Origin of the sequence: Granulicatella seriolae (genome assembly GCF_024543085.1) — a bacterium.
Lineage (GTDB): Bacteria > Bacillota > Bacilli > Lactobacillales > Aerococcaceae > Granulicatella > Granulicatella seriolae.
Genome location: NZ_JANHNZ010000003.1, coordinates 115,343 through 230,685, shown reverse-complemented (window position 1 = coordinate 230,685; position 115,343 = coordinate 115,343). Strand labels below are relative to the sequence as shown.

Annotated in this window: 112 protein-coding genes and 1 pseudogene (2 of these 113 running past the window's edge); 7 read left to right on the top strand and 106 right to left on the bottom strand. The window is 37.2% G+C overall.

All coding sequences use genetic code 11. The annotated features are described in order from the left end of the window. The 4 genes in view from pepT to NPA36_RS05015 are tightly spaced (at most 15 nt apart) and all read right to left on the bottom strand, a layout consistent with a single transcriptional unit that may run on beyond the window. Nucleotides 1-722: the 5' portion of a peptidase T gene (pepT, locus tag NPA36_RS05030; RefSeq protein WP_256945016.1), read on the bottom strand. 508 nt of this gene lie to the left of the window's left edge; 722 of the gene's 1,230 nt are visible here — the first part of the coding sequence; its start codon is at nucleotides 720-722; its stop codon lies beyond the left edge, outside the window. A gap of 15 nt (nucleotides 723-737) precedes the next feature. Next, on the bottom strand, nucleotides 738-1,874 hold the full coding sequence (locus NPA36_RS05025) for a Nif3-like dinuclear metal center hexameric protein (RefSeq protein WP_256945015.1): 1,137 nt from the start codon (nucleotides 1,872-1,874) through the stop codon (nucleotides 738-740). Next, nucleotides 1,871-2,572, bottom strand: a complete 702-nt coding sequence (locus NPA36_RS05020) for a tRNA (adenine(22)-N(1))-methyltransferase (RefSeq protein WP_256945014.1) — start codon at nucleotides 2,570-2,572, stop codon at nucleotides 1,871-1,873. Before NPA36_RS05020 ends, NPA36_RS05025 begins: the two co-directional genes overlap by 4 nt. 13 nt (nucleotides 2,573-2,585) lie before the next feature. Beyond that, nucleotides 2,586-3,134 (bottom strand): hypothetical protein, encoded by a 549-nt coding sequence (locus tag NPA36_RS05015; RefSeq protein ID WP_256945013.1) that lies wholly within the window; start codon nucleotides 3,132-3,134, stop codon nucleotides 2,586-2,588. A gap of 173 nt (nucleotides 3,135-3,307) precedes the next feature. Here NPA36_RS05015 and efp point away from each other — a divergent pair, with 173 nt between their 5' ends. Continuing rightward, the gene (efp, locus tag NPA36_RS05010; protein ID WP_256945012.1) at nucleotides 3,308-3,871 is read left to right on the top strand and encodes an elongation factor P; all 564 of its coding nucleotides are present in this window, start codon (nucleotides 3,308-3,310) and stop codon (nucleotides 3,869-3,871) included. Nucleotides 3,872-4,383: 512 nt separating this feature from the next. On the opposite strand, the gene NPA36_RS05005 is transcribed toward efp, so the two are convergent. The 11 genes from NPA36_RS05005 to tig all read right to left on the bottom strand — a co-directional run bounded on the left by NPA36_RS05005 (nucleotide 4,384) and on the right by tig (nucleotide 15,280). After that, nucleotides 4,384-4,710: a hypothetical protein gene (locus NPA36_RS05005; protein WP_256945011.1), complete on the bottom strand. Its 327-nt coding sequence runs from the start codon at nucleotides 4,708-4,710 to the stop codon at nucleotides 4,384-4,386. Nucleotides 4,711-4,721: 11 nt separating this feature from the next. Further along, the gene (locus NPA36_RS05000; RefSeq protein WP_256945010.1) at nucleotides 4,722-5,129 is read right to left on the bottom strand and encodes a helix-turn-helix domain-containing protein; all 408 of its coding nucleotides are present in this window, start codon (nucleotides 5,127-5,129) and stop codon (nucleotides 4,722-4,724) included. Nucleotides 5,130-5,679: 550 nt separating this feature from the next. Continuing rightward, on the bottom strand, nucleotides 5,680-6,120 hold the full coding sequence (locus NPA36_RS04995; protein ID WP_256945009.1) for a GNAT family N-acetyltransferase: 441 nt from the start codon (nucleotides 6,118-6,120) through the stop codon (nucleotides 5,680-5,682). Nucleotides 6,121-6,208: 88 nt separating this feature from the next. Next, nucleotides 6,209-6,643 (bottom strand): VOC family protein, encoded by a 435-nt coding sequence (locus NPA36_RS04990; protein ID WP_256945008.1) that lies wholly within the window; start codon nucleotides 6,641-6,643, stop codon nucleotides 6,209-6,211. A gap of 333 nt (nucleotides 6,644-6,976) precedes the next feature. Further along, complete coding sequence (gene rpoD / locus NPA36_RS04985; protein ID WP_256945007.1) at nucleotides 6,977-8,101, bottom strand: RNA polymerase sigma factor RpoD; 1,125 nt, start codon at nucleotides 8,099-8,101, stop codon at nucleotides 6,977-6,979. Nucleotides 8,102-8,126: 25 nt separating this feature from the next. After that, entirely contained in the window at nucleotides 8,127-9,986 is a 1,860-nt protein-coding gene (gene dnaG / locus NPA36_RS04980; RefSeq protein ID WP_256945006.1) for a DNA primase, read from the bottom strand. Between the two features lie 151 nt (nucleotides 9,987-10,137). Further along, on the bottom strand, nucleotides 10,138-10,296 hold the full coding sequence (gene rsgA, locus NPA36_RS10260) for a GTPase RsgA (protein WP_407932779.1): 159 nt from the start codon (nucleotides 10,294-10,296) through the stop codon (nucleotides 10,138-10,140). A gap of 60 nt (nucleotides 10,297-10,356) precedes the next feature. Further along, the gene (gene yihA, locus NPA36_RS04975; RefSeq protein WP_256945005.1) at nucleotides 10,357-10,953 is read right to left on the bottom strand and encodes a ribosome biogenesis GTP-binding protein YihA/YsxC; all 597 of its coding nucleotides are present in this window, start codon (nucleotides 10,951-10,953) and stop codon (nucleotides 10,357-10,359) included. Between the two features lie 3 nt (nucleotides 10,954-10,956). Continuing rightward, a complete protein-coding gene (locus tag NPA36_RS04970; protein ID WP_256945004.1) occupies nucleotides 10,957-12,228 on the bottom strand; it encodes an MFS transporter in 1,272 nt (423 codons plus the stop codon). A gap of 304 nt (nucleotides 12,229-12,532) precedes the next feature. Continuing rightward, nucleotides 12,533-13,774, bottom strand: coding sequence for an ATP-dependent Clp protease ATP-binding subunit ClpX (clpX, locus tag NPA36_RS04965; protein ID WP_256945003.1), 1,242 nt, complete (start codon nucleotides 13,772-13,774; stop codon nucleotides 12,533-12,535). Nucleotides 13,775-13,999: 225 nt separating this feature from the next. Then, a complete protein-coding gene (gene tig, locus NPA36_RS04960) occupies nucleotides 14,000-15,280 on the bottom strand; it encodes a trigger factor (protein WP_256945002.1) in 1,281 nt (426 codons plus the stop codon). A 239-nt stretch (nucleotides 15,281-15,519) separates the two neighbouring features. Between tig and recU the strand changes: the two genes are divergently transcribed. Continuing rightward, complete coding sequence (recU, locus tag NPA36_RS04955; RefSeq protein ID WP_256945001.1) at nucleotides 15,520-16,134, top strand: Holliday junction resolvase RecU; 615 nt, start codon at nucleotides 15,520-15,522, stop codon at nucleotides 16,132-16,134. A gap of 4 nt (nucleotides 16,135-16,138) precedes the next feature. Continuing rightward, complete coding sequence (locus tag NPA36_RS04950) at nucleotides 16,139-18,664, top strand: transglycosylase domain-containing protein (protein WP_256945000.1); 2,526 nt, start codon at nucleotides 16,139-16,141, stop codon at nucleotides 18,662-18,664. Between the two features lie 374 nt (nucleotides 18,665-19,038). Here the strand turns inward: NPA36_RS04950 and NPA36_RS04945 are convergent, their stop codons facing one another. The 19 genes from NPA36_RS04945 to NPA36_RS04855 all read right to left on the bottom strand — a co-directional run bounded on the left by NPA36_RS04945 (nucleotide 19,039) and on the right by NPA36_RS04855 (nucleotide 40,191). Beyond that, a complete protein-coding gene (locus tag NPA36_RS04945) occupies nucleotides 19,039-19,443 on the bottom strand; it encodes a hypothetical protein (protein ID WP_256944999.1) in 405 nt (134 codons plus the stop codon). 146 nt (nucleotides 19,444-19,589) lie between these two features. Further along, nucleotides 19,590-20,246, bottom strand: coding sequence for an endonuclease III (gene nth, locus NPA36_RS04940; RefSeq protein WP_256945052.1), 657 nt, complete (start codon nucleotides 20,244-20,246; stop codon nucleotides 19,590-19,592). Nucleotides 20,247-20,279: 33 nt separating this feature from the next. Next, entirely contained in the window at nucleotides 20,280-20,957 is a 678-nt protein-coding gene (locus NPA36_RS04935) for a DnaD domain-containing protein (protein WP_256944998.1), read from the bottom strand. 334 nt (nucleotides 20,958-21,291) lie between these two features. Continuing rightward, the gene (asnS, locus tag NPA36_RS04930) at nucleotides 21,292-22,575 is read right to left on the bottom strand and encodes an asparagine--tRNA ligase (RefSeq protein ID WP_407932782.1); all 1,284 of its coding nucleotides are present in this window, start codon (nucleotides 22,573-22,575) and stop codon (nucleotides 21,292-21,294) included. Between the two features lie 41 nt (nucleotides 22,576-22,616). Beyond that, entirely contained in the window at nucleotides 22,617-23,810 is a 1,194-nt protein-coding gene (locus NPA36_RS04925; protein WP_256944996.1) for a pyridoxal phosphate-dependent aminotransferase, read from the bottom strand. A 14-nt stretch (nucleotides 23,811-23,824) separates the two neighbouring features. Next, complete coding sequence (locus NPA36_RS04920) at nucleotides 23,825-24,301, bottom strand: cell wall elongation regulator TseB-like domain-containing protein (protein WP_256944995.1); 477 nt, start codon at nucleotides 24,299-24,301, stop codon at nucleotides 23,825-23,827. A gap of 89 nt (nucleotides 24,302-24,390) precedes the next feature. Next, nucleotides 24,391-27,174: an exonuclease domain-containing protein gene (locus NPA36_RS04915; RefSeq protein WP_256944994.1), complete on the bottom strand. Its 2,784-nt coding sequence runs from the start codon at nucleotides 27,172-27,174 to the stop codon at nucleotides 24,391-24,393. 191 nt (nucleotides 27,175-27,365) lie between these two features. Continuing rightward, nucleotides 27,366-27,839 (bottom strand): hypothetical protein, encoded by a 474-nt coding sequence (locus NPA36_RS04910; RefSeq protein ID WP_256944993.1) that lies wholly within the window; start codon nucleotides 27,837-27,839, stop codon nucleotides 27,366-27,368. Between the two features lie 221 nt (nucleotides 27,840-28,060). Continuing rightward, the gene (locus NPA36_RS04905) at nucleotides 28,061-29,278 is read right to left on the bottom strand and encodes a CCA tRNA nucleotidyltransferase (RefSeq protein WP_256944992.1); all 1,218 of its coding nucleotides are present in this window, start codon (nucleotides 29,276-29,278) and stop codon (nucleotides 28,061-28,063) included. Beyond that, nucleotides 29,271-29,810 (bottom strand): YpiB family protein, encoded by a 540-nt coding sequence (locus NPA36_RS04900; protein WP_256944991.1) that lies wholly within the window; start codon nucleotides 29,808-29,810, stop codon nucleotides 29,271-29,273. The genes NPA36_RS04905 and NPA36_RS04900 overlap by 8 nt, the downstream gene beginning before the upstream one ends. 17 nt (nucleotides 29,811-29,827) lie before the next feature. After that, nucleotides 29,828-31,108 (bottom strand): tetratricopeptide repeat protein, encoded by a 1,281-nt coding sequence (locus tag NPA36_RS04895; protein ID WP_256944990.1) that lies wholly within the window; start codon nucleotides 31,106-31,108, stop codon nucleotides 29,828-29,830. 451 nt (nucleotides 31,109-31,559) lie between these two features. After that, nucleotides 31,560-31,838: an HU family DNA-binding protein gene (locus NPA36_RS04890; protein ID WP_256944989.1), complete on the bottom strand. Its 279-nt coding sequence runs from the start codon at nucleotides 31,836-31,838 to the stop codon at nucleotides 31,560-31,562. Between the two features lie 185 nt (nucleotides 31,839-32,023). Continuing rightward, nucleotides 32,024-33,337, bottom strand: coding sequence for a ribosome biogenesis GTPase Der (gene der, locus NPA36_RS04885; protein WP_256944988.1), 1,314 nt, complete (start codon nucleotides 33,335-33,337; stop codon nucleotides 32,024-32,026). An 83-nt stretch (nucleotides 33,338-33,420) separates the two neighbouring features. Then, a complete protein-coding gene (gene rpsA / locus NPA36_RS04880) occupies nucleotides 33,421-34,659 on the bottom strand; it encodes a 30S ribosomal protein S1 (RefSeq protein ID WP_256944987.1) in 1,239 nt (412 codons plus the stop codon). A 154-nt stretch (nucleotides 34,660-34,813) separates the two neighbouring features. Beyond that, complete coding sequence (locus NPA36_RS04875) at nucleotides 34,814-36,037, bottom strand: CapA family protein (RefSeq protein ID WP_256944986.1); 1,224 nt, start codon at nucleotides 36,035-36,037, stop codon at nucleotides 34,814-34,816. Continuing rightward, nucleotides 36,034-36,696: a (d)CMP kinase gene (cmk, locus tag NPA36_RS04870; RefSeq protein WP_256944985.1), complete on the bottom strand. Its 663-nt coding sequence runs from the start codon at nucleotides 36,694-36,696 to the stop codon at nucleotides 36,034-36,036. The genes NPA36_RS04875 and cmk overlap by 4 nt, the downstream gene beginning before the upstream one ends. 142 nt (nucleotides 36,697-36,838) lie before the next feature. Then, nucleotides 36,839-37,465, bottom strand: a complete 627-nt coding sequence (locus NPA36_RS04865) for a LysM peptidoglycan-binding domain-containing protein (protein WP_256944984.1) — start codon at nucleotides 37,463-37,465, stop codon at nucleotides 36,839-36,841. Between the two features lie 141 nt (nucleotides 37,466-37,606). Further along, nucleotides 37,607-39,070 carry a RecQ family ATP-dependent DNA helicase gene (locus tag NPA36_RS04860; protein ID WP_256944983.1) on the bottom strand — a complete coding sequence of 488 codons (1,464 nt, stop codon included), beginning with the start codon at nucleotides 39,068-39,070 and terminating at the stop codon, nucleotides 37,607-37,609. Continuing rightward, complete coding sequence (locus tag NPA36_RS04855) at nucleotides 39,064-40,191, bottom strand: hypothetical protein (RefSeq protein WP_256944982.1); 1,128 nt, start codon at nucleotides 40,189-40,191, stop codon at nucleotides 39,064-39,066. Before NPA36_RS04855 ends, NPA36_RS04860 begins: the two co-directional genes overlap by 7 nt. Between NPA36_RS04855 and NPA36_RS04850 the strand changes: the two genes are divergently transcribed. Further along, nucleotides 40,190-40,459, top strand: coding sequence for a ferredoxin (locus tag NPA36_RS04850; protein ID WP_256944981.1), 270 nt, complete (start codon nucleotides 40,190-40,192; stop codon nucleotides 40,457-40,459). The genes NPA36_RS04855 and NPA36_RS04850 overlap by 2 nt on opposite strands. A gap of 50 nt (nucleotides 40,460-40,509) precedes the next feature. Here NPA36_RS04850 and NPA36_RS04845 read toward each other — a convergent pair whose 3' ends face one another. The 15 genes and pseudogenes from NPA36_RS04845 to dnaE all read right to left on the bottom strand — a co-directional run bounded on the left by NPA36_RS04845 (nucleotide 40,510) and on the right by dnaE (nucleotide 57,067). Beyond that, nucleotides 40,510-41,964 carry a sensor histidine kinase gene (locus NPA36_RS04845; protein WP_256944980.1) on the bottom strand — a complete coding sequence of 485 codons (1,455 nt, stop codon included), beginning with the start codon at nucleotides 41,962-41,964 and terminating at the stop codon, nucleotides 40,510-40,512. Further along, nucleotides 41,961-42,680, bottom strand: a complete 720-nt coding sequence (locus NPA36_RS04840) for a response regulator transcription factor (RefSeq protein WP_256944979.1) — start codon at nucleotides 42,678-42,680, stop codon at nucleotides 41,961-41,963. Before NPA36_RS04840 ends, NPA36_RS04845 begins: the two co-directional genes overlap by 4 nt. Continuing rightward, nucleotides 42,681-43,415, bottom strand: a complete 735-nt coding sequence (locus NPA36_RS04835) for a pseudouridine synthase (protein WP_256944978.1) — start codon at nucleotides 43,413-43,415, stop codon at nucleotides 42,681-42,683. A 73-nt stretch (nucleotides 43,416-43,488) separates the two neighbouring features. Then, nucleotides 43,489-44,073 (bottom strand): SMC-Scp complex subunit ScpB, encoded by a 585-nt coding sequence (gene scpB / locus NPA36_RS04830; RefSeq protein WP_256944977.1) that lies wholly within the window; start codon nucleotides 44,071-44,073, stop codon nucleotides 43,489-43,491. Further along, entirely contained in the window at nucleotides 44,070-44,825 is a 756-nt protein-coding gene (locus tag NPA36_RS04825) for a segregation and condensation protein A (RefSeq protein ID WP_256944976.1), read from the bottom strand. Before NPA36_RS04825 ends, scpB begins: the two co-directional genes overlap by 4 nt. Further along, the gene (locus NPA36_RS04820) at nucleotides 44,826-45,203 is read right to left on the bottom strand and encodes a GNAT family N-acetyltransferase (protein ID WP_256944975.1); all 378 of its coding nucleotides are present in this window, start codon (nucleotides 45,201-45,203) and stop codon (nucleotides 44,826-44,828) included. It abuts the gene before it with no gap. A gap of 27 nt (nucleotides 45,204-45,230) precedes the next feature. Further along, nucleotides 45,231-46,532, bottom strand: a complete 1,302-nt coding sequence (lysA, locus tag NPA36_RS04815; protein ID WP_256944974.1) for a diaminopimelate decarboxylase — start codon at nucleotides 46,530-46,532, stop codon at nucleotides 45,231-45,233. 86 nt (nucleotides 46,533-46,618) lie between these two features. Further along, complete coding sequence (locus NPA36_RS04810) at nucleotides 46,619-47,440, bottom strand: purine-nucleoside phosphorylase (RefSeq protein ID WP_256944973.1); 822 nt, start codon at nucleotides 47,438-47,440, stop codon at nucleotides 46,619-46,621. 38 nt (nucleotides 47,441-47,478) lie between these two features. After that, nucleotides 47,479-48,648: a phosphopentomutase gene (gene deoB, locus NPA36_RS04805; RefSeq protein WP_256944972.1), complete on the bottom strand. Its 1,170-nt coding sequence runs from the start codon at nucleotides 48,646-48,648 to the stop codon at nucleotides 47,479-47,481. A gap of 41 nt (nucleotides 48,649-48,689) precedes the next feature. Next, nucleotides 48,690-49,583: a site-specific tyrosine recombinase XerD gene (gene xerD, locus NPA36_RS04800; RefSeq protein WP_256944971.1), complete on the bottom strand. Its 894-nt coding sequence runs from the start codon at nucleotides 49,581-49,583 to the stop codon at nucleotides 48,690-48,692. Between the two features lie 12 nt (nucleotides 49,584-49,595). Next, complete coding sequence (gene fur, locus NPA36_RS04795; RefSeq protein ID WP_256944970.1) at nucleotides 49,596-50,060, bottom strand: ferric iron uptake transcriptional regulator; 465 nt, start codon at nucleotides 50,058-50,060, stop codon at nucleotides 49,596-49,598. A gap of 11 nt (nucleotides 50,061-50,071) precedes the next feature. Continuing rightward, a complete protein-coding gene (locus NPA36_RS04790) occupies nucleotides 50,072-50,965 on the bottom strand; it encodes a CvfB family protein (protein ID WP_256945051.1) in 894 nt (297 codons plus the stop codon). A 189-nt stretch (nucleotides 50,966-51,154) separates the two neighbouring features. After that, a pseudogene (pyk, locus tag NPA36_RS04785) lies at nucleotides 51,155-52,570 on the bottom strand (pyruvate kinase); the annotation flags it as partial. Nucleotides 52,571-52,635: 65 nt separating this feature from the next. After that, entirely contained in the window at nucleotides 52,636-53,601 is a 966-nt protein-coding gene (gene pfkA, locus NPA36_RS04780; RefSeq protein WP_256944969.1) for a 6-phosphofructokinase, read from the bottom strand. A 121-nt stretch (nucleotides 53,602-53,722) separates the two neighbouring features. Then, on the bottom strand, nucleotides 53,723-57,067 hold the full coding sequence (gene dnaE / locus NPA36_RS04775; RefSeq protein WP_256944968.1) for a DNA polymerase III subunit alpha: 3,345 nt from the start codon (nucleotides 57,065-57,067) through the stop codon (nucleotides 53,723-53,725). Between the two features lie 148 nt (nucleotides 57,068-57,215). Between dnaE and NPA36_RS04770 the strand changes: the two genes are divergently transcribed. Next, nucleotides 57,216-57,410 (top strand): YjzD family protein, encoded by a 195-nt coding sequence (locus NPA36_RS04770; RefSeq protein ID WP_407932777.1) that lies wholly within the window; start codon nucleotides 57,216-57,218, stop codon nucleotides 57,408-57,410. A 483-nt stretch (nucleotides 57,411-57,893) separates the two neighbouring features. Here the strand turns inward: NPA36_RS04770 and queA are convergent, their stop codons facing one another. The 23 genes from queA to rpsB all read right to left on the bottom strand — a co-directional run bounded on the left by queA (nucleotide 57,894) and on the right by rpsB (nucleotide 84,119). Beyond that, nucleotides 57,894-58,925 (bottom strand): tRNA preQ1(34) S-adenosylmethionine ribosyltransferase-isomerase QueA, encoded by a 1,032-nt coding sequence (queA, locus tag NPA36_RS04765; RefSeq protein ID WP_256945050.1) that lies wholly within the window; start codon nucleotides 58,923-58,925, stop codon nucleotides 57,894-57,896. Nucleotides 58,926-58,946: 21 nt separating this feature from the next. Continuing rightward, a complete protein-coding gene (gene ruvB, locus NPA36_RS04760) occupies nucleotides 58,947-59,954 on the bottom strand; it encodes a Holliday junction branch migration DNA helicase RuvB (protein ID WP_256944966.1) in 1,008 nt (335 codons plus the stop codon). Nucleotides 59,955-59,963: 9 nt separating this feature from the next. After that, nucleotides 59,964-60,584 carry a Holliday junction branch migration protein RuvA gene (gene ruvA / locus NPA36_RS04755; protein ID WP_256944965.1) on the bottom strand — a complete coding sequence of 207 codons (621 nt, stop codon included), beginning with the start codon at nucleotides 60,582-60,584 and terminating at the stop codon, nucleotides 59,964-59,966. 37 nt (nucleotides 60,585-60,621) lie between these two features. Then, nucleotides 60,622-61,059, bottom strand: coding sequence for a peptide-methionine (R)-S-oxide reductase MsrB (msrB, locus tag NPA36_RS04750; protein WP_256944964.1), 438 nt, complete (start codon nucleotides 61,057-61,059; stop codon nucleotides 60,622-60,624). Between the two features lie 27 nt (nucleotides 61,060-61,086). Beyond that, nucleotides 61,087-63,066 carry a DNA mismatch repair endonuclease MutL gene (gene mutL / locus NPA36_RS04745; RefSeq protein ID WP_256944963.1) on the bottom strand — a complete coding sequence of 660 codons (1,980 nt, stop codon included), beginning with the start codon at nucleotides 63,064-63,066 and terminating at the stop codon, nucleotides 61,087-61,089. Next, nucleotides 63,066-65,651 carry a DNA mismatch repair protein MutS gene (gene mutS, locus NPA36_RS04740; RefSeq protein ID WP_256944962.1) on the bottom strand — a complete coding sequence of 862 codons (2,586 nt, stop codon included), beginning with the start codon at nucleotides 65,649-65,651 and terminating at the stop codon, nucleotides 63,066-63,068. The genes mutL and mutS overlap by 1 nt, the downstream gene beginning before the upstream one ends. A 29-nt stretch (nucleotides 65,652-65,680) precedes the next feature. Next, entirely contained in the window at nucleotides 65,681-66,058 is a 378-nt protein-coding gene (locus NPA36_RS04735; RefSeq protein WP_256944961.1) for a YlbF family regulator, read from the bottom strand. Nucleotide 66,059: 1 nt separating this feature from the next. Continuing rightward, nucleotides 66,060-66,866: a TIGR00282 family metallophosphoesterase gene (locus NPA36_RS04730; RefSeq protein ID WP_256944960.1), complete on the bottom strand. Its 807-nt coding sequence runs from the start codon at nucleotides 66,864-66,866 to the stop codon at nucleotides 66,060-66,062. Nucleotides 66,867-67,129: 263 nt separating this feature from the next. Further along, complete coding sequence (locus NPA36_RS04725) at nucleotides 67,130-67,429, bottom strand: DUF3784 domain-containing protein (RefSeq protein ID WP_256944959.1); 300 nt, start codon at nucleotides 67,427-67,429, stop codon at nucleotides 67,130-67,132. A 204-nt stretch (nucleotides 67,430-67,633) separates the two neighbouring features. Further along, a complete protein-coding gene (gene rbfA / locus NPA36_RS04720) occupies nucleotides 67,634-67,984 on the bottom strand; it encodes a 30S ribosome-binding factor RbfA (RefSeq protein WP_256944958.1) in 351 nt (116 codons plus the stop codon). A 26-nt stretch (nucleotides 67,985-68,010) separates the two neighbouring features. Next, the gene (gene infB, locus NPA36_RS04715; protein WP_256944957.1) at nucleotides 68,011-70,551 is read right to left on the bottom strand and encodes a translation initiation factor IF-2; all 2,541 of its coding nucleotides are present in this window, start codon (nucleotides 70,549-70,551) and stop codon (nucleotides 68,011-68,013) included. Nucleotides 70,552-70,563: 12 nt separating this feature from the next. Further along, nucleotides 70,564-70,890, bottom strand: coding sequence for a L7Ae/L30e/S12e/Gadd45 family ribosomal protein (locus tag NPA36_RS04710; protein ID WP_256944956.1), 327 nt, complete (start codon nucleotides 70,888-70,890; stop codon nucleotides 70,564-70,566). Further along, nucleotides 70,890-71,177 (bottom strand): RNase P modulator RnpM, encoded by a 288-nt coding sequence (gene rnpM / locus NPA36_RS04705; protein ID WP_256944955.1) that lies wholly within the window; start codon nucleotides 71,175-71,177, stop codon nucleotides 70,890-70,892. Before rnpM ends, NPA36_RS04710 begins: the two co-directional genes overlap by 1 nt. Before the next feature lie 24 nt (nucleotides 71,178-71,201). Then, nucleotides 71,202-72,383, bottom strand: coding sequence for a transcription termination factor NusA (gene nusA / locus NPA36_RS04700; protein WP_256944954.1), 1,182 nt, complete (start codon nucleotides 72,381-72,383; stop codon nucleotides 71,202-71,204). Between the two features lie 27 nt (nucleotides 72,384-72,410). Continuing rightward, entirely contained in the window at nucleotides 72,411-72,884 is a 474-nt protein-coding gene (gene rimP / locus NPA36_RS04695; protein ID WP_256944953.1) for a ribosome maturation factor RimP, read from the bottom strand. A 155-nt stretch (nucleotides 72,885-73,039) separates the two neighbouring features. Continuing rightward, nucleotides 73,040-77,374, bottom strand: coding sequence for a PolC-type DNA polymerase III (locus tag NPA36_RS04690; RefSeq protein ID WP_256944952.1), 4,335 nt, complete (start codon nucleotides 77,372-77,374; stop codon nucleotides 73,040-73,042). Nucleotides 77,375-77,685: 311 nt separating this feature from the next. After that, the gene (gene rseP / locus NPA36_RS04685) at nucleotides 77,686-78,948 is read right to left on the bottom strand and encodes an RIP metalloprotease RseP (RefSeq protein ID WP_256944951.1); all 1,263 of its coding nucleotides are present in this window, start codon (nucleotides 78,946-78,948) and stop codon (nucleotides 77,686-77,688) included. 11 nt (nucleotides 78,949-78,959) lie between these two features. Continuing rightward, a complete protein-coding gene (locus NPA36_RS04680; RefSeq protein ID WP_256944950.1) occupies nucleotides 78,960-79,763 on the bottom strand; it encodes a phosphatidate cytidylyltransferase in 804 nt (267 codons plus the stop codon). An 11-nt stretch (nucleotides 79,764-79,774) separates the two neighbouring features. Beyond that, nucleotides 79,775-80,551, bottom strand: coding sequence for an isoprenyl transferase (locus NPA36_RS04675; RefSeq protein WP_407932776.1), 777 nt, complete (start codon nucleotides 80,549-80,551; stop codon nucleotides 79,775-79,777). A gap of 435 nt (nucleotides 80,552-80,986) precedes the next feature. Further along, on the bottom strand, nucleotides 80,987-81,544 hold the full coding sequence (gene frr, locus NPA36_RS04670) for a ribosome recycling factor (RefSeq protein WP_256944948.1): 558 nt from the start codon (nucleotides 81,542-81,544) through the stop codon (nucleotides 80,987-80,989). A 1-nt stretch (nucleotide 81,545) separates the two neighbouring features. Beyond that, the gene (pyrH, locus tag NPA36_RS04665; protein WP_256944947.1) at nucleotides 81,546-82,268 is read right to left on the bottom strand and encodes a UMP kinase; all 723 of its coding nucleotides are present in this window, start codon (nucleotides 82,266-82,268) and stop codon (nucleotides 81,546-81,548) included. A gap of 93 nt (nucleotides 82,269-82,361) precedes the next feature. Further along, on the bottom strand, nucleotides 82,362-83,243 hold the full coding sequence (gene tsf, locus NPA36_RS04660; protein WP_256944946.1) for a translation elongation factor Ts: 882 nt from the start codon (nucleotides 83,241-83,243) through the stop codon (nucleotides 82,362-82,364). 108 nt (nucleotides 83,244-83,351) lie between these two features. Next, complete coding sequence (rpsB, locus tag NPA36_RS04655) at nucleotides 83,352-84,119, bottom strand: 30S ribosomal protein S2 (protein WP_256944945.1); 768 nt, start codon at nucleotides 84,117-84,119, stop codon at nucleotides 83,352-83,354. A gap of 290 nt (nucleotides 84,120-84,409) precedes the next feature. Here rpsB and NPA36_RS04650 point away from each other — a divergent pair, with 290 nt between their 5' ends. After that, nucleotides 84,410-85,048 carry a lysophospholipid acyltransferase family protein gene (locus tag NPA36_RS04650; protein ID WP_256944944.1) on the top strand — a complete coding sequence of 213 codons (639 nt, stop codon included), beginning with the start codon at nucleotides 84,410-84,412 and terminating at the stop codon, nucleotides 85,046-85,048. Nucleotides 85,049-85,201: 153 nt separating this feature from the next. Here NPA36_RS04650 and NPA36_RS04645 read toward each other — a convergent pair whose 3' ends face one another. Beyond that, entirely contained in the window at nucleotides 85,202-85,903 is a 702-nt protein-coding gene (locus NPA36_RS04645) for an MgtC/SapB family protein (protein ID WP_256944943.1), read from the bottom strand. Nucleotides 85,904-86,035: 132 nt separating this feature from the next. Next, a complete protein-coding gene (locus NPA36_RS04640) occupies nucleotides 86,036-86,848 on the bottom strand; it encodes an SDR family oxidoreductase (protein WP_256944942.1) in 813 nt (270 codons plus the stop codon). A 207-nt stretch (nucleotides 86,849-87,055) separates the two neighbouring features. On the opposite strand from NPA36_RS04640, the gene NPA36_RS04635 reads away from it, so the two are divergent. Beyond that, nucleotides 87,056-87,610 (top strand): GNAT family N-acetyltransferase, encoded by a 555-nt coding sequence (locus tag NPA36_RS04635; protein ID WP_256944941.1) that lies wholly within the window; start codon nucleotides 87,056-87,058, stop codon nucleotides 87,608-87,610. A 220-nt stretch (nucleotides 87,611-87,830) separates the two neighbouring features. Here the strand turns inward: NPA36_RS04635 and NPA36_RS04630 are convergent, their stop codons facing one another. The 32 genes from NPA36_RS04630 to comGD all read right to left on the bottom strand — a co-directional run. After that, nucleotides 87,831-88,352, bottom strand: coding sequence for a GNAT family N-acetyltransferase (locus NPA36_RS04630; RefSeq protein ID WP_256944940.1), 522 nt, complete (start codon nucleotides 88,350-88,352; stop codon nucleotides 87,831-87,833). 292 nt (nucleotides 88,353-88,644) lie between these two features. Then, a complete protein-coding gene (locus NPA36_RS04625) occupies nucleotides 88,645-89,034 on the bottom strand; it encodes a hypothetical protein (protein ID WP_256944939.1) in 390 nt (129 codons plus the stop codon). Nucleotides 89,035-89,389: 355 nt separating this feature from the next. Then, entirely contained in the window at nucleotides 89,390-89,737 is a 348-nt protein-coding gene (gene rplS / locus NPA36_RS04620; RefSeq protein WP_256944938.1) for a 50S ribosomal protein L19, read from the bottom strand. A 352-nt stretch (nucleotides 89,738-90,089) separates the two neighbouring features. Next, the gene (trmD, locus tag NPA36_RS04615; RefSeq protein ID WP_256944937.1) at nucleotides 90,090-90,827 is read right to left on the bottom strand and encodes a tRNA (guanosine(37)-N1)-methyltransferase TrmD; all 738 of its coding nucleotides are present in this window, start codon (nucleotides 90,825-90,827) and stop codon (nucleotides 90,090-90,092) included. Further along, nucleotides 90,827-91,342: a ribosome maturation factor RimM gene (gene rimM, locus NPA36_RS04610; RefSeq protein WP_256944936.1), complete on the bottom strand. Its 516-nt coding sequence runs from the start codon at nucleotides 91,340-91,342 to the stop codon at nucleotides 90,827-90,829. Before rimM ends, trmD begins: the two co-directional genes overlap by 1 nt. Before the next feature lie 25 nt (nucleotides 91,343-91,367). Continuing rightward, on the bottom strand, nucleotides 91,368-91,736 hold the full coding sequence (locus tag NPA36_RS04605) for a hypothetical protein (RefSeq protein ID WP_256944935.1): 369 nt from the start codon (nucleotides 91,734-91,736) through the stop codon (nucleotides 91,368-91,370). 33 nt (nucleotides 91,737-91,769) lie between these two features. After that, the gene (locus NPA36_RS04600; protein WP_256944934.1) at nucleotides 91,770-93,053 is read right to left on the bottom strand and encodes a DUF1576 domain-containing protein; all 1,284 of its coding nucleotides are present in this window, start codon (nucleotides 93,051-93,053) and stop codon (nucleotides 91,770-91,772) included. A 33-nt stretch (nucleotides 93,054-93,086) separates the two neighbouring features. Continuing rightward, nucleotides 93,087-93,437 carry an MmcQ/YjbR family DNA-binding protein gene (locus NPA36_RS04595; RefSeq protein WP_256944933.1) on the bottom strand — a complete coding sequence of 117 codons (351 nt, stop codon included), beginning with the start codon at nucleotides 93,435-93,437 and terminating at the stop codon, nucleotides 93,087-93,089. Nucleotides 93,438-93,540: 103 nt separating this feature from the next. Next, on the bottom strand, nucleotides 93,541-93,792 hold the full coding sequence (locus tag NPA36_RS04590; RefSeq protein ID WP_256944932.1) for a KH domain-containing protein: 252 nt from the start codon (nucleotides 93,790-93,792) through the stop codon (nucleotides 93,541-93,543). Nucleotides 93,793-93,831: 39 nt separating this feature from the next. Then, nucleotides 93,832-94,104 (bottom strand): 30S ribosomal protein S16, encoded by a 273-nt coding sequence (gene rpsP, locus NPA36_RS04585; protein ID WP_256944931.1) that lies wholly within the window; start codon nucleotides 94,102-94,104, stop codon nucleotides 93,832-93,834. Between the two features lie 97 nt (nucleotides 94,105-94,201). Then, on the bottom strand, nucleotides 94,202-95,635 hold the full coding sequence (gene ffh, locus NPA36_RS04580) for a signal recognition particle protein (RefSeq protein WP_256944930.1): 1,434 nt from the start codon (nucleotides 95,633-95,635) through the stop codon (nucleotides 94,202-94,204). 32 nt (nucleotides 95,636-95,667) lie between these two features. Continuing rightward, nucleotides 95,668-96,006 (bottom strand): putative DNA-binding protein, encoded by a 339-nt coding sequence (locus NPA36_RS04575; protein ID WP_256944929.1) that lies wholly within the window; start codon nucleotides 96,004-96,006, stop codon nucleotides 95,668-95,670. A gap of 141 nt (nucleotides 96,007-96,147) precedes the next feature. After that, a complete protein-coding gene (ftsY, locus tag NPA36_RS04570) occupies nucleotides 96,148-97,152 on the bottom strand; it encodes a signal recognition particle-docking protein FtsY (protein ID WP_256944928.1) in 1,005 nt (334 codons plus the stop codon). A gap of 17 nt (nucleotides 97,153-97,169) precedes the next feature. Further along, nucleotides 97,170-97,994 (bottom strand): Cof-type HAD-IIB family hydrolase, encoded by an 825-nt coding sequence (locus tag NPA36_RS04565; protein WP_256944927.1) that lies wholly within the window; start codon nucleotides 97,992-97,994, stop codon nucleotides 97,170-97,172. Between the two features lie 2 nt (nucleotides 97,995-97,996). Then, the gene (gene smc, locus NPA36_RS04560) at nucleotides 97,997-101,584 is read right to left on the bottom strand and encodes a chromosome segregation protein SMC (protein WP_256944926.1); all 3,588 of its coding nucleotides are present in this window, start codon (nucleotides 101,582-101,584) and stop codon (nucleotides 97,997-97,999) included. 23 nt (nucleotides 101,585-101,607) lie between these two features. Beyond that, nucleotides 101,608-102,297 carry a ribonuclease III gene (gene rnc, locus NPA36_RS04555; protein ID WP_256944925.1) on the bottom strand — a complete coding sequence of 230 codons (690 nt, stop codon included), beginning with the start codon at nucleotides 102,295-102,297 and terminating at the stop codon, nucleotides 101,608-101,610. Nucleotides 102,298-102,440: 143 nt separating this feature from the next. Further along, entirely contained in the window at nucleotides 102,441-103,676 is a 1,236-nt protein-coding gene (hflX, locus tag NPA36_RS04550; RefSeq protein ID WP_256944924.1) for a GTPase HflX, read from the bottom strand. A 2-nt stretch (nucleotides 103,677-103,678) separates the two neighbouring features. After that, on the bottom strand, nucleotides 103,679-104,620 hold the full coding sequence (gene miaA, locus NPA36_RS04545) for a tRNA (adenosine(37)-N6)-dimethylallyltransferase MiaA (RefSeq protein WP_256944923.1): 942 nt from the start codon (nucleotides 104,618-104,620) through the stop codon (nucleotides 103,679-103,681). Between the two features lie 22 nt (nucleotides 104,621-104,642). Then, nucleotides 104,643-105,380, bottom strand: a complete 738-nt coding sequence (locus tag NPA36_RS04540) for a glycerophosphodiester phosphodiesterase (protein WP_256944922.1) — start codon at nucleotides 105,378-105,380, stop codon at nucleotides 104,643-104,645. Nucleotides 105,381-105,401: 21 nt separating this feature from the next. Then, nucleotides 105,402-107,093, bottom strand: coding sequence for a DNA repair protein RecN (gene recN, locus NPA36_RS04535; protein WP_256944921.1), 1,692 nt, complete (start codon nucleotides 107,091-107,093; stop codon nucleotides 105,402-105,404). Nucleotides 107,094-107,131: 38 nt separating this feature from the next. Further along, nucleotides 107,132-107,968 (bottom strand): TlyA family RNA methyltransferase, encoded by an 837-nt coding sequence (locus NPA36_RS04530; RefSeq protein ID WP_256944920.1) that lies wholly within the window; start codon nucleotides 107,966-107,968, stop codon nucleotides 107,132-107,134. 32 nt (nucleotides 107,969-108,000) lie between these two features. Then, on the bottom strand, nucleotides 108,001-108,888 hold the full coding sequence (locus NPA36_RS04525; protein WP_256944919.1) for a polyprenyl synthetase family protein: 888 nt from the start codon (nucleotides 108,886-108,888) through the stop codon (nucleotides 108,001-108,003). Between the two features lie 26 nt (nucleotides 108,889-108,914). Beyond that, nucleotides 108,915-109,133 carry an exodeoxyribonuclease VII small subunit gene (locus NPA36_RS04520; RefSeq protein WP_256944918.1) on the bottom strand — a complete coding sequence of 73 codons (219 nt, stop codon included), beginning with the start codon at nucleotides 109,131-109,133 and terminating at the stop codon, nucleotides 108,915-108,917. An 18-nt stretch (nucleotides 109,134-109,151) separates the two neighbouring features. Then, nucleotides 109,152-110,492: an exodeoxyribonuclease VII large subunit gene (gene xseA, locus NPA36_RS04515; protein WP_256944917.1), complete on the bottom strand. Its 1,341-nt coding sequence runs from the start codon at nucleotides 110,490-110,492 to the stop codon at nucleotides 109,152-109,154. A 22-nt stretch (nucleotides 110,493-110,514) separates the two neighbouring features. Then, nucleotides 110,515-111,372: a bifunctional methylenetetrahydrofolate dehydrogenase/methenyltetrahydrofolate cyclohydrolase FolD gene (gene folD, locus NPA36_RS04510; RefSeq protein WP_256944916.1), complete on the bottom strand. Its 858-nt coding sequence runs from the start codon at nucleotides 111,370-111,372 to the stop codon at nucleotides 110,515-110,517. Nucleotides 111,373-111,467: 95 nt separating this feature from the next. After that, nucleotides 111,468-111,935 (bottom strand): transcription antitermination factor NusB, encoded by a 468-nt coding sequence (gene nusB / locus NPA36_RS04505; protein WP_256944915.1) that lies wholly within the window; start codon nucleotides 111,933-111,935, stop codon nucleotides 111,468-111,470. Further along, nucleotides 111,935-112,336 carry an Asp23/Gls24 family envelope stress response protein gene (locus NPA36_RS04500; protein WP_256944914.1) on the bottom strand — a complete coding sequence of 134 codons (402 nt, stop codon included), beginning with the start codon at nucleotides 112,334-112,336 and terminating at the stop codon, nucleotides 111,935-111,937. The genes nusB and NPA36_RS04500 overlap by 1 nt, the downstream gene beginning before the upstream one ends. Before the next feature lie 157 nt (nucleotides 112,337-112,493). After that, nucleotides 112,494-113,555: a M24 family metallopeptidase gene (locus NPA36_RS04495; RefSeq protein ID WP_256944913.1), complete on the bottom strand. Its 1,062-nt coding sequence runs from the start codon at nucleotides 113,553-113,555 to the stop codon at nucleotides 112,494-112,496. Between the two features lie 129 nt (nucleotides 113,556-113,684). Further along, on the bottom strand, nucleotides 113,685-114,044 hold the full coding sequence (locus NPA36_RS04490) for a hypothetical protein (protein WP_256944912.1): 360 nt from the start codon (nucleotides 114,042-114,044) through the stop codon (nucleotides 113,685-113,687). Nucleotides 114,045-114,072: 28 nt separating this feature from the next. Next, nucleotides 114,073-114,690: a hypothetical protein gene (locus NPA36_RS04485; RefSeq protein WP_256944911.1), complete on the bottom strand. Its 618-nt coding sequence runs from the start codon at nucleotides 114,688-114,690 to the stop codon at nucleotides 114,073-114,075. Then, nucleotides 114,641-115,042, bottom strand: a complete 402-nt coding sequence (locus NPA36_RS04480) for a hypothetical protein (protein ID WP_256944910.1) — start codon at nucleotides 115,040-115,042, stop codon at nucleotides 114,641-114,643. The genes NPA36_RS04485 and NPA36_RS04480 overlap by 50 nt, the downstream gene beginning before the upstream one ends. Beyond that, on the bottom strand, nucleotides 115,032-115,343 hold the 3' portion of the coding sequence (gene comGD, locus NPA36_RS04475) for a competence type IV pilus minor pilin ComGD (protein WP_256944909.1). The gene runs 144 nt beyond the window's last position; only the last 312 of its 456 coding nucleotides appear in the window; the start codon falls outside the window, past its right edge; the stop codon is at nucleotides 115,032-115,034. Before comGD ends, NPA36_RS04480 begins: the two co-directional genes overlap by 11 nt.

Here is a 115,343-nt window from a genome sequence, read left to right as displayed (position 1 = left end):
GCAAGACTCAAGGCATTGACCATAGTATTTTTGGCGCTACCAGGGTGGACATTCTTGCCTTGAATAGTAATTTCAGCCTGAGCAGCGTTGAAGCTCTCATATTGCAACTCGCCAACAGGTCCACCATCCATAGTATAAGCAAAATCACAGGCAAAATCAGCTACATCAAAAAGATCAGCTCCTCTACCAATTTCTTCGTCAGGACCAAAAGCAACTCGAATTGTTCCGTGCTGGATAGATGGGTTGGCCAACAAATAGGCACCAGCCGTTACAATTTCCGCTACTCCAGCTTTATCATCAGCCCCTAGAAGTGTTGTGCCGTCCGTTGTAATTAGTGTCTGTCCTTTATAATTGTTTAAATTCGGGAAATCAGTAACAGATAAAACAAAGTTCTTGCCTTCATGTAAAACAATATCGTTTCCATCATAGTTTTCATGAAACTGAGGATTAATTCCGACTGAGTTAAAATCAGCTGTATCCACATGGGCAATAAACCCAATCGTAGGAACTGTTTTATTGGTATTTGAAGGGATTGTTGCAGTAACAAAGCTATTGACAGGGTTTAATCTGACATCTGAAAAGCCTAACTCCTCTAATTCAATGACCAAATCTTGTAAAAAAGCTGTTTGGTTTGGCGATGATGGTACTGTTTTGCTTGCATAATTGGAGCGTGTATCTTTTTTGATATAGGAGATAAAACGTTCAAGTAGTTGGTTTGGCATAAATAGACCTCTTTCTTATTTTGTATAGAAGTGAAATGGTTCAGTATTGGTAGTTGATGGAATAATATCCACCTGCCACTGATATACTTCTTTCCATTGATTTAATAAAGTCGTCAGACGTGGAATACATATTTTTTCAGTGTGATGCCCAGGATCAATGACCGTTAACTGGCTTTCCTGCATATCGTGTGCATGGTGATACGTAATATCACCAGTAATATAAACATCTGCTTGAGTCTTCAAAGCATCCGTATAAAACTCACTGCCAGCCCCACCACAAAGTGCCACCCGTTGATAAACATCTTCTTTATTTTTAGTAGGCAAAATGTAGCGTAAAGCATCAACTTCCCATTTTTTAGCAACTAACTCTAGCAATTCCTTTAATGAATAAGGTTGGCTTAAATTCCCAACCCTACCTAATCCTATGCTTGTCCCTGAATTTTCCAGACTTAGAATATCATAGGCAGGTTCCTCATAGGGATGGCTTTCAAGTAAAGCAGCAATGACGTGACTTAGTTGGTTTGAATAGAAAATCATCTCAATACGGTCTTCCTCCACCACTTCTTCATATCCAACTTGTCCAATGGCTGGCTTGGCTCCCTCGAGTGGTTTAAAACGACCAAAGCCACTAGAAGTAAAGGAACAATCTGCATACGTATCAGAAAGTTGACCAGCACCTGCTTTAGTTAAGGCCAATCTAACCGTATCACTAGCAGTTTTAGAAACATAGACAACCAACTTACGCAGCATAAATTCTTGAGTTGGACTTAAAACCTCTATATCGTGCAAATCAAGAGCTTGAGCTAGCCAATCATTTATCCCACCAGGAGCAATATCCAAATTGGTATGTGCAGCATAAACAGCAATATTGTGCTTAATAATATCTGCATACATGGCCGTTTGAGGATTAGACAAATCAAAACGTTTAATAGGTCTAAAAATCGGTGGGTGGTGAACCAGAATAAAATTAACACCCTTTTCAATGGCTTCTTGAACAACTTGTGGACGAATATCCAAACTAACCATAATCTTATGAATTTGCTGATCTTTTGAACCGAAATGTAAGCCAACAGGATCTCCCTCCATTGCAAATGATGTCGGAGCGAAACTTTCAAACTGATTTATAATATCCTTCACTGTTAACTGAGTCACATTATCAACTCCTCTAATTGAGCTATTTCATTCTGAATTTGAGCAATTTTATCGTCTTGTTTTTGACTACTTTTTTGCAATTGTTTCAGTACAAACTTGTGTTTTTCGATTAGTTGTTGCCATTTCTCTTTAGCTAAAACTGGTTTGGTTTGAGTGAGGTAAATTCCGTGTTTTAATTGAACTTCAGAGTAATTTGGAGTTTCATGTGTTGGCTTAGCCACAATAATCTCATAAATCCGTTTGTTGTCTGCGAGAATCTCTTCATTAGTGATAGCATACCCATGAGTCAATAGCCATTTTCTAACTTGGTACTCGGCCACGTTTGGCTGTAGAATCAAGGTTTCAACACCAGCTAAATGCTCCTTAAGATAGCCTTCTTCTAGAATTTGTGAGATTAGCTCTCCCCCCATACCGCAGATTGTTATAACTGTGACTTGGTCCTCTTCTTTGAGAACGTTTAAACCATCACCCATACGAACATCAATGAGCTTTTCCAAGCCATATTCCTGACTGGAAGTTTTTGCTGACTGATATGGTCCTTGAACCACTTCCCCAGCAATAGCAGATTGAATAGTTTGATTTTGCAATAAATATATAGGTAAGTAGGCATGGTCAGATCCGATATCTGCTAAAATAGCATCTTGCGGGACATAGTTAGCCACTCTTAAAAGGCGTGTAGATAATTGTATCGGTATCATTTGTTTCTCCTTCTCATTTAACTTGCTCAATTATTTCTCTGATACCCTCAATATCCCCTAGTACCATGTAAAACCGTTCGTTCTCATAGCCATATTCATCATGTTTAAAGGCATCTTTTCCTTTAAGAAGCAAGTAGTCCTCTTTGATGACATTCAACAAATATGAATAGTCTTCAGGGATTTGGTCTATTGTAGTCATTTGGAAAGAAAATGAAAATCCTAATAGGACTTCTTTCGCGTCTTCTTTACTAGAACGAAAAAATTCGTCTAACTCCTTTTGACTTTGATAGACAGAAACCGCAGAGTTTGAAAGTCTAGTTAATTCAATCCACGCTAACACTTTTTCTGTCCCTTTCACTAGACTTTTCTTAATGTGCAAGGCTTCAATTAAGGTTTCAACAAGCTCTACTTTGTATTTCTTTGAAACCTTACTAGGCCACTCTTCAAATTCTGGAACAATAAAAACATCCTCTACTGTTGTATCCTTAGCCATATCAAGAATTTCTCGCTTCATAGAAGTCCAGATTCGTTTTTTACCACGTATTTTCTTCTTATTAAACACGATTACCGCCCACTTTCTCTAACTTGATTTTATCCGTAAATTTATCATAAGTTACCAAGATATGATTGTCAAACCATTCTAATCGTCATTTTTAGTGATAAGGGGTGCAAAATCATTCATTTTATGGTATAAATTGAGGTGGAAGAAATTTAAAGATGTTAAGGAGAATCAAGATGATAAACGTAAATGATTTAAAAGCTGGAATGACTTTTATTCTAGACGGCAAGCTATTAAAGGTACTTGAAATTAGCCACCACAAACCTGGTAAAGGAAATACCGTTATGCGTATGAAGATTCGTGACGTCCGTTCTGGGTCTACTGTAGATACCACCATGCGTCCGGATGAAAAAGTTGAAAAAGCTCATATCGATACAAAAGAAGTACAATACCTTTACAGCCAAGAAGATACAGCTGTTTTCATGGATTTAGAAACCTATGAGCAATATGAAATTCCTGAAGCAACGATTGAAGAGGAATTAAAATATATCCTAGAAAACATGGAGGTTAAAATCCAATTCTATGGATCAGAAGTTATTGGAGTCTCACTACCTTCTACGGTTATCCTACAAGTAACTGAAACACAACCATCGATTAAAGGAGCTACCGTGACTGGTTCTGGTAAACCAGCTACTATGGAAACTGGTTTAGTTGTTAACGTACCAGACTTTGTTGAAGCTGGTGAGTACCTAGAAGTAAATACTTCTGAAGGAACATACGTTAAACGTGCTAACAAATAATTAAATGTAAAAAAGATGTAGCAATATGACAAAAACTAGGTCATATTGCTACATCTTTTTTTTAATAATATTAGGAAAGTAAAGCTCCCCTGATAATATAAATGGTTTAGGGACAGCTCAAATGGTATAATTAAGCATAGACATTCGCCGTATTTATTAAAAGGGAGGGAAATAAAATGGACTGGATTTATTTAGTATTAGGTGTGGCCGTCATAGTAGCCTTCGCTTGGAGTTGGTCCAAAATGCCGGGGATTATGAAAGAATGATCTGACAAAGGAAAAGAAAAGTAGTTAGGTTAATATTCTAAAATTAAGACTCGATGCTAAGTAACAAATAAAAATAGTTAACAAATGAACTCATTAAAATAGTAAAAAAGCACCTAAAATAGCGTTACTAAAAACGCCATTTTGGTGCTTTTTTGATTTTAAAGATTCTAAGAGTTGAATTTATTGCATTGTAATAGGCTACGAAAAATCTTACTTATACAAGTTGCTGAACTTATTATTTCGCAATCACCCCAAACTACCAGAAAGTGATAAATACACCAAACCGATTATCCCTACAGCACTAAAACATAAGGATAAAATGGCTTTTCTTTTTCTTGAATTAAAGATTGGCTTTACTTCTTCTGCCATATTTAATGGGTATCTATTTCTCCCAATCATGTAAAGAATCAATCCACTACTGTTTTGTCCGCCAAGAGCAAAGAATCCCCAAAATTTTGGGTGCTTCAACCCTCTACTCTCTGCATCCATAACAACAATTTTGTAAATTTGATAAGCCATACTAAATGTTCCTAACAGAAACATGGAACCCATAATTACTGCTAAAACAATCATTTGTTTTCCTCCTAAAGTTTTTTGATGAGTTGATAAAATAATATGCAGGTACCTAGTATTCCTATAGTAATACTCCCCATAATTAAATAGACATTTTGTATGATTAGTCCATTGAAGAGTACAAATAGAATAAGCAGCGCAATATTAATGACTATAGCCAAAATTAATTGCTGGTTACTCTTAACGATATTTGTACTTTTTTCCAAATGTCCCATCATTTCTTCATCTCCCTTCAATAGTTGATCAAGGCTGATGTCATATAAGTTGCTCAGTTTAATAACACTAACAATATCCGGAAAAGACTTCTCGTTCTCCCAGTTTGAGATGGTTTGACGACTAACTTCAATTTCTTCTGCAACCTTCTCCTGAGTTAATCCAGCTTGTATTCTCGCTTCCTTTAACTTCACACCAATTTCCATAACATCTGTCCTTTCCTAATCACTATCGCATGTTTCTTATGGGGAATCTATCAAAAATCCTGTACATTTCCAAAAAATCAACGTCAAAATCCTTTTACATATAACCTATTCTATCATTTTTGACTATAAAATATGTAAAATAATGAAAATGAACTAAAAAAAGAACCTCCAGACTCTTTGGCGAAAACAAAAGTACTATCCCTTTAATTTCCGGCTAATAAGGCTGAGCAAAAAGTCCAGGATGCTATTCAAACAAAAGAGTTTTGCGAAAACCTTATCAGAAAAAACGGTGTAAAGCATAACTGGCGTACAGTGGATGTTTCGGCTTTAGCCGATTACAACCACGTAGACAGTTAAGCCAGTGAGACCTTGGCTCACGGCGGTGCCATCGTTTTCATTTCTGATAAGGTTTTCGCAAAACTCTTTTGTGCTTTAAAAATAAAAATTAGTCATTCTGGACTTTTTGCCCAGCCCTTTCCTACGTAAAAAGCATAATTTAAAGAGGCAAACGTTACGTTAGAAGAATTGCATTGAAAGAACGCACCAAAACTTATGTGTCAATTCTTATCATTTCTACAATCGTTTTGTTTCGATAGATTAAATCATCTCTTTGTGTAAATCCTAATTTTTCCCAAAATAAATTTCCATCCTGATTTTTATCAAAAACGACTAATGCAACTTTATTAATCCCGCACTGTTTCAATGCTTCCAAAGCCGACTCAACCAATTGATGAGCTATTCCCTGTTTTCTAAATTCAGGTCTAACAGCTGTATGATATATATAACCTCTTCTTCCATCATTACCTACGATAATCACACCAATAATTTGATTATTATCTTCTGCAACAAAACAAGTTTCAGGATTTCTTTCAAGAAACTTGTTGATCCCTTCTTCTGAATCATCCAGATTATTCAAGCCCATACCAACACATGACATCCATAATTCATAGACCGCAGCATAATCTTCTATAGTCATTTTTCTAATCTTCATAGCCACACCTCAATTTATATTTTTTGAGTATAAACCGTAAAAATAGATATACTGATGGCAATCAGCAGAAGTCTTTTATTCCTTAGAGTTATTCTACTGTTGGAACAAACCCTTCTACTTCAGCAGAAATCTGCCAGTTCATTCCAAATTGATCAGTTAAGCCTGCATAGGCTGGACTCCAAAAGGTTTCTTGCATCTCCATCAGAATACTTTTAGCATTTACTGATAGTTTTTTGTACAATTCATGAGCCGTTTCAGCGGCATCAGTAATTAGTGCCGCTGTCATATTAGACCCAGCCGTGTATTCAAAATCTGGATTTTCATCTGAAATCATTAATCGAATACCATTAACCGAAAGCTGTGCATTTAAGACTAAGTTTGCTCGTTCAGGAGGACAATCAGGAACATGCTCTCCCCACTTGGTCATGTATACTAATTCAGCCCCTAAAGCATCCCTGTAAAATTCTACAGCCTCTTCACCATTTCCATCTGTTACCAAATATACCTCAATTGATTTTAACATGATAACTCCTCTTTTCACTTTATAGTAATTATTACAATCTTATCATATCATCTTTAGAGAAAAATACTTTACTTTAAAGTGTTAGAATTAGTAAAAAAATTAAATTACCTAAAAAAGAAGCTCCAGATAAATCTGTCAGGCATGACGGTGTTAACCATAGCTGACGTACAGTTGCTGTTTCTATTTTAATCGATCCGCAGCCACGTAGGCAGCTAAGAGCATAATACCCGGTACCACCGTTTTCATGTCTGACAAATATATCTGGAGCATCCATTACCATAAAAACAAAAAAACTACAGAGACCACTAGCGATCTCTGTAGTAAATACAAGTCTTAATCTAGAAAATCTTTTAATTGTTTAGAGCGACTTGGGTGGCGTAATTTACGTAAGGCTTTAGCTTCAATCTGACGAATCCGTTCACGTGTTACTCCAAATACTTGTCCAACTTGTTCTAAAGTTCTAATCTCGCCATTTTTATCCAAGCCGAAACGCAAACGAAGAACATTTTCTTCACGGTCTGTTAATTGCTCCAACACTTCATCCAACTGCTCTTTTAACAATGCATAAGCTGTGTGGTCAGCAGGGCTAGTCGCATTGTCGTCTTCGATGAAATCTCCTAAGTGAGAATCATCCTCTTCACCAATTGGGGTTTCAAGAGAAACTGGTTCTTGAGCAATTTTTAAGATTTCACGAACTTTTTCAGTTGGAAGGTCCATTTCTGCTCCGATTTCTTCTGGCGTAGGTTCGCGTCCTAAGTCTTGAAGTAGTTGTCTTTGAACACGGACTAGTTTGTTAATGGTTTCTACCATATGAACTGGAATACGGATAGTACGCGCTTGGTCGGCAATAGCACGAGTGATAGCTTGACGAATCCACCAAGTAGCATAGGTTGAAAACTTAAACCCTTTAGTATGGTCAAATTTTTCCACAGCTTTCATTAAGCCCATATTACCTTCTTGAATCAGATCCAAGAATTGCATTCCACGGCCAACATATCGTTTGGCAATAGACACCACTAAACGTAAGTTAGCTTCTGCTAGTTCTTGTTTAGCCTCAAGGTCGCCTTCTTGAATACGCAAAGCGATAGCAATTTCTTCGTCGGCACTCAACAGTGGCACACGTCCGATTTCTTTTAGGTACATACGTACGGAATCATTGATTTTTACATTAGACGGAACAGAAGTATCATCAACTTTTTCTTCGGTTTCACCTTTATCGTTTGCTTCACCTTTTAATTGTTGTTTAGTTGGGCCGCCATCAGCATCTACAACACTCACACCGGCATCTTCGAACTTGCCGATTAATTTGTCCATCCCTTCTGCATCCAACTCAAACGGAACTGCAATCTGGTTTGTAAGGTCATCATATAAGATTTGTCCAAATAATTTACGTTCTGCAAGCAATGCATTGGTTGCGTCTTTTAAGGTTTGACCTTTTTCATTTTTAATGTTTGCCATTCAAATGCCCCCTATAATTTAAAGTCTATGAATTGCTTCCAATTCGTTGTTTTAACTGTCTTTGAACCCCAATTTTTTCTATCATTAACTGTTGCATTAATGGAAAATCTCCACGTTCTTGGGCTAATTTGATATTTTGGGTCAATAATCTATCTTTTTCTTTCAATTGAACCTTTACTGATAAAAAGAAGACTAAATCTTCAATTTCTCGTTTACTACATTCCTCACTGATATCCAACCATTCTAAAGACGTAACAATTTGTATACTCGTTTGATCTGTCAACTGGTTAAGAAAATCATGGTATTGAAAATCTACCCCCTGCTGATTACGGAAATGTTGCAATAGGAAATAAATTTGTTGGTAATCCTCTTCTGGGAAATAAAAATCCTCTTGTGCTGCAAACAGATAAGTCCAAGCTTGAGGAGAATGGATAAGCCGATACAATAGGTGCTTTTGAGATGGTTCTAAAAGGGACTGTCCCTTATTGATGAAGCTTTCTTTTGGCTCTATTCGATTGACCAAGTCCACCTGTTTTGGTTTTGACTTGTGTTTGGCTAGATACTGACCGATTTGCATCCGAATCGTTTCATTAGATACAGCAAACTCTTTGGTCAACTCCCCAATCACTATATCTTGTTCTACGATAGATTTGATTTGTGCGATTTCTTGAATCAATTGTTCAACATATTCAACACGCTCTTTTTCAATTTCAAGACGATACTGTCCTCTTAAGAACCGTTTCTTAAACTGAAAAACTGTCTCCACCTGGTGCTCAATTCTCTCCTTAAAGGCAGTGGCGCCAAATTTTTTAATAAATTCATCTGGGTCCATACCATCTTCTAAAGGTAAAATAGCGATAGACATGGTTGAGTATTCTTGAATAATCTCAATCGCTCGTTTCGTTGCCTCTTGTCCAGCACGGTCTCCGTCATAGGCAATCACAATTTGGTCACTGGCACGATTCAAAATCCGAATTTGTTCCTGAGTCAAACTTGTTCCCATTGAAGCCACGCCATTAGTTACACCCGCTTGATAAGCTGCAATAACATCCATGTAACCTTCGAATAAAATGACTTTCGATTGGCGTCTAATTTCAGGTCTAGCCAAATCAAAGTTAAACAAAAAGTTTCGTTTGTTAAATAGTGGTGATTCTGGACTATTTAAATACTTGGCTTGATGTTGGTCTACTAGAGAATCTTCGATGGCAGGTAATATTCTACCAGAAAAACCGACTACCTTACCATTGGCGTCTCTAAGAGGAATCATAATTCTTTGATAGAAGCGGTCAATAAATTCGAAAGTCTCTTCATTTTGAACAAATAACCCCGTACTATTTAGTTCCTCCTCAGTTAAGTTTAGAGGTTTTAAAACAGAAACTAAGGTTGTTCGATTTTGAGGTGAGAATCCTAGAGCAAAGGTCTCGATGGTTTCTTGGCTATAGCCCCTATCCAAGAGATAATTCAAAGCAGTTTCCCCACCGCGAGTATGAAGTAAAACATGCTTGTAAAGACCTTCTGCCTCTTGATGAGCTAAATACAAATTGTGATGTTTAGTAATTTCTTGGCGTTCACCACTCGATTGACTGGAAATTTCAAAGGGTAAATCGGCCATTTCAACAACTTTTGCGACAGATTCTGTAAAAGATAAACCTTCTACTTCGCTAATAAACGAAAAAACACTTCCACCACGTCCACAACTAAAGCAATAAAATAATTGCTTGTCCTCACTTACTGAAAATGAAGGAGTTCGTTCATCATGAAATGGGCAAAAGCCAAAATAATTTTTTCCTCGTTTTTTTAGTTGAACATATTGGTTTACGATATCAACAACATTGACTTCAGACTGAATTTGAGCGACGATTTCATTTGGTATTCCATTTGACAATCTTCCTCACTCCTCCTTCTTATTCTATTGAAAGTCTATAGTAAACCTAACGATACAGCATATATAATACCACGGATAAGCAGACATTACAAGAAATTGGCTTGTCTGCTTATCCGTGGTATTTATCAAAAATATTCTTTGTTTTGGTAAATTATTGTATTTTATCTATGACTACTATAGGTGTAGTGATATGCTTTCTTTTTCTATCTTTACGAGTTTCTCCTATTAGTTTCTTTTCACCATGGGTTAAGGCATTAACTATTGTCGACTTCCCTACACCAGAACTGCCAAGTATGAAGATAAAACACAAAGAATCTCTAGCTCAAGTATCATACGCAAAATATATATTTACTTGATTCAACATTATCATTTAATTTGGAAAGTTTTCCATGGCTTCTTCTATCCAAGACCAAGCTTGTTCTTTTCCTTGACCAGTTTCCGAAGAAAAGATTAAGAATAAGTCTTCTGGTGGCTTGCCAAATGCATTTCGAATAACACTTAGATGCTTGTTCCATTTGCCTCTTGGAATTTTGTCCGCCTTTGTCATGACGATCTTATAAGGAATACCATAAAATTCTAGAAATTCCTTCATCCTAATATCTTCTTGACTTGGTTCGTGTCTGAAGTCCACTAAGATTAAGACCAACCGGATGGCTTTTCTACTAGTTAAGTACTCTTCTATCATGAGCCCCCATTTGTGACGTTCGGTTTTAGACACCTTGGCATAGCCATAGCCTGGAACATCGACAAAATAAAAAAGGTCGTTGATTAAATAAAAGTTTAAGGTTTGTGTTTTACCAGGTTTACTAGAAGTCCGTGCTAGTGCTTTACGATTAATTAATCGATTGATGAAGGAAGATTTCCCAACATTGGACCGACCTGATAAGGCAATTTCGGGTAAAAAAGTTGTTGGGTATTGCTTAGGGTTTACTGCACTTATAACAATCTCTGCTTTGTTAACGTCCATAGTTTATTCCTCCTCTTGGGTATGTGGGGTTAATTTTACAAAGAATAATAATACACCACCGATAAGGAAAAGCACAATTAAAGAAAATACGCCATTTAATGAGCGACCGGTTTGTTGTGCAATGATTCCTAGTAAGGTTGTACCTAGTACGGATGAAAATTTACCGAAAATATTATAAAATCCAAAGAACTCATTGGATTGGTTGGCTGGTATGATTTGCCCGAAAATAGAACGGCTGAGAGACTGAATGCCTCCTTGTGCTGTACCGATACAAATAGCTAAAATTAAGAAGTCATTGAAAGTTTTTAAGTTCAAAGCCATTAAACAAATGGTAATGTAGGTCGCGATACCAACGAATAACATATTTTTAGCACCAAAGCGTTTTGATAAGTTGCCATATAAAATACTAAAAGGAAAAGCAACTACTTGTACAATTAACAAAATAATAATTAAGCCATTATCACTAATACCAACATCTGAACCTACTGCGGTAGCCATTTTAATGATGGTCCCTACTCCGTCAATGTAAAAGAAGTAAGCTAGTAAGAACAAAAATACTTGACGGTGTTCACTGATTTTTTTCACAGTGGTTGCTAAACGTTTAAAACTTTCGACAACCACATTTTCCTTTGGCTCTAGGAAAGTTTTTTGCTTAACAATCTTCCAATAGGGAATGGTAAAAGCAAACCACCATAAACCAGCAATGAAAAATCCGATTTTAACAATTAAATCCGAATCCAGACCACTAAACAGCATGATAATCATAAAAATGATAAAGGGAATGCAGCTTCCGATGTAGCCGAAACCATAACCTGCCGAAGAAACTTGGTCCATTCGTTTGTAGGTTGTCACATCCATAATTGAACTATCGTAAAAAATATTGGATGCTGCAAACCCAATGGCAGACAAAGCATAGAAGATTAATAAGAGTAACCATTGGTCTCCTCCAACAAACATCATCGCCCAGACAGAGATGATTCCCATCATCGTTCCAATCGTAAACATTGGTGTGCGCATGCCTTTATAGTCAGCAATAGCCCCTAAAATTGGTGCCATGATAGAAACAACAATTGTTGCAATTGAATTGGCATAGCCTAAATAAGCGGTTGAGTTGGCATCACTGATACCGGCATTATGTGCGACTGTTTTATAAAATAATGGAAAAATTGCTGTGGTAATCATTAATGAATAAACCGAATTTGCCCAGTCTTGTGCAATCCATGCCTTTTCTTCTCGTGTGTAATTAAATTGGAATAGTTGTTTAAAAACTCCCATAGAATCGATAACTCCTCTAACACCATATTTTGTACTTGTTTAGTTTATCATTGTCGCCCTTTTATTGATAGTCATTTACAGTAATTTTACATAGGACTTCTCTCTTAACTAGCTACTTTTTTAGCTAGCTAGAGATTTAAAACGAATATTAGACTAGAAAGAGAGTCTCCATCTAATGTTAAAAATTGTTTATCGTTTATCACAAAGGATGTTGATCTGAGCTATCTTGTACAAGATTCAAGCAAAAAACTACCAAGCCTCGTATCAATTAGACAATTAAGGACTTGATAGTTATTTTACACTCTTATGAAATTAGTCGTTCTTCTTGGTTGTAAAGGTCGGGCGTTCCAGTGCCTTCGACAATCTGTCTGTTGACAACTACCTTAGTGATTTCATCACGGCTAGGTATATCGAACATGATATCCAACATAACGGATTCAATGATGGAACGTAAGCCACGTGCACCGGTATTTCTTGCCATAGCTTTTTCAGCAATTGCATCTAATGCCTCGTTCTCAAATACTAATTCAACATCATCTAAAGCGAAAAGTTTTTGGTATTGTTTAACCAAAGCATTTTTTGGTTCCGTCAAGATTCGAACCAAGTCTTCTTTCGTTAATTTTTCTAAAGATGCCATAACTGGTAATCTTCCAATGAATTCAGGAATCAAACCAAATTTTAGTAAATCTTCTGGGATAATCGCTTGCATGAGGCTAGCTTTCTCATCTAAGCCCATTTTGCTAGTTCCAAATCCAATTACTTTAGCGCCTAAACGTTCCTTAACGATGGTTTCAATCCCATCAAAGGCACCACCAACGATAAAGAGAATATTTGATGTATCAATCTGGATTAGCTCTTGATGAGGGTGTTTACGTCCCCCTTGAGGTGGCACAGAGGCAATTGTGCCTTCCAATATTTTTAGCAAGGCTTGTTGTACCCCTTCTCCACTAACATCACGAGTAATGGAGACATTTTCACTTTTACGAGCAATTTTATCGATTTCATCGATATAAATAATCCCTTTTTGGGCACGTTCTACATCATAATCTGTTGCTTGTAGCAACTTCAACAGGATATTCTCCACGTCTTCACCCACATAGCCTGCTTCGGTTAAACTGGTCGCATCAGCAATGGCAAAGGGTACATTCAATATCCGTGCTAAGGATTGTGCTAAAAACGTTTTTCCTGAACCAGTTGGGCCAATTAAACAGATATTACTCTTTTGTAGCTCAACTTCATCCTCACTAGCCACTACCAAATGGTTGATTCGTTTGTAATGGTTATAAACAGCAACCGCTAAGGCTTTTTTGGCACTCTCTTGTCCAATAACATACTGATCTAAAATACTACGAATTTCTTGTGGTTTAGGTACAAGTAGTTCCCCCTCAAAACGTGAGGATAGTAGCTCTTCATCAATAATTTCTTTACATAAGTCAACACATTCATTACAAATATACACGTCAGGTCCTGCAATTATTTTTTTTACCTGATTTTGTGACTTTCCACAAAATGAGCAGTTGACCTGTTTTGCTTCATCTTTATACAAAAAAGATACCTCCTATCTATTCTTAATTTAAGAGTAGCATACCTTGTTCAAATGAACAAGAAAAGCACTCTGATAGCCATTTAGGCAGCTAATAAAAACACGAACAATCACTTAAGAATGTCCGTGTTGTGTTATTGATAGTTTTAATTAGCTTAAGTTAGCCGGTTTTGTGAAATTAGAAAATCTTCTTTCACACCTAAACGCCCAATCTCTCGCTCTGTTTTTTTACGCTTCTACTGCTGAGTCAGTAATCAATGCTAAAGCTTTTTTCATTGCGATATCATTTTTTAGCATATCTTCTGAAACTGCTCCGCGTACTTTTTCAACATCCATGTTATATTGCTCAGCTAACGTTTTAATTTCAGCTTCAATTTCTTCAGTAGTTGCTTCAATCGCTTCGTCTTTAACGATTTGTTCTAAGACTAGGTTTGTTTTAGTACGGATGTCAGCGTCTGCTTCCATCATTTTATGCAAGTCTTGTTCGGTTGTTCCAGTGATTTGGTAGTACATTTCTGGAGAAATTCCTTGACGACGCATGTCATTTAGGTAGTGTTCCATCTGACGATGTACTTCATCGTGAACCATTTCGTGTGGAAGATCAACGATCTCAGCGTTTTCTACTGCTAAACGTAGGGCAGCATCATTTTTCGCTTCATCAGCAGCTTCATTTTTTACTTTTTCTAAGTTTTTACGGAATTTAGCTTTTAATTCTTCTAAAGTCTCTACTTCATCGTCAATATCTTTAGCGAATTCATCGTTTAATTCAGGTAATTCTTTAGATTTAACTTCATGAACAGTTACTTTAAAGACAGCTTCTTGCCCTTTTAAGTCTTCAGAATGGTATTCTTCAGGGAAGGTTACAGTTACATCAACGTTTTCGCCTTCTTTTTTTCCAACCAATTGTTCTTCAAAGCCAGGAATAAATGAACCAGAACCCAATTCTAATGAATGGTTTTCGCCTTTTCCGCCTTCAAAAGGAGTATCACCTAAGAATCCTTCATAGTCAATAACAACTGTATCACCATTTTCAGCAGCTGTTTCTTTCACAACTAGTTCAGCAGCTTTTTCTTGCTCTTGAACTAAACGTGCTTCAACATCTTCATCTGAAACTGTACGGTCTTGTTTTTCAACAGTTAGACCTTTATAGTCACCTAATTTTACTTCAGGTTTTAAAACAACGTTGGCTTTAATTACCCATGGTTGTCCTTTTTCTAAAGATTCAATATCAATCTTTGGTTGTGATACAGGGAAAATACCAGTTTCTTCAACAGCATTATCATAAGCATCTGGTAATAGGAAGTTTAAAGCATCTTCATACAAAGCAGCTTCTCCGTACATTCTTTCAAAAACTTGACGACTTACTTTCCCTTTACGGAAACCAGGTACGTTAAGATTTTTTTTAACACGATTAAAAGCGTGATCTAAACCAGCTTTTTTTGATTCTTCTGAAATTTCAAATGTTAAGACACCATCATTAGTGCCAACTTTTTCAAATGTTGCAGTCATGTGTTTTCCTCCAAATATAGTCATTTACAATCCATTAGATGATTTGCATACCTTCATATTTTACAACATCGCTTGGTAATTGTAAAACGTTTCGAAAGCAAAATACAAAATATTAAGCAAAACAACCTTTGTTTCTTAAGGAACTATTAAAAAGTCATCAATTTGAAGGTAAATTAGTCAAAATTTTATCGAAATGAAATAGTAGAATGTTATAATGTAGCATGAAAAGGAGTGAAAACATGCGATCTATACAGTATCCAAGTGGAAGTGTCAGTTCTTCGGCAAATGTAAGTATTACAAAAAATCAAAAGACTGGTTATGCCTCTAGAGGAATGTTCTTGGAAAACTTAATCAATCAAAGCAATGACTATTACTTAAGCAAAAAAGTGGCTGTCATTCATAAAAAACCAACCCCTATTCAAGTTGTTACAGTGCATTATCCTAAAAGAAGTGCTGCTGTGATTACAGAAGCCTATTATAAAAATGCCTCTACAACGGATTATAATGGTGTCTATCGGGGACAATACATTGATTTCGAAGCAAAAGAAACCAAGAATAAAACTTCTTTTCCATTAAAAAATATTCATGACCATCAGCTTGAGCACATGAAATGCTGCTTGCAGCAAAAAGGTATTGTTTTTGTTATTCTATATTTTTCTAGCCTGAATGAATTTTATTTGCTAGAGTCGTCCTATCTGATCAGCTATATTGAGACTAACAAAGGAAAAACATCTTTGCCTTTAAGTTACATTCAAAAGTTCGGATATAGTATTCAGGTTACAATCCAATCTATATTGGATTATATTCCTGTCGTTGACCAAGTAATTGATCAGCAACAGATTATCAAGGAGTGAGATTATGTCAACAAATCAACCAGCTTCAAGGGCTAACACCCGGAAAGCTCAAAAGCAAAACAAGAACAAGCAATCTTCGCCTAAAAAGAAAAGTCTTCTGAAAAGAGTCCTTTTAATCGTTCTAGGAGTCATCGGTGCACTTTTCATAGCTGGTGCAGGTTTATTTACCTACTATGCCCTATCAACACCTCCTATTTCAGCAAGTGATTTGCAAGGTGCAATAGAAACAAAGATTTATGATAAAGACCAACAGTTGATCACAGAAATTGGTGGCGAGAACCGTGAAGAAGCTACTGCAGAGCAGATTCCACAAGTCTTAAAAGATGCAGTTACATCTATTGAAGACCAACGTTTTTACACACACATTGGAATTGACCCTATTCGGATTGTTGGTTCGTTCATCAGTAACTTAAAGGCAGGTGGTATCACTCAAGGTGGTTCTACTATTACTCAGCAATTGATTAAGTTATCTGTGTTCTCAACGAAAGAAGAAGACCAAACCTATAAACGTAAAGCACAAGAAGCTATTTTAGCCTTAAAGATTGAACGTGAGTACAGCAAAGAACAAATCCTAACTTACTATCTCAATAAGGTATATATGGCAAACAATGTATACGGCTTCCAAACCGCAAGTCACTACTATTTCGGCAAGGATTTAACGGACCTTTCCTTAGCACAAATCGCTTTATTAGCTGGAATGCCGCAATCACCAAGTGGTTATGATCCTTATGTACATCCTGAAGAGGCCAAAAAACGAAGAGATTTGGTCTTAACCGTTATGGAAGATAATAAAAAAATAACACAAGAACAAATGACACAAGCGCAAAACACCCCGATTTCTGATGGTTTAGTTGACCACAGCGCGACTACTCAATCAGATAATAGTTTAATCTATGACTCATTCATCTCATTGTTAGTCGATGAAGTTAAAGAAAAAACCGGGTTGGATATCTATAATGATGGTCTTACCATCGAAACGACTGTCGATTCTGGCGCGCAAAAAGAACTATACAATATTGTCAATACCAAAGAATATATAGATTTTTATAGTGATAATATCCAAAGCGCCGTTGCTATGGTTGATGCTAAAACTGGTGCCGTTCGTGCCATTAATGGTGGACGGAATCAAACTGTTTTACTAGGCTACAATCGTGCAACCCAATTGGAAAGAAGCACAGGTTCAACCATCAAGCCGCTTATTGATTACGGTCCAGCAATTGAGTATCTTGATTATTCTACAGGTCAGACCTTAGTCGACCAACCAACCACCTTCTCAGATGGCAATATCTTAAACAACTGGGACAACTCCTATATGGGTGCTATGACCTTACGTAAAGCCCTATACCTGTCTCGAAACACCACAGCGTTAGAAGTATTTAAAGCAGTTGGAAATGACAATATTACTGCATTTTTAAAGAAATTGGGTATTACTGTAACCAATGAGGGTAAAGAATACTTGGTTGAGAGTAATTCTATTGGAGCCAATGTAACTCCACTGAAACTAGCAGCAGCTTATGCGGCATTTTCTAACAATGGTGTCTATTCTACTCCTTACACTATTACTAAGATTACAACTCGTGACGGACAAGTCTTTGACTTTAAACCACAACAAAATCAAGCTATGAAAGATTCCACTGCCTATATGATTACAGACATCTTAAAGGATTCATTTACAAATGGCTTTGCTACGAATATTCCTATTTCAGGTGTTCCACAGGCTGGTAAAACTGGTTCATCCAACTACACTGATGCTCAAAAAGCGGCTATGGGTGCCACAGGACAAAATGTTATTCCTGACTCATGGTTTGCTGGCTACACCACGGACTATTCTGTTGCTGTATGGGTTGGCTATGACAATCCATACGAACCGGACCATGGAGTTGGTACCAATGAGCAAACTTATGCTAAGCTGATTTATTATAATCTCATGCTTTATGCAACTAAGTTTGTGGACAATGCAGATTGGGTACAACCAAGTTCTGTTGTCAGCTCCCCTATCGAAATTGGCTCCAACCCACTAAGTCTTCCTGGGCCAAGAACACCAAGTTCTGCTATCTCTAATGAGTTGTTTGTTTCTGGGACGGTTCCATCAACACAATCTACTGCCTATGGTATCGAAATCGACCCACCAAGCGGTTTAACTGCAACTTATGATAAGACTAAGAAACAATTAAGTGTGAAATGGAACGCTTATAGCACAAGTTCTGGCACTCCATCCTATACGGTTACAGCTGGGAATGATAGTCAAACCATTTCAAATGGGACAAGTGCTACCTTTAGTAATGTTACCGGCAAAGATATTGTTGTAAGCTTAACTGTTTCTGTAGGTAGAAATAGCTCTTCACCAGTATCGATTACAGTTCCACTGAACAATCCTGAATCTTCTTCATCAAGCTCCTCTTCTTCAAGTAGTGCTAACTCAAGTTCTAGTGGTGCACAATCAAGCTCGCAAGCAAGTTCCAGTTCTTCAGCTGAATCAAGCAGTACACAACAAACTCCACCGGCTGAAAGTTCATCATCTGATGATTAATCAAAGGAAAAAAAGACCAGCAAAGAAAGTTCAAAAATAAAAACAGTCACTTGAAATTATGTATTACAATCATAATTTCAAGTGGCTGTTTTATATGCCTATGCAAAATAAAAAGTGTCTAGATAAAAATTCTTCCAACTAATAAAATAAAAGAGTTTTCGAAAAAATATATCAGAAATAATGGTGTAAAACATAGGTATACATACAGTAGCTGTTTTGGCTTTAGCCGAACTACAGACACGTAGTCAACTACGTCGTGAGATCCAGAGGCTCACGTTGGTGCCACCGTTTTGAATTCTGATACTTTTCTCGGAAACTCTTTTGTGAGTTAGGAATAGGCTCTAATCTTCATACACTTTTTGCCCAATATCTGCTTATGTTAACTGATTTAAAAAATCATATAGCGTTTTAGCATTAAATTGATATGCTGTATCTCTTTCAATAAGTCTATCGCTATAAAATTTAAAACTTTTTACCTGTTTGTTTCCTTGATAAAAACTAATGTTGGTTGTTTCTCCACCTGTCAATGTTTGAGTCGCTACTTTTTCTATCTTTAATTGTTGAAACGTTTCTCGAAATTGCATCAAGTCTTTTTCTGACGTATACACTTTTTTTGTTTCCTTAGCATATTCGGGCGGTAACGTATAGTTGGCAGTTACAACTTTTACCTTGTCAAAGGCTTTGGGTAAGGTAAAATGGTTGTCTGATGTTAATAACCACCAGCCGACAAAGGCAAAGCCTACTACAAGCAATAATCTGATTATCATTCCTTTGTTCATGTCGTACCCACTTTCTATCTCGTCGTTTCACAGTCAGCAAATAGTTCTTACTCTCATCTAAAGGACATCACCACGGTTTCCCTTAGAAACGTACCTCTTACTTAAGAAATAACACTAGTTGTCTTAGAATCTTTTTTCAAGATAACTTATTTCTTCTTCGACAGACCAAGTCGATTTTGTCCATCTTGACATAAGTAAAGCAAGGGACAAGATTGGCATTTTGGTGCTCTTGAGGTGCAGTGATATCTACCAAAGAAAATCATTCTATGGTGGGCTGCCGACCATAATTTCTTAGGAATTTTTTTCATAAGAGTTTCCTCGACCTCTTTAACAGAATCACTTTCTTTAGCAATCCTGAGCCGTTTAGACACTCTTTCTACGTGTGTATCAACAGCAATAGCAGGTACGCCGAAAGCAACGCTTAGGACAACATTAGCCGTCTTTCTACCCACACCTGAAAGTGATTCTAAGTCTTTATGGGTTTGAGGTACCTGTCCGTTAAAATTGGCCACCAGTTGTTGGGCGCAAAGAATAATATTTTTTGCCTTATTTTTATAGAGGCCAAGTGTTCGAATACAGTCAATGACATCTTCAATAGAGACCTGTGAAAGTAAAACTGGGTTTGGGTATAACTGAAACAAGCGAGGTGTTACTTTATTGACAGAAACATCAGTCGTTTGGGCACTCAATATCGTAGCAATAAGTAACTCAAATGGGTTACGATGGTTTAATTCACAACGAGCATCAGGAAACATCTGCCCCATGATTTCTATTGCTTCTAACGTTTTAGCTTTGGATAACAAATTATTCACTTCCCTTTTCCTTTCACGTCAGAGTTAATTCCATTTTTCAATGGGAACATGAATAGATGGTTTGGATAATTCTGGTGCGTGAATTGTTCCTTTGCGGTAGTCCTGTTTGTCCGCTAGAACCTGTTGCAGCGTTTTTATTTCTTTGCGTTGCCAAGTCAATAAGATCTTATCCATGTAATTCAAGTTAAAGACTTGACTTAATACGGCTTCTTTTAAGGCAGCTTGAATTAGCTCAAAAGAATACTTATCTTGGTCCAACCAACTTGCTACGGTTTGAAGTTCATAAGCACTTAAGGAGCGTCCAAATTCCTGCTCAATAATAGCCAAGATATTTTGATTTTCAGCTCTTTCCTCTTTTGCCTCTTCCCTTTGAAAGATTAACTCCAACTCTTGGAACATGGGCAGTAAAGAATAGCGGTCTTCTTTTTTTCCTTGTTGATTGGTAACTTGATTGATAGATAAACATTTTTTTCGAACCAAAGTATCAATCCACATGAAAATGGTATCGATCGTCACATTTAAGTTTAAGGAAAGCTGTTCAGCATCAATCAAAAGTTGGTCAATAGGCCCTATACTTAAGAGTTGTGCAATAAATAGAACCTCATCAGCATTTAAGCCAATGGTGCGGTAATGCCTCATTAAATGCCTTGGAATAGACACTTGGCCTTCACTTAACCATTTGATAATATATTCAGAATTCAATTAGCCTCTCTCCTTTCAAGTAGCTTCTGTTAGTAGTGTATCATATTTTAGAGCTTTACCCATAAAAACAAACCCTTAAAATTTATGAAACTAAATAATGGGTTGCTAGCTAATTTGATTATTATCTTCTAAACACAAAAAAGTCTCCCGCCCCTCTATCGAAAATATCGGTGTTCAGCATAGTGACAGTTTCGGCTTTAGCCAATTACAGCCAAGTAGACAGCACCGCCGTGAGACCAAGTCTCACGGCGGTGTCACCCTTCTGTTTTTCGATAGAGGGACTGGGGACTCCAATACACTTAGTAAAAGAGATTTTACCCAGTTTTTATTAACATTACGGATAAATACGATTTAATAAACGTGGAAATGGAATAGACTCTCTAATATGCTCCGTTCCACAAATCCAAGTTACAGTTCTTTCTAAACCTAGGCCAAAGCCTGCGTGAGGAACTGATCCATATTTTCTTAAATCTAAGTACCACTGTAATTCTTCGGGATCTAGCCCAAAAGCTTTAACATTCGCTTCAAGAACTTCATAGTCCACTTCCCGTTCAGAACCACCAATAATCTCACCATAGCCCTCTGGAGCAATCAAATCAGCACATTCTACTAAATCATCGCGCTCTTCATTGACTTTCATGTAGAAAGGTTTAATTTCTTTTGGATAATTCATAATGAAGACAGGTTGATCATATTGATTAGCAATAAAGGTTTCATGTGGCGAACCAAAATCTTCTCCCCAAGTAATGTCATCAAAACCATTAGCATTCAACAATTCGATGGCTTGATCGTACGAAATACGTGGGAAAGGCAATTGGGTATACTTTTCTAAAATAGCAGTATCTCTTTCTAGAGTGTGTAAAGCTACTTGGCAGTTGTCCAGGACGCTTCTAACTAAGAAAGCCACATACTGTTCTTGAACTTCTAAAGATTGTTCTTGATGCATAAATGCCATCTCAGGTTCAATCATCCAGAACTCAATCAAGTGACGTCTTGTTTTAGATTTTTCTGCTCTGAAGGTAGGGCCAAATGAAAAGACTTTTCCAAACGCCATAGCTGCCGCTTCCATGTATAGTTGCCCACTTTGAGAAAGATAAGCTTCACGATCAAAATATTTGGTGTGGAATAACTCAGTAGTTCCTTCTGGAGCTGAACCAGTCAGAATTGGTGGGTCTACCTTAATAAATCCTTCTTTATTGAAGAATTCATATGTCGCACGAATAATTTCGTTACGAATCGTCATTACTGCATGTTGCTTAGAAGAACGTAACCAAAGATGACGATGATCCATTAAGAATTCTACGCCGTGTTCCTTAGGTGTGATTGGATATTCTTGGCTGTCACCAATCAACTCAATATCTGAAACCAATAGTTCATAGCCTAATTTACTTCTAGAGTCTTCTTGTACTACTCCTGTTACTTTTACCGATGACTCTTGTAGTAATGATTTTGCAAGCTCAAAAACTTCACTTGGCACATCATTCTTTAGAACAACTCCTTGAAAATAAGCATCTCCATCACGTAATTGCAAGAATGCAATCTTTCCACTTGAGCGCTTATTGGTCACCCAAGCTCCGATTTCTACGGTTTGCCCGACATAGTCTTTAGCTTGTCGCATAGTAATTTGTGTCAATTATATTCCCTCACTGTCTTCTTATATTATTTCCACTTAGATTCAACAAATGTTTTTATTCTTCTAGCTGATTCTACCAATAAGTCATCACTGGTGGCAAAGCTAAAACGTAGGTAGTCCGGCGCACCAAAATCATCACCTGAAACAAGTGCTACCTCTGCTTCTTCAAGGATTGCCATACAAAAATCTCTAACAGAGTCATACCCACAACGTTTTGCGGCTTCAGTGACATCAACAAATAAATAGAAAGTTGCGCCAGCTTTATGGCATTTAAACCCAGGAATCTCTGAAATTAATGGATAGAATAATTCTAACCGGTCTTCAAATTTTTGACGCATTTCTTCTTTAGCTGCATCATTATCACTACTTAAAGCAGCAATGGCAGCATATTGACTGACGGAAGCAAGGTTCCCAGTTGTATGAGTTGTCAAATCAGCCATAGCCTTAATCAATCCTGCATCTCCTAAGGCATAGCCTACCCGCCAACCGGTCATAGCCGACGATTTAGATAAGCCATTAACTATTAAAGTATGAGCTTGAACTTCTGGTGAAATAGAAGCGATAGATACAGAATGGTGGTTATCATACATTAGCTCATAATAAATCTCATCTGAAATAATTAATAAATCATTATCCACAGCCCATTGACCTAAAGTGGTTAACTCATCACGAGTATAAAATGTACCGGTTGGATTAGACGGTGATGTTAACAGTAGAATTTTAGTCTTATCTGTCCGTTGAGCTTCTAATTGTTGAACTGTTACCTTGAAGTTATCCTCATAGTTGGTTTCAACAATAACAGGGGTTCCCTGTGCTAACTTAATTTGTTCCGTATAACTTACCCAGTAAGGGGCAGGAATTAAGACCTCATCTCCTGGATCAAGAAGGGTTTGAAAAGCCGTATATAAGGTGAATTTAGCTCCAGAAAAAACAGCGACTTGATTCAGTTCATAGTCCAAACCATCTTTTCTGTTATGAAAGTCAATAATTGCTTTCTTTAGAGGAACAATCCCCGTTGCTGCAGTATAGTGATTGGCTTTATCCTCTCGAATAGCCGCTACAGCAGCTTCTTTCACAGCTAAGGGCGTCGCAAAGTCTGGTTCCCCCACAGATAGACTGATGACATCTCTCCCTTGACTTTGCATTTCTCTGACTTTTTGGGACATTTCGACAGTACCAGAAGGGGCCATTTGTTGAATACGTTTAGAAATTTCTACCATATAATCACTCCATCCTATATATTTTCAATATCTTTAATCCATTTGCCGGTCTTTGCAGAAATGTAGTAATAACCCATTGCTTTTGAAGTCATTTGATAATTGACTTCCCAAACAGGTTCCTCCCCTATCATTCCTAATCTTGCAGACAAAACTTTCAAAGGTGCCTTATCTTGTACAGTAATTGATCTGGCATCTTCTTCATTAACGACTTGATCTTGTACTAAGGTAACAAGTTCTTTTGTTTCTGGCGATACAATGGCATAAATTGCTTGGTCGTTTTGATCAACTCCAGCTAATGAATAATATGTTTTATCCGTGTTGTACCAATAAAAGTCAGAAATAGACTTAAACTGGACCTTGTCTTTTATCATTTCAATAGCTTGGTCTTTAGCGGTTACTAAGGATTGTTGGCTTGTATAGAAAATTCTAGCAGCAATAAAAATAATCGATAGTAGACTGATGGTTATTATGAATAATGTTTTTCGTTGCATCTTTTTCTCCTTACTCTCATAGTCTTCTAATCTATACTTCTACATTATAAGTGAAGAAGACTAAAAAATCAGCACTTTTTTATTTATTATCACTTTTTACCATTGTTTCTAGTAAAATCAGCAATACAATTGACCAATTGATCACTATAAATGGTGCCCATTTTTAATAATTCTTTCTTCAATACATTAGAATACATGCGTTTGGTACTACGAGAATCTAAAATCCAGATAGTTCGTTGGGCCTTTTTCCCTCTAGTAATTCTACCAATCCCCTGTTTAAGTCTCAGCATCATTTGTTGCAATGCGTGGTCAAAGAAATAAATTCTTTTTTCTTTGGCATAGTAATCGATAAAGGATTGTTCAAGAATGGAGTTAGGATTCGCAAAAGGTAACTTTGTAATAATGATGGCATCCATAACTTCTAAACCAGCATCATACCCTTCACTGAAAGAAGTTAATCCTAATAGTAAGACCCGTCTTCTTTCCTCAAAGCGTTGTTGGATTCTGCGTTTACTACCACTAATCCCTTGAGCAAGCAGAAGTACTTGTTTGTATTGATAGATGTCCGCTAGCTCTTGGTGAAGTCTACTTAAAAGCTCTTTAGACTGAACAAGTATCAATATTTTACCTCTAGTATTTTGTTCTATACTATAAATGGCACGGGTTAAAGATTGAATATAGTCATCATTCAATGAGTGATCTGCAATGACCAAGTCATCTGGCAGATAGATTGTCGTCTTTTGACTACCATCCTCAGCAGAGAATCTTAGGGTATTTTCTTCAGTAAAATTCCATAAAAATGAATTCTTAGGCAAGGTTGCTGACAAAGCTACCACTTTTTTAAACTTAGACTGAAACATCTGAGGGTACTGGTCTCGACAGTCAAGAGGGTATTTCTTACAAGAAACAAAGTTGAACGGGTCACTGTCATTAAGACTCAAAGCGACATAGTCTTCTTTCTCCAAGTCAAAAAAATTCTCCATTTGTCTTTGCAGTCTTGTCAACTCATGATATACAGCTTCCAAATAAGAAGATTCTTTGATTTCACTTTGACCCAAGCTTGTCCACATATAGATGGATGACTTATAAAAAGTCTTTTTATTAGAAGAGATAGTTTCAATTAGGTCTAGAATTTGTTCATAAATGTCAGATAAAGCAGAAAATTGAATCGATTGGACCCAATTAAGTGCAGAATAAACAGTAAAGCTTTGTCTAGTATGGTCTTGATTTTTTCTACTAGCTAGCTCTATCTCAATTCTATCTTCTACACTTTCATATAATGATTGACAGTTTCTACTCAGATCAATCATTTTTTTATTAAGTTCAAAAGACCATTTAGGTAAAGAGTTTAAAATCTGGTACTGGGCATTGGTGTGCATTTCAGCTAGTTTATCTTGCATAGATGTGATTGACTGTAATGAAAGACTTTTTGTTTGCCCATCACGAACAACTGACTCCATCTTATGACACTCATCCATTAAAAGTATCTCATTTTCAGGCTTAGCCAATGCTACATTATTGGATTGTATTAATTGCCATAGATAAGCGTGGTTGGTAACAACTATCTGACTTGCCTCAATCTCTTTTTCTATCTGTTGGAAAAAATCAAAAGAAGCAAAAGCTTTTTGATAGGATTCATTTTTACCACCAGATTGGCTATTTATTCGTTTCCAAATTTCTTCATGATAAATGACTGGATTTAGTTCATCCAGATCACCTTTACTTGTTTGTGTTAGCCAAACTAGAATCCCCATCATCGAAATTGCAGTTCGTTGGGATAATAAAAAGTTTGGTTTTTCCAATTGTTCTTTAATAGCTGCTAAAGAAATGTAATGACTTGGACTTTTTATAGAAGTTGAAGTTATTTCAACGTCGAGTTCATTTAAAAGAGGCTCAAGTTCTTTTTCCATTAATTGCTCTTGCAATAGCACCGTAGAAGTAGATATCCAAATTTTATCACTAGGGTGTCGCCTTAAATAAGAAATTGCCGATAAAAGATAGGCGAGCGTCTTGCCTAGTCCGGCCGACGCCTCAATAAACTGTATGTTCTTATCCGAGTTTATGAATTTGTCGATTGCAAGGATTAGCTCTAGCTGTTCTCCCCTATTATCGCGTTTTTCTAGTGAGATTAATTCTTGAAGACTTGTATGACTACTTGTCTCAAGGCTAGTAAACAAGCTAGAAGTATCATTGGAAGCACGATTTTGTTTTATGGCAAGGCCTTGTACAATGACCAATTCTCCATCTAACGGTTGATGTTTTTTTAGACTTGTTTCATGCGCTAAATAAAACATATCTCCTGTATTACCGATTAGGTAGTCGGAATAAGTCATACAAGCTTCAATAGTTACTAAAGGGAGTTGATAAAGTTTTTCTTGTAAGTACAAGAAAAGTTCCGCTGTTGCTTTGGCATCACTGGCAGCAGTGTGTATTGCATCGTGGGTAAGGTTCAAAAAGTCGGATAAGTCACTTAAGCGATAACTTTGGGCAGTAGGCATTAAAATTTGTGCTAACTGAACCGTATCAATCCCCTTTGCTTCAAATGGAATAGACGCCAATTCTTCAAATGATTTTACTAGAAAACTATAATCGAAGCCTAGGTTATGAGCAACAAAAACCGTACCATCTAGAATGGAATAAATTAATTCTGCTACTTCCTCAAAATATGGGGCAATGGACACCTGTTTATTGGTAATACCGGTTAATTTTTGAATGGCAGTAGGAATTGGACGACCAGGATTGATATCAAATGAATACTCCCCAATGATTTGTTGATTCTCAATTAAACAGCAACCAAATTGAATGATACGATCACCGTCTTCAAATTTTGGTCCTGTTGTCTCCAAATCAACAACTGCTATGATTTGTTTCATGGTCTCCTCCTTTTCGCCATTATTTCTTTCCTATGTGTGTATTATGTTTTAACCACTACTCATTTTATCATTATCATGCCCTAGGTCAAAGCGATAATTTATAATCTATCTATTTCTTACCAATTTTAATGGATCGGAAAAAGAAAAAAGCAACCAAGTTTTGCAATTGGTTGCTTTTCTTGTTTCTATTCTTATGCTTTAGGATAAAGATCCTTAACGGTTTTGTTTGGATCGATAACGATGAACAAATGACCTTCTTCATCAATGGTTGATGATTGGTATTCATTGTCATTTCCATCTACATCAATTGGATTGTAAGGGAAGTAAACACGGTCTGTTGTTACGATAACATCTGATTTTGGATGTTCACTATCTTTATATAAAATATCCATTAACTCGATATCGCTATATTTTTTAACACGTTCAAACATTCCAAGCTCTAATCCACCTAGATTAATATCTTCAGACATAACGTGGTCTGCTTCTGGAAGGATTTCAATTCTTAAAGAATCACATGGGTGAATTTCTTGAAACTCACTACCATTGATACGACCAAATGAAGTTGTGATTTGTTTAATCCACAAATCTCCAATCAAGCGGCGATTAATGGTCCATGTTTCTCCATTTCTAAATGTGAAACGTAAACCTGACATTACTTTTTTCATAGGACACTCTCCTTGATATTCTTCAGTATAGGGGCTTACCCTCTTCTAAAATTGTACCATTGTCAAGACTATCTTTCAATTCATTTCTTTTATTCTTAGCTAAGTAGTCTCATTATCAAGTCTAAATGGCTAAAAGGAGTCAAAGTACTATGGTGCTAGGCAAAAAGTCTTTTTTAGTTACTATTCAAGTCTGGAGACTCAACTTATGCATAGTCTATCGATTAATGATACAAGTTTTTGATAAAGTCAGCTGATAAAAGATAGTCTTGTAAATCTTCCTTAGTATTTTTAACTTCTTGATTTAGAACAGCATTTTTTAGATAGGTTAAGGATTGGCCAATGATTGGACCACTCTTCTTTAAGTTTAATAGCTCTTGAATGTCCTTACCGTTAAAAGCCAGCTGTTTCAAGGATTCAATAGGTAGTTCTTTATAGACATTTTCTAGAAATTGACTTTCATCTTGATAGCCCAAGGATGGTAAAAGTGCTTCGACTTCTAAGGATACGTGCAATGGATGACTAAAGGCCATGAAAAAGTTCCATTTTCTTGTAAATCGCTCATGTAGCAAACCTAAGCCTGCTTGGGTTTCATCCAACACCTTATTGGATAATTTCCATGCCTTTAAAAAGGGTCTTACATTCTCCGAATGAAAACCAAGATAATGACACAATAAAACCCACGCTTGGAAAGTGGATAATTGTGGAAATGTATTTTCAGAAAACGACAAAAGATTTTCTTTTTGGTCAGCAAGCTTTGGACAATACTCATAAAGTCCAGTATCTACCAATAGTTTTATGGCTCTATTTCGAGCAGGCCCCACCAGTGTTTTAACCCATTCTACCTGAATACGTTCAACAGCAACATGAGAAAGGTTGGCTTTTAAGAGGCGAATTGCCTCAATTGTTTCTGGGTCAACCGCAAAGTCCAACTGTGACACGAATCGAATAGCCCGAAACATCCGTAAAGCATCTTCTGAAAAACGCTCTTGCGCTAATCCCACAGACCTTAACAACTGCCTAGCCAAATCTTCTTGGCCACCAAAGTAATCAATCACCCTATCATCAATGCTTAGTGCTAAAGCGTTAATAGTGAAGTCTCGTCTCTTTAAGTCCTCTTCCAAAGATCGGACAAAAGATACAGAAGAAGGATGCCTAAAATCCTCATAATTACTTTCTGTTCGGAAAGTGGTAATCTCATAGCCCACTCCTTGCTCATAGACAAGAACAGTTCCATGCTCTATACCAACATCAAACGTTTTAGTAAAAATGGCCTTTATCTCAAGTGGCGTCGCACTAGTAGCAATATCTACATCAGATACTGGTTTGTTCAAAAGCGAATCCCGTACCGCTCCACCAACAAAATAAGCTTCATAACCGTGGTCAATAATTTTTTGGATAATTGGTTTTGCTGCTATAAAAAGAGCTGATGATTCAATCATGTATTTTTTTCTCCATTTCATTTAATTGTTGAGTAAAGTACATAAATGCCTCTTTGTCTCCTTTTTCTAGAGCCTGATCAATTTTTCCAATCAGTTGGTCCTTGACCAGATAGTCTTGGAAGTCCTCTAACTCCGAATCCACCATGTCAACCAGTGTCTGTGAGAAGTCGTCATAGGGGTTACTTTCGATGACCCCGAAAGAAACTAGAGTTTGATAGGATTGTTCAAAACGCAATTCTAAATAACACGCTTCTTTCCAATTTAATCGGATATCATGAAAAGCTTGTTCAGGATTGTCGAATTGAACTTGGTTTTTAAAATAGACAAACGATTCGCTGGCAGGAACAGTTAAGTCAAATCGCATTCCTCGAGGAGTTTTCTCCACATGTTCCACAAAATGGATTTGTTTCAATAGTAGTTCATGGTTTAATAAATAGTTCAAAATCCACAAAGACTCTCTTCTTTGTAGACGATAGTTTTTAATAAACCAAGCAATGAATTTCTTTTTGGCCTCAAGTGTTGGATTAAACATGTAACAGGGTCACCTTCTTACTCCTCTTCAAATAGTTGTTGTCGTAAGTCTAATATTTCTTGATTCAAGGGTTCTAAAATAAGCGCATGATCCAATAAGGCCTTAGCCTTTTGAATCTCCCCTTCTTCTCTCAGGAATTTCGTATAACTCTTGATAAAATCTATAGAGTCTTTTAAATACTCCTCAGCTTCTTGATAGCTCTCGTAAGCTGCTGAATAGTCCTCTACTGCTTCATAGGCTTGTGCTTGGAGGTACAGTAACATTGGATCAAAAATATTGGCTTGTAAAGTCACCTCAATAGTGGCTAATGCTGTTTCAAAGTCATCGTACTTCATCAAGAGCATAATATATTCAATAACCGTATCAACACTTTCAGGATCCATGTCCATAGCTTTTTTCGCCGCTTGGATTGCTGCTTCAATATTGCCTAGAGCATAATAATTTTTTGATTGGATATCATAGGCTAAAGCTGAAAACGGGCTTAATTTTATAATCTCTTCGATGGTTTCATTAGATTTTTCAAAATTCCTTTGCAAATTAGCAATGATTGCTAACCCATGAAGTGCATCTAAGGAGTCCGGTTCTTGCATTAGCATATGACTATAGACTTCAAGAGCTTTCTCATAATTTTTTTGTTGAAGATAGCCTTGTGCCAAATCAACCAAAAGATTTGGATACAATTGGTCAAGATTTAAATCCTCTATCAATTCTTCTACGGCTTGGTAATCTTCTTCTATCAAATACGCTTGAATCAACCGTTGAAATGCTTCATTATGTCCTGGGCTATCTTGTTCTAAGGCAATATAATCTTTTAAAAAAGTAATTGCTCTTGAAATTTGCCCCATTTCTAAGAGGAATAATCCTAAGTAAAAATTGACCTGGGGTTCATCAGGTGCTAGCTCCTTGGCTTGTAGTAGCTTTCTTTCTGCAACATCTTCATAGCCCTGTTGTAAGTATATAGCTGATTGAGCCACTAATACAGCTGGGTAATTAGGATCAGTATCAGGAATATCAAACAACAAAGACAAGGCTTGATCGAATTCACCCTCATTAATAAACAACTCAGCTAAACGAATCGTCCACATGGATTCTTGTGGCTCAAGACTTGCTAATAACGTATACGCTCTTCTAGACTCTTCATAAAACCCAATTTCATATGAATAATCAGCCAAATCAATTAATTGGTCCATTTGCTTGCTAGCGTCAAATTCTTCAAAAAAATTATGATACAGTTGATACACTTTTTCAATGTCTTGGACTTCCATGGATTCTTGAATTTGTTCAGTGATAGTATTCATTCGTTTCTCCTTCTATTTTTGCTATTCATTCGTCGGCCAGAACATTCAATAATAGCTTTCATCATCACATACTTCTTACCCTATCATAGCATTTGAACAACATTTTATAAACTAAAATCCCCTGTTTAATTCCATAGCGTAGAAAATTGGCTAGATAAAAGTTTTTATTATCATAAAATCAAAAGAGTTTCCGATAGCTGTATCAGAAATAAAGGTGTATAGCATAGCTGTCGCACAGTAGCTGTTTCGACTTTAGTCGATTACAGATACGTAGACAGCTAAGTCGTGAGACCTTGGCTCACGGCGGTGCCACCTTTTCGATTTCTGATACAGCTATCGGAAACTCTTTTGTTTTGTTATAATACGGACTTTCTTTGCCCCGTCTAACAAATCAAAAAAAGACTTTAATTCCTAATTAGATTAGGAATTAAAGTCCAAAAGATCATTAAAATTATTTTTTAACTGCATCTTTTAAAGCTTTACCTGGTTTGAATGCAGGAACTTTGCTTGCTTCGATTTGGATTTCTTCACCTGATTGAGGGTTACGTCCTTTACGAGCAGCGCGTTCACGTACTTCAAAGTTACCAAAACCGATAACTTGTACTTTTTCACCAGCTTGTAATGCTTCTTGAATTACTTCGAACAACGCGTCTACAGTAGCAGTTACGTCTTTCTTAGTGAAGTCTGTTTTCTTAGCAATACGATCTACTAATTCTGCTTTATTTGCCAATTTAGTTTCACCTCCATTTTCTAAAAAGAAAATTCATGGATCTTGAATAAACAAGTCATGACAACATTCCGTCTTGAGTGGTCCAAAACTTCATATTGGAAATCAACCATCTGTGATTTCTAACAAAGTATACCATTCAAAGAAAATACTTTCAACGATTTAGCCGTGAAAATGTTGATATATCCTTATTTTCTCTTTCTTATAATCATGTGAATAGGCGTTCCCATAAATCCAAAAGAAGCTCGAATTCGATTTTCTAAAAATCGTTGGTATGAAAAATGCATCAATTCTACATCATTTACAAAAACAACAAAGGTTGGTGGTTGTATAGCTACTTGAGTCATGTAATAGATTTTTAAGCGTTGCCCTTTGTCCGTTGGCGTTGGATTCATGGCTATGGCATCCATTAGGACATCGTTCAAAATAGAAGATGAGATACGTTTTGAACGCACTTCATGAATCTCTTTCAATAATTCTGGGATTTTATTTAAGCGTTGCTTAGTTTTAGCGGAAACAAACAAGATTGGTGCATAGGCTAAATATTGAAATTCTGCACGAATGTCTTCCTCAAAGTCTTTGAAAGTAGAGTTATCTTTCTCTAAGGTATCCCATTTATTTACTAGAATAATAACCCCTTTTCCAGCTTCATGGGCGTACCCTGCAATTTTTTTATCTTGTTCTTGAATACCTTCCTCAGCATTTAGCACCACACAAACAATATCTGAACGTTCAATGGCTCTCATGGCACGCAAAACACTATATTTTTCTGTAGATTCAAAAACACGTCCTTTTTTACGGATACCAGCAGTATCAATCATTTGGTAGATATTGCCTTCTTGGTCCACAAATTCTGTATCAATGGCATCTCGAGTAGTACCAGCAATATCAGACACAATAACCCGTTCCTCACCTAACATAGCATTGACCAGGGATGACTTACCAACATTCGGTCGCCCGATAAACGAAAAACGAATAATATCTTCTTCTTTTGCATTTTCATCTTCTTTAGGAAAGACTTTAACTGCTTCATCAAGCAAATCTCCTAGGCCTAGTCCATGGCTTCCCGAAATTGGAAATGGTTCTCCAAATCCTAAAGCATAAAAGTCAAAAATATCACTTCTCATTTCAGGATTATCCACTTTATTTACAGCTAACAAAACAGGTTTTTTGGTGCGGTACAATAGTTTAGCAATATGCTCATCCGTTGTCGTGACACCTTCTCTAACACTAGTCAGAAAAATAATCACATCAGCTTCTTCCATAGCAATTTCTGCCTGCATTTTGATATTTGACATAAAGGGTTCATCAGTTACATCAATTCCCCCAGTATCAATCACATGAAATTTGTGTCCAAGCCATTCTCCGTCTGAGTAGATACGGTCCCGAGTTACTCCGGCAACATCTTCTACTATAGAGATTCGCTCACCGACAATACGATTAAAAATTGTTGATTTACCAACGTTTGGTCTTCCAACGATGGCTATGACAGGATTCGTCATCTTAAAACCTCCTTACATTCTTTCAGATAAAACGGTCTGGAACAATCGTTCCAGACCGCTAATCCATCATTATTGTTGTTGTTTTATTCTTGGTCGTCCGTTACAAAATCTGACAATTGATCTCCTAAACGATCCGCTAATGAAAAAGTACCTTCATCAGAGTCGGTATTAGGAATATACTCTTCTTCAACTTCAACCACTGGTGCTTCAGGTTTTTCTTCAAGGGCTTTAATACTTAAAGAAATACGTTGTTCACTTGGTTGCACATCTAAGACTTTTACAGAAACAGTTTGTCCTTCTTGTAAAACTTCATGTGGAGTTGCGATATGTTTATGAGCGATTTGTGAAATATGAACCAGTCCTTCAACACCTGGATACAATTCAACAAAGGCACCAAAACTAGTCAAGCGTTTAACAATTCCTTCTAAAACAGAACCAATTGCTGCGCGTTCCTCAATATTATCCCAAGGTCCAGGCAAGGTATCTTTGATAGATAGAGAAATTTTTTCATTTTCTTTATCTACAGAAAGGATTTTAACAGTGACTGTTTCTCCGACAGTTAGAACATCACTAGCTTTTGCAACATGGTTATGAGAGATTTGTGAAATATGAACTAATCCATCAACACCACCTAAATCGATAAATGCTCCGAAGTTCGTTAAACGAGCAACTGTACCAGTAACTGTGTCCCCAGCAACTAACTCTTCTAAGATTTCTTGTCTTTTAGCAGCTTTTTCTTCGGCAACGATTTCTTTGTGTGAAAGAATTAAGCGATTTTCACTAGGTTCAATATCCACAATCTTGAATTTGAGTGTTTTGCCTTTGTAAGATGAAAAATCTTCTACAAAATGGTCTTCCACCATAGATGCAGGCACAAAACCACGAATCCCAGCATCAACCACTAACCCACCACGAACAACATCTGTTACAGGTGCTTCAATAATTTCTTTGTTATCAAATTTCACTTGAATTTCATCCCAAACTTTCTTGGCATCTATACGACGTTTAGAAAGTAAAAAGCTTCCATTCTCTTTGTCTTTAATTTGTTTGATAACAACTAACTCAACGACATCTCCAATATTTAAGATATCCGTAATGTTCTCAAAAGGTGTTGCAGATAGTTCATTGAAAGGAATAACTCCTTCAACACCACCGCCAACAATTCCAACAATAACTTGTTTATCTTGTAGAGATAAGACTTCACCTTGAACAAGGTCCCCAATTTGAACATCCCTAACAATATTCAATGCATCTTGCATTGTTTCTACTGTAGATAGATTATCTTGTTCTACTACTTCGTTTTTTGCTTCAACATCTGACATTTGCTTTCCTCCTATTTGAGCCACTATCTCATTTATTAAATAGTAGAATGGCCAAACAATGAAGACGTTCAAGCATCTACTACATTACTATCTAAATAATATCATTAAATCCTTGATAATTCTACTATTTCAAACAATTCAAGGCAGAAACCTATTATTGAAATTCTTCTGGTACAACTTCTTTAAATTTTTCATACATTAAATCTTTGGAAAAAGCTTCTCCATGGTCATGAATTCGGTGTCTAGCTGCCAAATCATCAGGATAATCAGCTAATGGGTAAACTTTATAACTATATTGATTTCCTAAATCACCACTACCTTCAATTTGATAGTGCGTCACAAATGGGATGGCCTTGGCGTCTTCAATAGTCCACTCACCCGAAGAGGTTTCAACAAAGTTTGCGGAAAAGCCATAATCCAATAAATTATACGTTTCGATCATATGACTGATAAAGTTTCCCAACGAATAAATCACCAAGGTTTTATTGCCTGAGCTACCCTCAACCCATTCAATCGGTTGAATCACATGAGGGTGAGAGCCAATGACTAAATCTACCTTTAAATCAGCAAAGAGTTGAGCAAATTCTTTCTGAATCTCATTAGGGATAAAGATATTTTCGTCACCCCAATGCGCCGAAACAATCACAATGTCAGCCTGTTCTTTCGCTAAAGTGATGTCTCTAGTCATGATTTCTTTATCAAAAGTATTTAGTCGATAATCTGTATCTGATATCCAGCCATTAGTCGGTTCTGTATAGGCTAAAAAGGCAATTTTTACATTATTTCTTTCGATAATAGGAATGGTATCTCGGCTTTCTTGACTAATAAATGCCCCTGTTGCCAAGGTATCTGGGAGTTTTTGGTAGACTGAAACGGCATGCTCTACTCCGCTAGGTCCTTGATCTAAAGTATGATTGTTAGCAATATTGACTAGATTAAAACCTATTTGTTGGAAGTCAATAGCTACTTGACTAGGTGAATTAAAGATAGGATAGTTGGTAAATTCCCTATCATCTCCGCCAAGAATGGTTTCCTGATTGTAATAAGCTAAATCAACCTTATCTACATAAGGTTTAACCAACTCATAAATAGGAACAAAGTTGAACTGCTTATCCATTTGACCATCTAAAGAATCAGCGTAGTGGATAATGGGTGAGTGCAACAAGTTGTCCCCCACAGCAAAAATGGATACTTGCCTTAAGTCTTGACTAGTGGATTTTTCGACCTCTTTTTGACTCGAACTTTCCACAATCGAAGTAGAACTTTGACTTGACGACTGGCTATCTGTTCCAGCAAAAGTTTGTTTAATAATTAAAAATAAAGATAGTATGCAAACAACAGAAAAAACCACTACAAATGGTAGTTGATATTTTTTCACTCCATCACCTCTTCAATAAGATTAGAAATTTTATCTACCACTTCTTCAATCGTTAAATAACTGGAATCCAATTCTATAGCATCATCTGCTTTTTTCAATGGAGATTCTGTCCTCGTAGAATCTAAGTAATCACGACGTTTTAAGTCTTCCAAAATTTGTTCATAACTACTTTCAATATGCTTATCAAGATTTTCCTTGTAACGTCTTTTCGCTCTAACTTCTGCAGAAGCGATTAAAAAGATTTTGATATCGGCATTTGGTAAAACTACTGTACCAATATCTCTACCATCCATAATAATTGACTCCTGTTCAGCAATCTCTCTTTGTCGCCTAACCATTTCTTGACGAATATATTTGTGAGCTGAAACAGCTGAAACAGCGTTGGTTACTTCGTTGTTGCGAATCTTATTGGTAACATCTTTGTCATTTAAGAAGACAGATTGTCCCTTAGATCCTGTTTGAAAACTAATCTTGATATTTTCTAAAGCTAGGGAAAGACTTTCTTGATCATTAATATCAATCTTATGTTCCAAGGCATATAAAGTAATCACTCGATACATTGCCCCTGTATCTAGATATGTAAAATGGTATTTCTGAGCTAATCGTTTGGCTATAGTGCTTTTTCCTGAAGAAGATGGTCCATCAATTGCAATTTGCATAATTCACCTCAAAGTATTTTTAGTTCTTTAAATCATTCAGTCTCATAAAAAAACAATATATACAAAAGGTCCAAATGGCTTTCTAAACGAGAAAGTCATAAAAGTTTTGCATATATTGTTTATTCTAGTTGGGATTAGTCCATTATTGACTTACTTTTAATTCCATACCTACAAAAATCTCATCTGACGTTAGTCCGTTAATTTGTTTTAACGTTTCTAAATCCATGCCATGATTGATGGCAATACGATACAAGTTATCATTCGCTTTTACAGTATAGGTTGTGTAATTGCCACTTGGGGTTGAAGAACTTTCCACTGGTGGCGCTACAGAAGAAGACTCAACTACACTTGAAGATTCCACGACACTACTACTTGAAACCACTGCACTACTCGCACTTGATTCACGAATAGAAATGGATGTAGTTTCAGAACTTGATGCACTACTTGAAGCAACAGAAGATGAGTCAATTTCAGAAGAAGCTTTTGAACTCATGACTTGCTCTGCTGTTTTTGGTGTTGGAGTTGTATTAGCGCTAGTCCAAAACCAAGTAAAGAAAATAATTGGAAAAATAACAATCGATAAGAATACTACTAAAAGAACTCTAGTTAAAGGAGTAACGGATTGCCCTTTAGTATTCCTTGCTGTTCTTGAAAATTGTCTGTTGTTATAATTTTCATCTTCTCCAAATTTGTGAGACCAAGGTTGGTCGCTATTAGTATCATTTTGGTTAGTATCATTTTGGTTGTTATCGTCAAATTTATCGCTCATATTATTTCCTCCTACAAGAGAATCTTAAGCTTTAGCGAACCTACTTCATTTATACTTGAAGGCATGATTATTGCTAAAGTATTTCAAGATTATGTCTTTATCATTATGTCCCTACTATTGTAGCACATTTAATAAAAAAAACTATGCAAAATCTGAAAAATTAATTAATCGTTTAAACTTTTCTTTCCAGTCAAAAAGATTATCTTTCAAATCCTTATTTTTTGAACATTCTGTGCGAATTAAATCTGGCTCTTCTAGTATATGACGACTCAAACAGATGCTACAAGATTGACATGGCCTAGCCACACCTATAGATATCGTTGAAAAGTATTTTTCTATTTGTCCATGGTAACAGCTATTTTCGAAAGCAAAAGTTTCAACAAAACCAATTTGGTTGATTTTATTTTGGTAGTGCCGTTCGAAGAATTGGTTGGCTTCTTGATGTGGTAAATTTTTCTCTGCTGCCAAGTTCAATAAAACTTTCTGTGTGGAGCTAAGAGAACTATCCTGATCCCAAGATTTTTTACCAGACTGATAGAGTTGCCCTAATCTTTCAGGATTAAACTCATAAGATAACATCTGTCTCATCGTTACTACATCTTCTGAATCAACCAAACTGATGGCCTGGCTCTTTTCTCCATCTCGTCCAGCCCTGCCAATTTGTTGTACATAATCTTCTAAGTTTGATGGCAAGCGGTAATGAATAATGCTCCTAATGTTATCTTTATTAATGCCCATACCAAATGCACTAGTAGCACAAATAATATCAATCTCATCAAGTAAAAATTGCTGTTGAATAGCCTGCCTATCACTAGTGTTACGTTTAGAGTGGTAGGAGTCAACTTGATAGCCCTTTTCTTGTAAGAATAATTTGGTTTCTTCTAGTAGTCGAATACTTGGAAAAAAGATGACACTTGGAAAAGAAACTTTTTTAATCAATTCCAATAAAGCACCTGGCTTGTCCTCCTGCTTACAAGAAATTAATTCTATATATTGCTGACTATCTTGTCTAGGAGATTGATGAATAAACATTTCCTCAAGCGACAAGTTTAAAGAATGACAAATATCAATAACTACTTCCTTTTTTGCGGTAGCAGTTAAGGCCAAGCTTAAAGGATTGTTGAGATTTTTTCGAACAATTCCTAATTTAGAATATTCTGGTCTAAAGTCATAGCCCCATTGAGAAATACAATGTGCCTCGTCTATAACAAATAAGCCAATCTCCAATCTCTTTAATTGTTGGATGACTTTGTCTTGATAGAGCATCTCAGGAGAAAAAAATAAGTATTGGTATTTTTCAAGGTTAGAAAATATAAAATCCTTTTCTCTTAAGGTCAGCTGGGAATTAATAGCTATGGCATTACGAATACCAAGCTTTTGCAATTGATGGATTTGGTCCTGCATTAAAGACAGCAAAGGCGAAACAATAACCACTCTCTTATGGCTATACTCTCCAAAATAAAGGTAGATCAAAGATTTCCCACCGCCAGTCGGTAAAATGGCTAAGGAATTTCTGGACATAAATAAGTTTTCTAGAATTATATCTTGATCGTTGCGAAAAGAAGAAAAACCAAATCTTTTTTGTAAAAATTCTACATCTAACAAGAGACCCTCTCCCTCTCTTCTTTAATACAAATAATTTGACTTAAACGATAGACTAAAAAATTAGGTAATCGAAGTGAATCAAGAGGTAAATCTTTTTCAAAGTCATCAAATGACGTATTCGGTTCTCGACTGATAATATCTAAGCCTGCTTGTATAAGTTTGTTATTTTCAGCTGGTTGACCAAGAAATAAGATTCGTCTAGCGACTGTTGCTGGATAGATTAATGCAAGCTCAATAAGATGATCGTTAACCGTACTCTCTTTCAAATACCTAGATTTGGCAATTCTTGAGATTGGACTACCATGTAAAAAGGCTAAATAGCTCTCCTGACTACTTCTAGAACTTAGACCCTGTCTTTGAATAAGAAAGGTTAAAAAAGAGAAAAAAAGAGGATAGATGTCTTTTTGATCAATCATTTCTTGAATGAAATAGACCCAAGAAATTCTATCAATATAGTTTTCATCTTGCATCCCCTGTTCATTCAGCATCAACATTCGTTGTTCTCTAGTAGCGGGAGCAACTTGAAATCCGGTAAAATAACTTAAAAAAAGAACATTAAATACTGGCTCTTCTTCATCTAGAAAACCCCATAATTCTTTAGCAATTTCTCTGCATAGCTGTTCAAACGTCACCTTATCTTTTTTACGCCTACTTGCTAACCATGATTTGCACAATTGTTGAACCCAGCTATTGTTAGTCGTAGGACTAAATTTCTTTTCTTGGAAGGATGTCTGGCTTACAATTTGAACTAGTAAAATCGTTGCTTCCTTGATCAGAGCTAAAGACTCATTGTTCATTAAAGAGAGCCCATTCAAGTACTTATAAGAAAAAATAGATAAGTCCTCTGTTAGAGCTGGCTGTTTCTTTGCATACAGTTTCCCCTCTTTGACGTCAAGATAGCCCAAAGAAGTCATTTGTGATATGATATTTTCAAACTTATCTTTCTCTAGCTCAGGTAGGCAAGCAAAATATTTTTCTAGATGGTGTTTCAGTGCAAAAAATAAGACTGAGGTCGTTCGCTTCCCTTTTAAGAGATGGAATAGACTTGAAGTCCTTAAATTCAAGACTTGATGACTAGATTCCCATATAGAAAATTCCAACAAGGAGCCTGATTCACTCATGACACAATCCCCTTCCAATTCACATCAATCGCTTTATACTTATGTAGAATGTCCAGAATGTATCGCCTGTGGACTCTGTGAGCTACGAGCCAAAAATATATTTAAATACACAGAAGATGGACTAGCTTATGTATTTTCAGATAAGAATACAGGCACACTGCCGATTAAAAGCCAAGACATCGAAGCTTTCAAATCTGCCTACCGTTCTTGTCCTACAGGTGCTATTAAAAGAAGTAACCAACCATTTGATAAAGACACACTGGTCTAATCTTTTTAGAAAATGACCTAGATGGATTTTTTATCAGATAGTTGGTTGACTCATAGCAATTCAAAAGAGGATGATTCAGCATCTTTTTCGAATAGATCATCTTCATGGCTTAGGTAAGAAACAATTGGTAGTTTGATAAAAAACTGCGTTCCCTGCCCTATGACTGAATGGACATCAATCGTACCCTTATGTTGATCAATCACACTCTTTACAATAGAAAGGCCAATACCAGAACCAGCAGACTTATCTAATTCCCTTGACTTATCACTCTTATAGAACCGCTCAAATATAAATGGCAAATCTTGCTCACGAATTCCATTACCATTATCGGAAATGACAATTGATGTATGTTCAATCTCAAAGTCATTTTTTACGGTGATGGTTATTTCTTTTGTTGGTTTGCCATTAATAGTGACATAACGAATAGCATTATCAATCAAATTGAACAAGGCTTGATGTAGTTTTTCTTCATCAATAAAAATGGTATCAGATTTAGGAGCAATATCGATTGTAATGCTAAAGCTTTCATGTTGAAGAATACCCTTAAAACGATTGACCAAATGATCAAAAAATTCTTTGGTGGAAACTTCTTTCAATTTAACCGATAAAATACCACTTTGCATTTTGGATAGCTCCAACAATGAGTTTACTAATTTAGCCATTTCTGTTGCTTCATCGTTGATAATTCTAGCCATCTCATTTTTTTCTTCTAGCGTGGCAGCCACATCATCAAGAATAGCTTCACTATAGCCTTTTACCATGACCAAAGGCGTCCGCAAATCATGAGAAACATTGGAAATAAAATCTGTTCTTAATTTTTCTAACCTATCTTGCTCCGTAATCTCATTTGCAATTAGAAAAATCCCTCTAACCTTTTGTTGATCTTCGTGAAACAAGGGAATCATGGTAACAGAAAAGTTCTTTTGTTCCAACTGTAGCTTGAAAAAAGTTGTCTGTTGTGTTTGAAAAATATGCGTAATTCTTTTTTCTAATTCAATAGGTAAGTTAACTTGGTAATCTACTAGAGATTGGTTCCCCCACAAGCGTAAAAAGTCAACTCCATTACTATTTTGAAATAGCACTGAAAAATCTTGACTAATAAAAGCAATGGCTGTAGGTAAGTTTTCCAAGATATGTCCTAACATTTCTTGTTTCTCATGGTTACCAATTCGATTGATCTGTAAAGACTTGCCTAACTTATTCATAGCCAAACCTAGTTCTAAGAATTCATTTTGTGAACTAAAGACAACCTTGTGTTGAAAATCATTTTGAGAAAAACGAAAAGCAATATCCGTCATCTTTTTAATCGGGTCCGTTAGCCAGCGATTTAACACTACATAGAAAGCTACATAATAGACAATCATAACCAAAATAAAAGGAATAATAAAATATATTCCTTTTGTATCAGTTTGATAAAATGCAGAAATAATGATAAACAGTGAGAAAACGGAGACGGCTACATTGATAATCCAGATTCGGAAAACAATGGCATCTAATTTTTTCATATTTTACGGCTCATCTCATGTGGTGAAAAGCGATATCCTTTCCCCCAGACGGTTACAATCATACGTGCAGCCACTTCAGATTCAACTTGCAATTTTTCACGCAACCGTTTGATATGTGTATCAATGGTCCGTAGATCCCCAAAATATTCATACCCCCAAACTTCTTTTAGCAATTCTTCTCGGCTGAATACCTGTTCTGGCGACTTAGCAAGATAATAAAGCAAGTCAAATTCTTTTGGTGTCAAGCTGATTGGGATACTATTGGCTAAGATCAGTCTAGAATCTGGGAAGATTTGTAAAACTTCATGATTGATATTTCCTTCTTCAACTCTGAAATTATGCTTATTTACACGGTTCATAAGAGATGAAATTCTTAACATAACTTCTCTAGGGCTAAATGGTTTGACAACATAATCATCTACACCAGTTAAAAATCCTGTGATGCGATCATTTTCCTCTCCCTTAGCTGTAATCATAATGATTGGAAGGTCTCTTTTATCAGAGTCTCTAACCATTCTAGCAACTTCTATACCGTCAATACCCGGTAACATGACATCAAGAAGCACCAAATCATAATTACCCATTAATATCATTTCTAAGGCATCTTCACCCGACTCCGTTTGTTCGGTCTCGTATCCATCTTTTTCCAAATAGAGTTTTAACAATCGCCTAATGCGCTCTTCATCATCTACAATTAATACTTTTCCTAAAGACATTTAGCTCTTCCTCCCATTATTACTTGCTATTTTTACTAATTTTTCAACTTCGTAACCCTTTAAAATACGCCATTCTCCCGATTGTAAATGGTCTAACGTTAGAAAGCCAAATGACTCTCTTTTTAATTTTTGAACAGGCAATTGAACTGCTTCAAACATTTTCTTGACTTGATGATTCCAGCCTTCATGTATGGTTAGCTGCACCAATCCCGTCTGCTTCGCCTCATTGACTGACATAATTTTTGCGACAGCTGGAGATGTTTTCTTTCCATCAATAACAATGCCACGCTCTAGTTTTCGCATCAATGCTGGTGTCGGTATTCCTTTAACTTTAGCGATATACGTTTTATCTATCTGATGTTTTGGGTGCATCATCAAATTAGCAAACTCGCCATCATTTGTCATTAGTAATAGTCCACTTGTATCAAAGTCTAAACGTCCTACTGGATATAGTCTAGTTTTTATAGATTGAAAATAATCTGTCACCACTGGTCGACTACGATCATCGGATACAGAAGATAAGACATTTTTGGGCTTATAAAAAAGATAGTAGACAGGCTCTTCTTGATAGATAGGGACACCATCTACTTCAATCACATCTTGCTTACTAACTTTATAGCCTAGTTCCACAACTTTGACTTGGTTAACCGTGACCCTTCCTTGTTTAATCAATTCTTCGCATTTTCTTCGAGAGTCTACTCCAGCATGCGCCATAACTTTTTGTAACCGCTCCAAATACCTGACCTCCTAATTGTAAACTTTTAATAGCATTTTCTGCAAGCCCTTTTTTCAATTTCAGTAAAATTTATTATTCATTTTCTTTTGCTTCCAGTTCAGATCCTTTAAACAACTCTTGTGTTTCTTCTGAACTCAGGTCAAACAAGTCACTGATTTCAGGAAGTTGTTCTAAAGATTCCAAACCCATATAATCTAAGAAGTACTTAGATGTTTTGTACAATTTTGGACGACCTGGGCTTTCTACTCTACCTGCTTCTTCAATCAAGTCTCTAATTTGTAGCTTTTGAATAGAGCCACTACTTTGAACACCTCGAATAGCATCAATCTCCATTCTTGTGATAGGCTGTTTATAAGCAATAATAGCTAAAACCTCTAAAGCAGCTGGCGAGATTTGAGACATATAAGGTGAAATAGCGTAACGCCGGATTAGTTCTTCATAGTCATTTTTTGTCACTAACTTATACTCATTAGCTGTCAATAGAATATGCAAACCAGAATCTTCATCGCTGGCTAAGCGTTCCTGTAATTTGTCCATCCATTGACGCACAGCAGCTTTATCAATTTCTAAGAGATAACTCAACTGTTCAACAGAAAGACCTTCATCTCCAGCTACATAGAGTAATGCTTGAATACTAGCTTCATTCACTTGAATCATATACTTTTTTCCTTTATTGATTTGTTTTTGACGATAAGAATTTCTTGATAAGGATTACTTTGAATAATAGAAATTGAATGCTGCCTAACCAATTGAAGCATAGCTAAAAAACTGGTAACGATTGCATGTCGATTCCATTCTGGAAAGCAATCCGTAAAATTAATTTGTTTTTCTTTACTGGACTCAATCTTATAAATGATACTATCCATCAATTCTTGAACGGTGTGGACTTCATGATATAGGTTTGCCCGTAAAGGTTGACGAGCTTGGTTTCTCAGAGCCATCTTTTGCAATGCCTTCCACAAATCATCAATGGAGACTTCTCCCTCTCTTAGAGGGACTGTCTGTTGCATAAAACTTAAATCGCTAGCTTCTTTTGAATAAAAAGAACTTCTATTAAGGGATAAATCCTCCAAGATTTTCGCACTAGCTTGGAATTGTTTGTATTCCAATAATCGATCCACTAATTCTTTTCTTGGATCCTCTTCTACTTCCTCACCATCCACATCATCAACCACTGGTCTAGGAATCAAAGTTCGAGCTTTAATTTCCAACAATGTTGCTGCCATGACCAAATAATCCCCAGCAATCTCTAATTCCATTTCTTTCATTGAATGAAGAAAGCTTAGATATTGTTGTGTTAATTCAACCATAGGAATATCATAAATATCGACCTTTAGTTCTTTGATTAAGTGCAATAATAAGTCTAAAGGCCCCTCAAAAGATGTTAATTTTACTCTTAATTCAGACATTTATTCACGCTCATTTTCTTTCAGCTTTTCCTGATTCCATTTGGCTAAGATTAGGCTAGTTTCAATAGTACCTGTAAAGACACTATCTGGATATTCTGCTTCCAATTGGTTAAGCAATTCAAAAACTAATTTTTCTCCTCTAAAAGAAGGTGAGATAACCAAATGACGGATAAGAATATTTTTGTCATTGACTTCAAGGCCGATTAAGCCGATAAAATTATCGGTATCTTCGTCTTTCCATAACAATAACTTTTGTGATTCCTGACTTTCATACCAATTCATTTGTTCGGTTAAATGGTCAATTTCTTTTAACTCTGGGACAAATGATAGTAGTCCCATAGCTATTTTTTGATAGGTGCTTGTATAATTTACTAACATATTATCCCTCGCTAACATAAAAAGTATTTATCGATAATCTAAATCAATCAAATCCTGATAGGTTTCTCGTCTAATCGCTAATCGAGCTTGTCCCTCTTCAACAAAAACAACTGCAGGTCTGGGCAATCTATTGTAGTTGCTTGCCATAGAATAACCATACGCCCCTGTTGATAATACTGCCAAGAGGTCATTCGTTTCTACATAGGGCAGCGGTAAATCCCAGATTAACATATCTCCAGATTCGCAGCATTTCCCTGCGATAGAATAGAGTTCTTGATTTTCTTCAGCAGCACGATTGGCCAAAAGTCCTTGATACTTGGCTTGATAAAGTGCCGGTCGAATATTATCTGTCATACCACCATCTACTGCTAGATAATTACGAATGCCATGAATATTTTTTTTAGATCCGATTGTATAAAGCGTTAAGGCAGCAGCCCCTACAATACTTCTACCTGGTTCAACCCAAATTTCTGGTAATGGATAATTGTAGGTATTAGCGAGCTCCTTCGTTCGTCTACAAACGGCATCAATATGTGCTTGAATAGAAGTTACTTGGTCCTGATCCGTATATTTAATACCAAAACCACCGCCAAGATTCAAACTTTTTGCAACGAAGTCTGTCTCTAGACGAATATCAGCTAAAAAACACATTAATTTTTCAGCCGCTAAGGCAAATGCCTCTGACTCAAAAATTTGTGATCCAATATGGCAATGTAATCCATGTAAGTTTAAGTTATCCATGGATAAGACCCGTTTGATAGCTTCAAGAGCTTGCCCATTTTCTAGATCAAAGCCGAACTTGGAGTCCCGTTGTCCTGTCCTTATGAAATCATGTGTATGAGCGCTAAATCCTGGAGCAATCCGTAGTTGAACTGTAACGATAGTATCATAGTCAGCTGCTACCTGATTCAGCAATTCTATTTCATAAAAATTGTCTACAATATAGCAGCCGACCCCATATTCTAATGCTAGTTCAAGTTCTTCTTTGGACTTATTGTTTCCATGAAAATGAATATTCTTCGCCGGAACATCAGCTTGAATAGCTGTATAGAGTTCTCCACCAGAGACAACATCAACCGCTATCTCTTCTTGGTTAATCACTTCATAGACAGCTAAACAAGAAAATGCTTTGCTGGCATATGCAATATTATAGTCTACTTGATTAGCTTCAAAGGCTTTTTTGAATGCTCGGATATTGGTGCGCACGGTAGCTATATCATATACAAATAAAGGTGTGCCATATTCTTTGGCTAATTCTACAGTATCCACGCCACCAATGGCCAAATGATGGTCAGGTGTTAGGGATAAATGCTCTGGTAAAGGGTTCATCTATTTCTCCTTATTGTCTACTTGTAATGTTTTCAAATCATCTTCCTAGATGAAAGAAAAAACAATTTATTCAAACTCTAAAACAATTAATAGCTAGCCACAATTTCTTTCACTAGAGATTTAAAGGTTTCTTTTACTCGAGTTGTTGTCTCAACAACTTCTTCGTGGTTCAAGCCTTCTTGCAGCCCCGCTGCCATATTGGTAATGCAAGAAATTCCGATAACCTTTAAGCCAGCATGTGCAGCAATAATGACTTCTGGAACAGTTGACATACCCACTGCATCAGCCCCAAGCACTTGTGCCATACGAACTTCAGCAGGTGTTTCATAAGTTGGCCCAGAGAAACCTGCATAGACACCTTCTTTTAAGGGAATGGAAAGTTTACTTGCGGCAGCTCTAATTAAGTCTTGCCCCTCATTGTAATAAGCATTAGACATATCAGGGAAGCGCGTTCCAAAATGCTCATCATTCTTACCAATTAGTGGGTTAGTTCCTGTTAAATTAATATGGTCAGTGATAATCATCAAATCTCCCGGAGTAAAATCTTTGTTTGAGCCTCCAGCAGAATTAGTAATGACTAATGCTTCAATACCTAATAGTTTCATTAAACGAATAGGTAGTGTAACAGTTTCCATAGGGTAACCTTCATAGAAATGGAATCTACCATCCATAACAAGAACCGTCTTGCCTGAAAGCTTTCCATAAACCAAACGACCTTTATGACCAACTACAGTTGAAACAGGGAAATTTGGGATGTCTTTGTAGTCAATTTCAATCGGGTTTTCAATTTCATTAGCTAATTCACCCAAACCTGAGCCTAAGATTAAGCCCATACTTGGTTTAACAATACCCTTTTCTTCAAGAAATGTTTTTGTCTCTTCTAATTTTTCAAATTGTGTTTTTGTCATTGTGCAATCTCCTCGTTAAGTTTTTTGTCTTATTACATTTAGTTCAATTCTGAAAGGAAACTTTCTCCATTTTCTGTTGATTCTACTGAAAAGTTATCTGAAATTGTTTTTGCTATATCTGAGAAATATCCTTGTTTTAATGGGCCGGCTGATTTGAAACCAGGGCTAATGGCCAACATTGGAACGTATTCTCTAGTATGGTCAGTTCCTGGGAAGGTTGGATCGTTACCATGGTCAGCTGTAATAATCAGTAAATCGTCGTCTTCTAATTTACCAACAATTTCTGGGATTCTTGCGTCAAACTCTTCTAATGCTTTTGCATACCCCTCTGTATCACGTCTATGACCAAATAGTGCATCAAAATCAACTAAGTTTAAGAAGCTTAACCCTGTGAAATCTTTCTCCAAAACCTTAACTAATTGATCGACACCATCCATGTTGCTCTTGGTACGGATAAATTCAGTAATGCCTTGACCATTGAAGATATCATTAATCTTACCAATAGCAATCACATCAAGTCCTTTATCTTTCAAGAAATCTAAAGTTGTTTGTTCAAACGGATCCAAAGCATAATCATGGCGATTAGAAGTACGTTTAAAAGCTCCTACTTCACCCAAATATGGACGAGCAATGATACGGCCAATCATATATGGGTCATCTTTGGTAATTTCACGTGTATACTCACAGATACGGTATAATTCTTCAAGCGGAATAACCTCTTCGTGAGCAGCAATTTGTAGCACTGGGTCAGCAGAAGTGTAAACAATTAAATCTCCTGTTTCCATTTGGTGTTGACCATAATCATCTAATACTTGAGTTCCACTGTATGGCAAGTTACATACAATGTTACGGCCAGAAAACTCTGTAATTTTATCTAATAATTCTTGAGGGAAGCCATTTGGAAAAACGCGGAATGGGGTTTGTATATTTAAGCCCATCAATTCCCAGTGGCCTGTCATGGTATCTTTACCAACTGATACTTCTTCTAGTTTGGTAAAGTAGCCTTTAGGATTGCTTGTTGGCTCAACACCTTTAATTGGTTCAATGTTACCTAGTCCATATGCTTGCATGTTTGGTATTTCTAAACCAGCTGTTTCAGCAATGTGACCTAGAGTGTGTGAACCTGCATCGTTAAAATCTGCTGCATCTGGTGCTTCGCCAATTCCAACTGAGTCCATCACAATAACATGTATTCTTTTAAATTTCATTTTCTTTTCCTCCTACAATTGTTTGTTTTATGCGTCTATTATTAGGCTCTTGGATGAGTTTTTTTATAGACATCTATCATACGTTTTGTTGAGATGTGTGTGTATATTTGAGTAGTAGAAATATCTGAGTGACCCAATAATTCTTGTACAATTCTAAGGTCAGCTCCATTTTCTAAAATGTGTGTGGCAAAAGAATGCCGCAGCATATGCGGTGAAACGGACTTTGTGATGTTGGCTTTCAATACGATAGCATTGAGATTCTTCCAAATACCCTGCCTTGTAAAAGCTCCACCACGATGGTTAAGAAATAGAAAGTTATTTTCCTTCTTGTCATCTACCAATTGTGGTCTAGAATAGTGCAAATAGCGTTCTACCCATAGACCGGCTTCTTCTCCTAAAGGGATAATGCGTTCCTTATTACCTTTCCCGATGGTTTTGATAAAGCCCAACTCTAGATGAATATCCGACAATTTTAAGTGAATTAGTTCTGAAACCCGAAGACCAGTAGCATACATGAGTTCTAAGATCGCCTTGTCCCTTAAGCCTAAGATGCTTGAAATATCTGGGGCTTCTAAAATAGCTTGAACTTCTTCAAGTGATAAAGACTTGGGTAATTTTTTACCTTGTTTTGGCACCTTTATGGAAATCATTGGGTTGTGATTAATTACTTTTTGACTTTCCAAAAAGATATGGAACTTTCTTAAAGATGAAATCATACGACTAGTGGATCTTGCAGCATAATGATTTTCTTTTAATTCTTGCAAAAACAAAAGGATATCAGCTGTTTGAACTTGGTTCCATTCTCTTAAACCCGTTCTTTCTAAAAAAGCAATGTATTTTTGTAAATCCCTTTTATAGGAAGAAATGGTATTGTCCGATAAGCCATTTTCCACAAGCATTAGATAGCTAAAGTTTTCAATCTCTTCTTTAAACATATCTTTCCTCAACTATTCTTTCACTTCATTAGCAGCATTTAACTGACAAGCATGACAAATACCATGGAAAGTCAAGCGATGGTCTTTGACCAAAAACTGATAGCGTTCCTCAACGACCTTCTCAACATCAACAAGTAAATCCTCATTGATTTCCTCGATATTGCCACACTGAATGCATAAGAGATGGTGATGAAAATGCCCATTACCGGCTTTTTTTAGATCATAACGAGCTAAACCATCATCAAAAACCACCTTATAAGTGATATTTAATTCGGTTAGAATTTCCAGTGTTCGATATACTGTTGCCAAACCAATATCAGAATTTTTACGTCTGACTAACATATAGACTTCTTCGGCACTCAGATGTTCTTTTTCTTTTTCTAACAAGATAGCCACTGTAGCTTCCCTTTGAGGGGTTAATTTATAGCCTGCTTCTTGCAATTTAGCTCTAATTTGTCTAATGGATATTTCGCTCATGTATAAAACTCCTAGAGTGTTTCGTCATTCTGAATTAATGATATGGAGCCTTGATTTTGGATAATTTTTCTCTCTTTTAACAAATTACCTATTGCTCGTTTAAACTGTCCTTTGCTGATGCCAAATTGATTCTGTATTTCCTCTGGACTTGATTTGTCCCAATATGGCAAAGAGTGATCTGGGTGTTTTTGCAACATGGTTAAAATCATCTGAGCATCGTCAGGAATAGCTTCAAATGCACGTGGTCTCATGGAAATATTTAGTAAGCCATCTGGTCTAACACCAATGACACGAGCTTGAATGACTTGACCTAGTGTTGGTTCTGACGCGCGTTCACTTGGGTGCAAAAAGCATAGATAGCCTTCTAAGCTGAGAGCTAGAGTCCCCGCCATTTTTAATCGATAAACCGTTGCTTCAATATCCTTATTGGTTAAGGACGCATCAGCTGGTTTGCTTAAACTTTTAACAATCTCTTCTTCTGCTAAACTTGCCCACACACGGTCTTTTTTGTCTTGAGTCAACTCTACATAAAGACGGTTGCCTTTTTTTGGCCAAAGTTTATGTTCATTGGGTAATTGGTCTAAGGAAACTACCATTTCCTTATCTGGCAAACCAATATCTACAAAAACACCAAGGTCCTTGCGCACTTGTGTTACAGTTGCCCAATCATATCTACCTAAGCCAACTGTAGGAATCTGATCTGTAAAAACTAGTCTTTTTTGGCTGTTTTCGTACACAAAGCCTTTTACAATAGAACCAATCTCAATCTTATTTTCTTGGCCCTCATTTTCTTCAACAATTGATTTTTTAAATTGAAATGTTTGTCCGTCTTTCTGTACAAAGAAAGCTTTGTCATTTTCATCCGTTACCATAGCGGTAATGACCGACCCTAATAAATTAGAAATATCAACCTCATCCTTTCTAAAAAAAATTCTTCATAGCTTTACCTATTTTATCATATAAAATGAAAAAATGTCGATTAATCGTTTTCTTTGTGAACTATAATTGAAGAAAAAAGGCAACCTTACACTCGCTTGTAAGGATTGCCTTTTTAGATTTATTCGTTTTGCGTTCAAACTCTATGAAAGAAATTAAACTGTTTGAACTTTCAACATGTTTGTTGAACCTTTTTGTCCAACTGGAACACCGGCAGTAATAATCACCAAGTCACCAGTTGTAGCGAAGTCATGTGCCACTGCTTCTCTTGAAGCTAATTCGAACATTTCGTCTGTTGATTGAGGTTTTGCCATAACATATGGTTGTACTCCCCATACCAATGCAAGCCCACGTGCTTGACGGTCAGTAAATGTCACTGCCATGATATTTGCGCTTGGACGGTATTTAGAAATCATTTTTGCGGTATGTCCTGATTCAGTAGCAGCAACAATTGTTTTGATAGATAGATTTTTAGCAGTATGAGCAACTGAACGTGCAATAGCTTCGGCAACATCTGCTGCATCATATGTTTTTAACTTAAATTTATCTTGTCCACGAAGTTCTACTTCTGTACGAATACAAATATTTGCCATTGTTTGTACTGCTTCTACTGGGTAATCCCCTGCAGCAGTTTCACCAGACAACATAACAGCATCTGTTCCATCAAAGATAGCATTAGCTACGTCTCCAGCTTCTGCACGAGTAGGTCTTGGGTTACGTTGCATTGAGTCTAACATTTGAGTTGCTGTGATAACTGGTTTACCTAAAGCGTTACATTTAGCAATCAAGGCTTTTTGAACGATTGGAACTTCCTCTGCAGGAATTTCAACACCCATATCGCCACGAGCAACCATTAAACCGTTAGAAAGAGCTAAAATTTCATCAATATTGTCGATACCTTCTTGGTTTTCAATTTTAGGAATAATTTGGATGTGTTTTGCATCGTGTTCTTCTAAAATTTCGATAATTGATTTCACATCAGAAGCACGTCGTACAAAGCTTGCTGCGATGTAGTCGATATCATTTTGGATACCAAAGATAATATCATTACGGTCTTTTTCAGTGATACCTGGAAGATTTGTGCTTACGCCTGGAACGTTAACACCTTTTTTATTTTTCAAAATTCCGCTATTGTTAACAACAGTGATGATTTCTCCATTGGCCTTATCAATTTCTGTAACAGCTAAACCTACTAATCCATCATCTAAAAGAATGATTGAACCAGGTTTAACATCATTGATTAGTTCTGGGTAAGAAATAGAGAATTTCTCTTTTGTTCCTAAAACTTCTTTCATAGATACACGAACAACATCACCAGTATTTAATTGGATTTGGCCGCCTTCCATTTCATGAGTACGAATTTCTGGACCTTTAGTGTCTAGTAAGATAGCAACCATTTTACCAGTCTTTTCGCTAGCAATACGAATGTTCTTGATACGTGCTAGATGTTCTTCGTGGTCACCATGTGAGAAGTTCAGACGGCATACATTCATACCAGCCTCAATTAACTCTACCAACTTTTCTACTGTTTCACTTGCAGGACCAATTGTACAAACAATTTTTGTTTTTTTCATGAACGTAAAACTCCCTTTTATAATTTATTAGTTTAATTCATACATTCTGATATTTTTAGACTAGCTTAGAAAGAAATCTCTTTATTCAATTGATACAAATCCAAATTAGGTAAATGTTTTCCGTTTTCTAATAGGTCAACAATATCGCTATAAATAACTTTATCCCCTATAATACCAACGGCTACACCACCAATGCCATCTTTTAGTAAATCAACGGCTTTTGAACCAAATTGACTAGCTAAAACACGGTCTCTTGCAGTTGGCGAACCGCCACGTTGAACGTGGCCTAGTACAGTTACACGAGTATGGAAATCTTCATCATGTTCCCATAATTTACGTGCCAATTCATCACCGCTCATTACGCCTTCAGCTAAAACGATGATAGTGTGTTTCTTTCCGTTTTCTCGTCCACGTTTAATTTCATTAGCAACATTTTCAATGGAATAGTCATGCTCTGGAATTAAAATTTGTTCTGCTCCACTTCCGATACCTGTCCAAAGTGCAATATCGCCTGCATTTCGGCCCATTACCTCTACAATAAAGGTTCTGACATGGCTAGTCGCTGTGTCGCGCAAACGGTCAATGGCTTCTAAAACAGTGTTAATAGCTGTATCAAAGCCGATAGTGTAATCAGTTCCTGGGATATCATTATCGATAGTTCCTGGTACGCCTACTGTAGGAAATCCAAGTTTCGTTAGTGCAACAGCACCACGGTAACTTCCATCTCCACCAATTACAACAAGACCTTCAATACCAAATTTTTTAAGTTGTTCGATACCTTTTTCTTGCCCTTCACGTTGAGCAAACTCAGGAAAACGAGCAGAATATAGAAATGTTCCGCCGCGACCGATAGTATCACTTACATCTTTAGGTGTCAGTTTACGAATATCACCTGACACAAGGCCAGCAAATCCATAGTTAATTCCATAGACTTCAAAACCCTCATAAATACCTTTACGAACGATAGCCCGAACGGCTGCATTCATACCTGGTGCATCTCCACCACTTGTTAATACTGCGATACGTTTCAAATTATGTCACCTCTCAGGTTTATTTTAAAATTGGAGTATCAATCCATATCCTTCTACATGTTACCATTTTTTTTATGAAAAGTCTTTTACTTTCATCATGAAAAGGCTTTAAATCAGAATATTATTCAATGATTTTAACTGAACCGTTTCCAAGAAGCTGTTCCAGCTGATAGATTGACAGCTTAGACCCATCAATTCCCTGTTTGAAATTGGCTCTGACCAATTTTTTGGTTGATTCTACATACAGATAAACGGGAATAGATCCTTTATTTTCAGAGACAATTTTCTCAATCCTTTGATAGGTGTCTGAATTTTGGAAGTCTTCCTTGATTCTTAAATAGCATTTCTTATTTATATTTTCTAAGTCTTTACGATAGGTTTCAATAGATTTGAGTAGATTGACTTGTAATTGAAAACCACCTGAACGATTTGGTTCAATCTTTCCGCTAATATAGACAAACTCATTTTCATTAAAGAGTTGATGAGACTTCACATAGTTCTCAGGAAATAAGGTGACATCAATGGAACCCGAATAATCTTGTAGTGTAGCAAAAGCCATAGGGTCACCTTTTTTAGTTCGGATTTTTTTGACGTTTTTTAATATGCCAATCATTTCTACCTTTTGTCGCTCGTAAACACCATGGATTGGTTTCAAAAGCTTCTGCTGATACTGTTCCTTAAATTCCTCACTTGGATGACCAGAAACAGCGTAGCCTAGATATTCTTCTTCCTTTTCGAGTCGCAATAAGAGTGGCAGTTCCGGACGAATTTCTAGCTTTGGTAGTAACTCATCGTTTAAATCTAAGCTTAAGTTATTTCCATGGATAGAGACTCCGCTAATGATTCCGGGTATTGATGCTAAAAGACTGGCTCTGGTTTGACCAAAACAATCCAAAGCCCCTGAATAAATCAAGGCTTCAAAATTTTCTACCTTACTATATTTCTTTCCAATTCGATAGGCAAAGTCTAAGAAATCCTTATAAGCACCATATTGATAGCGATTTTCGATAATGAGGGCTATAAAGTCTTTTCGTAATCCTTTGATAGAGCTTAAGCCAGTAATTATACCTTGGTCTTGTATGGTATAGATAGAGCCACTTTCCTGAATAGATGGTGCCAGTATGGCGATACCATTTTCTTTGGCTTCCATCAGATAATCTTGAGCTTTTGACGATTGTGGATTTGTTGACTTTAGAAGCCCCGCAAAAAATTCTGATGTGAAATTTGCTTTCAAATAAGCTAGTTGGTAGCCCAGTAAGGAGTAAGCAAAAGAATGCGAACGGTTAAACCCATAGTTGGCAAATCGCTCAATGTAGTTATAAACTTCAATAGCTGTTTCCTTACTATAGCCTTTATTCTGAGCTCCCTTTACAAAGTCTACCTTTTTTTCATCGATAACTTTTTTATCTTTTTTCCCCATAGCACGGCGTAAAATATCTGCTTGCCCCAAAGTAAATCCAGCCAACCTATTGGTCACTTGCATAACTTGTTCTTGATAGACCATAACCCCATAGGTATTTTTTAAAATGGATTCTAGGTCATCATGTGGGTATCGAATCTTCTCTTTCCCTTTTTTACGTTTAATAAAGGTGTCAATCTGTTCCATTGGACCGGGTCTATATAAGGCATTAACAGCGGCTAAGTCTTCTAAGGAATTTGGCTCTAAGCGTTTTAACACCTGCCTAATACCAGAAGATTCAAACTGAAAGATTCCATTGGTTTTGGCTGCTTGGAAAATAGCAAACGTCTTTTCATCGTCTAAAGGAATTTGGTAAATATCAATTTCTTCTTGTCTTGTTTTTTTGATGAACTGAAGGATATCATTTAGAATGGTTAAATTTCTTAATCCTAGAAAATCCATTTTTAATAGACCGATTTGCTCTACGACTCCCATGGAATATTGTGTGGTTAACAAGTCTAAGTCTCGATTCATTAAGGGAACATAATTAATCAAGTTTTCTTGGCTTATCACCACTCCTGCCGCATGGGTTGACATGTGTCGTGGCAGACCTTCTATTCTTTTGGCAGTTTCAAACAAGAGTTGATTTCTTGGACTGCGGTTGACTAGGTCTCTTAAAGGTGAAGATTGTTTGAAAGCATCTTCCAGTTTGATTCCTAAAGTGTTTGGAATGGCTTTGGACCATCTGGATGCGGATGGGGTATCCAAGCCCATGACTCGTCCCACATCACGAATGGCTTGTTTGGCAGCCAAAGTTCCAAATGTCGCAATCTGAGCAACTTTTTTAGCACCGTATTTATTCGCTACATACATTAATAGGTCGTCCCTTTTGTTGTCAGGGAAATCCAAATCAATATCGGGCATGGTGTATCGTTCAGGATTTAAAAACCGTTCAAAAAGCAAATCATATTTGATGGGATCTACTTGTGTAATGCCCAATAAATAGGATACAAGGGAGCCTGCTGCCGACCCACGTCCCGGACCAATCTGAATGTCATGATCTGCTGCATAAGCCATCACATCCCATACGATAAGGAAGTAATCGTCAAAGCCCATTTGATGAATGACATCTAATTCATAGTTCATGCGTTCAATATAGTCCGGCTTGTCTTCTACTCCCCTTGTTGTCAAGCCGATGAAACATCTGCTACGTAAATAATCATGCGCTTCTTCATGTTTAGGGGTTTGGTATTTTGGCAACAAGGACTGGTGTAAAAGAATCTCAACAGACAAGTCCTCAACAAAAGCCATCTGGTTACTGATGAGATCTTCTTGGTTGAGCTGTTTAAACTGCTTAAGAATGGTGTTCGACTCATGCAAATAATGCGGTCCGCTAACATCGGCTTGATGTGCTTCAATCTGTAAGTTTTCTTCAATTGCATTTAATACGCGCCAACTATAATCATCATTGGTTCTTAAATAGTAGGTTGCTTGGTGTGAAATGGGCTTGATGGAGCTTGATTGTATTAGCGAAATGTAGTCTTGATAGGCATTTTCTTCGAGAGTATCCAAACTGACAGCCAATGCAATTTCTATTAATCCAAAAGTTTCTTTGACTTTATCCAAAAATAGCTTAAAATCCAAAGAATTATGGGATCGATATAGACTTTTGATTTCCGAGTGGTCTGAGAGAAGGAGAATTTTTATATGATCTTTGTTTTCTTGCATCAACTGATACATGGATTGAATAGTTTTGTCAGTCTGGTAAATCGTTGATAGTTCCATTAAACAAAGATAGCCTTGATAATTTTTAGCATAAACAATAAAAGAATAAGATAAGTCTTTTAAAACCAGACCTGGAAAGTCAAACTGGCAACCAATAATAGGCTTAATGCCCTCTTTACGACATTTTTCATAAAACTCAACAACGCCATGTAAAATCCCCTTGTCCGTTAAAGCTAGACTTTCATAGCCCATCAACTTACCAACACGGATATAGTCGTCTATATTTATAGTACTTTGTAATAAGCTATAACTAGACACCACCTCTAAGGTTAGAAATTTCAAGTGTCTACCTCCTTTCTTTTTTTGCTGATATTCTCTTATCCATTATATCTTTTTCTAGTCTATTCCTCAAATAACAAATAATAAGGTCATTTAGCTTGTCCTACTTGAATTAGCTTCCCCCTTGAACTATAATTACTAGCGAAAGAAGGTGCACCATTTGAAATATCTAACAACTTTATTTTGGGGTTTAATCTTAGGACAAGTAACCTATTATCTAGGTACCGCTTTAACAAGTGGGAGTTACGATTTCACCAAGGCTTTATTCTTGGGAATCATTATGTCAGTTGCAATATATATCATCCAAAGCTTTATACCATTAAAACGAGAAACTGAACAGCATTAACACTACCAAACCAACTGATATGGATAGAACAAACACTACTACAAGAAATCGTTTGTAGTAGTGTTTGTTGTTTTAAACGTATGATTGATATATGGACAAACATTTCTTACTGCTACAATTTTGTTGCACTAATAGTCTCCTACACAGACTATTAGGGCTGGGAAAAAAGTCCAAAAGGTAACCAAATAAAATAGTTCCCCAAAAATCTGTCAGAAATAACGGTGTAAGCATAGCTGACGCACAGTGGATGTTTCGGCTTCAGCCGATTTACAGCCACGTAGACAGCTAAGCCAGTGAGACCAAGGCTTTCGGCGGTGCCACCGTTCCCATTTCTGATAGATTTTTGGGGAACTATTTTATGATTTAGAATGCTTTTATTTTATTACAGACTTTTTGTCCAACCCCTTACAGATACGTAGACAGCTAAACCGTAAGACCAAGGCTCATGGCGGTGCCACCATTCTCATTTCTGAGCAATACTATTTATTTATGAACAAACATGGCATCGCCAAAACTAAAGAAGCGGTATTTCTCTTGAATAGCATGTTGGTAGGCTTGTAAGATAAATTCTCGGCCTGTATAGGCAGCTACTAACATAACTAGAGTTGATTTTGGCAAGTGAAAATTGGTGATAAAGGCATCAACTATTGAAAATTCATAGCCAGGTGAGATAAAAATATCCGTCCACCCACTTGTTGCTATTAAGCGACCACCATTTACCTTGGCAACACTCTCTAAGGTCCTAATGGAAGTCGTTCCAACTGCTATCACTCGTCTGCCTTCATCTTTAGCACGATTAACGATCTGGCTAGTTTCTTGGGAGATTTGATAGTACTCCGCGTGCATCTTATGGTCTTCCAATCGTTCAACAGACACGGGTCTAAAGGTTCCTAACCCAACATGTAAGGTAATAAAGGTTACTTCAACCCCCTTTGCTCTCAAGTCATCTAACAAACCATTCGTAAAATGTAGTCCAGCAGTCGGTGCGGCTGCAGAACCATTTTCTCTTGCGTAAACAGTCTGATATCTTTCTTGATTGTCCAAGCGCTCTTTAATATAAGGTGGCAAGGGCATTTCGCCTAGGTCTTCCAATAGTTCTAAAAAGACCCCTTCATAATTAAAGCGGATTATTCTGCCGCCTTGTTCTAATTCCTCTATAATAGTTGCGGTCAATCGACCATCTCCAAAACTTATCTCGGTACCAACTTTTAATTTTCTGGCTGGCTTAACTAATGTTTCCCATTCGTCCCCTTGCCTATTGGTCAGCAATAAGACTTCTACATGTGCACCGGTGTCAACCTTTTGTCCATGCAGTCGGGCCGGCAGCACACGCGTATCATTTAAAACCAAGACGTCTCCAGCTGATAGGGAAGTCAAGATATCTTCAAATGACTGGTCTTTCATTTCTTGTCTTTCAACTGAAATATCTAACAAGCGAGACGCAGAGCGGTTTTCTAGAGGAGTTTGTGCAATAAGTTCCTCCGGTAATGCAAAATCAAAATCATTGGTTGTCAGTTCTTTCACAACAGTTCTCCTTTAATCAAGAGTGTATGGTCTACCCAGATGTTCGTAGGCAGCTTGTGTGACAATGCGTCCTCTTGATGTTCTTTTTAAAAAGCCAATTTGCAATAAATATGGCTCATACATATCTTCAATTGTTTCCGTATCTTCCGAAATATTGGCAGCAATGGCAGACAGCCCCACTGGACCACCACCATACAAGTCAATCATGCTGACCAATAATTTGCGATCAATTTTATCCAAGCCTTTATGATCCACTTGCAAAACTCGCAGAGCCTCTTGCGTTACATCAATGGTAATGCCGTCTGACACATAAACCTCTGAAAAATCTCTAACGCGTTTCAAAATCCGATTGGCAATTCTGGGTGTCCCCCTCGATCTAAGTGCAATCTCTAAAGCCGCATCACCATGAATTGGTGCATTAAAAACACTAGCGGTTCTCTCAACAATCTCTGTCAAAGCTTTGATATCATAGTACTCCATGTGAGACACAATTCCAAACCGATCCCGCAACGGAGCAGATAGAGCCCCCGCTCGCGTCGTCGCCCCCACCAAGGTAAAAGGCGGCAATGGAAAATGAACTGGATGAGCTGTCGGACCTTGCCCTACAATAATATCCACATAGAAATCTTCCATCGCCGAATAGAGCATCTCTTCTACAACTCTTGGCAACCGATGAATCTCATCAATAAACAAAACATCCCCTGCCTGCAAATCATTCAAGAGTGCAATCAAATCCCCCTGACGTTCAATAGCTGGACCACTAGTCGTCTTAATCCCCACCTCTAACTCTGTGGCAATGACCCTAGCCATTGTTGTTTTTCCTAAACCAGGCGGGCCATACAAGAGCACATGGTCCATAGCTTCCGAACGATTTTTCGCTGCTTGGATATAAATAGCCAATTCTTTTTTTATCTTATCTTGACCAATATATTGACCCAATGTTTGAGGGCGTAGGGATAGTTCTAACTGTTCTTCATCTGTTCCAGAAGACTGGTTACTAACAAAACGATGTTCCTCCATAAATCACATCTATCCCTTCATTAACAAAGTAAAAGCCTTACTTAAGGCTTCTTGCGTGGATGGATAAGTCTCATCTTCCATTTGCTTCCAAATTTTCTTGATTTCTCTGAAAGAATAACCTAAGCCTATCAAAGCTTCTTGCGTATCAGATAAGACCTTATTTTGACTTGAGTCTTGTACTAAGACAGATTCGCCTTCACTAGATGACATCCCCTCTTGGTCAACCACATTTACTAAGAGTTTGTCTTTCAAATCAAGAATAATCTGCTGAGCAGTTTTTTTACCGACTCCAGGAAAGCGTGTCAAGTAAGTTACGTCTGCATTTTGGACTGCTCTGATTAAACCATCATGGTCATCACTGGCTAAAATAGATAAGGCACTTTTAGGGCCTATACCAGAAACGCTGACCAATTGCTTAAACAAATCCTTCTCTTCAATGGATAGAAATCCATACAAAGTATGTGAATCTTCCCTAATCACCTGATGAACCAATACCTTAACCTTTTGATTAAGCTTGGTTTGTAGGCGATAGGGATTTGGCACTGAAATCAAATAGCCTATCTCATTATTCTCAACTACAATAGCGGTAGGATAAATGGTTACTAAATTACCGCTGATAAATTCATACATATATTTTCCTCACCATCTCAAATTTACCAATGACTATCTACTCGAAGAATGGTAGAAACTCGCCGTAGCCTTGAGCTTCAAGTTCATCTTTCGGAACAAATCGTAAAGCCGCTGAATTGATACAATAACGCAAGCCACCACTTTCTTTTGGTCCATCATCAAAAACGTGACCTAGGTGCGAATCTGCCGTAGCGCTTCTAACTTCTGTACGCTTCATACCAAATGACCTGTCCACCAGCTCTTTCACTTCTTCCTCTTGGATCGGCTTAGAAAAAGATGGCCAGCCACAACCAGCATCAAACTTGTCCTTTGAAGAAAACAGTGGCTCACCACTCACAATATCCACATAGATCCCATCTTGGTAAAAATCATCATACTCTCCTGAAAATGGACGCTCAGTTGCTGCATTTTGAGTTACTTGAAATTGAATATCACTTAAACGTGCTTTTAAATTTTCTTTAGAAAACTCTGTCATCGTAGTTCCTTCTTTCAATTTTATTTCTTACATCTCTTGACTCCTAGAGCGATGCGGGTCTTGAATTCTCTTAAATAAATGTTCCATATCTTTATTCGAAAAATGAACCAGAACTGGTCTGCCATGTGGACAGTTGTAAGGATTAGAGCATTTTGACAAATCCAATAACAATTGACGAGCTTCTATATCCGATAGATGGTGATTGGCTTTAATGGATTGCTTACAACTCATCATAATAGCCGTTGCTTCTCTTAAGGTAGCAACATCAATGGATTTGTCCTTTAGTACAAAGTCGATAATCGCTTCAATGGTCACTATTTCTTGCCCTTTTTTAATCCAAGCAGGATGTTCTTGTAACTGAAAACTATTGCTACCGAAAGGTTCAAGATGGATCCCCATACTTTCCAACGCTTCACTTCTCTCCTGTAATTGAAGAACTTCCTGTTTGGAATAAGTCAAAACTAGGGGCACCAACAATTGTTGAAAATGAGGAGCAACATTGCCAATTTCGACCTTAAAATATTCATATTTTATCCGCTCTTGCGCAGCGTGTTGGTCAATCATATACAAACCATCTTGATTCTGGGCAAAGAGATAGGTGCCATGCATTTGCCCAAAATAATAGAGCTCAGGAAATGGGTTATTGGTATAGTCAAGTTGCTCCATATCAGTTTTGGCTAATTTGAGATAGTCTGAGTTTTCTTGATGAAAGTCAACCAGTTCTTCTTCACTAGAAATGATGCTTTCTTTTTGGTCAAGATGGTATTCTTTGGCTTCTTCCTCAACCAATTTATTCTCAAAGCCCTCAGTTTGTGCCGGGTGACTTACTTGACTATTTGAGACTTGGCTAACATCTTCATTGACATTCATCTGAGATAAAAAGTCAGACAGCTCATCACCAGGAAAAGACCTATCAGATATTGATTCTTGACTCAAATGCAATACTTCTTGTTCTGCGTCAACCTTGCTTTTCTTAGCAAAGCCTTTGAAACTATCATTGGTATTCAAACCAGGAATCCGTTGAACCCCCTTGATAGCTACAGAAATGGTTCGTTTAATTAAGTCAACCAGTTCTTTTTCTTTACTAATTCGCACTTCCTGTTTGGTAGGATGAACGTTGACATCGACTAAGAGAGAATCCATAGTAACCTTAATAACCGATATAGGAAACCGCCCAATCATCAAGGTTGACCCATAAGCATCAATAATAGCCCGATTGATAGCAAAATTTTTAATAGAACGACCATTAATAAAAATGGACATGTTGTTGCGGTTAGAACGAGTTAGCTCTGGAATAGAGGTATAGCCTTGAATGTGGAAATCCAAATCCTCTCCTTCAAAGGCAACCATCTTCCTAGCATTGTCAGTCCCTAAATTTCCAGCAATGGCTTGTCTCAAATCATCATTTCCACTTGTACGCAGCAAGAAATTATTATCATGTTTCAAGATAAAAGCAATTTGCGGATGACTGAGAGACATTTTACTGACAACGTCTGTAATATGTGCTAATTCTGTTTGAATACTTTTTAAATACTTCAACCGAGCTGGTGTATTGTAAAACAAATCTTCTACAAGGATACTCGTTCCTTTTGGCAATCCAATTGGTGTATCCTTAATAATTTGTCCACCTTCTAAGTAAAGCTCAATCCCTTGTCCTTCACCTGTTGATGTTTTCAGCGTGACTTTTGAAACAGCTGTGATACTGGCTAGGGCCTCGCCTCGAAAACCAAGTGTCCGAATGCGGAATAGTTGCTCTGGACTGTATAATTTACTAGTTGTATGACGTTTGATGGCCAATCTAGCATCTTCTGGTGACATCCCCTGTCCATTATCACTAATATAAATGGAGCGGAGACCTGCTTCAAGAAGTGAGATTTCAATACGAGTACTACCCGCATCGACAGAATTCTCTAACAACTCTTTGACAACAGATGCTGGACGTTCAATCACTTCACCAGCTGCAATCTGGTTGGTTAATAGAGAACTTAATTCCTTAATAATACCCATTAGCTCTCATCCCCTTTCAAGAGTTCTTGCCAATCAACAACTAAATTCAAGACTTGAATCGGTGTTAGTTGTGCTAGATTTAAACTTTGAATTTGATCAGATACAGCTCTTTCATTGAGATTTAGTTCTGTCTCTTCAAATAAGGACAGTTGTTGGTCAATGACTTTAGCAGAATCTTTACTTGCCTGACTTTCTAATTTAGAAAGGATTTTTTGAGCATTTTTCAGCAGTTCTTTTGGTAAGCCAGCCAGTTTTGCCACATGGATTCCGTAGCTTTTATCTGCTGGGCCTTCCATGATTTTATGCAAGAAGACCACTTCTCCATTTTTTTCAATCGCTCCTACATGGACATTGCGTAATCCTTTTAATTCTTGGCTCAGGTCTGTTAATTCATGGTAATGTGTTGAAAACAGTGTTTTGGCCGGTATTTTTTCATGAATGTATTGCAATATTGCTTGAGCCAATGCCATCCCATCATAGGTAGCTGTCCCACGACCGATCTCGTCAAACAACAAGAGTGAGTATTTATCCGCCTCTTGAATAGCAACGTTGGTCTCTAGCATTTCAACCATAAAGGTACTTTGACCAGCAATCAAGTCGTCCGCGGCTCCAATTCTAGTGAAAACCTGTTTAAAAATTGGTAACTTGGCTGATTTGGCAGGTACAAAACAACCCATTTGAGCTAAGATAACGATTAGGGCTAACTGTCTCATATAGGTGGATTTACCGGACATGTTAGGACCTGTAATTAGTAGAATCTCTTGGTTCTTGTCCATAGAAATGGAGTTGGGTACGTAAGCGGCCTGCCCCATGACTTTTTCCACAACTGGGTGCCGCCCATCGATAATCTCTAAATCTCGGTCATCAAAAGACAGTTGCGGTTGAACAAATTGATACTGTTCACTAACCAAGGCAAAACTTTGTAAAACATCTAAACTTGCGACCGTAGCTGCCAAAGATTGTAAACGACTGGAATAAGATTTGACTAATTCTCTAATCTCAATAAATAAATCATATTCTACTTGAGAAGATTTTTCTTCCGCTTCTAAAATTTTTCGTTCTTGTTCTTTTAATTCAGGTGTCACATAGCGTTCAGCATTTGCCAAGGTTTGTTTGCGCTCATAGCGGCTTTCGTCTAAGAGAGCGACATTAGCTTTGGTCACCTCAATGTAATAGCCAAAAACTCGGTTATAATTAATCTTTAAGGTTTTAATGCCTGTTTTTTCTCTTTCTTGTGCTTGTAAGGCCGCAATCCACTGTTTGCCATTAGCCATAGTATCTCGGTAATCATCCAGAATATTAGAGTATCCTGCACGAATCACATTGCCATCCTTGAGTTGAAGAGGTGCATCCTCATCAATAGCTCTAGAAATAATATCTACAACTTCCGGAACTGGATCTAAAAAATCAATCGTTCTTGCCCAAACGGTATCAGGTAAGGTTCCTAACACTTGAGCGATATGCGGAATTTGTAATAAGGATTGCTTTAATTGTAATAAGTCTCTAGCATTTGCCGTTCCAAAGGAGATTTTTCCAACGATTCTTTCTAAGTCGTAGATTGCTGTTAGGTAGCTAGAAATATCAGACCGTTCAAAATAATGATTGATAAGACTTTCTACCTGTTGGTGGCGTTCAACAATATCTGCTTCCACTACCAATGGTTTTTCAATCCATTTTTTCAACAACCTAGACCCCATAGCCGTTTTAGTTTCATCTAAAAACCAGTATAAGGAGCCATTTTTCAACTGCGTTTTTAAGGATGTTAGTAATTCTAAGTTTCTCTTGCTTTCAAAATTGATTTTTAAAAAATGTTCAACTTGGTATTCAACCGCTACTTGCAAATGAGATAGACTTCGTTTTTGCGTAGAAATCAAATAAGCAAGTAGATAATTAAAGCTTGCTTTTAAAGAAGCAGCCTCTACTTGTGACCACAAAGATTGGTAGACTCTAAGTTGGTCCTCACTAATTGTGTCGCCATTAAATAGGCTGACAATAAAATTAAGTGAGCTAGACAAAGCTTCAATTTCTCGGGCTAGTTCTTCTGAGTTGACGATGACTTCCCTAGTTTGAATGGCTGATAGCTCATTTTTCAAGGCATCAAAAGAGGTTAGTTGTGTCCCTCTTAATTCTCCTGTAGTAACATCAACATAGGCCAAGGTATAGCCTTTAGACAAAGCAGATTTGGTAATGGCGACCAAGTAATGATTGGATTGTGCATTCTGATTGGAATAATCAGTGTAGGTTCCGGGTGTGATGACCTGGACTACATCTCGTTTGACCATTCCTTTGGTCGTTTTGGGATCCTCCATTTGCTCACAAATGGCTACCTTGTAGCCCATCTCAACTAAGGTACGAATATATTCTTTGGCAGCATGATGAGGGACTCCACACATAGGAATAGGGTCATCTGCATTTTTATTTCGGCTGGTCAAGGTAATTTCTAGTAATTGCGCTGCTTTTAAAGCGTCATCATAGAAAAGCTCATAAAAGTCACCTAAACGATAGAACAGAAAACTATCAGGATATTGGTCTTTAATAGAAAAATATTGTTCCATCATTGGCGTATGTTTTGTTTTTTGTGGCATAGTTTCACTCATTTCATATAACTTAATTCTTATTCTAAAGAGTCAACCAGTTGTGTTTGTAGGTATTGCATAATGGTTTGAATCAACTCGTCTACTTCTTCTTGTGCTGATCGATATTGTTCAACCGTGATATTCTGCTGAAATTGTAAGGTTAGCGAGTCGATTTCTTTGTCTAGCTCTTTTTTAGCTTGAATTTTTCCATAAACCATCATATGAGCAGCATTTTTCTGCTTTTCCTTGATAGTCTCTTCTAGCTTTTTTAAATAAGTTGATTTATTAATAGCCTCTTCCACTTGCTTATAGCGAATCACTTCTGGAAATTGATTGAGTTCATGAATCAGCTGCCCAACCATCTGTTTTAGCTGTGGTGACATCTCTTGATCAAAGCTTTTATCTACTGGCTTCACATCAAAAACCGCCTTCCAAAAATGGCTTATCTGGTGAAATCTGAATGGGCTGAATACTCTTAGATTTACCACTGGTATCATCCACTTCAATAATACAAGCAGATAAAATAGTTGGCCCATTATCTGGAACTACAAATCTAGCTGGTAGCTGGTTGAGAAACTTACCTATAATGGCATTTCTTTCCATACCTAGAATGCCATCATAAGGACCAGTCATACCCACATCTGTTAGATATGCGGTTCCTTGAGGTAGAATTCTAGCATCATTGGTCTGTACATGCGTATGAGTACCAACAAGAGCAGAGATCCGTCCATCTAGATACCACGCCATTGCTTGCTTTTCACTAGTCGTTTCAGCATGAAAATCCACAAAAATATGTTTGGTCCTAGCACTACATTGTTCCAACAGCTCCTCAATCACTTGAAAAGGGTCATCCAAGGTATTCATAAAGACACGGCCTTGAAGATTGATGACCGCTACCTCAATCGCATTAACCTTTACATAAACAAGACCAACTCCAGGAACTGATTTGGGGAAATTTGCCGGACGAATTAATTTCTTGGCTCCATCGATAAATTCAAAAATCTCGCGATTGTCCCACGTATGGTTTCCCATGGTAACAATATCCACTCCGGATTGAAGAAACTGCTTGTAAATTTTCTCGGTAATTCCTCTACCTGCCGCAGCATTTTCTCCATTAAGGATGGTTAATTGTGGTTTGTAGTGTTTTTTTAATTGAGGCAGATAGGTATCCACCATCTGGCGACCCAAGCTTCCAACAACGTCACCAACGAATAATATTTTCATAAAAATCCTTTCTGTAACAAGAGATTCATTCCCTACTAGTTTATCAATAAATCAATGAAAATGAAAGTTTGCTAATTGGAAAATAATTCGCTTATAGTATTAGAGTAGCTTTGTACTCCGGAGACTATTATTTATTAAAAGCTTTCGATTAGATTTGACAAATATCTTAAAAAATTGAAAGGCGCTTAAAATCACGTTATAAGTTAACGTAACTTTAAGCGCTATTGATTTTAGATTTTTTATACAGGTTGATACATGGTCTGTCACCGTTTAGAAAAATAATTTGCTACTAGTCCTGTAATTGAAACCCCTATAAGTAGAGTTCCGATTATCGTCAGTAATGCCGTCTCATTCGCTAGTATCTCCTCGTAGATTAGCATGGCTTCCACTAATATTACAACTCCATTTAGCATTAAAGATATTCCTACTAGAGTAGCTAGCCGATTTGGATTACTAGTTTCCGATGATTTATAACCTGCTAAAATATTAACTAGTTTAAAACGCCATATGATTATGCCGATAAACAGTAAGGTCAGCCCGGATAGTAATGATGCAAGAAACATAATCTCCCTCCTCGTAAATATAACTCCTAAGAATCATTAAAGCTACTACAATGAGCCAATACACGGTGAATACCTCTATAAGTTTATTATACAATATCCACACTCATATAGGTCAAATTCATATAGTTAATATTGCTAAGAATACATAAAACATCCCTGTGGTTCACCGTTACCAGTAAACCAAGGGATGTCCTATAAAAATGTTTAGTCTTCTTGGTGCAACTGATTAATCAATTGGTCAATCTTATTGCCGTAATCGACTGATTCATCTCGCTTAAAGAATAATTCAGGGGTCTTATACAGGGTCAAGCGTTGACCAAGTTCACGGCGAATTAATCCAGTTGCCTTTTCTAGCCCTTCTTCAGTAGCTTTGCGTTCACTGGCTAAATCAGAGAGGGTTGAATAATAGATAGTGGCTTGTTGTAGGTCGCCAGTTACTTCGACATCTGTAATGGTTACTCCTTCAACACGAGGATCTCTGACTTTCTTTTTCAAGATGTCATTGACTTCACGCATGATTTCTTGCGTCACTCGACCTAATCTAAAATTTGCCATTTGCTTACACCTCTAATCTGGAGTTCTTATTTTCTTTTGATTTCGACCATTTCAAAAGCTTCAACGATATCGTCTACACGGATATCATTGTAGTTTTGAATCATAAGTCCGAATTCAAAGCCTAGTTTGACTTCTTTTACATCATCTTTGAAACGTTTTAAGCTAGCTAGTTCGCCTTCATAGATAACAATATTATCACGGATTAGACGAACTTGACTATTTCGTCTGATAAAACCGTCTGTTACATATGAACCAGCAATTGTTCCAAGTTTAGAAACAGCATAGGTTTCACGTACGATAGCAGAACCAGTTACTTTTTCTTCAAACTCTGGATCAAGCATTCCCTTCATAGCAGTTTCAATCTCGTCAATCACATTATAAATAATGCGGTGTAGGCGGATATCTACTTGTTCAGACTCAGCTTGTAATTTTGCTTGTGGGGTAGGTCGAACGTTGAATCCAATGATAATGGCATTACTTGCTAAGGCAAGAGTAATATCACTTTCGTTCACAGCTCCAACGGCTGTATGGATAATCTTAACGCGTACACCTTCAACCTCAATCTTTTGTAAGCTGGAAACTAATGCTTCCGCTGAACCTTGTACGTCAGCTTTGATAATGACGTTAACTTCTTTCATCTCACCCTCTTTAAGGCTTGAGAATAGGTTGTCTAAGGTGATACGGTTAGTTGCACTACGTTGTTCGATTAGAGCACGTTTGGCACGCTCCTCACCCGCAGCACGAGCAGTTTTTTCATCTTCAAAGACAACAAAACGGTCCCCTGCTTGAGGTGATACGTTCAATCCGGTAATTTCAACTGGAGTGGCTGGCAAAGCTTCTTTTACTCGACGTCCTTGGTCGTTGACCATTACTCGAACACGTCCAAAGGCATTTCCAACAACAATAGGGTCTCCCACTTTTAAGGTTCCTTCTTGTACTAACAGAGTAGCGATAGGTCCTTTTGATTTGTCTAAACGAGCTTCGATAACAGAGCCTAATGCTAAACGGTTAGGGTTAGCTTTTAACTCTTGAATTTCAGCAACTAGAAGAATCATTTCAAGTAATTCTTCAATATTTTGATTAAACTTAGCTGAAATTTCTACAAAGATAGTGTCTCCACCCCAAGCTTCAGGAACCAATCCTAAATCAGATAATTCTTGCATAACTCTACCTGGGTTAGCAGCTGGTTTATCGATCTTATTAACAGCTACGATAATTGGTACATCTGCTGCTTTAGCATGGTTAATCGCTTCGATGGTTTGTGGCATCACGCCATCATCTGCAGCAACGACAATAATTGTAATGTCTGTTACATCAGCACCACGAGCACGCATAGTTGTAAAGGCAGCATGTCCCGGTGTATCCAAGAAAGTAATTGGTTTTCCATCGATTTTTATTTGGTAAGCACCGATATGTTGCGTGATACCACCAGCTTCAGAAAGAGTGACACTAGTATTTCTAAGTTGGTCAAGCAAGGTTGTCTTACCATGATCGACGTGTCCCATAATGGTCACTACAGGAGGACGTGACACTAGTTCTTCTGGCTTCACTTCTTCTTCAAAATAGCTATCTAGGTCAGAAATATCTTTTTCAATCTTTTCTTCAGCTTCAATACCATAATCTGCTGCTAATAATTCAATAGCATCTCTAGAAAGTCCTTGATTGAGTGTCGCCATGACACCAAGTAAAAATAATTTCTTGATGATTTCAGCTGGTTCACGTTTGATTTTTTTCGCTAAATCAGCTACTGTCATGCCGTCTGTGTAAACTAAAACTTCTGGTAATTCATGGAATTTACGTGCTGGAACTGGTGGTTTCTTGCTTTCTTGACCACGATTATTACGGCCACGGTTCTTATTGTTGCGGTTGTTTTTCTTACCACGGTTAAAGCTGTCTCCACCTTGTTTGTCAAAGCGTGAGTCAGTTCTTTTGTTAGCTGGTTTTTTATTGTCATAGTTAGGTTTAGCTGGTCTAGATTGGCTAGAGCTTCCTGATTGACCACTTGCCGGTCTACTTTCTCTGGTAACTGTTGTTGGTCTAGCATCTTTTGTAGCAGTAGCTGGTCTACGATTGCTTGATGCACTAGAAGTTCTGTCTTGTGATGCAGCTGGTCTGGATGATTGACTACTTCTTTGTCCATTGTTTGAAGAGTTTGGACGAGTACCAGTTGTTGAATTTGGTCTAGTTTGACCGCTGTTTTCAGTTCGACCTTGTGGCTTCGAAGGACGATTGTCTGAACGTGTTGTGGTTTGCCCACTTGGTCTGTTAGTTGGTTTATTGCTTTGTGGTTTTTTTGCTTGATTTTGATGAGAACTTGTTTGGTTGTTTGATGAATTCGCTGTCTGTTTAATAGGTTTTGGACTCTCTTTCTTAGTCACAGCCGTTGTTGGAGCAGTTTTGGCTGATGCTTTTTTTGTGAATGCTTGATTTAATTGTTTAATTTCATTATCTTCCATGGTTGACATGTGACTATTATAAGAAATGCCCAAAGTAGACGCTTGGTCTAAGACTGCCTTACTTGAAAGATTTAATTTCTTTGCAAACTCGTATACACGTGTTTTTGTCATACTCTCACCTTCCTATATCTTCATTATCGTTATTCCTTCCATGCCAAGTAGACTTTTTGAAAAACCCTTATCTGATATTCCGCAGATGGAACGATTTTTCCCAATTGCTTGAGAAATCGTTGCCGAATCAAATGGTTGAATAAATGGAATTTCATAATGTTGGCATTTATTCTGAATTTTTTTTACAGTTTTTGGACTAGAATCCGTAGCGCAAATGACACAAAATACTTTATTTCTTTGAATGGCTGTTAGTACTTGTTCTTCACCAGAAACCAGTTTCCCAGCTCTCGTTGCCATTCCTAATAGGTTTAGAGCTTTCTTTAAGGTTTGTTGGTCCATTATAGAATCTCTTTTCTAGCTTTTTGATGGTCCACATAGGTTAATAATTCTTCATAAAAGCTGTCTGGAATTTCGATTTCCAACTGCTTTTCAAACAAATGATTTTTCCATGCTTTTTCAACCAATGTCGGTTCTAAAGTGATATAGGCTCCACGTCCATTGAGCCTGCCACTTGGATCAAGTTCTGCAACACCTTCAGTATTTCGAACAACACGTACCAACTCTTTCTTTGGCATCATCTGTCCAGATGCAATACATCTTCTCATTGGAATTTTCTTTTTTTTCATGTAGGACCTCACTTTCTGACTTGGTTATTCTGCTGACGTTTCTTCTTCTATTTCTTCTTGAACTACTTCTTTTGTAGTTTTTTCATTTGCTTCCACAAAGTCTTCAACTACGTTTACATCTTCCTCAACTTCTTCTATTTCTTGTTCAAGTTCTTGAGCTTGATTCAGTAATTCTGCGTATGCTGATTCAGATTTGATATCCACGCGGAAACCAGTTAATTTTGCAGCTAAACGAGCATTTTGTCCACGTTTACCAATAGCAAGGGATAATTGGTAATCTGGTACCACTACAACACAGCTGTTGCTCGCTTCATCGAAATGAACATCAACAACTTGTGCTGGATTCAAAGCGTTAGCAATATAAACTGCTGGATCTTCTTTCCACTCAACAATATCCATATTCTCACCGTTTAACTCATTTACAATGGCTTGTACACGTTGTCCACGAGGGCCAACGCAAGTTCCAACAGCATCTAAGTTTTCATTGCGGCTTCTTACGGCCACTTTAGCACGGTCACCTGCTTCTCTAGCAATAGAAACAATTTCAACCACGCCATCATAGATTTCAGGAACTTCTTGTTCGAATAAACGTTTCAACAAATCTGGATGACTTCTGCTGACAAAAATTTGTGGGCCTTTTGTAGTGTTGTCCACTTTGGTTACCAAAACTTTTATTCTGTCCCCAGGATTATACTCTTCTGTAGGAATTTGTTCTTGTTTGGATAAACCAGCAACAATTTTTCCTAAGTTAACATAAACATAACGAGAATCCGCGCGGTCTACCACACCGGTCATGATTTCATTTTCATAAGTGATGAATTCATTGTAGATATTAGTCCGTTCTGCGTCTCTCAAGCGTTGCATGATAACTTGCTTAGCGGTTTGAGCTGCAATTCTTCCGAAATCTTTTGGAGTGACTTCAAAACGAATCTTGTCACCTAGTTCATAGGCCTTGTGGATGGTTAATGCTTCGTCAAGGCTCACTTCCAAAGTAGAGTCAAAAACAAATTCAACAACTTCTTTGACAGCATAGACATGCATATCGCCCTTTTTCTCATCAAATTGAATTTCGACGTTTTGTGATTGTCCATAATTCTTCTTATAAGCAGAAACGAGTGCCGCTTCTAAGGCTTGAATAACAATCTCTTTTGAAATTCCCTTCTCTTCTTCTAAAATATCAAGGGCTTTGATTAAATCTTTATTCATTTTTTATTTACTCCTTTATTAGTCTTTCTAAAATTGAATAGCCAAGCGGGCTTTGGCGATTTGGTTACGTTCAATTCTTACTTCTTTGGTGCGTGTTTTAACCTTAACCGTTAAAACCAAAGACTCATCATTGATGTCTGTTAAAGTTCCCTCAACAAATTTTTCACCGTCTAGCGCCTTATAGAAAGATAAATGAATATATTTTCCAAGAGCTGCTTGTAAATCTTCTTCAGTTTTTAATGGACGTTCTGCTCCAGGAGAAGAAACTTCTAAGAAATAGGCCTGGGGAATTGGGTCTGGATTTTGAGCATCTAAAATCGCGCTGAATTTTTCACTCATGGTGGCACAATCCTCTAAATCAATCCCACCCGGTTTATCTAAGTAGAACCGTAAAAACCAGTTCTTCCCCTCTTTGACAAATTCTAAATCGACCAATTCAAATCCTTGTTCTGCAATTATTTCTTGGGTTAATTCTTCTACTAATGAGACAACTTTACTCATTTCTATCCTCCTTTTTATTCAATCTGAACTATTTATAGCTTGCATAATTTTGCGTAAAAAGAGTGAGCGTTTCCGCTCACTCTCCTACAGGCTCCCTTACTTTTGTTAGTATACCACAAAACTAGCATACATACAAATTTCCCACGATTTCTAGCTTAAAAATCAAATAAAGATAGTTGATTTTCATCTGGTAAATGGGTGATAGCCTTATTTTCAGTTAAATAATCAATTAAGGTCTTAGAAACCTTACCCCTAGTGGCTAAGTCTTTCTTAGATAAGAAAGGTTGTTCATTACGAGCCTCAACAATCTTATTGGCCACGTTTAGTCCTAATCCAGGGATTGACCTGAACGGCGCAATCAAACTATTGCCTTCAATAACAAAGTTAGAGGCATCTGATTTATCAAGGTCCACCATTTTAAAGGAGAAACCTCTTTCAACCATCTCGTTGGCTAATTCTAGTACGGTTAACAGGTTGGTTTCTTTGGTACTAGCTTCCATTCCCTTGTCTTTGATGTCCTTCATCCGTCTCTTGATGACCTCTTTCCCTTGCGACATAGCCACAATATCAAAGTCTTGGGCACGAACAGAAAAGTATGCACAATAATAGTAGATTGGCATATGAACTTTAAAGTAGGCAACCCGTAAGGCCATTAAAACGTATGCCGTAGCATGGGCTTTAGGGAACATATACTTAATCTTCAAACAGGAGTCAATATACCATTCTGGCACATCAAATTCTCTCATCTTTGCTTGGAGGTCATCAGGAATTCCTTTCCCTTTACGGACACCCTCCATAATAGTAAAGGCATCTCCATTATCTAAGCCTTTATGAATTAGATACACCATAATGTCATCTCGACAACCAATAACGTCTGCTAATGGGATTCCGTGATTTCGAATTAGTTCTTCAGCATTTCCTAAGTAGACGTCTGTACCATGTGATAGACCTGAGATTTGTAGTAGTTCTGCAAAGGTTGTCGGTTTTGTTTGTTCCAACATCCCCCTAACGAATCGGGTTCCAAATTCAGGAATTCCAAGCGTACCTGTTTTCGAATCTATTTGTTCAGGTGTCACACCTAACACTTCTGTCCCACTAAATATCTTCATAACTTCTGGGTCATCTGGTGGGATGGTAATAGGATCCATACCTGATAGATCCTGCAACATACGAATAACGGTCGGATCATCGTGTCCTAGAATATCTAGTTTCAAAACATTATCATGAATGGAGTGGAAATCAAAGTGAGTTGTTTTCCATTCTGCATTTTGGTCATCTGCCGGGTATTGAATTGGGGTAAAATCATAAACATCCATGTAGTCAGGAATAACAATAATACCTCCTGGATGCTGTCCAGTACTCCGTTTGACACCAGTACAGCCTTTACCTAGGCGGTCAACCTCAGCTTGGCGGAACTCTAGGCCCTTGTCACGTTCATATCCTTTCACATAACCAAAGGCTGTTTTTTCTGCAACCGTACCAATTGTTCCAGCACGAAACACATAGTCTTCACCAAAAAGAACTTTTGTATAATTATGGGCTCTTGCTTGATAATCTCCAGAAAAGTTCAAATCGATATCGGGAACTTTGTCTCCATAGAAACCTAAGAAGGTCTCAAATGGAATATCCTGTCCGTCTTTAAGCAGTTGTGCTTGGCAATGTGGGCATTTTTTCTCTGGAAGGTCATAACCAGACCCTACAGAACCGTCATCAAAGAATTCTGAATATTGGCACTCTGGGCATAGGTAATGTGGTGCTAAAGGATTCACTTCGGTAATCCCAGTCATAGTAGCCACTAAGGAGGAGCCAACAGAACCACGTGAACCAACTAAATACCCATCTTCGTTACTCTTATGAACTAGTTTTTGCGAGATTAAATAGATTACCGCAAATCCATTTCCAATAATACTGTCCAACTCTTTGATAATGCGTTTTTCAACGATTTCTGGTAAGTTTTCTCCATAAAGTTGGCGTGCTCTATTGTAAGAAAGATCGGTAATTTCTTGTTCAGCACCTTCAATTTTTGGTGTATAGAGTTCCGTTTTAATTGGCGTGACTTCTTCTAACTGCTGGCTAACCCATTGGCTATTGGTTACAACAATCTTATAAGCAAGTTCTTTGCCTAAAAAGCTAAATTCTTCTAGCATTTCATCTGTTGTTCTAAAGTGGGCTTGTGGGAAATTACCACTTCCAATTTGATTATTCTTTTGAGCGCTTAAGAGGATTTCTCGGTAGATGCTGTCATCCGGATTAAGGTAGTGAACGTTTCCGGTTGCCACAACTGGGATATTTAATTCTTCACCCAGTTTGACTAGATTTTTGATGATTTCCTCAAGGTGATGCTCGCTTCGAACCATTTCTCTTGCAATAAGTGGGCGATAAATTCCTTTAGGCATGACTTCAATATAATCATAGAATTGTGCTTTTTGTTTGGCAACTTCATAGCCTTTTTGCATCATTGCTTCAAACACTTCGCCTTGAGCACAGCCGGAACCAATAAGAAAGTCATCCCGGTTATTGATTAAGAGACTGCGTGGCACCCTAGCATTGCGATAAAAATACTTTACGTTTGAATCTGAAACTAGTTTGAATAAGGATTTCAAACCAGCTTGGTGTTTGGCAAATACTGTCGCATGAAATGGTCTCCCTTTCTTAAAGGATTCCTCAGGATGAAGATTAGTGTTGAGCTGATCATGAGTAAATAGTTGGTAGTTTTGAGCAGCTTCTTTTAAGAAAAGGAATAAAAGATTTCCAGTAGTTTGCGAATCATAAACAGCTCGGTGATGCTGCTCTAGAGCAACACCATAACGTTTGGCCAAGGTATTAAGTCGATGTGATTTTAAATCCGGATGTAAAACCCTGGATAACTCTAAAGTATCAATGACTGGATTTTCTGCAATTGGCATTTTATGTTTTTCATAACCTGTATTCAAAAAGCCCATGTCAAAACTGGCATTATGAGCAACTAAAATAGTATCTTTACTAAATTCCGCAAACTCTTTTAAAACAGTTTTTTCACTTTTAGACCCTTTGAGCATGTCATCCGTAATTCCTGTTAAATCAATGGTTGTGGCAGACAAAGGGAATCCTGGGTCAATAAATTCTTCAAATCGATCAATAACCACACCTTTGTGCATTTTTACAGCAGCTAATTCGATAATTTGATCGTAAATGGCTGACAAACCAGTTGTTTCCACGTCAAAAATAACATAAGTAGCTTCATCTAGAGGAATCGGTTGGGGATTATATGCTACATCCACTTGGTCTTCCACCACATTGGCTTCTAGACCATAAAGAATCTTTATCTTATTCTTTTTCCCTGCAGCATGTGCATCTGGATAAGCTTGTAAGTTTTCATGGTCCGTAATAGCTACAGCAGTATGTCCCCATTTAGCAGCTTGCGCTACTAAGTCAGTGACACTATTGGTAGCGTCTAAAGTAGACATATTAGAGTGCATATGAAGCTCAACACGTTTTTGCCCTTCTTCTGCATTATCTTTGCGCTGTGGGTATTCATAGGCGTTTAAGTCTCTTGCAACCATGCCCAACTCTTGTGAATAACGATTAACTTCGATATTACCAAATGCTTTAACCCAAGTCCCTTTTTTCAGGTTTTGGAGGTTAGCCTCGTCTTCTGGGCTTCCTGGAAAGAGTGTCATACTAATAGACGACGTATAGTCTGTCAGTTTCAATATGCCATACAATTTGCCCGTATTTTTCATGGTTCGAACTTCAATATCAAAAATCTGTCCAGCAATAACAACTTTACGTTCTTCTTCATAAACTTCTGCTAATGGAAGTGGCTCGTTGTTGGACTTGATTAGACCTCCATATAAAACAGAAGAATTTACCGGCTTAGCATTATTTTGCGTTTGTTTATTGGTTTGATTTTGTTCTCTCTGCTCAAGAGACTTTAAGATTAATTGTTGTTCAAACTCATTCTTTTTTTGTTCATGTTCCAATTGTTTTTGTTTGGCTCCCTCTTCATCAATCATAATGATAATCTGATATTTTGGGAAACCAAAATCTGTCATAACGGTTTGAAATAATCCAATATAATTATCCTCAATATGTTTTTTCTGCACATCATTTTGGCATTGAATCGTTATCGTTTGCCCCTCAACTATAGGGTCTTGTGCTTGGAAAACTTGGGCAAGCATTGGAGAAACAAGTTCAATTTTTTTAGCAAACAATTTCCAATAGCTCTGTAGGTAGTCTTCTAGATTAGTAGGTATCTGTCTCACTTGAAAACTTGTTGCTACTTGAGCGACATTTGCGTATTGGTTTTCTAGTCGTTCTAAAAAATTCTGCATTTTTTCAGCAGCCACTATTGTCTCCGTTTCAATGGTGAAAGACCACTGTGGTATGGTTTTATCTACGACAATACTGATCAGTTCAGCATTCTCAAAGTCAGGTAATCGAAAGGAATCCTGATCCAAGTTGACTTGACCTAATAATGTTCGAAATAATTTATCTTGATTAGACTCCATTTTCTCCTCCTTAAATAATGGTACTTGATAGAAATAACTATTGTGCTTAAAAAATTGTACTACATTATAGTTCGTTAATAAGTATCCTACTTAGATAGTCAAGTTTCCAACTCATCTGCCAGAAATCAATACGGTGGCGCCTCTTTGAGTCTTTGACTCACGGTCTTAGCTGTCAACATAGTCGAAAAACCGATATATATCAGCCATGCTGAACACCCTTATTTCTGTCGAATGAGTTGGAAACTCTTTTATATTTTATAATTTTATGGATTCATTAAAGGTTTTTGATAAAGCTTTCAATTAGCTTAACTTTAGAACAGCCTTAAAATGTCATTCCATGTCACTAATAGCATGATAACCAATAAGATAATAGCCCCCGCAATAGTAATATAACTTTCTTTTTGAGGGTCTAATGGTTTTCCTCGAACACCTTCAATAGCATTTAAAACTAGTTTACCTCCATCCAATGCTGGAATTGGCAACAAGTTCATAATTCCTAAGTTAACACTAAGAACAGCTAACAGATTAAGTACCTGCACAAAGCCATTTTGTACTACCTGTGAGGTTAATGAATACATAGCAACAGGGCCACCTAGTTGATTAATCGAGAATCCTTTAGTGAAGAATGAGGATAGGACACTTAAGACACTGGTCATGACTGCCCAAGTAGCTGTAAATCCATATGAAATCTTTGACATAAAGGACGTATCTTGACTAACCATAATTCCAATTTTCCCCACCTTAGTTCCATTGTTATCATCACTTTGACTAGTTAAGGTAACGGATTGTTTTTGACCATCTCGAAGAATCTCCAGCTGTATACTTTGGTCAGGTTTTGCTATTAATTGATCTGTCAATTGAACCCAGTCATTGGTTGGTGTTCCATCAACTGAAACAATCGCATCCCCAGCCAGTAACCCAGCATTGGCTGCGGGCATACCTGCTACCACTTGGCCAATGACATTGCTGTTGGAGGTAACGCCCCCTCTTAGAAAGGCGACAATGGTAAAGGTAATAATGGCTAAAATGAAATTATTCATCGGACCAGCAAAATTGGTCATCATTCGCTTAAGTAATGGTGCCGATTGGAATTGACGCTCAATTGGTGCCACAAAGATCTCTGTTCCGCCCTCTTCAATAATAGTCGCCTTTTTCGAAACAGTAAAACGCTCAAGTTCTGTATTTTGAGCAAGATAGCCTTCAATAAACATTTCTTTTTCTAAATCAGCCTCTTGCACTTGTAAAGGAATCCCGTCAGCCAAGGGATACTTTTCATCTAAACTAATTCTAGTAATGACTTGGTTGGAATCCATCTCAACTATAAGTGACATACCCGGTCGAATATCTTGACCTTCTTCACCCAGTCCAGCCATTCGAACGTAACCACCAATAGGCAAGATACGGATGGTAAAAACTGTCTCTCCCCTACGGAATTGAAGTAATTTTGGCCCCATACCAATGGCAAACTCTCTCACAAGAATGCCAGCACGCTTAGCAAAATAATAATGGCCCGCTTCATGAATAATAACAATGACAGAAAAAACAAATAAAAAAGCGATAATGGTTTGAATCATAATAGGTCCTTTCAGGAAAAGTTTAGTAGAATTGCAAGATAGATTTGAAACATATACATAGCAAAAAAGGTAGAATCAAACCGATCTAAAACCCCACCATGTCCAGGGAAAATGGTGCCAGAATCTTTCACTTGGAAACTACGTTTATAAGCCGATTCAACTAGATCACCTAGTTGTCCAGCAACTGAGATGACCATAATCAAAAAGATTGATTCCAACAAATTAAAGGATAGCGTATTGAAAAAATGAAGATAAATGAGTCCAACAACCACTGCTCCAAAAACTCCACCGATTGTACCCTCAATGGTTTTGTTAGGGCTAATTTTAGGGGCTAATTTTCGCTTTCCAAAAAAACGACCAAAGAGATAAGCAAAAGAATCCGTCGACCAAATAATCATAAAAATTAAAAAGACTAAAGAGAAACCTATGTCTCTAACGAAGAGAATCCCTGAAAAGCCACCGCCGACATATAGAGCAGCTAGAGTGAAGAATGAAACTTCTTCAAAAGAAAAAACTTCTGGTCGATAAACCGTACACAGCATCAAAAAAAGGATACAGGTAAAGAAAATATAAAAAAAGCTAGAATTGCTAGAAAAATATGCTAACGGAAAAGTTGCATTGACAATGGAAAGCGTGGCAATACTGGTAATTACCCCTTCCAAAGAAAAGTAATTCATTTTTTTCATGTTAAAAAATTCATTGATACCAATTAAGGCCAATAGGCTAATTAAAATACGTAGTGGAATACCTCCAATAATTAGAATTGGAATAAAAATAGCTAACATGACAAGGGCAGTTATAATCCTAGTTTTCATCTTTAGTCTCCTTATAAACCACCATATCTGCGGTGTCTGTTTTGATAAACTCCAATAGCTTCTTGCAAGTCTTCTTTAGAAAAATCAGGCCATAAGATATCCGTAAAGTAAAATTCACTATAGGCTAATTGCCAACACAAAAAATTACTTAATCTCACTTCACCACTGGTTCGAATCATTAAATCTGGGTCTTGAAGTTGACCTAAAAAAGCGGTTTGTAACTCTTGATTTATAGAGTCTTCACTCAATTCTTCTACAGTTATCTGTCCATCCTTAACTTGTTGTGCTATGGACTTAGTGGCTTCTAGAATTTCAGCTCTCGAGCCGTAATTTAGGGCAAAAGTAAGTACCATACCCGTATTGTTAACAGTAGCATCAACTGCATTCTGAACAACTCTACGCGTTGAATCTGGTAGTTGATCAATGAAGCCAATTAATTTTATTTGCATATTTCGTTCTTGAATTTCTGGCATAAATAGTTGGAAAAAGTCGCCAGGTAATTTCATCAAAAAGCTGACTTCTTCAGTTGGTCGTTTCCAATTCTCTGTGCTGAAAGCATATAAAGTCATGGCTTTTACACCCAAGTCATCAGCTGCGATAGCGATACGTCTAACCGTCTCCATACCTTCCTTGTGCCCAGCAATTCTTGGCAGCATTCGTTTTTGTGCCCATCTGCCATTACCATCCATGATAACAGCAATGTGTTGAGGGATTTTTCCCTCTTGATCGAAGTGGTTGCTAGTCTCTTCTTTTTTTGTAGTTAACCATCGATTTAAAAACTTCATCAAGTCCACCTTTTCTCATTTGAATAAGATTCTTCCCTTCATTTTAACAGAATACCGCAACAAATTGTAGATTTTTACTTATCTTATGAAATTTATATGTATCGAACACCAAAAACTCCAATGATGAATAATAATTTTGAAACTCTATACTTTATATAAAAAGGACTTGGTAAAAAGTCCATAATGACTTATATTTATTTTTAAAGCACAAAAGAGTTTTGCGAAAAAGCTTATCAGAAATAACGGTGTAAAGCATAGCTGGCGTACAGTGGATGTTTGGCGCTTTCGCCGATTACAGCCACGTAGACAGCTAAGCCAGTGAGACCTAGGCTCACGGCGGTGCCACCGTTCTCATTTCTGATAAGCTTTTTCGCAAAACTCTTTTGTTTGAATAGCAGCCTGGACTTTTTGACCGGCCTCTTTTAAGAAATATTTCTCTTATACGTCTAGAAGTTCTTTTTCTTTATTAGCCGCAATAGCATCAATTTCTTTGACACTTTGGTCAGTAATTTTTTGAACATCTTGTTCTAGACTACGCAATTCATCTTCGGTAATTTCTTTGTTCTTTTCAGCTTTCTTCAAAGCATCAATAGCATCACGGCGAATGTTACGTGTGCTAATTTTTGCTGATTCAGCTTCTTTACCTACTTGCTTCGCTAACTCTTTACGTCTATCAGCTGTTAATTGTGGAATTACTAAACGAATAACATTTCCATCATTGGTTGGTGTAATTCCAATATCTGATACCATTAACGCTTTTTCAATATCTTGTAATAAGCTTTTGTCATAAGGCGTAATCATCAACATACGAGCTTCTGGAACAGTAACTGAAGCAACTTGATTAACTGGTGTTTGAACACCATAATAACTTACCTCAATACGGTCTAAGAGACTAGCATTAGCACGACCAGCACGAATAGAAGCTAATTCACGTTGCAAAGCTTCTTCTGTTTTTTTCATACGTGCTTTGGCATTGTCTATGATTTCTTTCGTCATTTTATTTCCCCCTAACTGTTGTACCGATATTTTCTCCTAAAATAGCACGGCGAATATTGCCTTTTTCATTCAAGTTAAATACGACTAATGGGATATCATTGTCCATACTTAAAGAACTTGCAGTTGAATCCATAACTTGTAACCCTTTTTGAATCACATCTAAATGAGTAAGTTCGTTAAATTTCTTAGCATTTTGGTCTACCTTTGGATCGGCGCTATAAACGCCATCCACATTATTTTTTGCCATTAAAATGACATCTGCATCAATCTCAGCTGCACGTAAAGCTGCTGTCGTATCTGTAGAAAAATAAGGGTTTCCCGTACCAGCTGCAAAAATAACAATTCTTTCCTTTTCAAGATGACGAACTGCTCTACGTCTGATATATGGTTCTGCGATTTGTCTCATGTCAATTGACGTTTGCACTCTAGTTGGTACACCAACATTCTCAAGTGTATCTTGCAAAGCTAAAGCATTCATCACAGTGGCTAACATGCCCATGTAATCTGCTTGCGCACGTTCCATACCCATCTCTGCTCCGGTAGTCCCACGCCAGATATTTCCTCCGCCAACAACAATGGCCATCTCAACACCTAAATCATGTACTTCTTTCAATTCTTGGACAATTTCTTTAATGGTTGGAGGATTAATTCCAAATCCAGCTTGCCCCGCCAATGCTTCACCACTTAACTTTAATATCACTCGTTTATACTTTGGGTTCACCATTACTTTTCCTCCTTAGCATTACTTCGCTTCTTATAAATAAGAGAGAATGGAGATGCATATCGCAATTCTCATTCTCCCTCTATTTTGAAATTATTATTTTTTAACTTGACTCATAACTTCTTCAGCAAAGTTATCAACACGTTTTTCTAATCCTTCACCAACTTCATAACGATGGAAGATTGTTACTTTACCATCTTTTGAAGCTACATATTTTTCAACTGTTACATCAGGATCTTTAACAAACGGTTGGTCATTCAAGCTAATTTCAGCTAAGAATTTATTTAGGCGTCCTACAATCATTTTTTCAACAATTGCTGCTGGTTTGCCTTCATTTAAAGCTTGTTCTGTTAATACTTTCTTTTCGTGTTCGATTTCTTCTTGAGAAACATGTTCACGGTCTACATATTTAGGGTTAATTGCCGCAATATGCATAGCCACATCTTTAGCAACAGCTTCATCAGAAGTTCCTTCAACAACAGTAAGAACTCCAATACGTCCGCCCATATGCAAGTATGCACCAAATGCGTCTGCATCTGTTTTATTGATTAATTCGAAACGACGCAAAGTAATTTTTTCACCGATAACGGTAGTTGCTTCTGCGATTTGATCAGCAAGAATTCCGTTTGGTCCTTCTAATGCTAATGCTTCATCTAAAGTTGCAGGTTGGTTATCAAGAATTACTTGTGAGATTTCAGCAACTAATGCTTGGAACTTATCATTTTTCGCAACGAAATCTGTTTCTGCATTCACTTCAATAATAACAGCTTGATTACCTTCAACTAAAACATTCGTAATCCCCTCTGCTGCGATACGGTCAGCTTTTTTAGCTGCTTTAGCTAGACCATTTTCACGTAAATAGTCTACTGCTGCATCCATATCTCCATCAGTTTCGACAAGTGCACGTTTAGCATCCATCATGCCTACACCAGTCATGTCACGTAATTGTTTTACTTCTTGTGCTGAAATTTTTGCCATTAGTCTTCCTCCTATATTCTACTACTTGATTTTTAAAAAAAGCTGTTTGAAACCTTGAAGTATTTGCTACAATTCTTCATATTCCAAACAGCATTTATGTGGTAATAATTAAGCGTTGGTACCTTCAACTAATTTTTCGATATCTTCTAAAGAAGTATCTTTGTCTAAGTCTTCTTCATCAACTGCTACATCTTCACCTTGGTTTCCTTCGATGAAAGCATCAGCCATTTTAGCAACGATTAATTTCACTGCACGGATAGCATCGTCATTTGATGGGATAACAACATCAATCTCATCTGGATCACAGTTTGTATCAACCATAGCAACAATCGGAATGTTTAATTTTTGAGCTTCTTGAACAGCGATACGTTCTTTGCGTGGATCCACGATGAACATAACATCAGGAATACGAGGCATATCTTTGATACCGCCAAGATATTTTTCTAAACGATCTAATTCTTTTAGTAAAATACCTACTTCTTTTTTAGGCAAAACATCAAATGTGCCATCTTCTTGCATTGCTTGGATTTTTTTCAAACGTTTGATACGAGTTTGAATAGTATCCCAGTTTGTCAAAGTTCCACCTAACCAACGATGGTTAACATAGTATTGACCTGAACGAAGAGCTTCGTCCTTGATAGCTTCTTGTGCTTGTTTTTTAGTCCCTACAAAAAGTGCTACTCCACCTTCTTCAGCAACGTTACGCATATAGTTATATGCATCGTCTACTAAACGAACAGTTTTTTGCAAGTCAATGATATAAATACCATTTCTTTCTGTGAAGATGTATTTCTTCATCTTAGGGTTCCAGCGACGTGTTTGGTGTCCAAAATGTACACCAGCTTCTAACAATTGTTTCATTGAAATAACTGCCATGTTTTTTTCCTCCAATATGGTTTTTTATTTTTCCTCCCCAAGGTTCAACTAAGTAGAGACTTCTATATGAAGCACCCTCTATCTTATCCTCTTAGGTGTGAAATTGGTTTTTACACCGTTATCTATTGTACATGATATTAAAGTAATATACAATAGTTACAGATGATTTATCATCATTTTTCTAAATTTGTTGATAGATCTAGCTTTTATGAAGCCTCTGTAGTTTCATTATAGCATCGAAAAAACTATTTACCACCTTGGTATTATCTAATTGAAGGAGTTTTATCCATATGATTTATAAGATTACACTTTATATTGTCCGTTTTATTCTCATCGTTCTAAATGGCTTTGCTAATTATTCAGGACAAGAAAACTTACCTAAAGATAACGGTTATTTGCTAGTAGCTCCCCACCGGTCATGGATAGATCCGGTTATGATTGCTATTGCCGTCTATCCGCAATCCCTTATCTTTATGGCTAAGCAAGAATTATTTTCTTGGAAACCATTTGCCTGGTTTATTAAAAAGCTAGGGGCATTTCCGGTAAATCGTGAGAAACCTGGACCTAGTGCTATTAAACATCCAGTCACTATGCTGAAAGATGAAAAAAAAGCCTTGGTAATCTTCCCTACTGGAACTCGTTATTCTGACGATATTAAAGGTGGTGCCGTGACTATTGCACGTTTGGCCAAGGTTCCTATTCTTCCCGTGGTTTATCAAGGGCCTTTGACTTTAGGCGATATTCTCAAACGTAAAAAGATGCATGTTCGTATCGGTCAACCCATTGAGGTTCCTCAAGGGAAGCTTTCTAAAGAAGACTTGAATCAAATAGACTTGGTGATTAAAGAGTCCTTTGACCAATTGGACAAGGAGATTAATCCCGAGTATCGTTATGAGTTGCCTGTTAAGAAGGCGAAGAACAAAAAGTAATTGAATTTACAAAAAACTTATATATATTCAAAAAGCGCTTAAAATCAATAAAAAAATTGATTCTGAGCGCTTTTTCAATATTTAAAGGTTAGTTTTATGACCTGCTAATGTAAAGTTTGTCAATAAAAAAAGTTTATATTTACCTTCAGCTAACTACAAAGTCTCCATCATCGTCTTCTCACAATTGATAACATCTTCATTTCTAGATAGCATTTCTAACAGCTTATCAAACTCTTGACGTCCCAAAGATTTTATTTCAAAAACAGTGGTATATATTTTTCTCTCACCGTGAATATGGGCGTCATATTTAACCGCAGAAAAATCTAAGTTTAGATCTTTCATAATAAGTTTAACTTCTTCAATTGTATCCGTTCCTCCAAAGTACTTTATGATTAATACAGTTGGGGTATTAATATGAACAAGCCGCTTTAAAATGAAAAGAATGCTTGCAATAATCAGAAATCCTGTGATAGCGATATTGAAATAACCCATCCCTACTGCAATGCCCAAGCAGGCAACTGACCAGATGGAGGCTGCGGTTGTCAAGCCTGATACGCTTCTTTTAGTGACAATGATAGTTCCTGCTCCTAAAAACCCGATACCTGAGATAACTTGTGCAGTTAATCTGGCAGGATCCGCTCGAAACAGGTCGACTAAATCTGGATTTGCTCTAGCCATTTCCAAGGCATCTTTTGCAATTTCAGATTGGATAACTGCGACTAAAGCAGCCGATATTCCTACTAGTAAATGGGTTTTGATTCCAGCATGACTTTGATTTTTTTCTCTTTCAAATCCAATAACCCCAGATATTATAAACGCAAGAGTCAGTCTAAGGATAATTTCTTTTGTTTCCATGCTACAACTCCTTAATATTGTATTTCGGCAACAAAACAACCAACACTTACCAATATATACATAATAGCACAGTCTTTGAGACTACTCTATTAATATGACAGCATTATTAAAAGACTTAGCAAAAGCCTATTCCTAGCTATAAAAATATGAAGCCGTGGCACCACCATCAATTAGAATATCGGCTCCAGTTATAAATGCACCTTTTTCTCCTAAGAGTAGTTCTGCAACATTGGCGACCTCATCCGCTGTTCCAGGTCGCCCAGCTGGAGCAGACTTAAACATATTTTGGTAGTACTCACCTCTTGGCCCATTGAATTCATCTAAAGCAAGTGGTGTAACGATAATTCCGGGCGAGATCGAATTAATACGAGCACCCTTTTTCCCCCAAACAACTGCTTGTGCCATAACACGCTTTACGTTACAACGTTTTGCCATTTGGTAAGCATGCAAGGTATCTTTCATCTTATACACTTGAAGTTCTCCCAAACTCAAGAGCTCCTCATAAGGTGTAGTAGCTAATTTCTTGTCGAGCTCTGGACTTAAAGCAGGCATACGATGGCCAGACTGGCTTGAAATAGTGACACCTGTGCCACCTTCTTTGATAACTTTTCCAACCTCTTCCAAAAGAACAGCTGTACCGTAGAGATCAACTCGCAAGATTTCTTCGATAGATGCCTGGCTTGGGGAAACTCCAGCTCCATTAATCAGCATAGCAATATCTCCATATTCTTGCGCTGTTTTAATAAAATTTAGAATAGATGCTTGTGAAGACAAATCCATTTCCAATGCCACAACGTCAAAACCTGCTTGTCTCATGGTGGTTGCCATAGCTTCACTATTGACTTTACTTCTATCACCAATAACAATTTTCTTACCATACCCAACTCTACGAGCGATAGCCATACTAATCTGACCAGCACCTGTTACTAAAACAACATCCTTCATGGTCGACACTCCTCTTTTTATTTACTACTTCCTAGACTCTTTCACTATTCATTATAGACAATTGAGAGATTTATGTCCAAGTCCAAATGGGATAAGTGAATTGTGACAGCGAGATATTTTAAAAGTTAAGTTTATTGCTATCTAGGATAATTTGTAAATTTACAGTATAATTCAAAGTAAAATAAGTTTACGAAAGGTGTGTATCTGATGAAAGGTTTTACTTTAAACATCACAAATGACTTGGCATTACTCTATCCTGAATTATCTATGGCACAGGAATTATTTGACCTCATAAATTCCGACCGTGAACACATCGGCAAATTCCTACCTTTTGTTGATATTACAAAATCTGTAGACGATGAAACCAATTATCTGAAGATGAAATTGAGTGGTGTTGCTAATGGTACAGATTTTCCTTGTTTTATCACAAAATCTGATAGAATTATTGGTACTATTGATTTACATTTTATCAATCACGACAACAAAAAAGCAGAAATCGGCTACTGGTTACATTCTTCCTACGCTCGTCAAGGACTTACAAAATTAGCCGTACAAACAATCTGTGACTATGCATTTCAAAATCTTGGTTTAAACAAACTGGTTATCAAGGCTGATACTGAAAACATTGCTAGCAATCAAGTGGCGCAATCATGTGGTTTTCGCTTGGTAGGGGTAAAAAAACAAGATATGTTGATGCGTGGTGAGTTTCGTGATATGAATGTTTATGAGATTTTGAAGAGTGAGTGGGAGAAAAAGCTTTGAAGTGGTAGGATGAATAGTTGACGATTTTAGTTACATGATTCAATACTTCTAAATGACTACCAAAAGAAAAAAGGGTGTATAGAGAGGACTAGGTATTCTCTCTATACTCCTTTTTTCAGTTTGAATCCATCAAGACTCTGTACGAACTGCTTAAGAACATTTAGGACATTTAAAAGAACAATATTTTCTACTGAGTATAGACAACATAATCAAACTATTATTATCCAAACACTTTTTGATAAGCATACCTTTCTCCATCAGACACTGGAAGCTTTATAATCCCTTTAAAATCAAACCCATTCGATAAAATCACTTTTTGCATTGCTGTATTGAATGGATGGGTATCTACACGTATATCCTTAGCTCCATTCTCTACTGCTATGACCGTCAACAATTTAAAAAATAATTTTGCATACCCTTTTCCATTTTCAGCTGGATCAATTGCAAAGCGATGAATAGAATAATATGGGGATTTTGCTTTTGTCCATGATCCATACTCTATATTAGAATAAGCTGCTTCTATTTGATCTGTAAGAATAGCGGTACCTACAATGCGTTTATTAATCATCAGTAGGTAGACAAGATTATTTTCTATTGCATCTGCTAAACTATCCAGTGTTGGCTCATCTTTGCCAGACCATTGAGGGGAACCACTTTGTTTTAGTAATTCTTTGCACCTACTTATAATGTTCTCAATCTTTTCGATATCTTTTAAGCTAGCTTTATCTACAATAATTGACATAATCTTTCCCCCTTTTAAAAAACTATAGCATGTTGCGTTATTACAAACAAGCACATCTTCATAGACTCATGGATGAAATAAACTGAATAGATTCCTAAATATCCATCAACACATAAGATTCAAATTACGCTCCTACGATAAATGTTATAGATATCAATTTCATTCTTTTCAAAAATTTTTTCTAGCTCATCTACCCCACTTTTTTGGCAAATTCATATTCTGCATGTGATATAGGTACAATCATTAGCCATGCAATATAGGTGTTTTCTATTAACAGACTTTCTGTATTTTCCTATAAAAATGGGTCCGTTAATAATACATGCTTCATATCACTTTCCGCTATATATTGACTGATGATATTTTCTGCAATATAGCCCGGATAACATTTATGCGAATCCATTACATCCAAAGCAACCGAAGCAATAATCTGTTCAAACTTTTCTATCTTTACATCACTAGCCCCTAATAGCTCTACACGCAACTCTCTCCCACTACTTTGTAAACCAATATCAGTATTAATTAATCCAACTGTACCACATGACTGAACTCCTTTTTGAGGAATATCAAAGCATTTCAAAATATAAATGTTTTTCTTTTCTAATAGATCCCAACATCTTTTAACTGTAGGTTCTCCATTAAATATATCAACTTCTCGTTGTGCTACCTCATTGTTTAGTCCCATCTCATTACCTCCTCATAATTCAATGCATAACCTTTTTGTCTCCGCCGACATAAGTTCTATACGAACTATATCACTTGGTTGTAGTAATTTTTCCAATTGGGCCATATTTTAATGTATAGCAATATTAGTTCTGGATATCAATTTTTTTACCGGTAAATCCCCTCTAGCTACAAATCTGTCCACAACATTATCATAGTATCAGTCTATTTATCAGTCAAGATCTGTGCATTCAAATGGTGCATTAGTAATACTACAGCTAACAAATTTGATAAAAATTATTTTCTAAGAAAAACAAAAAAACCCTTGATAAACAAGGGCTTTGACATCTGTCAGACTTTTTAGGAATAATCCGTTATTATCTTCTGATTTCTTTGATACGAGCTGCTTTACCACGTAGGTTACGTAAGTAATACAACTTAGCACGACGGACTTTACCGTAACGTACAACTTCGATTTGTGCAACACGTGGAGTGTGTAATGGGAAAGTACGTTCCACACCGACACCGTTAGAAACTTTACGTACTGTATAAGTTTCACTAACGCCAGCACCGCGACGTTTGATAACAACGCCTTCGAATAACTGAATACGTTCGCGAGTTCCTTCGACAACCTTAGCATGTACACGAACTGTATCTCCTGGGCGGAAAGCTGGAATATCAGAACGTAATTGCTCTTGTGTCAATTCTTCGATTAATTTACTCATGTCTTCTTCTCCTTCCAACAAACACTCTTGAATCAGTTCACTACCTGTTCAGCGGAATATCGTTATCTCTGAATAGTTTCCTACTCACTCGAAATATAGTACCATATTCCACCAAGCCTGTAAAGTAAATTTTCTTGATAAATGGTGCTTTGACCATAAATTTTTTCAAAAAACTAGAATTAGGAGCTGGACAAAAGTCCTTCTAATCCATCAAGAAAAAGTTTTCGAGAAATAAATCTGCAACCACGTAGCAGCTAAGCTGTAGGATCAAGACTCACGGCGGTGCCACCGTTCTCATTACAGATTTATTTCTCGGAAACTATTCTATCTTACTATACTACATACTTTTCACCTAAACTTCTTCCGCCTTAATCTCTTCCAACAATCTGGCTTCCAAAGAAGAAAGTTCCCGTTTCTCTAAAAGGTCAGGACGCCTTTGATAAGTTCGCCTCAAAGATTCTTTTTCCTGCCATTCTTTAATCTTCTTATGATTACCACTGAATAAAACATCAGGAACTAACATCCCTTTGTAATCTCTTGGCCTTGTATATTGCGGGTGTTCTAAAAGCCCTGTTGAATGCGAATCGGTGATAGCAGACTCCTCATTACCAAGAACATCTGGCAAAAGACGCACAGTAGCATCTATCATCATCATGGCCGCTAATTCCCCACCCGTTAAAACAAAGTCTCCAATAGAGTACTCATCTGTAACATAATGACGAATACGCTCATCATAACCCTCATAATGCCCACAAATGAAAACAAGATGCTCTTCCTCAGCAAACTCTTCCGCAATTTTCTGTGTGAATGGTTTACCTGATGGGTCCATCAATATAATTCGTTTCTTGGTATGAGGCACCTCCTGTTCAAGCTGTTGTAAAGCAAGATCAATCGGTTCAACCTTCAATAACATCCCAGCTCCACCACCAAAAGGATAGTCATCAACATGGTTGTGCTTATTATTGGCAAACTGCCTAAAATCCAGTGTATGAAAGTCAATTTTTTTGTTCTCTCTAGCTTTCCCAATCATAGACTGGGTCATAGGCCCATCAAACATATCAGGAAAGAGTGTTAAAACATCCATTCTCATTAGTCAATTAACCCCTCTAACACATGTATAATAGCACGATTTTCATCTAAGTCAACAGTATGCACAACCGGTTCAATAAATGGAATCAAATAGGGTTTCTTTGCCTCACCTTTAACCACCCATACATCATTTGCTCCGGTAGAAATAATCTCATTCACTTTACCTAGTAGCTGACCCTCATCCGTAAAGACTTCCAGACCAATAATTTCGTGGTAATAATACTCATCGTCTTCTAAGTCTTGCAGATTCTCTGAGGCAACTTTTAAGATGCCATCTCTGAAGGATTCGACGTCATTAATATTTTTGTAGTCCTTAAAGGTTAACAAATCAAAATTCTTATGCTTACGATGCGACTCTATCACTAAAGACAAAGGGGCTTTCTTGTCTCTGAACAAAACAAGTTCATTGCCCTTTTTATAACGCTCTTCGACAAAATCACTAGAAGAAATAACTCGAACTTCCCCTTTTAACCCTTGTGTGTTCACAACCTTACCTACTGTATAATAATCTGTCACCAAAAAAACTCCATTCATCATGTTTTTATTCAAAAAAATGCACTACTTGATCCATAGCATACCGTTTTACTTGCACTTTAAACACTTGATTGATAGTCGAAATTTCAAATTCATCAATAGTCTTGCCTAGCATATTATAGTTTTTATCACGGCTATGAGTTCCTAAGAGAGAATTATAGATAGCATCCAATTCAGGTTGTTTCTCAACAGCTAAGCCGTGTTTGAAAGCTTCTAAATCATCCGGTAACTTGTCAAAAGGTGCACTCAGACAAATCGTTACAGACTCATTTTCTTGATAATCAATCTTTATGGTAATATCATGCATGCCATGTGACAAGTAATAATCAACCAATTCTTTTAATAGTCGTTTTGTATAATCTTGTTCTGTAATCATCCTTGACTCCTCCCACTGAATCAAATTAATAGTTTACTTTTTCTTACCCGGTATGATTTTTCTTACAGCATCAAGAACCGGAACCAATGCCGCAGCGACAAACCCTCCAGAAAAACCATTATTATAAAGATTTAAACCACCATGTAGATAAGCCACATGACTCACCATGGACATATGAATAAAGCCAGCAACAAAACCTGCAAGAGGTCCATAATACCCACTAATAGGCGCTAAGGTTGTTCCAAATAGTGCCGCAATCAACACACTCGTTGAAGCTGGTTGATTTAAGTTCATGTGAGCTGCTAAGGTTACCCCAATCAAAACAGGAATAATATTTTTGGCATGCTTCCCAAAGGCACCAAAACTCATGACGGAAATAATCCCGCCTATTAAAGGGCCATTCAGTCCATGCCCAAACACCATAACATAAGCAGTGAAGATGAGTCCCAGCAAACCCACATTTAAACAAACAGATGCCATATTAGTCATTTCCACAAAGTCAGACGGTAAACGTCCAGAGTTGGAGAAAATAGAAAATAATTGATTGGACTGCTTAGTCGTCATATAGGCTCCAGTCAGGAAGATAAAGAGAATTATAGCAAGCAATAAGCAGATTAGAAAGGTTTGGTAAGACCCCGTATAAAGAAGGACTGTTCTTTCAACCTCAAAGCCCATCATATTAATCATAGCTGTAAAGACCATACCGATAATCCCTGCTGTAAACCCAACGTTATAAAGGCTGTACCCTTGATGAAAACCTAAAAACTGAGTGGCTAGCGGTGGGAAAACAAATCCTATGGTAATCCCAACCAAAATACTAGCGGGAACGCTAACCCATAAAGGATAACCCATTCCAAACGCAATAAAAGAAACTAATGGTCCCAAAGCAGAACCAAATAAACTAACAATAATATAATTACGAAAATGTTGCCGACTCAAATGGGCATACAACATAACCCCAACAGTGATTGGAATACTGTTAAAGAGATTCTTTCCAAAAAAGGAAAAGCCAGCAACCGTTCCTAAACTAGCAATGACTGCCCCATTGATCGGCATCTTAAATCGATACAAAAGCAAGATACTTAAGAGCATCATGGTCCCCACATTAAACAAGGTTGCCCCCATTGAGGCTAATTCAATATAGTCTGTGAACAATTGACCAGTTGAAAAAAGTATCCTCTGAAACCCTTGGTAAAGTTGATTAGGACTATCAAAAATTAAAGCCAAGCCTATAAAAACGCTCGCTAAAAAACTTAAGTAGCTATAATAATTTTTTTCAGTTTTACTAAATACATGAGTACTCCTCGGTCGATTCATTGAACACTTCCTCATCATCAGCTCTTGAACGTATCAAGACAGCTTTTTATTTTTCCCCTCTTTGGTTAAGTGATAGCTATCAAAAATCATTTGTTTGAAGTCATCATCTGGAACATCTCCACCTATAACAATCGAATTCCAATGTTCCTTGTTCATATGGTAGCCAGGAAAAACGTCATCATAACGGCTTCTCCAAAATTCTGTCCAATCTGGATGGCATTTCACGTTTACTAGTGTTCTACCTTGATAATCAATAATCAGGGCAAACCACTTGTGATTTTCTTTGTGTTTAATAGCGATAGCATCATACTTTTTAAAAGGTTTTTCAAAATAAGTTTCTGGTAATGTCAAAGAAAAGTCAAGCACTTCCTGTGTGTTTTTCATGTTCTATCCCCTCTTGATTTCCATTGTATCTTATAGAGGAGATTGAAACAAGTTTGAAAATAGGAAAGAAAAAAAGCCAGCGACCTAAATCACTGGCTCTACTTTAGTTTTCTTCAGTATTAGAGATGCTGATACGCACACGCTTTGGTCCTTTGGTACGTACGCTATAAGCGATGGTACGGATTGCTCTTGCAACTCGACCTTGCTTACCAATCACACGACCCACATCTTCAGGATGAACAATCAAAGTATATTCCATGAATTCATCGGATTCAGAAATTTCAATTGTTACCACTTCTGGATGTGCCACTAAAGGGCGAACCATTGTTAATACTAATTCACTAATATCAGGCATAGTTATCACCTCATCTGTGTGTCTGCCTCACAAAAATTCTTATTTAGAAATTTTTGATTCGTGGAATTTTTTCATAATCCCTTGTTGAGAAAGTATGTTACGTACTGTGTCAGATGGTTGTGCACCATTTGCTAACCATTTTAGTACTAAATCTTCTTCAACAGTCACTGCTGCAGGAGTAGTGATTGGGTTGTAAGTTCCAACTTTTTCAATAATACGTCCATCACGTGGTGAACGAGAATCAGCTACAACGATACGGTAAAAAGGTTTCTTTTTAGAACCCATACGTTTTAAACGAATTTTAACTGCCATTTTTTACACCTCCATATATATGTCTCACAGTTAGTAATAATAACAGAAGTTGGAGAGCTTGTAAAGTATTTTTTCTTTACAGGCTCTCCAATTTGAATTATTTTTTCTTTTTTAATTTTTTCATCTTATTTTTCTTTTGACGACGGGCATATTGTTGCATGGCAATTTGGCTTAATTTATTTTGGCCGCCACCGCCCATGCCTCCCATCATACCTTCTAGACCTTTCATGTTACCGTTAGACATTTGATTCATCATCTTTTTAGATTCGTTGAATTGTTTGATCAAACGGTTTACTTCTGCCAATGGTCTAGATGATCCAGCTGCAATCCGTTTTCTACGGTTTTGCGATAAGATGTCTGGATTTTCTCTTTCAGCAGGCGTCATGGATAAGACAATAGCTTTCATACGAGCTGTGTCTTTTGGATCAATTTTTAACTGATCCATACCAGCCATCTTGTTCATGCCCGGAATCATCTTAAGAATATCCTCTAAAGGTCCCATCTTATTGACTTGATCCAACTGATCGATAAAGTCATTAAAGTCAAAGGTGTTTGCTTTAATCTTATCAGCAATTTCTGCAGCTTTGGCTTCATCAAAATCTTGTTGGGCCTTCTCGATAAGGGTCATCATGTCCCCCATACCTAAAATACGAGAAGCCATCCGTTCTGGATAGAAGATTTCGAAATCAGTCAGTTTTTCACCACGTCCGGTAAATTTGATTGGCTTACCCGTGATGCTTCTGATAGATAGGGCAGCTCCACCACGTGTGTCCCCATCAAGTTTGGTAATGATAACCCCGGTGATGTCTAAGCGATCATTGAAGCTTTGCGCTACATTGACGGCATCTTGACCGGTCATGGCATCAACTACCAAGAGAATTTCACTTGGATTTGCTACGGCTTTAATATTTTGTAACTCAGTCATTAAGGTGTCATCAACATGAAGACGACCAGCCGTATCAATAATCACTAAATCTCTACCATCAATACGAGCTTTTTCAATCCCTTGTCGAGCGATTTCTACTGGATCAACATCTGTTCCTAATGAAAATACAGGGTAATTTAATTGTTGCCCAAGCGTTTGCAATTGGTCAATAGCAGCAGGTCGATACACATCGGCTGCAACCAATAAGGGACGCTTTTTCTCATGCTTATGTAAGAAACTAGCCAACTTACCAGCAGTGGTTGTCTTACCCGCCCCTTGCAAACCGACCATCATAACAACGGTTGGTGGTTTGGTAGAAAAATTAAACGGTGCTTGTTCCCCACCCATTAATTCGGTTAGTTCTTCATTTACAATCTTTACAACTTGTTGGGCAGGTGATAATGCCTCTAATACATTCGAGCCTAATGCTCTTTCATTGACCTTTCGGACAAATTCTTTCACTACTTTAAAGTTAACGTCAGCTTCTAATAAAGCTAGACGAACTTCACGCATCATTTGTTTTAAGTCAGCTTCTGTGATTTTCCCTTTACGGCTTACAGAACCTATCGCTGACTGAAGGCGATCAGATAATCCTTCAAATGCCATTCTTTCTTCTCCTCTCAAACCATCCTATAATCCTAGCGATTACTCTTTTGTAGTTTGGCTATAATATCTAGTAAATGTCTATCATCAGCGTAGGTTTGCCCTACATAAGCCTCTATTTGGTCATACAGTTCTTGCCGTTTATAAAAATCATTGACCAAATGAAGCTTTCTTTCATATTCTTCTAAAATGTTACCCGTTCGTTTGATATTGTCATACACTGCTTGTCGACTAATGGAAAATTCTTCTGCAATTTCGCCTAAAGAATAATCGTCTGCAAAATAGCGTTCGATATAATCCATTTGCTTTGTTGTTAAGAGCATTCCGTAGAATTCCATCAACAAGTTCATATGTGTTGTTTTTTCCAATTCCATGGTTTACTCTTCCTTTCATCGTTTCGCAGCCCAAAATACCTACCGTCTATTGTAACAAATTTTAGTAAACCTTTCCATCATCCTATTTGTTATGGGCATAAAACAGATAACTAGTTGGCTTCAAGAGGGTGTCTTTGCCTCTTATAGCATATCTTTAATTAAGCCATAGATATACTGTTCAGGGTCGAACGCTTGTAAATCATCCATTTTTTCTCCTAAACCAATATATTTAACAGGAATATCTAACTCATGTCTAATGGATAAGATGACCCCACCTTTGGCAGTTCCGTCTAACTTGGTTAAGACCAAGCCACTGATATCAATAGTTTCATCAAATTGCTTAGCCTGAATTAAAGCGTTTTGTCCAGTAGTTGCATCCAAGACTAAAAGTGTTTCATCTGCTCCACTTTCAAGCTCCCTTTGGATAATACGGTTCATTTTTTCTAACTCTTTCATCAGGTTAACCTTGTTTTGTAAACGGCCAGCCGTATCAATTAGCAAATAATCGTAAGACTCATCTTTAGCTTTTTTCAAAGCATCAAAAACGACAGAAGACGGATCTCCCCCTTCATTTCCTTTAACGACTGGTGCGCCTACACGCTCACCCCAAATTTCTAGTTGTTGAATGGCTCCTGCTCTAAAGGTATCCCCTGCGGCTAAGAGAACTTTATTGCCTTCATTTATAAGTTGCCAAGCAAGTTTCCCAATGGTGGTTGTTTTACCTACCCCATTCACCCCAACAAAAAGAACCACGGTTGGGCGTCCTTCTACTTTTTTTAAGCCAGATAAATTGCCTTGACCTTTTTCATAAATATCGACCATAGTTTCTATGATAACTCGTTTGACTTCGTCAGGTGATTTTGCATTTTGCATTCTCACTTCTTCACGCAAAGCATCAGTAATGGCTAGTGTCATCTCAAAACCAACATCAGCTCCAATAAAGGTCTCTTCTAAGTCTTCAAAGAAGTCTTCATCAATAGTTCTAAAATCAGCAAGAAGTTCATTCATTAAATTCGAGAAATTATTCCGTGTTTTAGCCATACCCTTGTCGTATTTATCAAGGACAATTCCTTCTTTTTCATCTTGTTGCTGAACAATAGGGTCCTCACCGGTAAAGGCTCGTTTGATTCGATCAAATAATCCCATATCTCTTCACCTCTTTTTTAGTATTCACTTTCAAAAATCATATAATTGATGGCTTGGGCAACACCATCGTGATTATTACTAGCTGTGATATAATCAGCAGCCTCTTTCAAGCTATCAATTGCATTTTCCATAGCAACACCGAATCCAGCAGCTTCAATCATGGACAAATCATTCTCTTCATCACCACAAGCCATCATCTCATCCATACTAATTCCTAATAAGTCAGCTAAGCGCACTAATGCATCTCCTTTACTGACCCCCTTAGGCAAAACTTCTAATAGAATCGGACGTGATTTTACTGTTGTATAACTGTCAAAGAATTCAGCTGGCAATTGTTGAGCTTGCTGGTCTAGTAATTCCTGGTCTGTACAGATGACTGCTTTATTGAATCGATGATTGTCTTCAAAGTCATCTGGATTCTTCTTTAAAAAAGATAAAATTTCCATAATTTGAGGGTAATAGGATTGTACCCCTGCTGGATACGTAGTTTCGTAAGCATAGTCTAGGTCAATCATGTTAATCGGTAGCCCTACCGAATAGGTTTCTTGATAAATATGACTGACTTCCTCTTTCGACAATGTTTTTTGATAATGTACATTTCCGCTTTTATTTTCTTGTATTAGTCCACCATTGTAGGTAATAGAAAAATCGGTGTCATCTACTAGCTCCAACTCTTCCAAATAATGCAAGATTCCCTTTAATGGTCTTCCAGTACAAAGAATAATTTTAATGCCTAAATCTTTAGCTACTTGAATCGTTTCTTTAGTGGCTTGACTAATTTTTTTATCGCTTGTAAGAAGAGTGCCATCTAAATCCAATGCGATTGCTTTCATTCTTTTCATGTCTATTCCTCACTATCTGATAGATTGGTTTTTTCTAAAACTTCATAATCCTCAAATTTAACAGATGCCAATCTTGAAACACCTGATTCTTGCATGGTCACTCCATATAGAACATCTGCTTCTTCCATTGTACCACGGCGATGAGTAATAACAATAAATTGTGTATCCTGAGTGAAGTCTTTCAAATAGCGACCATAGCGCGAAACATTGGATTCATCCAATGCAGCTTCAACCTCATCCAAGAGACAGAAAGGAACAGGTTTCACTTCAAGAATGGCAAACAGCAACGCAATTGCCGTAAAGGCACGTTCTCCACCTGATAAGAGGGTAAGTGATTGTAATTTTTTTCCTGGTGGTTGTGCAATAATATCAATACCTGTTTCTAACAGATTATCCGGGTCTGTTAATGTCAGTGTCGCCTTTCCACCGCCAAATAAACGTGGGAAAGTCTTTTCGAACTGTTGCTGAATGGCATCAAAGGTTGTTTTAAAGCGTTTCTTAACCTCATCATCCATTTCATTAATAGTATCTTCTAAAATTCCCTTAGCCTCTAAAAGGTCTTTTTGTTGAATACTGATAAAATCAAATCGGTCACTAACTTTTTGATATTCCTCAATGGCCAGAATGTTAACAGAACCAATCTGGTCAATAGCTTGTTTGAGGCTTCGAACCAATTTTCCAGCTTCTTCAATGGAAATATCCAAATTGGTTTTGCTAGCAGCTGCTTCAAAAGTTAATTCATACTCTTCGTTTAAATAAAGCAATTTTTGGTCGATAGAATATTCATAGCGATTGGCCTTGGTTTCTATTTTGGTTGCTTGTTTATAAAGCATTTGTAGCTGATGGATAGCTTGATTTCTTTTGACTTCTAGCTGTTTCAATTGTAGGTCTAAGTCATTTTTTTGTGTTTTACGTTCCGTTAAAGCTGCATCTACCTTGTCCAATTCCGTTCGAGAACTTTCTAAGTCTAGTAATACTTGTTGATAGTTCTTCTGGTCTGATTCAATATTGTCAATTTGTTCTTCTTTTTTAGACTTTAAAATGGTGATATGTTCAGAAATTTGTTTCAATCCTTCTTTTAGGTGGAGAATTTCTCTCACTTGTTGATTGACTTGCTCTTGTAGAACCGCTTTTTGACTACCTTCCGCTTCTAACTGTTTTTGTAAGTCATTAACTCGTTGCAAGCGGTCTTCTTGTGACAATTGTAAGAGGTCCATTTCCTTTTTCATCTGGCTTACTAAAGCTGAAACTCGTTTCTTTTCGCCAACGGTTTGGCTGTATTGCTCCTCAAGGCTTTCATACTCTTCTAAAAGACTATTAATTTGGTAATCTTGTGAGTTGGCTTGTTTTTCCAAGTTTGTCACTTGCTCTTTGACATAGGTCAAGCGCAGATTTTGGTCCTTAAAGTCAATTTTGTTTCTATTTAACTGACTTTCCAGTTCTTGAACTTGACTGAGTAAGCTCTGCCCTTTTTCTTCAATGGCTTGCAATGTTTTGCTATTTTTTTCGATAGTTTCACTTAGTTGAGCTATTTCTTTTTGTTTGGCTTCCAATTGACTGGTTCGACTCAAAATAGATTGAGATTGATTAGCTTTGGTCGCTCCCCCTGTCATTGCCCCACCAGAGTTCATCACGTCGCCTTCTAAAGAGATAATACGGTGACGATAATTGATTTTCTTTGCTAAAGCTTGGGCAGATGAAAGATTATCAACAATGATAGTTGAACCCAGTAGATTACTGATAATCTGGCTGTACTTGTCTTGGCTATCAACTAAATCACTGGCCAAGCCAATAAAACCTGCTGACTGTTCAATTGTTTTAATAATGTCTTGACCTAAGCTACGGCCTTTAATAACGGTTAGTGGCAGGAAAGTTGCTCTTCCTGCTCGTCTATTTTTTAGAAATTGTATGGCTTGAGCTGCTGATGATTCATTTTCAACCACAACAAATTGACTGTTGGCGCCTAAAGCAATCTCAATAGCAAGTACATAGTCATTTGGAACCTTAATCAGTTCGGCTACGGAACCGATAAGACCAGGTAGCTGTGCTTTTTGTTTTAGGACTTCTCGAACTCCTTGGTAATATCCCGCATAATCTTCAGAAACTTGTTTTAAACTTTCATAATTGGCTTTAGCTTGTTGAAGTTTTGCTTGCTCTCTATCTACAACTTGCTTTAACTCTTGGTAGTCTTGACGGTGTTTTCCTAGTTTTTCTTGTTTTGCTTTGAGTTGTTTTTCAATCGAAAGAGAAGCTTCTTCATTTATCTCTTGCTTAACGACTATGGTATCAATCTCATTACTTAGATTAGCCATTGATTCTCTAGTTTCTTCCAGTGCTTCAACAAATTTCTCTTTTTGCAAAAGATTGGTATCCAGACTCTTTTCTAGATAGGTCTCTTGGTTACCTAATTTAGATTCTTCTTGGATAGCCTCAAAATACTTTTCGCGAAGTTCCTTTAAATATTCTTCAGAACCTGCCGTCAGCTGTCTAAGTGCTTCAACAGTGTGGTCGTAAGCTACTTTGGCATTTTTTAGAGAGATATTTTTTTCAATCTCTTGGCGTTTAGCTTCCTCTAACTTAGCTTGAACTTGTTCTTCTTGCTCTTCTGCCTTGACTAGACTAGCTTGGTTTTCTTCGTCAGTTTGCTTCACAAACTCTTGACGTTGGATTAATACTTTCCGTTCACCATCAATTTTTTCTAACTCTTGGATCAAAGTTACATAGTTTTCTTGGTAGGCATTCAATTCACTTTCTACACTATCTAATTTACCTTCCAGCTCATCAATTTGCCCCTCTGACTCTACCTGTTCTCTTTGGAAGCGAGCAATTTCAGATTCCGTTAAGGCCAATTCATTTTTTGATACCTTCCACTGAGAATTCAGTGTTTCAATCTCAACAGCCAGTAGTGCTGTTTCGATATTGGTTAATTCTTCTTTTTTAGATAGGTAATGGATAGCTTTTTCTCTTTGTTCCTCTAAAGGCTCCAATTGTGAATGAATCTCATGAAGGATATCTTGAACTCGGTTAAGATGCTCCTGGGTTTGACCAAGTTTCCTTAAAGCTTGACTTTTACGGTCTTTATATTTGAGGACTCCAGCTGCTTCTTCAATAATTGACCGTCTTTCTTCTGGTTTATCATTAAAAATTTTTTCAACTTTACCTTGTGAAATTAAGGCAAACGAATCCTTGCCCAAACCTGAGTCCATCATCAAATTAGTAATGTCTTTCAAACGGCAAGGTTTCTTGTTAATGAAAAAATCACTGTCCCCATTTCGATTCAAGCGTCTGGTTAAAACAACTTGTGTTTGTTCAACAGGAAGTACCCCATCTTGGTTATTGATATAGAGATTTACTTCAGCAATATTGACTGATTTTCGAGTTTCTGAACCTGCAAAGATAACATCATCCATTTTTTTACCACGTAAACTTTTTGCAGACTGCTCGCCTAGTACCCATTTTATGGCTTCAGAAAGATTGGATTTTCCACTACCATTTGGACCAACAACGGCAGTCACACCTTTATCAAATTCAATAACAGTCTTGTCAGCAAAGGATTTGAACCCTGTCATTTCAATTTTTTCTAATTGCACACTATTCTTCCTTTCATCGCTAGCTATACTTTCAAACTGTTAATGGCTATTGAGGCCGCCTCTTGTTCGGCATTCTTTTTGGAACGACCGCTACCTTTTCCTGCTACTTGGCCATTTACAAGAACAAGTACATGAAAAAGTTTATTGTGAGATGGTCCAGTAATCCCTTCAACTACATACTCGATTTTGACATCACCATTTACCTGTAGTTTTTCTTGTAGGGCTGTTTTATAATCATCGAAAATACTGTAGTGCTCCTTCTTAATTTTAGGAACAATCACTTTTTCTAAAAATGTTGCAGCTTCTTCATAACCTTTATCCAAATACAGTGCACCGATAAACGCTTCGAACAAGTCACACAATAAGGCAGGGCGGTTTCTTCCGCCAGTTTTTTCTTCACCTTTGCCCAATAAAACAAACTGATCTAGTTTGGTTTCTTTGGCTAGAGTGGATAAACTTTCTTCACAGACAATCTGAGCTCTTAATTTGCTCAAATCCCCCTCTTTCATGTCTGGAAAATACAAAAATAACCATTGAGAAATATAGAGTTCCAACACAGCATCACCCAAGAACTCGATACGTTCATTATATTTTTTTGCTAGCTTCTTATTTTCATTGCTATAAGACGAATGTGTCATAGCTTCTACTAAATATTGGTCGTTAAGAAACTTTATCTTGTAGTTATGTAACAACCACTTTTTTAATTCTTTCATTCTATCAACTCCCTTCTAAGCCTTATCTAATCTATTATAAATAGTTTTTTCCTTTTTGACAAACATAGGATTAACAACAAAGAGAAAATCACACCACCTACCCACAAATTGAACAGGTGCTGTGATATATAGCTAGGAACTATTTAGTCTTCTTCTAATTTCTTGGAAAAGTCACGCTTAGAATAACCGCTAACTTGATAGGTATTATTGTCCTCATTAAAATCCATTTTTTCAATATAAGCTTGATGCTGAAGCTGATAGAGCTCATGACTTTGGTAACTTTCCAATTTTAAATGGAAAGGAAACATAACTTCTTTCATTTCAGTCAACATAAAATCTTTCAAGCGCTCTATATCTTGAGGATTCAAAGCAGATATCTTTATATTAGGATACTCATTGGGTTGAAAATTAGCTGGTGCTAGATCCATTTTATTGTAAACAGTAATTCTAGGTATCTTTTCCATACCTAAATCTTCTAACAGATGCAATACCGTTTTTTCATGTGCTAGAAAATGAGGGTCAGAAGCATCCACCAAATGGATGAGCATATCAACTGATTTACTTTCCTCCAAGGTGGACTTAAAAGCATGGATTAAAGTCGTTGGTAAATCTTGAATAAAACCAACCGTATCCGTAACGGTCACTTCAAAAGGTTGTGAAATATCCATCTTACGGGTTAAGGGGTCTAATGTAGCAAAGAGTTGATCTTCTTCAAAGGTATCCGCATCGGTTAATTGATTAATCGTGGTTGATTTACCAGCATTGGTATACCCAATTAAACCAAATTGGAAGGAATAGCCTTTTTGTCGTTTTTCTCTTGCGCGAAGTCTATGGTCTTCAATTTCTTTTAGTTGGGCTTCAATATCATGAATTTGATTGCGAATGTGTCGTCTATCAGATTCTAGCTTAGTTTCACCAGGGCCACGCGTTCCAATACCTCCACCCAAACGTGAAAGACTGGCATATTGTCCAGATAAGCGTGGCAATAAATAATTGAGCTGAGCTAATTGTACTTGTAACTTACCCTCTTTTGATTTGGCACGCATAGCAAAAATATCTAATATCAACTGAACTCTATCAATAATTCTGACAGAAATCTCCTCTTGTAAATTTCTAGCAACAGCCCCTGTAAGAGATTGGTAGAAAATAATTAAGTCCGGCTCAAGTTCTTCCACTAAAATGGCTAATTCTTGGACTTTCCCTTTGCCAATAACTGTGCGACCGTCTAGACGTTCTCTTTTTTGAGTCAGCGTCCCAACAACTTGACCTTGGGCAGTTTCAACGAGTTGCTCCATCTCTTTTAGGGCGTATTCAAAATCAAGATCATCTTGATCCTTTTGAACAGCAACTAGGATAACTTTTTCTTTCGTTGTCGTCATGCTTACTCACTTCCTTTCAAAAATTTTGACAAATCTTCATTGATCTTTTGCCTTTGATGACTAGCATCTTCTTCTAATAAGTTATACCAGTGAATGTCTTTGAGACGATTTCTAAACCAAGTAAATTGCCGCTTAGCATACCGTCTAGAGCCCTGTTGAATCAAAGCGATGGTTTCTTCAAGACTTGCTTGACCATCAAAATATGGAAACCATTCCTTATAACCAATACCTCTTAAGGATTGAAGATAAGGGTCTAGTTGCAAATCATACAGTCCTTTTGCTTCCTCTACTAGGCCTTGCGCCACCATGACTTCCACCCGTTTATTAATTCGCTCATAGATAAGAGTGCGGTCAGCTTCTAGCCCAATCAGAAAAGCATCATATATTGGACTGGACTGTCTATAATTATTTTTGGAAAAAGCTTGACCACTGGCCTGAATAACTTCTAAAGCTCGAATGATTCGACGACCATTATTAGGATGAATGGTATCAGCTGCCTGTGGGTCAAGTACCTTCAACTCTTCCCATAAAACCTGACTACCTTCATTATTCAAGCGCTCTTGAAGAACCTGACGATATGCCTCATTTTGAGAGCTTGGCCCACTATAATGAAAGTCATTGAGAAAGCCTTCGATATATAAGCCAGTTCCCCCCACAACAATTGGAAGCTTGCCTCTTGAACAAATATCATCAACCGCTTTTCGTGCCAACACCTTAAAATCACTAGCAGAAAACTCTTGCCTCAAGTCACAAATGTCTATCAAATGGTGAGCTATCCCTTGCATTTCCTCCATACTAGCCTTTGCACTTCCAATATCCAACCCACGATAAACCTGCAGAGAATCACCATTAATAATTTCCCCATGAAATTGATGGGCAAGCTCAATGCTTAATTGTGTTTTTCCAACAGCTGTTGGCCCAACAATGACAATAATTTTTTGCATGAACTTCTCCTTTTTAGTGGGTTTATTTATCGTCTAAGTGTTGACTTTTTCTTAAAGAAATAGCCGTTTGAGGATAGTCAGTCATGAGCGTATCCACAGAATGATTTAGACAGCGATCCATATCCGATAAGGAATTGACTGTCCAAAAACGTAACGGTCTTTTTTCTTGATTCTTCTCAATACTTTCTTCCAGTAGCTCAATACTTGGGTGCCAGCCTTCAATGGTTGTATGGCCAAAATCTACCTCAAACCCATAGTCTGCATAAAATAGAAAAGCGACCTCTTGATGATTATCCACTTGTTTTACTTCTTTTAAGGTTTCTGGATTAAAACTTGAATAGATAATAGAGAATGATGGGTCATATTCCTTTTGTAGGTCTATACATTTTTGCACCAAGCCTTCATAGACAATCTGATCTGTTTTTAACTCTATATTCAAATCACCTGTAAAGTCATTATCGAGCAACAATTGAAATACCTCTTTTAACAAGGGGATTTTTTCATCCTCATACTTAGAGTCAAACCAGAGTCCAGCCGAAAACCCTTTTAACTGCTCAAGTGTCAAATCCTTAATAAATCCCTCACCATTAGTTGTTCTATCTACTGTCTCGTCATGAATAACCACTACTTGACCATCTTGGCTCAAATGGACATCCAATTCAATTCCATCCGCTCCAACTCTAATCGCCTCTTTAAACGCAGCAAGGGTATTTTCTGGATGGGTGCCTCTACTTCCTCGGTGTGCATAGATTTTTGTCATAAGCTTACTACCCCAACTTTACTATTTTTTATGTCGTTCCTGAATCAACTTTGCATCTGATAGTAGTTCTTTAGCGTGTTGCAGCGTTAAATCTGTTATTTGAGAACCTGCCAACATACGAGCAATTTCTTGGCTACGCATGCTTTCTTCAAGTTCAAGCAATTTTGTTTGTGTCCGTTGATTGGATTCAACCTTTTCAATGCGGAAATGGTGATTAGCCATAGAAGCAACTTGTGGTAGATGGGTAATACATAGGACTTGAGCAAATTCTGAAATATACTGCATTTTTTCAGCAATCGCTTGAGCTACACGACCTGAAACACCAGAATCTACTTCGTCAAAAATAACGGTTGAAATAGCCTGTTCTTTTACAAAAATGGCCTTTAAGGCTAGGGTGAAACGAGACAATTCCCCTCCACTAGCAATCTTACTCAATGGTTTAAGGGGTTCTCCTAAGTTAGTTGCAGCATAAAATTCAAGGCTGTCCATTCCCTGATCGTTTAATTCAGCTAATTCTTGAAAGTTAACGGCGAACTGAACCTTCTCCATATACAAATCTTTTAGCTGTGTCTCTACTTCGGCAGTCAACGCTTTGGCTGCTTTTTTGCGCAAAGTAGATAATTTCATAGCTAGTTGACTAACTTTCCCCTGGGCTTGAGCCACTTGTTTTTCAAGTTTTTCAATGTGTTCTTCTTTATTTTCAATAGCATCTAATTCCTGCCTTGCCTTATCTGCAAAGGCTAGAATTTCTTCTGTATGGCTACCATATTTTCGTTTCAGTTGATAATAAACATTCAACCGTTCTTCAATTTGATTTAGTCGCTCCTCATCATAAGTTGAGCTTTCCAAAATATTGCTAATCGATGAAATAGCATCTTGTAATTGATAGTAAGCATCACTAACTTGTTGGCTTAAATCAAGATAAACCTTGTCCAAATTGGCAATGCTTCCTAACTCGTTAGAAGCGCTCCCCACAAGGTCAATAGCTGATACATCCTCTGCCTCCAAAGCATTGATTGAATTCATTAAGGCTTGTTGAATTTTTTGGTAATGGGTAAAGTGATTACGTTCTTCAATTAGAGCTTCTTCTTCACCTATAACCAAAGCTGCCTCATCAATTTCCTTTAACTGAAAGTGCAGCATGTCCATGCGTTGAACATCTTTTTTCTCATCGGTTAAAAGTGCTTTTAAGTCACCTTTAACTTTTTGGTAGTCAGCATAGGCGCCTGAATAGGTCTCCTTTAGAGAAGAGATCTCTTCTTGAATATAGGAATCCAGTAAACCTAGATGCTTTTGAGGATCTAGTAATAAAAAATGCTCATTTTGACCATGTATGTCAATGATACCTTGTCCGACTTGTTTAAGCAGGGATAAGGTTGCTAGCTGTCCATTAATACGACAGACAGATTTACCATTTTGCAATAATTCTCTTTGCACCAATAGCAACTCATCCTCTAAACTGAGTCCCAAATCCAACAGCCGCTCTTGTGTTTGACTATCTTCAATCTTGAAGATACCTTGAATAATAGCCTTATCTGTTCCATAACGAATCATATCCAGTGATGCCCTTTCACCAACCAGCAAGCCTACTGCATCAATAATAATGGATTTCCCTGCACCTGTTTCTCCCGTTAGAACAGTCATGCCTTCATCGAATTGGCAATGCACTTCCTCAATAATGGCAAAATTCTTAATATATAATTCTTGTATCATGAAGTCACCTATTTCTTTGTTGTTTCTATTAAAAATACCTAACCTTTTAAGTTTAAATGAGCTTGTTTCACTGTTTCTTTAATCAAATCACTTAGGCTAGCAGCTTCATAGTTTAACTGTGAGTTTTCTTCTCCCTGCCACAATAGATGAGCAAGAAATTCGATGTTACCCGTCCCACCTGTGATTGGTGAAAAAGTTAGCCCTGCTAAACAAAAACCAATATCTTGGGAAAACCCAATAATCTCATTAAGCACATCGATATGCACTTTAGAATCACTGACAATTCCTTTCTTACCAATCCGTTCTCTACCAGCTTCAAATTGCGGTTTGATAAGGACGACAACTTCCCCTGGACTAGTCAGAATTGTTTTTAAAACTGGTAAAATCAATCTTAAGGAGATAAAAGAGACATCAATCGTAGCGATATTTGGCAAACCTTGCGTAAAATCTTCTGGCTTGCTAAAACGAAAATTCACTCGCTCCATAACGACAACTCTTGGATCTTGTCTAAGCTTATAATCCAATTGATTGTAGCCAACATCAAGGGCATAGGATAACTTAGCCCCTTCCTGCAAGGCAACATCAGTGAAGCCACCTGTGGAAGCACCAATATCCAGCATAATTTTATCCTTAACAGAGACACCAAATACATCTAAGGCTTTCTCTAATTTTAAACCACCTCTTGACACATATTTCATAACTTGACCTTTAATCATCAATTGTCTAGAGGCATCAATCTTCTCACCCGGTTTATCATAACGATTATGGTTCTCGCAGTCTACAATCTGACCAGCCATTACCAATCGCTTCGCTTTCTCACGTGAATCTGTTAATCCTTGCTGAACTACTAGCAGGTCAACCCGTTCTTTCTCCATGTCACTACCACCTTTTGCGTTAGTCAGCATTTTTAGATATGCAAATAATCCAATAAGCTAACCAAAACTTCTTTTGCTTGTTTTTCCTGCATTGTTGTTTCTTTTATGACGTGTAAGTTTTTCCGTGCTGCTTGGCTTTGTTCTTGTAAATATGCCAACGCGCCTTCCACCCCTAAAAGAGAAGGGTAGGTATTTTTTTCTAGTTCTTGATCTTTGCCAACTACTTTTCCAGATTGATTTGTGTCCCACAGAACATCTTGTAAATCATTTTGGATTTGAAAGGCAAGCCCATAGTGTTTAGCATAAGATATCAAGGCATGGTTCTCCAGATCAGATAAGTTTCCAAAAGCTAGTCCAGCTTCGACAGCAAAAAGAATTAATTTGCCTGTTTTTTCTTGATGTATTTTCTCCAGCTGCTCCAAACGAATATCTTTTGTTTCGGATTGGATGTCCAACATCTGTCCAGCAATCATCCCACTAGGACCAGCATAATGACTGAGTCTGGCTAGTAAAGATACTTTTTCACGATCCGAAATCTTAGCTTTACTAGCTAGCTCAAACGCCATGGTTAAAAAAGCATCCCCAGCTAGAATGGCTGTTGCCTGATCGAATTGAATATGCAAGGTTGGTTTACCACGACGTAAGTCATCATTATCCATTCCAGGCAAATCATCGTGGATTAAGGAATAGGTATGAATCATTTCAAGTGCTAATGCCATTGCTAAACAGTCATGAGGATTGCCACCAGCCAATTGACAAGTAGCCAAAAGGAGTATCGGTCTTAATCGCTTTCCACCGGCTGCCACAGCATAAGTCATAGCTGCTTTGAGTCTTTCTTGGTCACTAGGTAGAGCTTGAATTTCTGCCATCAAGCCTTGTTCAATTGACTTCAACCATTGATTTGTAAAATTCTCTACCATCTACGTCTCCTTGTTGTCTCTTTGTCTTATAGCTCTTGCTGACTTGGTTTATCTGTTTGAATAACCATCTGAGTGACAGTTTCTTCTGCTTTCACCAAGATATCATTACAGTAATTAGAAAGTTCTATTCCCTCTTGAAACTTTTTCAAAGCTTCTTCGAGTGGGACATCACCATTTTCAAGTTGTTTAACGATGGTATCTAACTGTGTTAGCGCTTCTTCAAAACTTGCTTGTTTTTTTGGCATGGTCTTCTCCTTATTCGGTTAAATAGTATCAGTTTTTTCAAGTTCAATAATCTGAGCTCTTGCATGTCCATCTATAAACTGAATTCTCACTTGATCATCTACTTGTAAATCTGCTACTTGTTTGACTATTTTTTCATCACGTTCAACAATACTATAGCCTCTCGAAAGTATTTTAAGAGGGCTTAATAAATCTAGTTGCTCGATTGTTTTCTGCAAATCAAATCTAGTTTGTTGTAGGTAATTTTTTTGTGCTGATAATAGGTTCTTCTTGAGTTGCTCTAGTACTTGCTTACTTTGTTGCAGTCTATTGTTTGGGCTAGTCAATTGCAGTTGATGGACTACCTGACCAAGAGTTTGTTTATCTTGCTCTAATTTTTTTTGAATCTGATGAATTAGTCGTTCTCTTATTTGGTCTAATTGTTGAATGTAGACTTCATAAATTCGTTGCGGTTGTCGCAGTAATACGGACGATGCTAAGCCCTCATACTCTTTTTTCTTTGTCGCTAATTGGCTACGCATAGTTTGTTTTAAACGTTGACGATATAGGTTAAGAGTATCATGGATAACACTTAATTCTGGGGTTGCCAATTCAGCTGCCGCAGTTGGAGTTGCTGCCCGAACATCTGATACAAAATCAATCAGTGTGGTATCTGTTTCGTGACCAACACTGGAAATTACTGGCAAGGAAAAGTTAGCAATTCGTCGAACTACAGTCTCATCATTGAATGACCATAAATCTTCAATAGAGCCACCGCCTCTACCAATGATAACCGTATCAATATCTCCGAAAGCTTCTACCTGATCTAGCTTTTCTAAAATACTAGCGACAGAATTCTTCCCCTGAACCACGATTGGGAACAATATCAGTTGAGCAATTGGAAAACGTCTAGCTACAGTAGTTTGAATATCCTCAATGACGGCTCCTGAAGGACTAGTTAATATAGCAATTTTTCTAGGAAAAAATGGTATTCTTTTCTTTGGTAGCTTAAATAAACCTTCTGCGTCAAGTTTCTTTTTTAATTGGTCTAAGGCTTGATAAAGGGAACCAATCCCATCTGGTTGAATTTGCTCTGCGGTAATTTGATATTGTCCAGATGCTTCATAGATAGATACACGACCTACGATAAGGACTTTCATTCCCTCTTCCAATTCAAAACCAATTTTACTAAATGCCCCTTGGAACATGGCAACGGATATTTTAGCCCCTTTATCTTTAATAGCAAAATATTGATGTCCTTGGCGTTTTCGATAATTTGAGATTTCACCAGTTACAAAAACTCGATCCAAATAGGGGTCAGCATCAAATTTGTGTTTTAGATATTTTGTTAGAGCAGTTACGGATAAGTATTCTTGTTTCAATTCTTATCTCCTATCTGAATTCTTAATGGTTACTTGGCTTTTTTGCAAGTGCATTTTCATAAGTTTGCACTAATAAACTGGCGATAGTCATTGGACCAACGCCGCCTGGTACCGGAGTAATGGCCGAAGCTATTGGTGCTACTTCATCGAAATTGACATCCCCTTTTAATTTACCGTTCTGGTCATGGTTTATGCCCACATCAATGACAACTGCCCCCTCTTTTACATGCTCTTTGCCTATAAAATGTAGGCGGCCTACTGCAACAATTAAGATATCGGCAGCTTTTGTTTCTTGAGCAAGATTCTTTGTTCTAGAGTGACAAACCGTTACTGTTGCGCCACGATTTAAACAAAGTAAAGCCATGGGACGACCTACAATGGTGCTTTGCCCAACAATAACAACCTTCTTGCCGACTAAATCTATGTCATAAGCTTCAAACATAGCAATAATTCCTTTTGGTGTACAAGGCACAATAGCTTCATTTTTTTGGAGTAGTCTGCCAAGATTCACAGGGTGAAAGCCATCTACATCCTTACTTGGGTCTATACTTTCTAATATCGTATCTGTATCTATCTGTTTAGGTAAGGGTAATTGCACTAGAATACCGTGATACTTGTCATCCTGGTTATACTCTCGAATGGTAGACAATAAGTCTTCTTGACTACAGTCAGCATCTAATCTAACAATGGTAGATAAAAATCCGACATCAAGGGCAGCTCTCTCTTTGTTTCTAACATAGGTATGGCTAGCTTGGTTATCACCGACTAGGATAACGACTAATCCCGGTACTAAACCTTGCTTTCTTAAATCATCCACTTTTATTTTTAAAGCTTGGCGCATTTCTTGTGCAAGCTTTTTTCCATCAATAATTGTTGTCAAAATCTTCCTCCTAATTCAAAAAAGATTATTTGTATCATTGATACTTTTGAAAAAGAGTCTGAAACTTTTCCGCTTCAGACTCTTCTTCGTTAGGCTTAAACTAAGTTTGAGAGCACACCATTGATAAATTTACTTGATTTTTCATCACTATATACTTTAGAAATTTCTAAAGCTTCATTAAGTGCTACTGCTTTTGGAACATCCTCATCTTCAAGGTATTCCATTTCAGCAATCGCCATCCGTAATAGAACCAAGTCCATCCGCACAATCCGGTCAATGCTCCAACCAGTAGATAGCTGACTAATCTTTTGATCAATAGCTTCTTTGTTGGTCACCACACTATCAATAACTTTAAAGGTATATGAAAGTTCAGGATAAGCTTCTAAGAGCGCTTCTTGACTGTCAAATGGAATATCCTCGAATAAATGGTTGAATTCTTCGTGAGAATCTAAAGCTACTTGAATGGCTTGATAAATTTCTAAATCCGGATTCAATTCTAATTGGAAAAGTGATTGAAAAGCAATCGTTCGAAGAATGCGGCGTGAGATAGTTTTACGACTCACTATTCTTCATCCTCCAATTCAAACAATTCTTGAGACTCAGTTTTTGCTGGAATAATTGAACGGATATGAACATTTACTTGGTTAATTTCTAATTCGCATGAAAATAACAATTGTTCTTTAATTTTTTCTTGTAGGGCTAAGGCAATTTTTGGTACAGATACACCGTAGTCCACAGCTCCATAAACATCAACATTATATAAGCCTTCTGACTCTGTTAAGGTTACTCCAACAGCTAGCTTATCTTTTCCTAATAATGAATTCATACTAGAAACAAAAATACCTTCTGCTGGGTAAAATCCCTTCACATGTGCTGCGGCAATTCCAGCAATACTTTCAATAACCTCAGGTGCAATTTCAATTGTTCCTAATGGTGCTGTTTTTGAATGGTTTGTTTCAATCATACTGTCAGTCCTCCTCTTAATTTCTATAACCTAGTAAACGACTTTTTAGTCATCCTATGTCTATAGGTTTCTCTCATATCTTACCATGAATTAAGCTTTCATGCTATTGTTTCATGTTTTTCTACTTGAAAGAATCCTTAGTAAGGAAATTTGTATTTTATAAAAGAATCAATTCCTTAGAAACAGTTTGAAGAACCTCAGCGCCTGTTTCAGTGATCACCAAATCATCTTCAATTCTGACACCACCAATACCTGGAAGATAAATGCCTGGTTCATTGGTAATCACATTACCGGCTACAAAAGCCTTCTTAGCTAGACGACTAACGTTTGGTGCTTCATGGATTTCTAAGCCAATTCCGTGACCAGTTGAATGAACAAACTTATCTCCATAGCCATGTTTGCTGATATAATCTCTGGCAACTGCGTCTAATTCTACACCAGTAACTCCTGGGCCGGCAGCCTGGCTGACTAAGAGCTGTGCTTGTAAAGTAATGGCATGAATTTCTTTTAATTGGTCGATTGGGTTACCTACAGCAATAGTTCTGGTCATATCAGACACATAGCCTTGATAGTAGCAACCATAATCTAGTGTAATAAAGTCACCCTCTTCGATTAATTTATGGCTGGCAACCCCGTGCGGCATAGATGAACGTACGCCACTAGCCACAATGGTTTCAAAGGAAACACCACTTGCTCCCAACTGTCTCATATAAAAGTCAAGTTCGTTGGCAATTTCGATTTCACTTTTACCAACTTTAATAAAATCAAGAATGTGTAAAAATGCCTTGTCAGAAATGGCACAGGCTTGCTTAATGGTTTCAATTTCTTCTGGAGATTTTACTTCACGTAGGGTTTCAACTAAGCCAGTCGTGGCTACAAAGTTGGCATCAATATAAGATTCTAACTGTTCCAGAGCGGCGACAGTTAAATGTTGTGCTTCAAAACCAATATGCTTAACTCCTTCATTTTGCACAACATCTGCTAGGGCATCAATCCAAGATGACGTTTGTTCAATCACTTGGAAATCATGAGCTTGTTGTTGAGCTTGCTGGGTATATCTTGCATCCGTAATAAAAAATGCCTTGTTTTTTGTAATAAGAGCATAACCTGTTGTCCCTGTAAAGTTAGAGATATAGCGTAAATTGTAAGGGCTATAAACTAATAGAGCATCAAGCGCTTCTTGTTTCATTGCTTCTTGTAAGACGTGTATTTTATTCATCGAATCTTCCTTTCTCGTATCTCTTATAAGTATAACGAAAAGCCATAAAGTTGTGTAGAAGAAACTACTCATTTTATGGCTGTCTTGTCTATTTTTTAAAAGAATTTACTGAAAAGGGAGGTTAAATCTCTATTCTTCTGGCACAATCTTCTCTTTTAGGATGACGAGGTGTCTATCAATATGAAAGTTAGATGTTTTACTTTTGCCATTTTTTAAGTGTGCTGACAGTAAAAAGTTATGATTCGTTTTATCAAATGTAATTTTCACCAGACCGTGACTAAACTCTAAGCGGTTTGGAAAGGTTATCTCTTCATAGCTATCTTGACCCACCAGTTCTTTAGCAAGTTCCAATTGCGACCACTCAAGGAGGATGGCTAACTGGTATGAGTCTCTTAGTAGTTGATATTGTTTGGTATTAGATACTTTTACCTGATGAATGGATTGTACTAAAAGTAAAATCATGGTCAGAATTAGAATAACACTTGGCATAATGTAGCCTTTTTTAGCACTTAGACGATTATTCTTCTTGAGGAGTTGAATGTGACTCAGTCTCATTTTTATTTTCATTTTCATTTTCAGCACTACTCTCGTCACCCTTTTCAGTATCTTCTTTATCTTTTAGTTTACGCTCTTTTTCCAACGTACTTTCCTTGATGACTTCTCGGCTAATCATTGATAGACTTTCTCTTGCTGGCAGAAAATTTATTTGAAAAGCTTCGCCCTTAGTCAGAAGTCCTTCAATAGAAATATCCTTTCCTTGATGAATGATGGACATTTCCTTGTAACCAATCAAAATGGGATGATACCCATTGTTTTTCGATAAGTAGACAACCTGACCTGCTTTTTGTTGATAACTATGTTTTAAAACTATTGGCAGCTTATCTTTTTGAAATGATTCAAACACAATAGCTTGTCGGTCTTTAGATAGATGGTAGCCCTTTGTTTCAATATCCAATTGAGTGACAAATAAATGCCATTCTAACGCGTTCGGCACATCTAGTAATTCCTCTACTTGATTCATCAACCGCATGGCAGATAAAAGAAATAGAACAGCACTCGTCATAAGGAATAGACTAACCACTTCTTCAATTAGTGTGAAGCCCGGTCGTTTCTTTTTCCATATGGATGAGCTCAATGGCCTCAACTTCTTCAAAACAAGCATGACTAGCACTTCCTTTTATGGTCTGAAAACTTTTCAACAGTGACTGACTAGTGACATTTGACTGACTATTTACTAATGTTTCAAGTTTATTAGTAGCTTCTACTTGCTTAACTTCTTGCTCGACTTGACTGTGTGCGTAAGTTTGAATGCTATCTACTTGCTTACGAAGGAACATCCAGTCCTTGGAATAGGCATTTAACTGACAAATTTGTCTTTCTTGCGAGACAATCATACTACTTAAAAGGCTAGTCAAAATAAATATAATCATTGTAACCACGCTAAAGGCAACGACTGCTTCTATCAAACTGGCTCCTTTACTTTTCAATCCTCTCCACATAATACCTAGCTGCCCCCATCTGAAAATGATAGATAATCCATTGGTCTTCTTTTACGAAAACAATATCTTGAAATTTATTAGGCGTTCCTGTCGTTTGACGCAAAATCATATCCACATTCTTAGTCATTTTTACACTTTTTGGGAGTTTAAGTTTGGTATTTAAAGACTCATCCCCAGTAATACGAAATTGAACCATATTGATAGGTTGACCTAAAAAAGTAATCATTGAAAGACTATCTGTTGTGATAGCACTCATTTGAGCTACTTTAAAGCGGTTTTCAAACTCCTT

Coding starts and splice junctions, on each gene's coding strand:
- NPA36_RS04575 (WP_256944929.1), bottom strand. CDS start 96,006: ATGGAATTGGAAAAAACAACACATATGAACTTGTTGATGGAATTCTAC.
- NPA36_RS04840 (WP_256944979.1), bottom strand. CDS start 42,680: ATGTCTTTAGGAAAAGTATTAATTGTAGATGATGAAGAGCGCATTAGG.
- cmk (WP_256944985.1), bottom strand. CDS start 36,696: ATGCAAATTGCAATTGATGGACCATCTTCTTCAGGAAAAAGCACTATA.
- NPA36_RS04630 (WP_256944940.1), bottom strand. CDS start 88,352: ATGTCAATTATTGTAGATAAAGCTAGCTTAAAAGATATCGAAAAGATT.
- ftsY (WP_256944928.1), bottom strand. CDS start 97,152: ATGGGATTATTTGATCGAATCAAACGAGCCTTTACCGGTGAGGACCCT.
- rseP (WP_256944951.1), bottom strand. CDS start 78,948: ATGATTCAAACCATTATCGCTTTTTTATTTGTTTTTTCTGTCATTGTT.
- deoB (WP_256944972.1), bottom strand. CDS start 48,648: ATGAAATTTAAAAGAATACATGTTATTGTGATGGACTCAGTTGGAATT.
- NPA36_RS04635 (WP_256944941.1), top strand. CDS start 87,056: ATGAAAGGTTTTACTTTAAACATCACAAATGACTTGGCATTACTCTAT.
- rpsB (WP_256944945.1), bottom strand. CDS start 84,119: ATGGCAGTTATTTCAATGAAACAATTGTTAGAAGCTGGTGTACATTTT.
- NPA36_RS04945 (WP_256944999.1), bottom strand. CDS start 19,443: ATGAACAAAGGAATGATAATCAGATTATTGCTTGTAGTAGGCTTTGCC.
- fur (WP_256944970.1), bottom strand. CDS start 50,060: ATGAGCGAAATATCCATTAGACAAATTAGAGCTAAATTGCAAGAAGCA.
- nusA (WP_256944954.1), bottom strand. CDS start 72,383: ATGAATAAAGATTTAATCAAAGCCCTTGATATTTTAGAAGAAGAGAAG.
- NPA36_RS04820 (WP_256944975.1), bottom strand. CDS start 45,203: ATGTTAGTAAATTATACAAGCACCTATCAAAAAATAGCTATGGGACTA.
- frr (WP_256944948.1), bottom strand. CDS start 81,544: ATGACGAAAGAAATCATAGACAATGCCAAAGCACGTATGAAAAAAACA.
- mutS (WP_256944962.1), bottom strand. CDS start 65,651: ATGCCACAAAAAACAAAACATACGCCAATGATGGAACAATATTTTTCT.
- miaA (WP_256944923.1), bottom strand. CDS start 104,620: ATGCAAAAAATTATTGTCATTGTTGGGCCAACAGCTGTTGGAAAAACA.
- NPA36_RS04920 (WP_256944995.1), bottom strand. CDS start 24,301: ATGCAACGAAAAACATTATTCATAATAACCATCAGTCTACTATCGATT.
- tsf (WP_256944946.1), bottom strand. CDS start 83,243: ATGGCAAAAATTTCAGCACAAGAAGTAAAACAATTACGTGACATGACT.
- NPA36_RS04565 (WP_256944927.1), bottom strand. CDS start 97,994: ATGAAAAGAATGAAAGCAATCGCATTGGATTTAGATGGCACTCTTCTT.
- NPA36_RS04905 (WP_256944992.1), bottom strand. CDS start 29,278: ATGATTGAATCATCAGCTCTTTTTATAGCAGCAAAACCAATTATCCAA.
- NPA36_RS04625 (WP_256944939.1), bottom strand. CDS start 89,034: ATGGGACTAAACAATGAGGTAGCACAACGAGAAGTTGATATATTTAAT.
- NPA36_RS04900 (WP_256944991.1), bottom strand. CDS start 29,810: ATGTTTAATCCAACACTTGAGGCCAAAAAGAAATTCATTGCTTGGTTT.
- xerD (WP_256944971.1), bottom strand. CDS start 49,583: ATGTTTAAAGAAGAGATTGAAAACTTTAGCTATCTAATGCTTGTGGAA.
- rbfA (WP_256944958.1), bottom strand. CDS start 67,984: ATGGCAAATTTTAGATTAGGTCGAGTGACGCAAGAAATCATGCGTGAA.
- NPA36_RS04855 (WP_256944982.1), bottom strand. CDS start 40,191: ATGAGTGAATCAGGCTCCTTGTTGGAATTTTCTATATGGGAATCTAGT.
- NPA36_RS04490 (WP_256944912.1), bottom strand. CDS start 114,044: ATGCCAAGTGTTATTCTAATTCTGACCATGATTTTACTTTTAGTACAA.
- NPA36_RS04865 (WP_256944984.1), bottom strand. CDS start 37,465: ATGAGCGATAAATTTGACGATAACAACCAAAATGATACTAACCAAAAT.
- lysA (WP_256944974.1), bottom strand. CDS start 46,532: ATGAACCCTTTACCAGAGCATTTATCCCTAACACCTGACCATCATTTG.
- efp (WP_256945012.1), top strand. CDS start 3,308: ATGATAAACGTAAATGATTTAAAAGCTGGAATGACTTTTATTCTAGAC.
- NPA36_RS04500 (WP_256944914.1), bottom strand. CDS start 112,336: ATGATTGAAACAAACCATTCAAAAACAGCACCATTAGGAACAATTGAA.
- NPA36_RS04910 (WP_256944993.1), bottom strand. CDS start 27,839: ATGAAAAAAGTAATGTCAGGTTTACGTTTCACATTTAGAAATGGAGAA.
- NPA36_RS04525 (WP_256944919.1), bottom strand. CDS start 108,888: ATGGTAGAGAATTTTACAAATCAATGGTTGAAGTCAATTGAACAAGGC.
- hflX (WP_256944924.1), bottom strand. CDS start 103,676: ATGACGACAACGAAAGAAAAAGTTATCCTAGTTGCTGTTCAAAAGGAT.
- rpsP (WP_256944931.1), bottom strand. CDS start 94,104: ATGGCAGTTAAAATTCGTTTAAAACGTATGGGTTCTAAAAAGAAACCT.
- NPA36_RS04825 (WP_256944976.1), bottom strand. CDS start 44,825: ATGTCTGAATTAAGAGTAAAATTAACATCTTTTGAGGGGCCTTTAGAC.
- rnpM (WP_256944955.1), bottom strand. CDS start 71,177: ATGAAAAAAAAGAAAATTCCAATGAGAAGATGTATTGCATCTGGACAG.
- ruvB (WP_256944966.1), bottom strand. CDS start 59,954: ATGGAGGAACATCGTTTTGTTAGTAACCAGTCTTCTGGAACAGATGAA.
- tig (WP_256945002.1), bottom strand. CDS start 15,280: ATGACTGCAACATTTGAAAAAGTTGGCACTAATGATGGTGTCTTAACA.
- pyrH (WP_256944947.1), bottom strand. CDS start 82,268: ATGGTGAACCCAAAGTATAAACGAGTGATATTAAAGTTAAGTGGTGAA.
- NPA36_RS05020 (WP_256945014.1), bottom strand. CDS start 2,572: ATGATACCGATACAATTATCTACACGCCTTTTAAGAGTGGCTAACTAT.
- mutL (WP_256944963.1), bottom strand. CDS start 63,066: ATGGGTATTATTAAGGAATTAAGTTCTCTATTAACCAACCAGATTGCA.
- NPA36_RS04995 (WP_256945009.1), bottom strand. CDS start 6,120: ATGAAGATTAGAAAAATGACTATAGAAGATTATGCTGCGGTCTATGAA.
- NPA36_RS04730 (WP_256944960.1), bottom strand. CDS start 66,866: ATGAAAATATTATTCGTTGGTGACGTTGTTGGAAGCTTGGGTCGCCAG.
- NPA36_RS05000 (WP_256945010.1), bottom strand. CDS start 5,129: ATGGAAATTGGTGTGAAGTTAAAGGAAGCGAGAATACAAGCTGGATTA.
- scpB (WP_256944977.1), bottom strand. CDS start 44,073: ATGATTCAAGTGAATGAAGCTAGTATTCAAGCATTACTCTATGTAGCT.
- trmD (WP_256944937.1), bottom strand. CDS start 90,827: ATGAGAATGGATGTTTTAACACTCTTTCCTGATATGTTTGATGGGCCT.
- NPA36_RS04850 (WP_256944981.1), top strand. CDS start 40,190: ATGACACAATCCCCTTCCAATTCACATCAATCGCTTTATACTTATGTA.
- NPA36_RS04710 (WP_256944956.1), bottom strand. CDS start 70,890: ATGGACCAACAAACCTTAAAGAAAGCTCTAAACCTATTAGGAATGGCA.
- msrB (WP_256944964.1), bottom strand. CDS start 61,059: ATGACAGAGTTTTCTAAAGAAAATTTAAAAGCACGTTTAAGTGATATT.
- NPA36_RS04810 (WP_256944973.1), bottom strand. CDS start 47,440: ATGACAAAAACACAATTTGAAAAATTAGAAGAGACAAAAACATTTCTT.
- NPA36_RS04640 (WP_256944942.1), bottom strand. CDS start 86,848: ATGAAGGATGTTGTTTTAGTAACAGGTGCTGGTCAGATTAGTATGGCT.
- NPA36_RS04990 (WP_256945008.1), bottom strand. CDS start 6,643: ATGTTAAAATCAATTGAGGTATATTTGGTAACAGATGGAAATGGTGAA.
- yihA (WP_256945005.1), bottom strand. CDS start 10,953: ATGGACGTTAACAAAGCAGAGATTGTTATAAGTGCAGTAAACCCTAAG.
- rimP (WP_256944953.1), bottom strand. CDS start 72,884: ATGAGTAAAGTTGTCTCATTAGTAGAAGAATTAACCCAAGAAATAATT.
- NPA36_RS04925 (WP_256944996.1), bottom strand. CDS start 23,810: ATGGTAGAAATTTCTAAACGTATTCAACAAATGGCCCCTTCTGGTACT.
- NPA36_RS04725 (WP_256944959.1), bottom strand. CDS start 67,429: ATGTTTCTTGCATCATTACTATCCGGGCTGACCTTACTGTTTATCGGC.
- NPA36_RS04970 (WP_256945004.1), bottom strand. CDS start 12,228: ATGGGAGTTTTTAAACAACTATTCCAATTTAATTACACACGAGAAGAA.
- asnS (WP_407932782.1), bottom strand. CDS start 22,575: ATGCGACAAGCTAAAGACTATGTCGGGCAAACCGTAGAAATCGGAGCT.
- NPA36_RS04520 (WP_256944918.1), bottom strand. CDS start 109,133: ATGCCAAAAAAACAAGCAAGTTTTGAAGAAGCGCTAACACAGTTAGAT.
- rplS (WP_256944938.1), bottom strand. CDS start 89,737: ATGAGTAAATTAATCGAAGAATTGACACAAGAGCAATTACGTTCTGAT.
- ruvA (WP_256944965.1), bottom strand. CDS start 60,584: ATGTATGAATTTATCAGCGGTAATTTAGTAACCATTTATCCTACCGCT.
- NPA36_RS04680 (WP_256944950.1), bottom strand. CDS start 79,763: ATGAAAACTAGGATTATAACTGCCCTTGTCATGTTAGCTATTTTTATT.
- der (WP_256944988.1), bottom strand. CDS start 33,337: ATGACGAATCCTGTCATAGCCATCGTTGGAAGACCAAACGTTGGTAAA.
- NPA36_RS04650 (WP_256944944.1), top strand. CDS start 84,410: ATGATTTATAAGATTACACTTTATATTGTCCGTTTTATTCTCATCGTT.
- NPA36_RS04530 (WP_256944920.1), bottom strand. CDS start 107,968: ATGGAGAAAGAACGGGTTGACCTGCTAGTAGTTCAGCAAGGATTAACA.
- rnc (WP_256944925.1), bottom strand. CDS start 102,297: ATGAAAGAATTAAAAAAGTGGTTGTTACATAACTACAAGATAAAGTTT.
- recN (WP_256944921.1), bottom strand. CDS start 107,093: ATGATACAAGAATTATATATTAAGAATTTTGCCATTATTGAGGAAGTG.
- NPA36_RS04645 (WP_256944943.1), bottom strand. CDS start 85,903: ATGGAAACAAAAGAAATTATCCTTAGACTGACTCTTGCGTTTATAATA.
- NPA36_RS04600 (WP_256944934.1), bottom strand. CDS start 93,053: ATGAATCGACCGAGGAGTACTCATGTATTTAGTAAAACTGAAAAAAAT.
- NPA36_RS04845 (WP_256944980.1), bottom strand. CDS start 41,964: ATGAAAAAATTAGATGCCATTGTTTTCCGAATCTGGATTATCAATGTA.
- rpoD (WP_256945007.1), bottom strand. CDS start 8,101: ATGGCAAACATTAAAAATGAAAAAGGTCAAACCTTAAAAGACGCAACC.
- NPA36_RS04690 (WP_256944952.1), bottom strand. CDS start 77,374: ATGGAGTCTAATCAAGATAAATTATTTCGAACATTATTAGGTCAAGTC.
- NPA36_RS04540 (WP_256944922.1), bottom strand. CDS start 105,380: ATGACAAAAATCTATGCACACCGAGGAAGTAGAGGCACCCATCCAGAA.
- NPA36_RS05005 (WP_256945011.1), bottom strand. CDS start 4,710: ATGATTGTTTTAGCAGTAATTATGGGTTCCATGTTTCTGTTAGGAACA.
- NPA36_RS04605 (WP_256944935.1), bottom strand. CDS start 91,736: ATGATTACAGAACAAGATTATACAAAACGACTATTAAAAGAATTGGTT.
- ffh (WP_256944930.1), bottom strand. CDS start 95,635: ATGGCATTTGAAGGATTATCTGATCGCCTTCAGTCAGCGATAGGTTCT.
- rpsA (WP_256944987.1), bottom strand. CDS start 34,659: ATGTCAGATGTTGAAGCAAAAAACGAAGTAGTAGAACAAGATAATCTA.
- NPA36_RS04915 (WP_256944994.1), bottom strand. CDS start 27,174: ATGAAACAAATCATAGCAGTTGTTGATTTGGAGACAACAGGACCAAAA.
- NPA36_RS04895 (WP_256944990.1), bottom strand. CDS start 31,108: ATGAATACTATCACTGAACAAATTCAAGAATCCATGGAAGTCCAAGAC.
- NPA36_RS04595 (WP_256944933.1), bottom strand. CDS start 93,437: ATGAAAAACACACAGGAAGTGCTTGACTTTTCTTTGACATTACCAGAA.
- NPA36_RS04495 (WP_256944913.1), bottom strand. CDS start 113,555: ATGAATAAAATACACGTCTTACAAGAAGCAATGAAACAAGAAGCGCTT.
- infB (WP_256944957.1), bottom strand. CDS start 70,551: ATGACAAAAACACGTGTATACGAGTTTGCAAAGAAATTAAATCTTTCA.
- NPA36_RS04950 (WP_256945000.1), top strand. CDS start 16,139: ATGTCAACAAATCAACCAGCTTCAAGGGCTAACACCCGGAAAGCTCAA.
- NPA36_RS04590 (WP_256944932.1), bottom strand. CDS start 93,792: ATGCCTGATATTAGTGAATTAGTATTAACAATGGTTCGCCCTTTAGTG.
- recU (WP_256945001.1), top strand. CDS start 15,520: ATGCGATCTATACAGTATCCAAGTGGAAGTGTCAGTTCTTCGGCAAAT.